Annotated in this window: 104 protein-coding genes, 1 tRNA gene and 1 riboswitch (2 of these 106 only partly in view); of the genes, 44 read left to right on the top strand and 61 right to left on the bottom strand. The window is 67.7% G+C overall.

The features are described 5' to 3' along the window. A protein-coding gene (locus AB0M22_RS12660; RefSeq protein ID WP_364726877.1) for an alpha/beta hydrolase crosses the window boundary here: on the bottom strand, positions 1-789 show its 5' portion. The gene continues 309 nt to the left of window position 1, outside the view; 789 of the gene's 1,098 nt are visible here — the first part of the coding sequence; the start codon lies at positions 787-789; the stop codon falls past the left edge of the window. A gap of 477 nt (positions 790-1,266) precedes the next feature. Further along, a tRNA-Gly gene (locus AB0M22_RS12655) sits at positions 1,267-1,337 on the bottom strand. Between the two features lie 182 nt (positions 1,338-1,519). On the opposite strand from AB0M22_RS12655, the gene AB0M22_RS12650 reads away from it, so the two are divergent. After that, positions 1,520-2,077 carry a hypothetical protein gene (locus AB0M22_RS12650; protein WP_364724668.1) on the top strand — a complete coding sequence of 186 codons (558 nt, stop codon included), beginning with the start codon at positions 1,520-1,522 and terminating at the stop codon, positions 2,075-2,077. 9 nt (positions 2,078-2,086) lie between these two features. Here the strand turns inward: AB0M22_RS12650 and AB0M22_RS12645 are convergent, their stop codons facing one another. Together AB0M22_RS12645 and AB0M22_RS12640 are read right to left on the bottom strand one after the other, a co-directional pair. Beyond that, positions 2,087-3,265 (bottom strand): serine hydrolase domain-containing protein, encoded by a 1,179-nt coding sequence (locus AB0M22_RS12645; protein ID WP_364724666.1) that lies wholly within the window; start codon positions 3,263-3,265, stop codon positions 2,087-2,089. Positions 3,266-3,477: 212 nt separating this feature from the next. After that, the gene (locus AB0M22_RS12640) at positions 3,478-3,678 is read right to left on the bottom strand and encodes a hypothetical protein (protein WP_364724663.1); all 201 of its coding nucleotides are present in this window, start codon (positions 3,676-3,678) and stop codon (positions 3,478-3,480) included. Between the two features lie 151 nt (positions 3,679-3,829). Between AB0M22_RS12640 and AB0M22_RS12635 the strand changes: the two genes are divergently transcribed. After that, positions 3,830-5,059 (top strand): helix-turn-helix transcriptional regulator, encoded by a 1,230-nt coding sequence (locus tag AB0M22_RS12635; protein ID WP_364726874.1) that lies wholly within the window; start codon positions 3,830-3,832, stop codon positions 5,057-5,059. Between the two features lies 1 nt (position 5,060). Here AB0M22_RS12635 and AB0M22_RS12630 read toward each other — a convergent pair whose 3' ends face one another. From AB0M22_RS12630 to AB0M22_RS12620, 3 genes are all read right to left on the bottom strand, one after another. Beyond that, positions 5,061-5,777 (bottom strand): HAD family hydrolase, encoded by a 717-nt coding sequence (locus tag AB0M22_RS12630; RefSeq protein ID WP_364724660.1) that lies wholly within the window; start codon positions 5,775-5,777, stop codon positions 5,061-5,063. A 66-nt stretch (positions 5,778-5,843) separates the two neighbouring features. Next, a complete protein-coding gene (locus tag AB0M22_RS12625) occupies positions 5,844-6,524 on the bottom strand; it encodes a phosphatase PAP2 family protein (protein ID WP_364724657.1) in 681 nt (226 codons plus the stop codon). Between the two features lie 58 nt (positions 6,525-6,582). Beyond that, positions 6,583-7,356, bottom strand: a complete 774-nt coding sequence (locus tag AB0M22_RS12620) for an SDR family NAD(P)-dependent oxidoreductase (RefSeq protein WP_364724654.1) — start codon at positions 7,354-7,356, stop codon at positions 6,583-6,585. 140 nt (positions 7,357-7,496) lie between these two features. On the opposite strand from AB0M22_RS12620, the gene dcd reads away from it, so the two are divergent. Beyond that, positions 7,497-8,096 (top strand): dCTP deaminase, encoded by a 600-nt coding sequence (dcd, locus tag AB0M22_RS12615; RefSeq protein WP_364724652.1) that lies wholly within the window; start codon positions 7,497-7,499, stop codon positions 8,094-8,096. 26 nt (positions 8,097-8,122) lie between these two features. Here dcd and AB0M22_RS12610 read toward each other — a convergent pair whose 3' ends face one another. The 3 genes from AB0M22_RS12610 to AB0M22_RS12600 all read right to left on the bottom strand — a co-directional run bounded on the left by AB0M22_RS12610 (position 8,123) and on the right by AB0M22_RS12600 (position 9,836). Then, the gene (locus AB0M22_RS12610) at positions 8,123-8,524 is read right to left on the bottom strand and encodes a hypothetical protein (RefSeq protein WP_364724650.1); all 402 of its coding nucleotides are present in this window, start codon (positions 8,522-8,524) and stop codon (positions 8,123-8,125) included. Positions 8,525-8,604: 80 nt separating this feature from the next. Beyond that, positions 8,605-8,847 (bottom strand): helix-turn-helix domain-containing protein, encoded by a 243-nt coding sequence (locus AB0M22_RS12605; RefSeq protein WP_364724646.1) that lies wholly within the window; start codon positions 8,845-8,847, stop codon positions 8,605-8,607. Between the two features lie 539 nt (positions 8,848-9,386). Next, positions 9,387-9,836 (bottom strand): hypothetical protein, encoded by a 450-nt coding sequence (locus tag AB0M22_RS12600; protein ID WP_364724643.1) that lies wholly within the window; start codon positions 9,834-9,836, stop codon positions 9,387-9,389. A 590-nt stretch (positions 9,837-10,426) separates the two neighbouring features. Here AB0M22_RS12600 and AB0M22_RS12595 point away from each other — a divergent pair. The 3 genes from AB0M22_RS12595 to AB0M22_RS12585 all read left to right on the top strand — a co-directional run bounded on the left by AB0M22_RS12595 (position 10,427) and on the right by AB0M22_RS12585 (position 14,512). Then, the gene (locus AB0M22_RS12595) at positions 10,427-11,437 is read left to right on the top strand and encodes an XRE family transcriptional regulator (protein WP_364724641.1); all 1,011 of its coding nucleotides are present in this window, start codon (positions 10,427-10,429) and stop codon (positions 11,435-11,437) included. Positions 11,438-11,546: 109 nt separating this feature from the next. Beyond that, on the top strand, positions 11,547-12,803 hold the full coding sequence (locus tag AB0M22_RS12590; RefSeq protein ID WP_150400130.1) for a pyridoxal phosphate-dependent aminotransferase: 1,257 nt from the start codon (positions 11,547-11,549) through the stop codon (positions 12,801-12,803). Between the two features lie 437 nt (positions 12,804-13,240). Beyond that, positions 13,241-14,512 (top strand): YibE/F family protein, encoded by a 1,272-nt coding sequence (locus tag AB0M22_RS12585; protein WP_364724638.1) that lies wholly within the window; start codon positions 13,241-13,243, stop codon positions 14,510-14,512. 161 nt (positions 14,513-14,673) lie between these two features. Here AB0M22_RS12585 and AB0M22_RS12580 read toward each other — a convergent pair whose 3' ends face one another. After that, positions 14,674-15,972, bottom strand: coding sequence for an Hsp70 family protein (locus tag AB0M22_RS12580; RefSeq protein ID WP_364724635.1), 1,299 nt, complete (start codon positions 15,970-15,972; stop codon positions 14,674-14,676). 138 nt (positions 15,973-16,110) lie between these two features. Further along, positions 16,111-17,433, bottom strand: a complete 1,323-nt coding sequence (locus tag AB0M22_RS12575) for a UDP-glucose/GDP-mannose dehydrogenase family protein (protein WP_364724632.1) — start codon at positions 17,431-17,433, stop codon at positions 16,111-16,113. A gap of 134 nt (positions 17,434-17,567) precedes the next feature. Between AB0M22_RS12575 and AB0M22_RS12570 the strand changes: the two genes are divergently transcribed. After that, positions 17,568-18,104 (top strand): YdcF family protein, encoded by a 537-nt coding sequence (locus AB0M22_RS12570; RefSeq protein ID WP_364724628.1) that lies wholly within the window; start codon positions 17,568-17,570, stop codon positions 18,102-18,104. Positions 18,105-18,403: 299 nt separating this feature from the next. Beyond that, positions 18,404-18,832: a hypothetical protein gene (locus AB0M22_RS12565; protein ID WP_364724626.1), complete on the top strand. Its 429-nt coding sequence runs from the start codon at positions 18,404-18,406 to the stop codon at positions 18,830-18,832. Positions 18,833-19,051: 219 nt separating this feature from the next. Here the strand turns inward: AB0M22_RS12565 and AB0M22_RS12560 are convergent, their stop codons facing one another. From AB0M22_RS12560 to AB0M22_RS12540, 5 genes are all read right to left on the bottom strand, one after another. Beyond that, complete coding sequence (locus AB0M22_RS12560; RefSeq protein WP_364724623.1) at positions 19,052-19,390, bottom strand: hypothetical protein; 339 nt, start codon at positions 19,388-19,390, stop codon at positions 19,052-19,054. A gap of 68 nt (positions 19,391-19,458) precedes the next feature. Then, a complete protein-coding gene (locus AB0M22_RS12555; RefSeq protein WP_364724620.1) occupies positions 19,459-20,607 on the bottom strand; it encodes an acyl-CoA dehydrogenase family protein in 1,149 nt (382 codons plus the stop codon). Beyond that, a complete protein-coding gene (locus AB0M22_RS12550) occupies positions 20,607-21,836 on the bottom strand; it encodes an acyl-CoA dehydrogenase family protein (protein WP_364724617.1) in 1,230 nt (409 codons plus the stop codon). The genes AB0M22_RS12555 and AB0M22_RS12550 overlap by 1 nt, the downstream gene beginning before the upstream one ends. A gap of 197 nt (positions 21,837-22,033) precedes the next feature. Then, positions 22,034-22,795 (bottom strand): lytic polysaccharide monooxygenase, encoded by a 762-nt coding sequence (locus AB0M22_RS12545; protein WP_364724615.1) that lies wholly within the window; start codon positions 22,793-22,795, stop codon positions 22,034-22,036. A 425-nt stretch (positions 22,796-23,220) separates the two neighbouring features. Next, positions 23,221-26,424, bottom strand: a complete 3,204-nt coding sequence (locus AB0M22_RS12540; protein WP_364724612.1) for a (Fe-S)-binding protein — start codon at positions 26,422-26,424, stop codon at positions 23,221-23,223. Between the two features lie 452 nt (positions 26,425-26,876). Here AB0M22_RS12540 and AB0M22_RS12535 point away from each other — a divergent pair, with 452 nt between their 5' ends. Then, positions 26,877-27,581 (top strand): hypothetical protein, encoded by a 705-nt coding sequence (locus tag AB0M22_RS12535; RefSeq protein ID WP_364724610.1) that lies wholly within the window; start codon positions 26,877-26,879, stop codon positions 27,579-27,581. Positions 27,582-27,639: 58 nt separating this feature from the next. Here the strand turns inward: AB0M22_RS12535 and AB0M22_RS12530 are convergent, their stop codons facing one another. The 6 genes from AB0M22_RS12530 to AB0M22_RS12505 form a co-directional block, all read right to left on the bottom strand. Continuing rightward, entirely contained in the window at positions 27,640-28,527 is an 888-nt protein-coding gene (locus tag AB0M22_RS12530; protein WP_364724608.1) for an NRDE family protein, read from the bottom strand. Positions 28,528-28,664: 137 nt separating this feature from the next. After that, a complete protein-coding gene (locus AB0M22_RS12525) occupies positions 28,665-29,990 on the bottom strand; it encodes a S1 family peptidase (RefSeq protein ID WP_150400119.1) in 1,326 nt (441 codons plus the stop codon). Positions 29,991-30,066: 76 nt separating this feature from the next. Continuing rightward, positions 30,067-31,425, bottom strand: a complete 1,359-nt coding sequence (locus AB0M22_RS12520) for a S1 family peptidase (protein WP_364724606.1) — start codon at positions 31,423-31,425, stop codon at positions 30,067-30,069. 166 nt (positions 31,426-31,591) lie between these two features. After that, positions 31,592-32,689: a hypothetical protein gene (locus AB0M22_RS12515; RefSeq protein WP_364724602.1), complete on the bottom strand. Its 1,098-nt coding sequence runs from the start codon at positions 32,687-32,689 to the stop codon at positions 31,592-31,594. 46 nt (positions 32,690-32,735) lie between these two features. Beyond that, positions 32,736-35,342 (bottom strand): LuxR C-terminal-related transcriptional regulator, encoded by a 2,607-nt coding sequence (locus AB0M22_RS12510; RefSeq protein ID WP_364724599.1) that lies wholly within the window; start codon positions 35,340-35,342, stop codon positions 32,736-32,738. Next, a complete protein-coding gene (locus AB0M22_RS12505; protein ID WP_364724597.1) occupies positions 35,335-37,050 on the bottom strand; it encodes an Hsp70 family protein in 1,716 nt (571 codons plus the stop codon). Before AB0M22_RS12505 ends, AB0M22_RS12510 begins: the two co-directional genes overlap by 8 nt. A 293-nt stretch (positions 37,051-37,343) precedes the next feature. Here AB0M22_RS12505 and AB0M22_RS12500 point away from each other — a divergent pair, with 293 nt between their 5' ends. Genes AB0M22_RS12500 through AB0M22_RS12490 form a run of 3 tightly spaced genes read left to right on the top strand, consistent with a single transcriptional unit; the run spans position 37,344 to position 42,872 of the window. Next, positions 37,344-39,416, top strand: coding sequence for an IniB N-terminal domain-containing protein (locus tag AB0M22_RS12500; RefSeq protein WP_364724594.1), 2,073 nt, complete (start codon positions 37,344-37,346; stop codon positions 39,414-39,416). A gap of 55 nt (positions 39,417-39,471) precedes the next feature. Further along, positions 39,472-41,337, top strand: a complete 1,866-nt coding sequence (locus AB0M22_RS12495; protein ID WP_364726870.1) for a dynamin family protein — start codon at positions 39,472-39,474, stop codon at positions 41,335-41,337. Between the two features lie 50 nt (positions 41,338-41,387). Next, positions 41,388-42,872, top strand: coding sequence for a dynamin family protein (locus AB0M22_RS12490; RefSeq protein ID WP_364726867.1), 1,485 nt, complete (start codon positions 41,388-41,390; stop codon positions 42,870-42,872). A gap of 5 nt (positions 42,873-42,877) precedes the next feature. Here the strand turns inward: AB0M22_RS12490 and AB0M22_RS12485 are convergent, their stop codons facing one another. Next, positions 42,878-43,444, bottom strand: coding sequence for a TetR/AcrR family transcriptional regulator (locus AB0M22_RS12485; RefSeq protein ID WP_364724591.1), 567 nt, complete (start codon positions 43,442-43,444; stop codon positions 42,878-42,880). Positions 43,445-43,517: 73 nt separating this feature from the next. Between AB0M22_RS12485 and AB0M22_RS12480 the strand changes: the two genes are divergently transcribed. Continuing rightward, on the top strand, positions 43,518-44,747 hold the full coding sequence (locus AB0M22_RS12480) for an FAD-dependent monooxygenase (protein ID WP_364724588.1): 1,230 nt from the start codon (positions 43,518-43,520) through the stop codon (positions 44,745-44,747). A gap of 27 nt (positions 44,748-44,774) precedes the next feature. Here AB0M22_RS12480 and AB0M22_RS12475 read toward each other — a convergent pair whose 3' ends face one another. From AB0M22_RS12475 to AB0M22_RS12460, 4 genes are all read right to left on the bottom strand, one after another. Further along, entirely contained in the window at positions 44,775-45,056 is a 282-nt protein-coding gene (locus tag AB0M22_RS12475) for an XRE family transcriptional regulator (protein WP_364724585.1), read from the bottom strand. Next, positions 45,056-45,394 carry a type II toxin-antitoxin system RelE/ParE family toxin gene (locus tag AB0M22_RS12470; RefSeq protein ID WP_364724582.1) on the bottom strand — a complete coding sequence of 113 codons (339 nt, stop codon included), beginning with the start codon at positions 45,392-45,394 and terminating at the stop codon, positions 45,056-45,058. Before AB0M22_RS12470 ends, AB0M22_RS12475 begins: the two co-directional genes overlap by 1 nt. A gap of 77 nt (positions 45,395-45,471) precedes the next feature. Beyond that, entirely contained in the window at positions 45,472-46,632 is a 1,161-nt protein-coding gene (locus AB0M22_RS12465) for a zinc-binding dehydrogenase (protein WP_364724579.1), read from the bottom strand. A 53-nt stretch (positions 46,633-46,685) separates the two neighbouring features. Next, the gene (locus AB0M22_RS12460; RefSeq protein WP_364724576.1) at positions 46,686-47,135 is read right to left on the bottom strand and encodes a helix-turn-helix domain-containing protein; all 450 of its coding nucleotides are present in this window, start codon (positions 47,133-47,135) and stop codon (positions 46,686-46,688) included. An 87-nt stretch (positions 47,136-47,222) separates the two neighbouring features. Here AB0M22_RS12460 and AB0M22_RS12455 point away from each other — a divergent pair, with 87 nt between their 5' ends. Further along, the gene (locus tag AB0M22_RS12455) at positions 47,223-48,659 is read left to right on the top strand and encodes an MFS transporter (protein ID WP_364724574.1); all 1,437 of its coding nucleotides are present in this window, start codon (positions 47,223-47,225) and stop codon (positions 48,657-48,659) included. 50 nt (positions 48,660-48,709) lie between these two features. On the opposite strand, the gene AB0M22_RS12450 is transcribed toward AB0M22_RS12455, so the two are convergent. Together AB0M22_RS12450 and AB0M22_RS12445 are read right to left on the bottom strand one after the other, a co-directional pair. Then, a complete protein-coding gene (locus tag AB0M22_RS12450) occupies positions 48,710-49,009 on the bottom strand; it encodes a hypothetical protein (RefSeq protein WP_364724571.1) in 300 nt (99 codons plus the stop codon). 106 nt (positions 49,010-49,115) lie between these two features. Continuing rightward, positions 49,116-50,717: an FAD-binding oxidoreductase gene (locus AB0M22_RS12445; RefSeq protein ID WP_364724568.1), complete on the bottom strand. Its 1,602-nt coding sequence runs from the start codon at positions 50,715-50,717 to the stop codon at positions 49,116-49,118. A 354-nt stretch (positions 50,718-51,071) separates the two neighbouring features. Here AB0M22_RS12445 and dnaK point away from each other — a divergent pair, with 354 nt between their 5' ends. From dnaK to AB0M22_RS12420, 5 genes are all read left to right on the top strand, one after another. Continuing rightward, a complete protein-coding gene (gene dnaK / locus AB0M22_RS12440) occupies positions 51,072-52,919 on the top strand; it encodes a molecular chaperone DnaK (RefSeq protein WP_150400106.1) in 1,848 nt (615 codons plus the stop codon). Beyond that, positions 52,916-53,596, top strand: coding sequence for a nucleotide exchange factor GrpE (gene grpE, locus AB0M22_RS12435; RefSeq protein ID WP_364724564.1), 681 nt, complete (start codon positions 52,916-52,918; stop codon positions 53,594-53,596). Before dnaK ends, grpE begins: the two co-directional genes overlap by 4 nt. A 26-nt stretch (positions 53,597-53,622) precedes the next feature. After that, a complete protein-coding gene (dnaJ, locus tag AB0M22_RS12430; protein ID WP_364724561.1) occupies positions 53,623-54,780 on the top strand; it encodes a molecular chaperone DnaJ in 1,158 nt (385 codons plus the stop codon). Further along, positions 54,780-55,184, top strand: coding sequence for a helix-turn-helix transcriptional regulator (locus tag AB0M22_RS12425; protein ID WP_364724558.1), 405 nt, complete (start codon positions 54,780-54,782; stop codon positions 55,182-55,184). Before dnaJ ends, AB0M22_RS12425 begins: the two co-directional genes overlap by 1 nt. A gap of 569 nt (positions 55,185-55,753) precedes the next feature. Next, positions 55,754-56,923, top strand: coding sequence for an FAD-binding oxidoreductase (locus AB0M22_RS12420; protein ID WP_364724555.1), 1,170 nt, complete (start codon positions 55,754-55,756; stop codon positions 56,921-56,923). 104 nt (positions 56,924-57,027) lie between these two features. Here AB0M22_RS12420 and AB0M22_RS12415 read toward each other — a convergent pair whose 3' ends face one another. The 3 genes from AB0M22_RS12415 to AB0M22_RS12405 form a co-directional block, all read right to left on the bottom strand. Next, entirely contained in the window at positions 57,028-57,819 is a 792-nt protein-coding gene (locus AB0M22_RS12415) for an FAD-binding oxidoreductase (protein ID WP_364724552.1), read from the bottom strand. A 44-nt stretch (positions 57,820-57,863) separates the two neighbouring features. Further along, the gene (locus tag AB0M22_RS12410) at positions 57,864-59,024 is read right to left on the bottom strand and encodes an FAD-binding oxidoreductase (protein ID WP_150400100.1); all 1,161 of its coding nucleotides are present in this window, start codon (positions 59,022-59,024) and stop codon (positions 57,864-57,866) included. A gap of 282 nt (positions 59,025-59,306) precedes the next feature. After that, the gene (locus tag AB0M22_RS12405; protein WP_364724545.1) at positions 59,307-60,242 is read right to left on the bottom strand and encodes an NADP-dependent oxidoreductase; all 936 of its coding nucleotides are present in this window, start codon (positions 60,240-60,242) and stop codon (positions 59,307-59,309) included. 366 nt (positions 60,243-60,608) lie between these two features. Between AB0M22_RS12405 and clpB the strand changes: the two genes are divergently transcribed. The 6 genes from clpB (at position 60,609) to AB0M22_RS12375 (ending at position 67,912) form a co-directional block, all read left to right on the top strand. Next, on the top strand, positions 60,609-63,164 hold the full coding sequence (clpB, locus tag AB0M22_RS12400) for an ATP-dependent chaperone ClpB (protein ID WP_364724542.1): 2,556 nt from the start codon (positions 60,609-60,611) through the stop codon (positions 63,162-63,164). 71 nt (positions 63,165-63,235) lie between these two features. After that, positions 63,236-64,024 (top strand): DUF5666 domain-containing protein, encoded by a 789-nt coding sequence (locus tag AB0M22_RS12395; protein WP_364724539.1) that lies wholly within the window; start codon positions 63,236-63,238, stop codon positions 64,022-64,024. A gap of 68 nt (positions 64,025-64,092) precedes the next feature. After that, a complete protein-coding gene (locus tag AB0M22_RS12390; RefSeq protein WP_364724536.1) occupies positions 64,093-65,229 on the top strand; it encodes a hypothetical protein in 1,137 nt (378 codons plus the stop codon). A gap of 287 nt (positions 65,230-65,516) precedes the next feature. After that, complete coding sequence (pyrE, locus tag AB0M22_RS12385; RefSeq protein ID WP_364724533.1) at positions 65,517-66,098, top strand: orotate phosphoribosyltransferase; 582 nt, start codon at positions 65,517-65,519, stop codon at positions 66,096-66,098. 44 nt (positions 66,099-66,142) lie between these two features. After that, positions 66,143-67,201 carry a beta-ketoacyl-ACP synthase 3 gene (locus AB0M22_RS12380; RefSeq protein WP_364724531.1) on the top strand — a complete coding sequence of 353 codons (1,059 nt, stop codon included), beginning with the start codon at positions 66,143-66,145 and terminating at the stop codon, positions 67,199-67,201. 3 nt (positions 67,202-67,204) lie between these two features. Next, entirely contained in the window at positions 67,205-67,912 is a 708-nt protein-coding gene (locus AB0M22_RS12375; RefSeq protein ID WP_364724529.1) for a lysoplasmalogenase, read from the top strand. 59 nt (positions 67,913-67,971) lie between these two features. Here the strand turns inward: AB0M22_RS12375 and AB0M22_RS12370 are convergent, their stop codons facing one another. The 3 genes from AB0M22_RS12370 to AB0M22_RS12360 form a co-directional block, all read right to left on the bottom strand. Then, a complete protein-coding gene (locus AB0M22_RS12370; protein ID WP_364724526.1) occupies positions 67,972-68,418 on the bottom strand; it encodes a hypothetical protein in 447 nt (148 codons plus the stop codon). A gap of 103 nt (positions 68,419-68,521) precedes the next feature. Then, positions 68,522-69,163: a response regulator transcription factor gene (locus AB0M22_RS12365; RefSeq protein WP_364726864.1), complete on the bottom strand. Its 642-nt coding sequence runs from the start codon at positions 69,161-69,163 to the stop codon at positions 68,522-68,524. Positions 69,164-69,171: 8 nt separating this feature from the next. Continuing rightward, the gene (locus AB0M22_RS12360; RefSeq protein ID WP_364724524.1) at positions 69,172-70,545 is read right to left on the bottom strand and encodes a sensor domain-containing protein; all 1,374 of its coding nucleotides are present in this window, start codon (positions 70,543-70,545) and stop codon (positions 69,172-69,174) included. 92 nt (positions 70,546-70,637) lie between these two features. Here AB0M22_RS12360 and AB0M22_RS12355 point away from each other — a divergent pair, with 92 nt between their 5' ends. The 3 genes from AB0M22_RS12355 to AB0M22_RS12345 all read left to right on the top strand — a co-directional run bounded on the left by AB0M22_RS12355 (position 70,638) and on the right by AB0M22_RS12345 (position 73,017). Continuing rightward, a complete protein-coding gene (locus AB0M22_RS12355; RefSeq protein WP_364724522.1) occupies positions 70,638-70,973 on the top strand; it encodes a DUF4190 domain-containing protein in 336 nt (111 codons plus the stop codon). 57 nt (positions 70,974-71,030) lie between these two features. Then, positions 71,031-71,717, top strand: coding sequence for a TrmH family RNA methyltransferase (locus AB0M22_RS12350; protein ID WP_364724519.1), 687 nt, complete (start codon positions 71,031-71,033; stop codon positions 71,715-71,717). Between the two features lie 214 nt (positions 71,718-71,931). Further along, positions 71,932-73,017 carry a glycoside hydrolase family 76 protein gene (locus tag AB0M22_RS12345; protein ID WP_364726861.1) on the top strand — a complete coding sequence of 362 codons (1,086 nt, stop codon included), beginning with the start codon at positions 71,932-71,934 and terminating at the stop codon, positions 73,015-73,017. Positions 73,018-73,042: 25 nt separating this feature from the next. On the opposite strand, the gene AB0M22_RS12340 is transcribed toward AB0M22_RS12345, so the two are convergent. Further along, complete coding sequence (locus tag AB0M22_RS12340) at positions 73,043-73,693, bottom strand: DedA family protein (protein ID WP_364724517.1); 651 nt, start codon at positions 73,691-73,693, stop codon at positions 73,043-73,045. A gap of 52 nt (positions 73,694-73,745) precedes the next feature. Then, the gene (locus AB0M22_RS12335) at positions 73,746-74,402 is read right to left on the bottom strand and encodes a VTT domain-containing protein (RefSeq protein WP_364726858.1); all 657 of its coding nucleotides are present in this window, start codon (positions 74,400-74,402) and stop codon (positions 73,746-73,748) included. Positions 74,403-74,745: 343 nt separating this feature from the next. On the opposite strand from AB0M22_RS12335, the gene fbaA reads away from it, so the two are divergent. Next, positions 74,746-75,780 carry a class II fructose-bisphosphate aldolase gene (gene fbaA / locus AB0M22_RS12330; RefSeq protein ID WP_364724514.1) on the top strand — a complete coding sequence of 345 codons (1,035 nt, stop codon included), beginning with the start codon at positions 74,746-74,748 and terminating at the stop codon, positions 75,778-75,780. A 34-nt stretch (positions 75,781-75,814) separates the two neighbouring features. Next, positions 75,815-76,933: a BTAD domain-containing putative transcriptional regulator gene (locus tag AB0M22_RS12325; protein ID WP_364724511.1), complete on the top strand. Its 1,119-nt coding sequence runs from the start codon at positions 75,815-75,817 to the stop codon at positions 76,931-76,933. Positions 76,934-76,954: 21 nt separating this feature from the next. Here the strand turns inward: AB0M22_RS12325 and AB0M22_RS12320 are convergent, their stop codons facing one another. The 3 genes from AB0M22_RS12320 to AB0M22_RS12310 form a co-directional block, all read right to left on the bottom strand. Beyond that, complete coding sequence (locus AB0M22_RS12320; RefSeq protein WP_364724509.1) at positions 76,955-77,266, bottom strand: excalibur calcium-binding domain-containing protein; 312 nt, start codon at positions 77,264-77,266, stop codon at positions 76,955-76,957. A gap of 63 nt (positions 77,267-77,329) precedes the next feature. Beyond that, complete coding sequence (locus AB0M22_RS12315; protein WP_364724506.1) at positions 77,330-78,385, bottom strand: fused (3R)-hydroxyacyl-ACP dehydratase subunits HadA/HadB; 1,056 nt, start codon at positions 78,383-78,385, stop codon at positions 77,330-77,332. 232 nt (positions 78,386-78,617) lie between these two features. After that, positions 78,618-80,858: a hypothetical protein gene (locus tag AB0M22_RS12310; protein WP_364724503.1), complete on the bottom strand. Its 2,241-nt coding sequence runs from the start codon at positions 80,856-80,858 to the stop codon at positions 78,618-78,620. A 152-nt stretch (positions 80,859-81,010) separates the two neighbouring features. Between AB0M22_RS12310 and AB0M22_RS12305 the strand changes: the two genes are divergently transcribed. From AB0M22_RS12305 to AB0M22_RS12295, 3 genes are all read left to right on the top strand, one after another. After that, positions 81,011-81,463: a DUF3151 domain-containing protein gene (locus AB0M22_RS12305; protein WP_364724501.1), complete on the top strand. Its 453-nt coding sequence runs from the start codon at positions 81,011-81,013 to the stop codon at positions 81,461-81,463. Between the two features lie 58 nt (positions 81,464-81,521). Beyond that, positions 81,522-82,625 (top strand): FUSC family protein, encoded by a 1,104-nt coding sequence (locus tag AB0M22_RS12300; protein WP_364724499.1) that lies wholly within the window; start codon positions 81,522-81,524, stop codon positions 82,623-82,625. A gap of 105 nt (positions 82,626-82,730) precedes the next feature. Next, positions 82,731-83,324 carry a DUF1629 domain-containing protein gene (locus AB0M22_RS12295; RefSeq protein ID WP_364724496.1) on the top strand — a complete coding sequence of 198 codons (594 nt, stop codon included), beginning with the start codon at positions 82,731-82,733 and terminating at the stop codon, positions 83,322-83,324. Between the two features lie 189 nt (positions 83,325-83,513). On the opposite strand, the gene AB0M22_RS12290 is transcribed toward AB0M22_RS12295, so the two are convergent. The 4 genes from AB0M22_RS12290 to AB0M22_RS12275 form a co-directional block, all read right to left on the bottom strand. Beyond that, on the bottom strand, positions 83,514-84,380 hold the full coding sequence (locus AB0M22_RS12290) for a glycosyltransferase family 2 protein (protein ID WP_364724494.1): 867 nt from the start codon (positions 84,378-84,380) through the stop codon (positions 83,514-83,516). A 230-nt stretch (positions 84,381-84,610) separates the two neighbouring features. Beyond that, the gene (locus AB0M22_RS12285; RefSeq protein ID WP_364724492.1) at positions 84,611-85,516 is read right to left on the bottom strand and encodes a glycosyltransferase; all 906 of its coding nucleotides are present in this window, start codon (positions 85,514-85,516) and stop codon (positions 84,611-84,613) included. Between the two features lie 79 nt (positions 85,517-85,595). Further along, complete coding sequence (locus AB0M22_RS12280; RefSeq protein WP_364724489.1) at positions 85,596-86,378, bottom strand: site-2 protease family protein; 783 nt, start codon at positions 86,376-86,378, stop codon at positions 85,596-85,598. Next, positions 86,375-87,034: a hypothetical protein gene (locus AB0M22_RS12275; RefSeq protein WP_364724486.1), complete on the bottom strand. Its 660-nt coding sequence runs from the start codon at positions 87,032-87,034 to the stop codon at positions 86,375-86,377. Before AB0M22_RS12275 ends, AB0M22_RS12280 begins: the two co-directional genes overlap by 4 nt. 374 nt (positions 87,035-87,408) lie before the next feature. On the opposite strand from AB0M22_RS12275, the gene AB0M22_RS12270 reads away from it, so the two are divergent. Together AB0M22_RS12270 and AB0M22_RS12265 are read left to right on the top strand one after the other, a co-directional pair. Beyond that, entirely contained in the window at positions 87,409-88,698 is a 1,290-nt protein-coding gene (locus AB0M22_RS12270) for an adenylosuccinate synthase (RefSeq protein WP_150400075.1), read from the top strand. Positions 88,699-88,788: 90 nt separating this feature from the next. Beyond that, complete coding sequence (locus tag AB0M22_RS12265; protein WP_364724483.1) at positions 88,789-91,389, top strand: LuxR C-terminal-related transcriptional regulator; 2,601 nt, start codon at positions 88,789-88,791, stop codon at positions 91,387-91,389. An 84-nt stretch (positions 91,390-91,473) separates the two neighbouring features. On the opposite strand, the gene AB0M22_RS12260 is transcribed toward AB0M22_RS12265, so the two are convergent. Continuing rightward, positions 91,474-92,985 (bottom strand): glycosyltransferase family 39 protein, encoded by a 1,512-nt coding sequence (locus AB0M22_RS12260; protein ID WP_364724481.1) that lies wholly within the window; start codon positions 92,983-92,985, stop codon positions 91,474-91,476. A 487-nt stretch (positions 92,986-93,472) separates the two neighbouring features. Between AB0M22_RS12260 and AB0M22_RS12255 the strand changes: the two genes are divergently transcribed. Beyond that, positions 93,473-94,426 carry a hypothetical protein gene (locus AB0M22_RS12255; RefSeq protein ID WP_364724479.1) on the top strand — a complete coding sequence of 318 codons (954 nt, stop codon included), beginning with the start codon at positions 93,473-93,475 and terminating at the stop codon, positions 94,424-94,426. A gap of 32 nt (positions 94,427-94,458) precedes the next feature. Here AB0M22_RS12255 and AB0M22_RS12250 read toward each other — a convergent pair whose 3' ends face one another. The 3 genes from AB0M22_RS12250 to AB0M22_RS12240 form a co-directional block, all read right to left on the bottom strand. Continuing rightward, positions 94,459-95,292, bottom strand: coding sequence for an alpha/beta hydrolase (locus tag AB0M22_RS12250; protein ID WP_364724477.1), 834 nt, complete (start codon positions 95,290-95,292; stop codon positions 94,459-94,461). 294 nt (positions 95,293-95,586) lie between these two features. After that, on the bottom strand, positions 95,587-96,156 hold the full coding sequence (locus AB0M22_RS12245; RefSeq protein ID WP_364724474.1) for a methylated-DNA--[protein]-cysteine S-methyltransferase: 570 nt from the start codon (positions 96,154-96,156) through the stop codon (positions 95,587-95,589). Between the two features lie 55 nt (positions 96,157-96,211). After that, entirely contained in the window at positions 96,212-96,643 is a 432-nt protein-coding gene (locus tag AB0M22_RS12240; protein ID WP_364724471.1) for a hypothetical protein, read from the bottom strand. 62 nt (positions 96,644-96,705) lie between these two features. On the opposite strand from AB0M22_RS12240, the gene AB0M22_RS12235 reads away from it, so the two are divergent. Next, positions 96,706-98,211, top strand: a complete 1,506-nt coding sequence (locus AB0M22_RS12235) for a PLP-dependent aminotransferase family protein (RefSeq protein WP_364724468.1) — start codon at positions 96,706-96,708, stop codon at positions 98,209-98,211. Between the two features lie 32 nt (positions 98,212-98,243). On the opposite strand, the gene AB0M22_RS12230 is transcribed toward AB0M22_RS12235, so the two are convergent. Then, positions 98,244-98,828 carry a helix-turn-helix domain-containing protein gene (locus tag AB0M22_RS12230; RefSeq protein ID WP_364724466.1) on the bottom strand — a complete coding sequence of 195 codons (585 nt, stop codon included), beginning with the start codon at positions 98,826-98,828 and terminating at the stop codon, positions 98,244-98,246. 133 nt (positions 98,829-98,961) lie between these two features. On the opposite strand from AB0M22_RS12230, the gene AB0M22_RS12225 reads away from it, so the two are divergent. Then, the gene (locus AB0M22_RS12225) at positions 98,962-99,780 is read left to right on the top strand and encodes an SDR family oxidoreductase (protein ID WP_364724463.1); all 819 of its coding nucleotides are present in this window, start codon (positions 98,962-98,964) and stop codon (positions 99,778-99,780) included. Between the two features lie 63 nt (positions 99,781-99,843). Here AB0M22_RS12225 and AB0M22_RS12220 read toward each other — a convergent pair whose 3' ends face one another. Next, the gene (locus AB0M22_RS12220) at positions 99,844-100,941 is read right to left on the bottom strand and encodes a CaiB/BaiF CoA-transferase family protein (protein WP_364724459.1); all 1,098 of its coding nucleotides are present in this window, start codon (positions 100,939-100,941) and stop codon (positions 99,844-99,846) included. A 336-nt stretch (positions 100,942-101,277) separates the two neighbouring features. Here AB0M22_RS12220 and AB0M22_RS12215 point away from each other — a divergent pair, with 336 nt between their 5' ends. Further along, complete coding sequence (locus tag AB0M22_RS12215) at positions 101,278-101,760, top strand: DUF456 domain-containing protein (protein WP_364724457.1); 483 nt, start codon at positions 101,278-101,280, stop codon at positions 101,758-101,760. A 13-nt stretch (positions 101,761-101,773) separates the two neighbouring features. Here AB0M22_RS12215 and AB0M22_RS12210 read toward each other — a convergent pair whose 3' ends face one another. The 6 genes from AB0M22_RS12210 to AB0M22_RS12185 all read right to left on the bottom strand — a co-directional run bounded on the left by AB0M22_RS12210 (position 101,774) and on the right by AB0M22_RS12185 (position 107,429). Next, positions 101,774-103,069 (bottom strand): prenyltransferase/squalene oxidase repeat-containing protein, encoded by a 1,296-nt coding sequence (locus tag AB0M22_RS12210; protein ID WP_364724454.1) that lies wholly within the window; start codon positions 103,067-103,069, stop codon positions 101,774-101,776. A gap of 15 nt (positions 103,070-103,084) precedes the next feature. After that, the gene (locus AB0M22_RS12205; protein WP_364724451.1) at positions 103,085-103,750 is read right to left on the bottom strand and encodes a class I SAM-dependent methyltransferase; all 666 of its coding nucleotides are present in this window, start codon (positions 103,748-103,750) and stop codon (positions 103,085-103,087) included. Positions 103,751-103,775: 25 nt separating this feature from the next. Further along, entirely contained in the window at positions 103,776-104,330 is a 555-nt protein-coding gene (locus tag AB0M22_RS12200; RefSeq protein ID WP_364724448.1) for a hypothetical protein, read from the bottom strand. A 96-nt stretch (positions 104,331-104,426) separates the two neighbouring features. Next, positions 104,427-104,858: a hypothetical protein gene (locus AB0M22_RS12195; protein WP_364724446.1), complete on the bottom strand. Its 432-nt coding sequence runs from the start codon at positions 104,856-104,858 to the stop codon at positions 104,427-104,429. A gap of 248 nt (positions 104,859-105,106) precedes the next feature. Beyond that, positions 105,107-105,979 carry an amidohydrolase family protein gene (locus tag AB0M22_RS12190; protein ID WP_364724443.1) on the bottom strand — a complete coding sequence of 291 codons (873 nt, stop codon included), beginning with the start codon at positions 105,977-105,979 and terminating at the stop codon, positions 105,107-105,109. Positions 105,980-106,040: 61 nt separating this feature from the next. After that, positions 106,041-107,429: an FAD-dependent oxidoreductase gene (locus AB0M22_RS12185; RefSeq protein WP_364724440.1), complete on the bottom strand. Its 1,389-nt coding sequence runs from the start codon at positions 107,427-107,429 to the stop codon at positions 106,041-106,043. A 349-nt stretch (positions 107,430-107,778) separates the two neighbouring features. Between AB0M22_RS12185 and AB0M22_RS12180 the strand changes: the two genes are divergently transcribed. The 3 genes from AB0M22_RS12180 to AB0M22_RS12170 all read left to right on the top strand — a co-directional run bounded on the left by AB0M22_RS12180 (position 107,779) and on the right by AB0M22_RS12170 (position 110,103). Next, complete coding sequence (locus AB0M22_RS12180) at positions 107,779-108,225, top strand: hypothetical protein (RefSeq protein WP_364724436.1); 447 nt, start codon at positions 107,779-107,781, stop codon at positions 108,223-108,225. 63 nt (positions 108,226-108,288) lie between these two features. Next, positions 108,289-108,405: riboswitch (SAM riboswitch) on the top strand. Positions 108,406-108,419: 14 nt separating this feature from the next. After that, the gene (locus AB0M22_RS12175) at positions 108,420-108,836 is read left to right on the top strand and encodes a rhodanese-like domain-containing protein (RefSeq protein WP_364724433.1); all 417 of its coding nucleotides are present in this window, start codon (positions 108,420-108,422) and stop codon (positions 108,834-108,836) included. 52 nt (positions 108,837-108,888) lie between these two features. After that, entirely contained in the window at positions 108,889-110,103 is a 1,215-nt protein-coding gene (locus AB0M22_RS12170) for an O-succinylhomoserine sulfhydrylase (RefSeq protein WP_364724431.1), read from the top strand. Positions 110,104-110,127: 24 nt separating this feature from the next. Here the strand turns inward: AB0M22_RS12170 and AB0M22_RS12165 are convergent, their stop codons facing one another. Together AB0M22_RS12165 and fgd are read right to left on the bottom strand one after the other, a co-directional pair. After that, positions 110,128-111,099 carry a hypothetical protein gene (locus AB0M22_RS12165; RefSeq protein WP_364724428.1) on the bottom strand — a complete coding sequence of 324 codons (972 nt, stop codon included), beginning with the start codon at positions 111,097-111,099 and terminating at the stop codon, positions 110,128-110,130. Positions 111,100-111,248: 149 nt separating this feature from the next. Further along, positions 111,249-112,259: a glucose-6-phosphate dehydrogenase (coenzyme-F420) gene (fgd, locus tag AB0M22_RS12160; protein ID WP_364724426.1), complete on the bottom strand. Its 1,011-nt coding sequence runs from the start codon at positions 112,257-112,259 to the stop codon at positions 111,249-111,251. 378 nt (positions 112,260-112,637) lie between these two features. Here fgd and AB0M22_RS12155 point away from each other — a divergent pair, with 378 nt between their 5' ends. Next, entirely contained in the window at positions 112,638-113,396 is a 759-nt protein-coding gene (locus AB0M22_RS12155; RefSeq protein WP_364726855.1) for an HAD-IIA family hydrolase, read from the top strand. A gap of 7 nt (positions 113,397-113,403) precedes the next feature. Here AB0M22_RS12155 and AB0M22_RS12150 read toward each other — a convergent pair whose 3' ends face one another. Together AB0M22_RS12150 and AB0M22_RS12145 are read right to left on the bottom strand one after the other, a co-directional pair. Next, positions 113,404-113,853 carry a helix-turn-helix domain-containing protein gene (locus AB0M22_RS12150; protein WP_364724423.1) on the bottom strand — a complete coding sequence of 150 codons (450 nt, stop codon included), beginning with the start codon at positions 113,851-113,853 and terminating at the stop codon, positions 113,404-113,406. 52 nt (positions 113,854-113,905) lie between these two features. After that, positions 113,906-114,550 (bottom strand): type 1 glutamine amidotransferase family protein, encoded by a 645-nt coding sequence (locus AB0M22_RS12145; RefSeq protein WP_364724420.1) that lies wholly within the window; start codon positions 114,548-114,550, stop codon positions 113,906-113,908. Positions 114,551-114,617: 67 nt separating this feature from the next. On the opposite strand from AB0M22_RS12145, the gene AB0M22_RS12140 reads away from it, so the two are divergent. Further along, positions 114,618-114,872, top strand: partial view of an RpiB/LacA/LacB family sugar-phosphate isomerase gene (locus tag AB0M22_RS12140; RefSeq protein ID WP_364724418.1) — the 5' portion only. It continues 198 nt past the right edge of the window; only the first 255 of its 453 coding nucleotides appear in the window; the start codon lies at positions 114,618-114,620; its stop codon lies off the right edge, out of view.

Below are 114,872 nucleotides of genomic sequence, written 5' to 3'. Positions count from 1 at the left end.
CGCGGAGTTGTCGTTCTGTTCGCGCCACAGCTGCGTCCACTGGTCCTGGTTGGCGATGTCGAAATTCCAGTCCGAGCAGACGGTGATCTCCGGCATCGGTGCGGGTTTGCCTTGCAGCTGGGCCGTGGCGGGCGGCAGCGGGCTACCTGCGGGCTGGTCGGCCAATGCGCGCAGATCCGTTGCCAGCCGGGACCATTCGGGACGATAGAGCCGCTGGATGATCTGTGCGTTCAGGTCGAACGCTCCGAGCGGCTTGGTCGCATCGGTGGGGTCACGCAGTTCACCGCGTGCGGCCTTGGCGTACAGATCGCCGAAGACCTGATCGACCGAGGTGCCGTGCAGCGCACATTGCGTATCCCGTGCACACCACGCTGCGAACTCGCCGAAAGTGTCCTTGCCCGCTCGTGCTTCGCCGGCCAGGAAAGCCCGGCCGTCCAGACTGTGATCGTCAACGCTGTCCAACAGCATGGCGCGCAAGTGTTTCGGGAACAGCTCCGCGTACGCCTGCGCGGGCATCGTCCCGTAAGACCGGCTGTACGTACTGATTTGGTCCACCCCGAGCGCCAACCGCACCGCCTCGACATCCCGCGCGATACTCACCGCATCGAGATGATCCATCAACGCCCCGGTGTACTGCCGACAGCTCGCTGCGAGATCCCTTGCGTACGAATGCACTTCATCGATCCGCCCACCCAACTCCGGAATCAGATTCGGCCGATACTTGACCAGCCCCGCATCACACTGCACCGGATGACTCCGCTTCACCCCACGCGGATCGATACTGACAATATCGAACCGCCCCCGCAGCTCCGCGGAAACTTTCCCCCCTCGAGGATTTCATCCACCCCCGACGACCCCGGCCCACCCGGCAACGAAACCAATGTCCCCACCTTCGCCGCCGGCTCATCAGCCCGATCCCGCACGACGGCGACCGCGATCGTCTCCCCATCCGGCCGCGCCCAGTCGACTGGCACAGTGACTGTGCCACAATCGAATTCAGCATTCTCCGAACACGGCTGCCAACTCAGCGAAGCACTCGGCGTGTCCTCCGACGAACAGCCGGCCAGCACCCCCGTACCGAGCCCCGCGGCCAACCCCACAACCAATACAGTGCGACGAAACATGCCCCAGATCGTCGGCCCACCGCGCCCACACCCACATCACCCCACCGAGCCACCCCAGCTCCCCCTCCGGTACTGCGCGAGCGGATCAGGGCAAAGAAAAAGCCCCGCACCAGTGTCCCTGGCCAGGGCTTTCGCTACAAAGAGCCGATGACGGGAATCGAACCCGCGCTGTGTGCTTGGGAAGCACAAGTTCTACCATTGAACTACATCGGCGGACCTGTGAAGGTACTCCCGAGACTTTAGCAGAACCATCCACGAGCCGGGAAAAGTCCTGGCAGATCCCCCTGACCTGCGCCGATGAACGCCCACTGTGGACGGCGTCACTATGGCAGCCTCACCTGGTCGACCCCGATCCCCGGATAGCGTCTAAATCGATACCGCCTACCAGCGCCCCTATGATCGGCCCCGTGGGGAACTTACAAACGTCCTGGGGTGTGGGCATCTTGATGGTCGGTCTGGTGTTGGCGGGCTGCGGTAAAGATATTGCGGCGGAGCAGGGTTGGCGGGATGTCGATCCGTGTTCGCTGGTTGATGCGGCGCAGGTGGAGGCTTTGTCCTATAACTCGAGCGGTGACGTGACCGCTCCGCAGCGCGTCGATCGGACCAAGACGGCGGCGGCGGATGTCGACAGCATCGGTTGCCGCTGGGGCGATTACGTGACGGTGAGTCTGATCGATCGCAATTACGGGTCGGGTTCGCCGGTGTCGCGGATGGAGCCGGGCATGTTGCCGTCCGTGCGCACGATCGATGTTGGTGGAAAGTCGGCGGTGGTAACCGAGGAGAAGGGAGGCATCTGCAATGCCTCCGTGTTCTACGACGACGCCCGGTTGAGCGTGACGATCGCTCCGGCCACGTCGAAGCGGACAGTCGATCTGGACGACACCTCGACGGCCAGTTGCGATGCTCAGCAACCCTTGATCAAGTCGATCCTCGACCGAGTGAAATTGTCCTGATCAGGCGCGTCAGGTGAGTGTCTCCTGGAGTGCCGCGATCCACGGCAGCCAGCGGGGGTCGGGGCCGGCTACGTCGTCCCAGATCATGTTCGTGCAGGTGTAGCCGATGGCGATGCCGGACTCGGGGTGCGCGAAGCTGAGGCGGCCGCCGGTGCCGTTGTGGCCGAAGGACCCGTCGCCGAGCATGGCGTGGGCGGGGCCGTTGATCTCGTAGCCGTTGGCGAAGCGGTGGGTGACCGGCAGGATGTCCAGGGGTGCGGGGCCGCGCAGGCCGTCGGTTTGCGGTTGCCGCGCTTGGTCCGCGGTCTTTTGGGAGAGCAGGCGGATGCCGTCGACCTCGCCGATCGTTGCGGCGTACAGCCGCGCCAGGGAGCGGGCGTTGCCGATCGCATTGCCTGCGGGAACCTCGGCGGCGTGCCCTTCGCGGGTGTTGAGCAGCGCGATCCCGTCTTCCCGGGTCTCGACGGCCGCGAGGAGGGTGCGAATCAAGGGCGCGTCGACATCGATCCCGATGTTGGCCAGAACCGATGCCACTTGCGCGGCCGTCGGCTGCTCCTTGCGACTGAACTGCGGAACGACGCGGTGCTCCTCGCTTTCCGGCAGCCCGATCCACAGGCTCAATCCGAGCGGCCCGGCGACCTCGGCGGCGAGGAAGTCGCCGACGCTCTTGCCGGTGACCCGGCGGATCAGCTCGCCGGCCAGATAACCCCAGGTGATGGAGTGGTAATAGAACGCGGTGCCCGGCTGCCACAGCGGAGTCATCGCCGCGAGAGCGTCGGTGCACATCGTCCAGTCGGTCAGGTCCTGGGCGCCGATCGCCGACTCCGGGTCGAAACCGGGCAGCCCGGCGCGATGCGCGAGCAGTTCGGCGACGGTGATATCGGCCTTGCCACCGGCCGCGAACTCCGGCCAGTACTCGCGGACCGGGGCGGACAGCTCGAGCTGCCCCCGTTCGACCAGCATGTGCACGCAGGTCGCGGTCACCCCCTTCGACACCGACATCAGCACCGACGTCGATTCCCCGTCCCAAGCCTTACCGGAAATCGGGTCCTGCCCCGCCCACAGATCGACGACAACGCGCCCATGCCGATAGACACAGAGCTGCGCCGCCCCCTCGTCACCGCTTTGCGCCTGCGCGAACGCCGCACGAACTCCCTCGAACCCCTGCTCGACCAACCCGTCCACCACGACCACGCCTCCTCGACAGACTCCGGTGGGGCACCTCGAAACCCACGAAACCCCCTCGACGCCAAGACATTATTCGACGGACCTCATTCTCGGCGGATCGAGCGGTCTTCGCGGAGCATCCGGCAGCACCGGCACGGCGCCGGTCTCGGTGTCGCATACGGCCGAGCGCCACGGGGTCGCACAGCCGAGCGCCGTGGGGGGTTGGGCTGCGCTCAGCGGTCTCGCCGAATATTGCTGAAAAGAGCAGTGGTGGAGAGGAATACCGCCGAGGCCGTGTACCAGTCGGTGAGAAATCCCGTGATCGCGAATAGTCCCGCGCTCAGTATCAACGCGGCCAGCGGAACGATCATGGACCCGGGATAGTTCGACGGTGGGCCCGGCGTGCTCTGTGCGGCGGAAGGATTATCGGTCATCGTTTGTCATCCATTGCGTTCGTGTGCACGTTCATTCGGATAGGTGCAGCGAAAATTATTCTGTCCCTTGCTCATATGGTGACAACGTCGAAAGCGGCGCACCGTCAACTATTTGACGGTCTCCCAGCCGAACGGCAATACACTCGGAGGGGTGGCTACAAGCAATAACGCCGCATCAGCTGTCGGCTCGCGGATACGGCACGCTCGACGAAGTAGAAGGATGAGCCAAGCCAGTCTTGCGGGGCTCGTCGAGCGCTCCGAGTCGTGGATGCGGGGCATCGAGGCCGGTCGGATCCATCTGGACCGATACTCGGTGATCGACCGCCTTGCCGATGTGCTCGAAGTAGAGGTGTCTTGGCTGCTCGGGGAGCCATTCGCGCCGAGTCGAGATGTCGGGCACAGCGCGGTCCCCGCGCTTCGCACCGCGCTGCGCCGCACCAGCTTGTGCTTGTCCGAGCACCCCGGCCTGCATCCGGTGACCGCTCCGATGCTGCTGACCGACTTGCGTGTGGAGGTCGACCGGATCACTCGGCGCCGGCAGGCGGCAAATCTGCTCGAGGTCATGCGGCAATTACCCGGCTTGACCGAGTCGCTGAACACTGGCGCTCTACTGTCATCGGGACCCGAACGGGATGTGGTCGACGGGCTGATCATCGAGACATCGCATGTTGCTCGTATGGTCCTCAAACAGCTCGGCTATCCGGACCTGGCTTGGACCGCGGTCGAGAACGCGGCGACCGCTGCGGCCAGGCTCGACGATCCGCTGATGAGCGCGTGCTCGGCGTGGGATCGCTGCGGAGCGCTGTTGGGCCCGGATACCGTCGACGAGGCGCTCACCGTCGCCGAGGCCGCGTTGACCGAGCTGCAAAAACTGATGTCGACCCCGACACCGCAAGTACTTTCGCTCTGGGGAGCGTTGCACCTACGGTGCGCCGTAGCAGCGGCACGCCTGCACGATGCCGCGAACGCCTGGAAATACCTTGCGGAAGCAGAGGCGGTCGCGACTCGGCTCGGCGTCGACCGCAACGACTTTCAGACCGTATTCGGGCCGACCAACTGTGAGATTCACGCTGCCGAGATCGCCGTGGCACTCGGCCAGCCTGACATCGCCCTCAAACATCACGGTGGCCTCAACCTGGCAGGCGTGACTTCGAAGGAGCGTCGCACTCGCTACCGCATCGAAGTCGCTCGCGCCCATGGCCAGCTCAAAAATGATGCGGCTGCGGTCCACCAGCTCCAGCAGGCTGCCTTCCTCGCACCGCAGTATGTCTACAACCATCCGACAGTGCGCGATCTGGTCGCTGAGCTGCGCGGTCGAGCGCAGCCCAGCGCAGTTGACGTGGGACTCTGTGCGATCGAGCGCGCGATGAGGCGCCCTTGAATCAGCCAGAAGCGGCCTCTACAGACCGACCCTGCCTGATCCCGACTGTGTTCGTAACCAGGTGGAGTTGACGTTTTTCATGGTTGGTCAGGGCGGGGACGAGCAGGGTCGGCATTCCGACGGCGGCTGCGGCCCCGTCGCGGGTGAAGCGGTCGCCGACCATGAGGGTTTGCTCCGCAGGAGTATCGAGTTCCTTCAGCATCAGTTCGAATATCGCGGGGTCGGGCTTCTGGATTCCACGCTCGCCCGACAGCACGAAGGCGTCGATCGACGCAAACAATCCCGCTTCGGCGAACTCTGGGCGGATATCGAAATGGATGTTGCTCAGAATGCCGATCTTGCAACCTTCGTCGCGCAGCGCGGCGAGTGTGTCTGCCGCGTCGACGGCGAACATGTTGTATTTCGGATCGGAATCCACCGCGAACAGCGCCTCGGCGAGGCACGTGTCGAGCCCAGCGTCCGCGAACACCGTGTCGAAGGTCTCTTTGTGTCGTTTGTAGCTGGTATTGCCCTGCGGGCACTGAAGGCGGTTCGGTTCGCCAGCGGCCGTCCGAATATCGTGGAGAAGTGTGTTGACCGCCTCATCGCTGTCGTCGTGGTCGACCCGGCGTAGCGCCTCTCGGGCCCAGTCTTGCGGAGTCAGTTCCGAGACGAGTGTGCCCCGCCAGTCGAAGACGACCGCACAGATGTGATCGGGGCATGAGTTGGGTGCTGGCACGAGGGTGAAGGCTAACGGTGCGGGCGTCGAGTTCGGTATGCGGCGCACCGGCTGGATCTTGTAGCGCTAGTGACCGGCGGCGCCACTATCTTGCCGTTGGGCCAAGTATAGGTAGGCGCCGAAGCACAGGATGACCCACAGTGCGCCGAGCGACCAGCCGCCGAGCACATCCGTCGACCAGTGGACCCCCAGGTAGATGCGGGAAAGACCCACTGCGGCAACGAAGATGGCGGCAGCGATGGCGGCGACCCAGCGGGCGGCAGGCTTGCGCAGCCGAGGGATCAGCAAGATGGCGAGGGTACTGATCACGACGATCGAACCGAGGCTGTGTCCGGACGGATAGGCGAAATTCGTTTTGACGATGAGGTGATCGACAATCGGCGGTCGCGGCCGGGCAATGAGGTTCTTGCCGCCGTCCACCAGCACCCAGGCGCCGAGGCCGGTGACGACGATCAGTGCGGCCTCGCGGCGGTACCCGCGGGTCGCGAAGGCGACCAAGGCCACCGCCGCCAGGATGGTCATCGCGACGGTGCCACCGAGGTTGCTGACTATTTTCGCGAGCGGTGTCAGCGTGCCGTTGCGATGCGCGACGGCCCAGTCCGCGATCGGAGTGTCGATCGCGGTGAGCCCGTCCTTCCCGATGACGTTGCTCGTCAATCCGACGGCGAAAGCGGCGAGTACGGCGGCCGACACGGCGAGTGTGTGGACCAGATTCCAGCTCCGGCCCGGTGGGGAATTCGTGGTCACCCATCCCACGATCCCATCCCGACGCTGAGGATTGGCTGAGGAGCGCGACCCGCGCGCGTCAGAACATGCTGTAACCGCCATCGATCAGCAGGGTGTCGCCGGTGTGATACGAACTGGCCGGGCTGGCCAGATACACCGCGACCGACTCGAAGTCGGTCGGCCGTCCCCACCGCTTCGCGGGAATACGCGGCTGCACCCGATCACGGAACCTGTCCCACCCGAAAATGCCGTCGGTCATCGGGGTTTCGACCCATCCGGGCAGCACCGAGTTGGCCCGGATGCCGTGCTTGCCGAGTTCGACGGCGATCGAGTTCATGATGGCGATCAACCCGGCCTTGCTCGCCGCGTACCCCTGCCCGCGCGGAACGCCTTGCCGGGCAGCGAGACTGGCGGTGCCGACGAGGCTGCCGCCGTCGCCCTGGGCCACCATCACCTTCGCGGCCTCGCGCAGCGTGACGAAGGCGGCGTCGAGGTTGATCGAGGTGATCCGGCGGAACTCGGCGAGGTCCATCTCCAGGAACGGCGTGACACCCTGCGGCACACCGGCATTGACGAAACACGAATCGATGCGGCCGAGTTCGTCGGCGGTCCTGGCGATGGTGTCGATCACCTGTTGCTCGTCGCCGACGTCGCAGGACAGCGCGAGCACCCGCCCGCCGTAGGCCCGCAGGATGTCGGCGGCATCGGCGTTGCGTTCGGGGTTGCGGCCGACGATGCAGACGTCGGCGCCGGCCCGGGCGAGTCCGCGGGCGAAGCCGAGACCGATGCCGGAATTGCCGCCGGTGACGACGGACACGTGGCCGGTCAGATCGAACAATGATGCCTCGGTCATGCGCTCATCCCTTCGGTCGCGGGCCTCGGCGCCCGAACGAATGCGAGAGTATCGGCCTCGCTGACTCGCCGCGCGCCGAAAAGGCGCGCACCCGCGTAGCGCCTGACGAGCGCGCACGAGCAGGCGCTACGCTGCTCGGCGTGCTGCTTTCCGATCGTGACATCCGTGCGGAGATCGCCGCTGGGCGTCTCGGCGTCGAGCCGCTCCTGGAGAGCCTGATCCAGCCGTCGAGTATCGACGTGCGGTTGGACGGGATGTTCCGGGTGTTCGACAACTCCCGCTACACCCACATCGATCCCGCGCAACGCCAGGACGAGCTGACCAGCCTGGTCGAGCCCGCCCCCGGCGAGCCGTTCGTGCTGCACCCAGGCGAGTTCGTGCTCGGCTCCACGCTCGAGGTGTGCTCGCTGCCGGACGATCTGGCGGGTCGGCTGGAGGGCAAGTCGAGTCTCGGCCGGCTCGGCCTGCTGACTCACTCGACCGCCGGTTTCATCGATCCCGGGTTCAGCGGCCACATCACGCTCGAGCTGTCGAACGTGGCCAACCTGCCGATCACCCTGTGGCCCGGCATGAAGATCGGCCAGTTGTGCCTGCTCCGGCTGACCAGTCCGGCCGAGCACCCGTACGGCAGCGCCACCACGGGCTCGAAGTACCAGGGACAACGCGGTCCGACGCCGTCGAAGTCGTACCTGAACTTCCCGCTGCCCGCCGAAATCGTGGACGCCGCGAAATCCCGCTAGCGCTGTTCGTTCGACGAAGGTGACTGCTACTCGGTCACTTCCGCGGCCGACGGAGTCTGCACCCGCCCACGTGCCCGCCGAAAGTGCCGCCGACTCGAACCCGCCGCCCACAGCAATGTGAGCACGACGATCGACAGCGCCCACCCGCCGATCAAGGCCAGATGCGCACCGGCACTGGGAAACATCACCCACACGACGAATCGGCCGAGGAACTGACCGCCGAGGAAGAACGTGATGAGGATGCGCGCCCAGTTCTTGCCGAGCAGAACCGGCCACACCAGCGCGGCATAGAGCGGTGCGTGGATCAGGTGGAAGACGGTGCCGACGTTCCAGCTGAACGGCGAGAACACCAGGACGAGAACATGGTTGATCGCGTGGATGGCAATGCCGAGCGCGGCCACCCGCACGGTGATCGGTGCAGCGGACATCGTGGAGGTTCCTTCGCGGTCGAGGTGCGCGGAACGCTACGGCGCACCCAGTGCCGCGGTATTGGACGAATAGGACATGCTCAGCCGAGCAGCCGGCCCGGCGGCGCACCGGCGAAGCGCCGGAAATCCCGGATCAGGTGGGATTGGTCGTAGTAGCCGAAATCGCCCGCGAGACGGCACATGTCGCGCCGGGGATCTCGGGTCAATGCGGTGAGGGCCGCGGAGAAGCGCAGCAGTGAGCCGTAGTCCTTCGGTGGCAGCCCGACTTGCTCGGCGAACCGTCGCCGGAAATGTCGTTCGCTCCAACCGCTTTCGGCTGCCACCGCTGCGACCGGCAGTGTCCCCTTCGACCGCCGCAACTCCCGGACCGCATGGGTGATCGCGCGATCCGCGTTGTCGTCGGCGGATCGCCCACGGAAATAGCATGCCCGGCCGTCCCCGCCCGATCATGCAACCCGACGACCAGCGCGGTGGGATCCAGCTTGCGTCCCTCGAACGTGCCTTCCAACGCGAACACGATCTTCACTGTCCCGCCCGGAATCTTCCTGCGCCGCACCGGATTCGGCTCCAGCACATCGAACCCGAAGCAGCGCAGCACATCCAGGCCGGTGAAAGCGGCGGCCGACGCGGGAACGACCTGGTGCGCACGCACCTGGTACGTCCCACGCAGGTCGCTCAGCCGATCGCTCCCCATCGCCCAACACTAAAGCGACTTCCTCGCCTTGGCTCGCTCCAGCGTGAGTTCAGGATCGGATCGGCGAAGTGACACCGGCCCGAGTCCGCCCCGTCGACTGCCGAAAATAGGGGCGGACTCGGCCCGGCCCGGCACCGGGCGGCAACGGGAACCGATCGCGGCGCGTGATCAGTCCCCGCCACCCGCTCCCACCGCCAGCGCCGTCGTGATGACGACGGATAGCGGTGGCAGCGTGTCGCCGCGTCTCGGCGGGGATACCCAGAAGCACCCTTCCCGGGTCCACCGTCCGAGGCCGGTCGGCAACATCACGGCACTGCCGATGGCGGGAATGCCGATATCGAGACGATTGAGCACCTCCAATACCTGCGTTCCCGGCCGACTGTCCGGTTCGGCGAGAAAGCTCCACCGGATCTGCCTGGCCAGCATGGGCCCCCTGGTCCCTTGCTGATCCAGTGCGTCCCGCACCTTTTCGGCACGAGCGGTTGGCAAGTGGACGACGCAGACGCGGCTGGTGATCGGCAGCATGACGAACCCGCCACGCTCTGCCACCGGTAGCCCGAACTCATGCCGGTAAAACGCCACCCAATCGTCGACAGTCCTGAGTTTCTCCACATTCACGGCGAACTCCTTGCCTCCCGCCCTCCAGGGTCCAGGGTGCGGGGACGATGCGGTATTGCCCGCACGCCCGCCTTCTGCTGCCCTTCCGCTGCCCCTGGGAAGCAGAGTCGTTTCGGATGACTCTGATACCAGCTCTATTTCGTATGTGGCCGTGCTCACAAACCCCTCGTACCCTGGGAAAGAGTTCGTTCGGAAGGGATGACATCGTGGTCCGGCAATGGTCAGGTAAAGAGGCCCGTGCCCTTCGCGATGCCAAGCGCATGAGCATCCGGCAGTTCGCGGCCCACCTCGGGGTACACGAACGCCTGGTGTCGAAGTGGGAGGCCGGCGGCGTCCGGGTCCATCCACGTCCGATCAATCAAGCCGCTCTCGATACCTCCCTGGCCAGGTCGGACGATGTTGTGCGGGCACGGTTTGCGGCAATGGTCGATCAGCCGGTGGCCGATCGACCGACCGCACCGGAGTTCGACGCGCCCGCCGATACCTCGGCGCGCGCCCAATATTCGAGCGACGCGGACCTTTTGGCTCTCATAGACGCCGGTGCGATGAGAGGTGATGCGTTAGCAGAGATTTCGGAGAGGGATCTGATCATGGCGGCTGCCCATGAGGCCAGCGAGCACGCCGGCCAGGCGGAGAGCACGAATGTGGGTGCGACCACCTTGGAACAGCTTGACGCCGATGTGACCCGCATCGCGAACGACTATGTGCATGTCCCCCCGGTGCCGATGATGGTCGAGATGCTGCGGGTACGACGCCGGGTCTATCGGTTGCTGGAGGGACATCAGCGCCCGACGGATACCAGCCACCTGTACCTGGTGGCGGGCACCCTGTCGGGTCTGCTCGCCAATGCCAGTACCGACCTCGGCTATTACGACGCGGCAGGCGAACAGATCAGAGCGGCCTGGGCCTACTCGGAACTGTGCGAGCACAACGGGTTACGGGCGTGGACCCGTGGTATGCACGCGCTCATCGAGTACTGGTCGGAGCGACCGCGGCGCGGGGTGCTGCTGGCGCAGAGCGGCCAGCAGTTCGCGGAGTCGGCGACGGCAAAAGTGCGACTGCTCAATATCGAGGCCCGGATCTGGTCGAAGCTCGGCAGTTCGGCCGAAGCCGACCGCTGCATCCGCGCCGCCGACGATGCCCGCGAGGCGGCGGGAACCGACACACTGCACGACGAAGTGGGCGGCGTGTTCGGCTTCAACGCCGCGAAGGCCCAGTACTACGCCGGTGCGACCTACATTCATCTCGGGCTGGCGGCACCTGCGCTCGCCGCCACGCAGCGGGCCATCGAGCTGTACTCGAGTGGTCCGTCCGAGCAACGGTCGTACGGAGCCGAGTCACTGGCCCGAGTGGATTGTGCGGCCGCGCACCTGATCAACGGCAGCCTGGAGGGCGCGGCCGAAGCGCTGAGCCCCGTCCTCGGCCTCGCCGAGGACAAACGCATCGCCCCACTGGAGGAGCGACTGACCGGAGTCCGCCGCCGGATCGCCGATCCCGCCTTCCGGAACGTGATCGAGGCGCGCTTCCTGGACGAGCGAATCGAGGAATTCTGCGGCGCGACGGCCGCGAAAGGGATACCGCCTGGCAACCCCGCTTCCTGAGGTCCTCATCACATCGGCGGATAAGACGGCCGACACGCTCGCGTCGTGCCAGTGAAATGCGGGCAATTGGTACCGAGCGGGGCTATATCCGGTTGCGACGGGTGGCACCATAGGACGGGTGAGCCCAAGTCATCTACCGCATCGCCCGCCGCGCGTTCTGGAGCAGTCCACGAAGCTGCAGAATGTCGTCTACGAAATTCGTGGACCGGTACACGCGCAGGCAGCACGGCTGGAGGCGGAGGGGCACCGGATCCTCAAGCTCAACATCGGCAACCCGGCCCCGTTCGGGTTCGAGGCCCCCGACGTGATCATGCGCGACATCATCGCGGCGCTCCCGTATGCGCAGGGCTACTCCGAATCCAAGGGCATCCTGTCCGCCCGGCGGGCGATCGTCACCCGCTACGAGCTGGTGCCCGGTTTCCCCGAACTCGACGTGGACAGCGTCTACCTGGGCAACGGCGTCTCCGAGCTGATCACCATCACCATGCAGGCCCTGCTCGACAATGGCGACGAGGTACTGATCCCCGCGCCCGACTATCCGCTGTGGACCGCGATGACGAGTTTGGCCGGCGGCACGCCGGTGCACTATCTGTGCGACGAGTCCAGCAACTGGCAGCCCGACATCGCCGATATCGAATCGAAGATCACCGACAAGACCAAGGCCCTTTTGGTGATCAATCCGAATAATCCGACCGGCGCCGTATATTCTGCGGAAATTCTCCAGCAACTCGCCGATATAGCGCGTAAGCATCAGCTGCTGCTGCTCGCCGACGAGATCTACGACAAGATCCTCTACGACGACGCCAAGCACATTTCGCTGGCCTCGGTGGCGCCAGATCTGTTGTGCCTCACGTTCAACGGGCTGTCCAAGGCGTACCGGGTGGCGGGGTATCGCGCGGGCTGGCTGGCCATCACCGGCCCGAAGGATCACGCGTCCGGTCTGCTGGAGGGCATCGATCTGCTCGCCTCGTCCAGGCTGTGCCCGAATGTGCCTGCGCAGCATGCGATTCAGGTCGCACTCGGCGGACATCAGAGCATCGAGGATCTGATCCTGCCCGGCGGGCGACTGCTCGAGCAGCGCGATGTCGCGTGGGAGCGGCTGAACATGATCCCCGGTGTGTCGTGCGTGAAGCCGAAGGGCGCGCTGTACGCGTTCCCCCGGCTGGATCCGAATGTCCATGAGATCCACGATGATTCGAAGCTGATCTTGGATCTGCTGCTACAGGAGAAGATCCTGATGGTGCAGGGGACCGGGTTCAACTGGCCCGATCATGATCATCTGCGGATCGTCACGCTGCCGTGGGCCAGGGACCTCGCGGTGGCCATCGAACGTTTCGGCAACTTCCTGTCGAGCTATCGGCAATAGTCCGCAGAACGGTCCTACCGTCTGAGTCGCCCCGCTTATAGCTCTTAAACCGACCGAATGTATGGATATATGCGAAGTTTGGAGACTAGCTAGCGCATTAGAAGTACTTTTGTGTACAGTAGGACTCGGCACTTTCGAGTGCCCGGCCGGGTTGCCTACCCCCCTGGGTTAACCCGGTCTCGGGTTCGGCCGCCTACCCCCCTGGGCCGCCGGCCTGTGGGCGGCGGAGACATCCCCCTGCTCTCCGCCGCCCCCTCCGAACCCTTTTCCGGCCTGCGCGCCGACTCCGGCCCGGCTTTCCGGTCGCCACCCCGCTTTTGAAAATGAAATCCTTTAAGCTCTGCTGCGGGCAGCCGACTCGGGCTGAACAGCGCCGTCCCTGCCCGCTGGGAACCACCCAGCGATTTCGACGGACAGGGTAGGAGCCCCGCGCAGCCATGACCGAGCATCACCATCACCACGACCACTCCGGTCCGATCGCGATCGGTGACAACGCCGCCCGTGTCGTCGTCGGGTTGCTCACCGTCATCGGCGTCGTCGTGCTAGTCGCCGCCGTCCTGCTGTGGCCGAGCAAACAGCACATCGACATTCCGCTGCCGATGCAGAACGCCGGCGGCGGTGCGGTGCAGACCGAGGCGGGCACGGTGGTCCTGCAAGACATCGGGCCGTGCGGCAGCCCCTCGATCGGCAAGGTGTTCGCGGACAAGCCGACCGCGCCGCCGGTCAATGCCTACACCTGCCAGCGCAGCGTGATCGACATCGAGTCCGGGCCGCACAAGGGCAACCGGACGCTGCTCGAAATCCCGCCCGGCCCAGGACAACCCGATCTGCACGCCGGCGACAAGCTCCGGCTGGTGCGGCAGGCCGATCCGAGCGGCACCCCGATGTATTCGTTCGAAGATTATTCGCGCGGGCTGCCGTTGATGCTGATCGTGGCGGTGTTCGTCGTGGTGATCGTGGTGGTCGCGCGCTGGCGCGGGCTGCGGGCACTGCTCGGGCTGGTGTTCGCCTTCGCGGTGCTGGTGATGTTCCTGCTGCCCGCGCTGTTGGACGGCAAACCGGCGATTCCGGTCGCGCTGGTGTCGGGTGCGCTGATTCTGTATGCCGTGCTGTATCTGGCGCACGGGGTGAATCTGCGGACGAGTTCGGCATTGCTGGGTACGTTGACCTCGATGATCGTCGCGGCGGGGTTGTCCTGGGTGGCGATCAAGATGACCCATCTGACCGGGTTGTCCGAGGAACAGAACACCAACGTCGCAACCTATATCGAGCACGTCAGCATCACCGGGTTGCTGCTGGCCGGGTTCATCATCGGCTCGCTCGGTGTGCTCAACGACGTCACCATCACGCAGGCGTCGGCCGCGTTCGAGCTGGCGGCGATCGACGAGTCGGCCACTCGGCGTGAGGTTTTCACCGCGGCGATGCGCGTCGGGCGTGACCACATCGCCAGCACCGTGTACACGCTGGTGCTCGCCTACGCCGGTGGCGCGTTGCCGCTGCTGATGTTGTTCAGCGTGGCGGGGCGGTCCATTCGTGATGTGCTGACCGGGGATGCGGTCGCCATCGAGATCGCCCGTTCGTCGGTCGGCGGCATCGCGCTCGCCCTGTCGGTTCCGCTGACCACGGCCATCGCGGTCATCCTCGCGAAACCGTTCGGCAAGCGCGAGCACATCGAGCCCCAGCGCCGAGCCCGGCACGCGCGCAACTGATTCCGCGCCCAACCGTCGCCGCACACCGCTCGATTTCCCGCACAGCAAATAGCATGCGATTTCGTTTGCGGGAAATCAGCAGGTGTGCGGCGCGATTGTGTGGCCGAGTACACAGCCGGGGTCGCGAGGGTTCAACTCGCGTTCAGTTGCCGGACGGCCGATCAGCGCGGCGGGGGGAAGGGGAAGACCTCGGGCGGGATGGTCGGTACCACGATCGGCGGAAGGCCGGGCACGACAATGGTGTTCGGGCCGGGCGCGGGTGGCGGCGGCTCGGTGGTGGTCTGGCGGCGCGGCGGGGGCGCGGCGACCGATTCCGCAGCCGACTCGGTCGGTGTCGCGGGTGCGACCGCGATCTGCGGGGCGAGGCTGGTGGTGCGCGGCGCGGTGGTGGTCGGCGCCGAGGGCGAGCCTTCGCTGTGCGAATCCCGTTGCAGCACCTGCGGGCCGTAGCCGAGGCCGAGCCCGATCGCGGCGACCACCGCGAGGGCGCTGACGGTCAGCACCGCGCCGCTGATCTCGCGCTTGCGGCGCTTCGGCGGGGCGGACAACCAGGCGGGCGACAATTCGGGGTCGAGCGACGTGGGCGCGGCCACGGGCTCCGGCAGGACCGGGCGGGCCAGCAGCGCGGCACCCCGGGCAACGACCGTCTCCGGGCTCTCCGGCACGATCACCGGAACGCCCATCCACCGTTCGAGAACCCTGGCCACCAGCGGAATCCGGGCGCAGCCGCCGATCGCGAGCACGCCGTGCACCGGGCGATCGGAGCGGGTGATCACATCACGCGCCATCCGCGCCGACGATTCGATCGCCAGCATGATCAGCGACTCGAAGTTCTCCTGCGCCAGCAACACCAGGCCCTGCTCGCTGGGCAGCGCCACGGCGGTGTTCGAGGAGAGTTGTTCCTTGGCCTCGCGACACAGTCCGTCCAGCACGGCCAGGCCGGCCGCGTCCGGCGGATGCGCGATCCGGCCGGAGGCGATCTGCTGTTCGCGGATCAGCGAGTCCAGGTAGTCGCCGCTGATATCGCTGGTGCGTTCGCTGTGGCGGACCTCGCGGGACTGGGTGTCGACGACGCTCACGGTGAGCCCGGAGCTGCCGAGGTCGTACACGACCAGTGAGGAGATGCCGCGGATATCGCCGGTGGACTGGGCGAATTCGAGCGCGGCGACGACCTCGGGGACGAGTTCGTAATTGGTCAGCTGCTGGCGCGCCATGGCCGCGCGGACCGCGCGCGCATGCTGCTCGCTGCGGTAGGCGATGGCGGTCGCGGTGATGCCCGGGGTGGTCTCCAGCGTGACGCCGATCGCCTCGGCGGCCAGTTCCTCCACGGTCTGCTCGCCCACCGGAATGGTCTGCAGATCGAACGAATGCGCCTCGACGTGCCCGTGGGGGTTCGCGGTGTGTGGTCGCGCCATACGGACAGCGCCGGCCCCCACCGAAACTCCCAGTACCGAACTCATCAGCTGCCCATCTCGTTCACACTTCACGACATGCGAGCCAGCGCGAAGGCCCGCTCCCCGGACCATACCGTCGACGAGCGCCTGTGCATACGGCAGGACTATTCGTCCAGACGTAGACCCCGCCTTCGCGACGCAACTCTACGGCGTACCAAGTCCCGCGTACACCCATCCGGCGGCTCGCCAGTTGGCCCGATTGAGACAATTCCGTCCGTCGATGATCGACTTTGTCCGAACTACCCGATTCAAATCCTCCGGCCGCAGTGCGGTGAACTCGTCCCATTCGGTGAGGACCAACACAACGTCGGCTCGCTCACACGCCTCGGCGACCGAGGTCGCGTAGTTCAGCGTCGGGAACACCCGGCGTGAATTCTCCAGCGCCTTAGGGTCATACACCGTCACTACTGCGCCGTGCAACTGGATCATGCCGGCCACATTCAGCGCGGGCGAATCGCGAACATCGTCGGATTCCGGTTTGAACGCCGCGCCGAGCACCGCGACATTCGCGCCGAGCAGCGAACCGCCGCAGGCGCGCGCGGCCATGTCCACCACCTTGGTGCGGCGGCGCATGTTGATGTTGTCCACCTCGCGCAGGAATGCCACCGCGTGGTCGGCGCCGAGTTCACCGGAGCGCGCCATGAACGCCCGAATATCCTTCGGCAGGCAACCGCCGCCGAAACCCAGTCCGGCATTGAGGAATCGGCGGCCGATGCGGGCGTCGTAGCCGAGTGCGTCGGCGAGCATCGTCACGTCGGCGCCGGTCGCCTCACAAACTTCCGATACTGCGTTGATAAACGAAATCTTCGTTGCCAGAAAGGCATTCGCCGAGACTTTCACCAATTCGGCTGTGGCCAAATCAGTCAAGAGGAACGGCACCTCGTCGGCGATCAGGTCCGCGTAGATCTCGCGCACCATGTCCTCGACCCAGACCGCGGCGGCGCGCTCCCGATCCACGCCCAGCACAAGACGATCCGGGCGCAGCGTGTCCTTCACCGCGAAGCCCTCGCGCAGGAATTCCGGGTTCCAGGCGACCTCGACGTCGGTCGACGTCAGCTGCCGGGCCCGGACACCGAGCGCCGCGGCCGTGCCGACCGGCACCGTCGACTTGCCGATGATCACCGACGGCCGCTCCAGCATCGGCGCGAGCGTGTCCACCACGGCGTGCACGTATTTCAGGTCGGCGGCGTACTCGCCCTTCTTCTGCGGCGTGCCCACGCCGAGGAAATGCACGTCGGCGTGGGCCGCCGCCTCGGCGTAGGAGGTGGTGAATCGCAGCCTGCCGGTGTCGAGATTGCGCCGCAGCACATCCTCGAGTCCGGGTTCGTAGAACGGCACCACGCCATCGGACAGCTTCGCGACCTTGCCCGGGTCGACATCCACCCCGATGACGTCATGCCCCAGCTCGGCCATGCACGCCGCGTGCGTGGCCCCGAGGTACCCGGTTCCGAAGACTGTGCATCGCATGATCGATTGATAAGCCCCGCCGGTGGCCACCCCGCGTCACCGAGGCAAGGGTCACGGCAACGGTAGGTGTACATGTGGCGACATATATCGGGCTGGATGCCCTGACCTGCGATGATCCCGCTAGCATCGATCGGATGCGACGTCGCCGATGGGGTTGGGCCGGGCTGGTCCTCGTCCTCGTGGTGGCCGTTGCGGTGACCGCGTTGTGGCCCGTTTACGTCCGGCCGCGCACCGATACCCCGGTCGCCGCCGACGCCATTCTCGTGCTCGGCGGGGCGCACGACGGGCGCGAGCGGCTGGCCCTACGAATGGCCCACGACGGTCTGGCCCCGCGCGTCCTCGTCTCCAATCCCTACGAGCACAGCGCGATGATCAATCGAATCTGCCACGGTGGCTACAGCTTCGAGGTGGTGTGTTTCGATCCGTCGCCGCGCACCACCCGCGGTGAGGGGCGTGAACTGGCCCGGATGGCGCGGGCCGGTGGCTGGCGCCGGGTCATCGTCGTCACCTTCACTCCGCACATTTCGCGGGCTCGCTACATTCTCGGAAAGTGTTGGGGCGGAGAGCTTCTCTTCGTCGATCCGGAGCCGCGACTGTCCGTGGCGCGGTGGGCTTACGACTACGTCTATCAGTCCGCCGGCTACGTCAAGGCCGCGTTCGAAGGGTGCTAGCGGCTCACATCAGCGGTGTGGTGATGTCGTGCAGAATAGGTCTCTTACGCGACCATATGTGTATATCGCCGCAGCTAGGCAGCCTGAGATTTCGTGGTCCCCCTGCTGTGTCGGGTAATCGATGGACATCGCCGGTGGGTGGTTCGGCAGTAGGTTTGCCTTCTCATTCGCTACAGGGGAGCAGGAACGGCATGATGGCGTATCGACCGGCGCATTCGAATACCGATGGGGCGCAGCGAGAGTGCGCAGTCGCGCGGAACACGCGGGGGTTTGTGATCGCGGGTGTCTGTGGTTTGGTCGTGATTGCCGCCACCGGCTGCGCGGCGGATAGCGAAAAAGGTAAGGCCGTGGTCGCCGCGAGCACATCGCTTGCGGCACCGACGAGTTCAACCGTTGTCACGCCGGCCATTCAACTCCCCAAAACAACTGTCCAGCAACCAGTTCCACCATCTCCCGCCCCTGCGCCGCCGCCCCCTGCGCAACCCGCGCCTGCGGCACGGGCACCGATGCCGAACGTGGTCTGCATGAACCTTCAAGCAGCACAGAACAAGATCCAAGAAAGTGGAGTCTGGTATTCGAGGTCGACCGATGCCACCGGAAAAGGCCGCATGCAGGTGCTGGACGCGAATTGGATCGTCGTCTCCCAAACCCCCGCCCCCGGCGTATCGATCGGAGAGGGCGACGCAGTTCTGTCCGTAGTCAAGCTCGGCGAGCGCAACCCCTGCTAGTTATCGATCCAGCCCTTCTGGGCCTCGCTGGTGATGAAGGCGAGTTCGTATTCGGATCGTTTGAGTGGCCGGGGCACATCTTGCCGCTTGCCCACTCACCGCCCCTTGGGTCGCGCACCACCACCGGCTTGTCGAGGAAATTGAGGTCGGTGCCGTCGATGCGGATCCGCGGGTCGGCATGTGCCGTAGCGGTATCCCGCCACGCGGCCAGGGTGGCGGTCAGGCCGGCGAGGCGCCCGACGGCGAGCCCGCCCCGTGCGTGGTTGAGGAAATCGGCGACGAACTCGGTCCGTTCGGACTCGGGCAGCAGCTCGATCCAGGGAACGTGATGGTCAGCCGACCCACCAGTCGTTCGAGGATCTCGTCATCGAGCGCGATCGCCAGCAGTTGGGTCAGCGCACCGAGGGTCTCCTCGGTTGCCGCCGACTCGGCCGCATCGGAGAGCCGCACGGGCGGCGCGGCGCGGCGAACGAGGATCACGTCCCCGCTCTCCTCCATCGCCTCGATGACCCGGTTCGGATCGCGTAGGAACTCCGACCAGGTGGCTGTTGCGCTCATACGGTCAGTACATCAGAACTAGTTCTGATGTCGAGGAGTGTGTACCTTTCGGCAGGTCAGCGCCAGGGCTAGGGACGGGTCAGCGCCGCGTAGCGGGTGAGGTGGTGATCGTCGGAGCCGAATTCGTGTTCGATGGCGGTGAGGCGCTTGAAGTAGTGGCCGATGGCCAGTTCTTCGGTCATGCCCATGGCGCCGTGTAGTTGGACGGCGTTCTGGCCGAGGAAGCGGGCGGCTCGGGTGACGGTGACCTTGGCGGCGGAGACGGCGCGAGCCCGGGCCGGGGGGTCGGCTTCGAGGGAGTGGATCGCCAGGTAGACGGCGGCGATGGCTTGTTCCAGTTCCATGTACATGTCGACCATGCGGTGTTGCAGGACTTGGAAACTGCCGATGGGCTGGCCGAATTGCTTGCGCTGCTTGACGTATTCGAGGGTGTCGGCGAGGACCTTGCGCATGCAGCCGACGGCTTCGGCGGCAATGGCCGCGATGGCTTCGTCGATGGTGGGTTCGATGGCGACCCAAGCCGTGCCTTCGACGCCGAGCAATGTATCGGCGGGCAGGTGGAAGTCGGTGAAGACGAGGTCGGCGGCGACGCGGTCATCGATGGTGCGGTACGGGTGCACCTCGACGCCGGCCGGTGGGTTGTCCGCGTCGAAGTCGGTGCAGAACAACGAGATGCCGTGCTGGTCGCGGCGGCTACCGAAGGTGCGGGCGGTGATCAGCAGGTGAGTCGCCAGCGGCGCACTGGTCACGACGGTTTTCGTGCCGTTGATGATCCACGAATCACCGTCGCGCCGTGCGGTTGTCGACACGTCGTGCAGCGTCTGACCCGAGGTCGGTTCCAGCGCGGCGAACGCGGTGCGAACGTCGCCGGACACGATCTGGCGCAGCAGCGCATCGGCGCGATCACCACCGGATCGGTTGAGCAATCCCGCGCCGACGACGACCGTGTCCACGAACGGTTCGACCACGAGCGCCCGCCCGAGTTCCTCGGCGATCACCATCAATTCGACCGGGCCGCCGCCCATCCCGTCCACCCGCTCGGGCAGGGTCGCGCCCAGAATGCCGAGCTCGTCGGCGAATCCGCGCCACACGGCGGGCTGCCAACCGGCGCCGACCTTGACCGCGGTGCGGCTCTTCGCCAATTCGTAGCGGGCGCCGAGGAATCCGGCGATCGCGGTGCGGAGCAATTCCTGCTCGTCGGTAAGGGTGAAGTCCATCAGAGCCCCAATGCTGCTTTGGCGAGGATGTTTCGCTGAATCTCGTTGCTGCCCGCGTAGATCGAGCCCGCTCGGTCGTTGAAGTAGCGCAGCGGCGCGACGGCCTGCCATGGCGCACCGCTGCGGTAGTCGTCTGCCGGTGGGCTGAACTCCGCGATCGGTCCACCCGGTTTCGTGGCGTGCGGCTGATACACGCGTCCGCGCGGACCGGCTGCGGCCAAGGCCAGTTCGGTCAGTTTCTGGCTCAGCTCGGTCGCCAGAATCTTCAACATCGAGGAAGCCGGTCCCGGATTGTGTCCCCGCGCCATCGCCGAAATCGTGCGGTACTCCAGGATTTCCAGCACCTCGGTGCGAATCCGCGCCTCCGCCAGCCGCGCCGCGAACGCCGGATCATCGATCAGCGAATTACCATCCGGCCCAGGCTGTTTCGCTGCCTCGACGCCGATCTCCTCGGCCATCGCCTGGAGGAACGGCGCCATGGCCCCGCCGCGCTCGTGCACGAGCAGGTACTTCGCGACAGTCCACCCCTCGTCGATCTGCCCGAGCACATTGCGCTTCGGCACCCGGACGTTGTCGAAGAAGACCTGGTTCTGCACCTGCTCACCCGACGTCATCACCAACGGCCGAATCTCGATGCCCGGCGTATTCATATCGATCAGCAGGAACGTGATGCCCTGCTGCTTCTTTCCCGCCCGCGAGGTACGCACCAGGCAGAAGATCCAATTCGCTTCCGTCGCATGGGTTGTCCAGATCTTGCTGCCGGTGCAGACCAGATCATCGCCGTCCTCGACGGCGGCCATGGTCAGCGACGCCAGATCCGACCCCGCCTCCGGCTCCGAATACCCCTGGCAGAAAAAGACTTCCCCGGTCAGGATCCGCGGCAGATAGAACGCCTTCTGCTCCGCCGTCCCGTAGGCGATGATCGCGTGCGCCACCATCTTGATCCCCATCGGCGACAGCGCGGGCGCCCCCGCCAACGTGGACTCCCGATTGAAGATGTAGTGCTGCGTCAGGCTCCAATCGCAACCCCCGAACTCCACCGGCCAGGCCGGCGCCGCCCAGCCACGCTCATGCAGAATCCCCTGCCACGCCATGCTCGCCTCGTGGTCCGGATACACGCTCGTTGCCAGCCGCCCCGCCTGGCGCAACTCCGGCGTCAGCTTCGTGTCGAGGAATTCCCGCACCTCATCCCGAAACGCCGAATCCAACGCTGACCAGTCGTAATCCATCTGCCCTCCCAGCGGGTGCGCACCATTGCATCGCGTCCGACGGGCGGTCGAAGCGAGACAGAACCAAGTCGTGTCTCTCGCACTGTAGCAAAACTGATGTCAGGTGCCAGCACTTGTTGGGTAACGGCGAGCGGCAGGTGGCTGGACACGCCGGCGTCCCGGGCCTCGACTGGGTCGGGGTCCGGGACGGGGGTGGGTTAGAGCTTTTGCCACAGGGCTGGGGTGTTCGGGGGTTCCCAGCCGGTGTTGGCGGTGTGTGCTTGACGGCAGAGGTAGCGGAGGCCGTCGTAGGAGACCTCGTTGCCGGCTGTATAGGCGGTGCCCGCGGTCCAGGGGCGCGAGGTGGGTGGGGTGGTGGTCGGGGGATTTGTGGTTGTCGGGGGCACCGTCGTGGTGGGGGGCACCGTGGTGGTGGGGGTTGGGGTGGAGGTGGGGCCGGTGCCGCCGATGTTGAGGTCTACGCAGGCGTAGAAGGCGTTGGAGGTATCGGCGATGTTCCAGATGGCCAGGAGTTTCTGGCGACCGGTGAAGCTGCCGAAATTCACGGTGTGCGTGACGGTTTGGCCGGGCTGCTGGTTATTGCCCGGAACGACGCCGACACGGGTGTTACCGATGTAGTACTCCCAGTTGGAAGTGCTGTGCCGGGCGGTGTTGGTCCACGTGAAGGACGCGGAATTACCGACGGTGTGCACTTTCCACGGCTTGCTGTCGTCGCTGAGTTCGGCGAATTGGGAAAGGTTGCCGTGGCAGTTGCGCAAACCTTTCGGCCCTTCGACGCTCTGCGGCTCGTACTTGATCGGTCCGCAGGACACGGTGCCTTGCGCGCATTGGGCCTGCCTGCTCGCCGGTGACGAGATGTATCCGTGCGCGCTTGCCGTACCTGCCGGGACCAGAACCGCGAGGATGGGTGCGATTCCTATTGCGGCCCCGAGAACTGTCAGCTTTCGTTTGTTGATCATTGCGCTCCTAATAGCCTGAGCAGCAGTGGCCGGCTTACTGATCAGTATCAAACTTTTTGGCAGAGAGAACATTTCGAGCTCTAATGTGCCAAAAACGATAGGGCGCTGACTGGAACCTGGGCAAGGCGCCGCGGCGCAGGCACTGCGGGCGTGTCGCATTTCGCAGCTATTCGTGGCCGGGATCGACAGTGGCGTAAGGGAACTGGCGGCTATTGCGCTATATGCAAGGCATTCCCCAGTGCCTCCCCACACGTGTTTCGTTAAATGCGGAAGGGCGTGCCGCGCAGATTCGCCTGATCAGAACGCAGGCTTGCGGTGTCCCCAGACTCGTGGAATCCGCACGCCCAGTTGATCGACGGAAACAGCTCGACCCGGATCCATCGTGCGGATCCGGGTCGAGCTGGATAACTATGTAGTTGTGCCGATCAGCTCTTGCGGCCGGGAGCCTTCGCGCCGGACTTGAATCCGAGGCCGCCCGGCTTGGCTGCCGGGGGAGCCGATTCGGCGGCACCGTTGCCGTTCGCGGGCTGATCCGAAACCGGCTCTGCCGCAGTGGGCTCCGCCGCCGGGGTGGACTCCGCCTCGGCGGAATCCGCGGCAGGTTCCGCGGCCGGCGCGGGCTCGGCCGGAGCCGCGGGTGCGGAGCCGCCCGGTGCCTTCGCACCGGGACGCTTGAACCCGGACTTCATGGCCAACCCCTTGGCCGGAATCGTCGGCTTGGTTTCGGTGGGTTCCGAAACCGGTTCGGCGGTCGCGGTTTCCGCTTCGACGCTGGTCTCCGCGGGAGCCACCGGGGCGGCCGGTGCCTTCGCACCCGGCGCCTTGGCCGCGCCCTTCATCCCCAACCCCTTGACGGGCTTGGGCGCGGGAGCTTCCGCCGCGGTGTCTGCCGCAGTGGATTCAGCTTCCGGAGCGGGTGTCGCCTTGGCCCCAGGCGCCTTGGCGGCACCCTTCATCCCAAGCCCACCCGGCTTCTTGCCCGGTCCCTTCATAGCGAGACCCTTGACCGGTGCGGCCGGTGCCTCGGGAGCCGATTCCGCTTCGGCCGCAGGCGCTTCGGCCTTGGCTCCGGGTGCCTTGGCCGCACCCTTCATGCCGAGCCCACCGCCCGGCTTCTTGCCCGGTCCCTTCATGGCCAGACCCTTGACCGGTGCGGCCGGTGCCTCGGCTGCCGACTCGGCTTCGGCCGCAGGCGCTTCCGTGGCCTGCGCTCCGGGTGCCTTGGCCGCACCCTTCATGCCCAGCCCGCCGCCGGGCTTCTTGCCCGGCCCCTTCATCGCGAGCCCACCACCGGTCGGCGCCGACTTCGCCGCAGGCGCGGCGGTCTCCGGTTCCGGTTCCGGTTCGGAAACCTCTTCGACCACAGGAGCTTTCGGCTCCTGAATCACGGTGAGATTCTCGGTGAGCTTCGCCGTGTCCACCCGATCGATGGCATCGAGCATCAACTGCGCGACATCGACGACCTCGACTCCTTCGCCCTCACCCTTTTCCTGGCGAGCGGTGACACCGTCGTTGAGCATGACCCGGCAGAACGGGCAACCGGTCGCGATCTTGCCGGGCGTGGACCCGGGGTTCGCGGCAAGGGTGTTCAATCCCTCGTCGACCCGGTCGACGTTGATCCGCTTGCCGAGCTGCTCCTCCATCCACATGCGCGCACCACCGGCGCCACAGCACATGGAACGTTCACCGTGGCGCGGCATTTCGATCAACGTGGACCCGGAGGCTTCCATCAGCTCACGCGGCGCGTTGTAGACCTTGTTGTGCCGGCCGAGGTAGCAGGGATCGTGGTAGGTGACGTTCTGCGACACCGAGGCGACCGGAATCAACTGCTTCTGCCGCACCAGGCGGTTGAGCAGCTGGGTGTGGTGCACGACCTCGTAGTTGCCACCGACCTGCGGGTACTCGTTGTTGAGCGCGTTGAAGCAGTGCGCACAGGTGACGACGATCTTCTTTTTCTTCTCCTCGACCCCCTCGAACACCGAGTTCAGCGTCTCGATGTTCTGCGCGGCGAGCTGCTGGAACAGGAACTCGTTGCCGGCACGCCGGGCCGAGTCACCGGTGCAGGTCTCGTCCTGGCCGAGCACCATGAACTTCACGCCCGCGGTGGCGAGCAGCTCGGCGACGGCCTTGGTGGTCTTCTTCGCCCGGTCCTCGTAGGCGCCGGCGCAACCCACCCAGAACAGGTAGTCGTAGCCGTCGAAGCTGTCGGCGTCTTGCCCGAAGACCGGAACGGTGAACTCGACCTCGTTGATCCAGTTGAGCCGGTCCTTGGCGTTCTGCCCCCACGGGTTGCCCTTGTTCTCCAGGTTCTTGAACAGACCCGCGAGCTCGGACGGGAACTCCGATTCGATGAGCACCTGGTAGCGGCGCATGTCGATGATGTGGTCGACGTGCTCGATGTCGACCGGGCACTGCTCCACGCACGCACCACAGGTGGTGCACGACCACAGCACCTCGGGATCGATGATGCCGCTGACGTCGGCCCCGCCGACCAGCGGACGCTCCGCCTCGGCCTTGGCCGCGTCGGAGATCTTCGCCAGCGCGGCCTCGTCCGGCTTGCCCTCGGCGTCGACCAGGCCGACCTCGTCGCCACCCATGTCCTTGCGGCCGCCGGCCAGCAGGTAGGGCGCCTTCGCGTTGCCGTGGTCGCGCAGCGACATGATCAGCAGCTTGGGCGACAACGGCTTTCCGGTGTTCCAGGCCGGGCACTGGGACTGGCACCGGCCGCACTCGGTGCAGGTGGTGAAGTCGAGCCAGCCCTTCCAGGAGAAGTCCTCGATCCGGCCGGCGCCGAACGTGTCGGTGTCCGGGTCGGCGGTCTCCATGTCGACCGGCCGGCCCTTGGACATCATCGGCTTGGCCGCGCCGAGCGCGACGCCGCCGTCGTCCTCACGCTTGAAGTAGATGTTGAAGAACGCGGAGAACCGGTGCCAGGCCACGCCCCAGGTGACGTTGCGGCCGACCAGGTACAGGAAGGCCATGCCGGACATCAGCTTCACGAACGCGAACAGCGCGACCATGGTGGTGCTCGCGGGCAGCAGCTTGGCCACCTGCATGGTGAAGAAGTCGGTGTACGGGTCGGAATGTCCGTAGGCGGCGATCTTGCCCGCCTTCACGAAGATCATGCCGAGGCCCTCGATCAGCACGATGGCCTCGATCACGTACGCGGGGGCGAACTTCGAGCCGCTGAACCGGGACAGCCGCTCGGGCAGGCGCGGGTGATTGAGCTGGCGGATGACGATCAGCGTGCCGATGCCGACCACGGTGCCGATGCCGAGGATCTCGTCCCACAGGTGGTAGATCGCCCAGTTGCCGATGATCGGCCAGTGGAACGCCGGGTCGAAGGTCTGGCCATAGGCCTCGAACCAGAGGATGGCGCCACCCATGAAGCCGATCATCACCAGCCAGTGCGCCCAGCCGACGGTGCGGAACTTGGCCATCCGGGTATGCGCGAGGAACTCGATGACCATCTGCTTGAAACGCGGGAAGAACGGTCGCCAGCGGTCCGGTGCGGGCTGTCCGACCATGATGGCGCGGACGATGTTGCGGACGCCGCCGAAGAACGACGCCCAACACAGGAGGCTGAGCGTCGCCCCAATCGTGCCCAGCGTCACTGTCAGGGCATTCATGTCGCGACCTTTCTCTAGAGGCAACACGAGCGGGGGCAGTTCGGCCGCCCCGATTGGCTCGTATCCTAACCGGCAGTAAGTTACCCACCGGTAACATATGCTATCCGTCGTACCATTTGCAGCTGAGCTATGCCCCCTCTTGCTGGGGCTTGACGCAAATTCGGCCTGTGATGAACATCACACCTGGTTTGCCCATCCAAGCGCGTGTTCAGGTCAATACACCGTAAACGTCGAGGCTTGCGGCCTATTCGGTAAGGACAGGCTTAGTCCTCAAGGCGCGTAATGCTTCTCGCTTATGGCTCGCCGGTGGATTACGCTCACGACGTTCTGTCTGCTGTGCCTGTCTTCACACTGCTCGGGGAGGATCCGGGGCGACCGCCCGGATTTGATGAAGAGCGCTCTCGCGTGCGGGGATCGGCGGGCAGGCAACCTGATGATGGATTGGAAACTGAATGAACCTCCGCAGAACCACCGCGGGTGCCGCGTTGGTCATCGGCGCGATGACCATCGGCCTCGGGACCGCGCATGCCGAGCCTGTCGCGGCCCCGGCTGACCTCAACTACTCCGTCAAGCTGGTCGACAAGACGGTTGTCGCGTCGCTCAAGGGGGGAACCTTCTCGGTCACCGAGAAGGACGGCGCCACCGCCACTGATCCGAAGCTCTCCATCGCCAACGTGAAGGACGGCCAGGGCAACACCCTCGTCTCCTTCCCGCTCGAAGTCGATGTCGACGGCCGCCTGGTGCCGGTCAAGACCGAGGTGAAGAAGGACGGGACCGTCCTCGAGGTCACCCCGCAGAAGCCTGCGGACCTGGTGGTCACGGACAAGCCGGTCGTCGCCAAGCCGTCCGTCGCGCAGGACATCGCCTCGCCGATGGAGAACCAGCGCGCGCAGAACGAGTTCGCCAGCAACTTCGGCATCGCGACCGCGATCGGTGGCTTCGTCGGCACCGCGATCGGCGCGACCATCGGTTGCATCATCACGATCCCGGCGTTCTGCCTGCCCGGCCTGGTGGCCGGCGCCGGCATCGGCGGCATCCTGGGCACCATCGCGGTCGGTGGCCCGGCCCTGATCGCCGCGGGCCTCGAGCTGATGAACACCTTCCAGGCAGCGGATGGCACCACCAAGTGGGCCGACAAGCCGCTTCCGGCGAAGTAAGCACCAAACACACCGACGACTGGCCCGCTCTCCTCGGAGAGTCGGGCCAGTCGTCGTTTCAGGCCGGCAAATCCATGGTTCCGTCGAACGACACCGTGTTCTTTCGCCGCCCGAACCGCCCGAACGACCGCTCCGCCATCTCGAACGAGCCGTCCGCGCGCACCAACAGCACCGTGCTCACCCGGGTGCCGTGCGCGGCGTCCGCGATGAACCGGGAAGACAGCCTGCGCTCCATCAGTTTCGGCACCCCGGTGCTCGGCAATTCCGCGTCCGGGGCCTTGGTTCGATCCGCCAGCACCGCGAAATAACGCTCCACGTCACCCGGATCGGACTCGACTACCGCCCGCAGCTCGGTCAGACCGGTCCGTACTTTGGGCCAGATGGGCTGTGGGGCGGTTAAATCCGGGTTACCCGGGTTCACCCCTGCCGAACCGACGAACGTGCCGTTGGAGAGGCCGTGAAAGCCGGGAGCCAGCTCGCGCGGCGGTAGCGCACTGCGATTGGAATGCCACCACAGCGATTCCAGGTCGGACACCACCAGGTTGTAGCCGTTGTAGTCGTCCGGCGCGGCCGCGATGTCGAGCACGTACTTCTCCGGACCGGGGAAATCGATGCCGGGATGCCGATCCGAGGCGCCGCGCAGGAAATCCATCAGCAGCGCGCCGCGCGAACGGGCGTCACCGCGCTCGTCCTTCGGCGCACGCACATTGGTCACCGTCGCGAATCGGTTGCGCCCCTTGTCCTCTCGGCGCAGCCCGAGCCAGGTGCCCGGCGGGTCGCCTGCCGCCGTGTTCTTCGCCCCCAGATCGCGCCCGGCCAGCAGGCCGGGCGCCTCCGGCCACCAGCGCATGGATTCGGTCGGCCGGGCGTAGAACTCGTCGCGGTTGGCCGCGAGGATCAACCGATACTCCGGATGCGCCCGCCAGCCGATCAACACCAAACACATCAGATCAGAATGCCCGAACCGGGCCCGGCCCCGCACCGCATCGGCCGGGAGATGGGCCGCGCAAGGCCAGTGGAAACATTCCCGAGACAGCGAAAAGGCCGACCGCGCAACGCGGCCGGCCTGTTCGACTGGTGGAACTAGTTGGTGCGGATCTTCAGCCCCGGGTTGTCCGAGAGCACCACGCTCACCGGCTGCGCGAACAGCTGGGGCGCGTTGCCGGTCAGGGCACCGATCAGGTTGGGGATCTCGCAGATCGGGTAGTCGGCCACCGACGAGGCGCTGGAGATGCCCAGGGCGAGCCGGCCGGTCACGATCGGGCCGCCGCTGTCGCCGGGCAGCGCGCAGATATTGGCCGAGAAGGCCTGGGTGAGCTCACGCTCGCCGACCTGCACGGTCTGATCGACCGCGTTCACCACGCCACAGCTGAAGCCGGTCCGCGAACCGGACTTGCAGACCGGCGCGCCGACGACCGGAGTCGCGACGCCCTCGATGCGCACCGACGCGGCGCCGGGGACCCGTACCTCGTTGTTGCTGAACCGATCCCGCGCCTGGTCGGCGATCCGGACGACCGAGTAGTCCTGCGCGCCGAGCACCGACTTCTCGAACCGGCCGAGCTCGTTGCCGAGCCGGTCGCCGTTGAGCTCGTGGATCCGCGCTGCGTTGTCGTTGCCCGCGGACGGGATGTCCGGGTTGCAGTGGCCCGCAGTGACATTGACGATGTTGCCGTTGCGGTCGGTGCCGTTGAAGCCGAGCGAGCAGCGCAGCGACATGCGGCCGGCGACCGAGGCGTAACCGTCGCCGCCGGCGAGCACGCCGTTGGCGGCGCCGGCGATCTCGGTGGCCTGCAACGTGCCCTGCTCACCGGCGACCGGCGGGGCCATCACGATGACCCGGGCCGGGTCGATGAAGTTCGGCATCGGCAGGCCGGCCTTGTCGACCCGGACCGCGATGCTGTTGTTGACCGTATCGATCACCACGCCACGCACGAGGGCCGACACCGCCTCGGGCTGGCCGTCGAGCCAGCGCTGGAACGCGGTCTTCTCCCCGCGCAGCGCGGACTCGCTCTTGGCCACGTTGCGGACCTCGAAACCCGCTGACTCCGCGGCCTTGCGGGCCTCGTCGGCGCCGGGGCCCTGGGACAGCGCGACGACCGCCTTGCCGTTGTCGTCGAGCCACGAGCCGCCGAACACCGCGGGGAACTGCCGCTGCGCGTTGGTGGCGAAGGCGGCGACCTGCTGGGCCACGTCGGCGCGGTGCAGGTACTCCTCCGGGGAGATCTTCAGATCGCGGGCGAGCGCGGTCACCAGTTCGGCGGGCAGGCTCGGGGCCGGATCGGGTTGCGCTGTCGCTACTGCCGCTGTCGGTCCGAACAGCAGTATCGCCGCCGAAGCGGCGATCACTGATTTTCGGACCAGGGTCTGTCGCGCAGCTGATCGGAGAGGACCTATACGTGGCAGGAGCATGCCCAGACTATATGGGCTAGAGCGCGGGATGCCTACTTATAACGAGCGCTAATTTGCCGTCACTGTTCAGCGCGCCTTACCCGGCGTTAGGCCGGGTGCGTACCGCGATGCCGCTGCCGACTCCGCCGCCGGAGGACGCGTCGATATCGGCCAGGATCGGCCGGATCGGAATGCCCAGGCTCGCCGTGCCGCCGTACTGCGCCAGCGCGATGTTCGCCTCGTTGCAATCCGGCGCCTCGGCCGCGTTGGAACCGCTGGTGATGCCGAGCGCGAGGGTGCCGGACACGATCGCGCCGCCGCTGTCGCCACCGAGCGTGCAGGCCGAGCTGGCGAAGCCGCGCACGGTCTTGCTGACGCCCTCCGCGGTGTAGAGCTGGGTCTCGACCCGATCGGCCACCACGAAGCCACAGGTGAAGGTGGAGGACTGCCCCGACTTGCACACCGGCGCACCGGTGATCGGGTCGGCGGTGCCGGTGATAGCGATCGTGGTGCCGTTGGCGCCGCGCACCGTCGGCTGGTCCATGCCCGCGCGCACCGCGCGGTCGTTCAGCTTGATCACCGAGTAGTCCAGCGCGCTCTGGCCGCCCAGCTTCGCCTGGACGAACGAGCCGAGCTCCGGGCTGTTCGGGATGTCCTTGACGTTGGGGAAGTAGACGGTGGCGTCCTGGTTGCCCTTGTCGATGTTCGGATCGCAGTGGCCCGCACTGATATTCAGCGCGTTGCCGGCCGCGTCGACGCTGTTGAAGCCGAACGAGCAGACGTCGACGCCCTTGAGCGCGGCGTCGTGCAGCGAGATCGGGGCGCTGATGTAGGTGTCGCCGCCCATCGGCCTGCGCTCGATCGCGCCGCCGCTGCCGGGGGAGAGGATGACCTTGATGTTGGCGATCAGGGTCGGCAGGTTCAGCAGGTGGCCCGCGGGGGTGTTGGCGACGCTGAGCACCAGCTGGCTGTTGAGGAAGTCGATGGCGACGGAGTTGATCGCGGTGGAGATCTCCTTGGGCAGGCTGGTGATCCACTGATTCAGTTGCATCAGCGAGCCTTCCAGGCCGTCCGCGGACACCGGGGCGAGCCGGGTCTGGTAGCCGTCGGACGCGGCGATCTTGGCGGCGTCGAGCGAGGTGACCGCGACGACGGGCTTGCCGTCGGTGCCGATCCACGCGCCGGCGAAGGAATCCGGGCGCTCCGAACGGAAGTCGCGGGCGTAGTCGCGCAGTTGCTGGGCGCGGGCCGCACGGTCCAGGTATTCCGTCGGGGTCATCTTCAGATCACGCGCGATCGCCTGCACCAGTTCCTGGGGCAGGGCGTCGGCATTCAACTGGATGGGTGTCGCCGGTGCCGCCGCGGCGGTGGTCGTGCAGAGCAAGGGTGCGAGGAAAACGGTCGAAGCGAGGGCGACAGCTTTGACCGTGGCGCGGCGCGCCACCAACTTGCGCATGAAATCCCTTCGTTGGCACGCACGTGCCAGCTCAATCCGCGGCAACGGGCCTGGAATCCGTTGGCTCACAGTCGTCCTCCAGCAACAGACCGGGCGCCTGCAATTCATCCGACAACACCGGTCAGCGCATCACTTTAGGGCACAAACCGGGGAAGGTCTCTACTAATCACCGACTGCCCGGTATCTGCAGGCCGGGGATCGTCGGAATCTGCGGCAGGGGGTTGTACGGCGTCGTGGTGGTGGGCCGGGGACGCGTGGTGCTCGGCGGCGTCGTCGGCGGTTCGGTGGTCGGTGGTGGCGGCGGGGGCGGCTCGGTGGTCGGCGGGGGCGGCGGCGGTGTCGTGGTTTCCGGCGCCTCGATCGTCGTCGGCGTCAACGGAACCGTCGGGAAGTTGATCGGCGGGGCGGCCGGCGTCGGGCTCACCGTGACCTGATCGGACTTGGCGTCGCGCATCGGCGGCACCGGCGTCTGGCCGTCGTCGCGGAACAGCACGGCCACCGCGAAACCGCCGAGCACGAGTCCGATCAACGCCGCGGCGCCGATCAGCAGCGGGAGCTGTTTGCGGTCCTTGGCCGGTTCGGCCTTCCGCGCGGGCGCTGCCGGAACCTCGGTCGCTTCCGTCGGCACCGGCTCGGCCATCGGGATGGCCGCCGAATACGCCTGCGGTGTCGGTTCGGACGCGGGCACGGCCGGGATGATGACCGTGTCCACCGTCGAGTTCTCGGCGTGGGTCGGGTCCGGCGGGGTGCTGCCCGCTGGCGTGGAGAGCACCGCGGCCAGGGCCGCGCGAGCGGCGTCGTAGGCGAACGTGCTGCCCGGTTCGCCGGTCTCGGCGCTCGGCAGGTCGGCCTCGCTGACCAGCAGCACCGACCGCAGACCCAGGTAGTCCAACGCGTCGCGCAGGGCCTGGATGTATTCGCGCGGCCAGTCACCGGGGTGGGTCGCGTAGAACTCGGCCGGGCCGTTGAGGTGGTCCGCGGTCAGGTTGATCAGGCAGAACAGCGCCGTCGCGACCAGGTCTTCGGCCCGGTAGGCCTCGCCGTCGTCGACCGAGATGCCCGCCGGATCGCCGACCGCCAGCGCGAAGCCGGTGATGGCATGGGCGTTCTCGTCCGGTGGTGGTCCGCCGAGCGTGGCGTCACCGTCGTCGGACATGTAGAGCAGCGACTCGCGGACGATGAACAACGGTTCTTCGTCGCCGTCGGTGACGATCGCCGCCGTGCACTCGTCCTCGGCGATGCGTAGGCCCACCCCTGTGGCCATCCTCAGTACCTCGCTTCGGCTTCCCGGCGTACGAATCCGCACTCTGTCACACCAGCAGAGAGCCGTGTCCCATGGCGCGGAGCATCGACAATAACTCCGATCGGGACCGTGCACCGATCCGCCGCCGAATACGGGCGACATGATGCTCCACCGTCTTGGCGGAAATGTACAGGCGAGCGCCGATCTCCCGGTACGTCAGCCCGAGCAGCACCAGTTCGGCGACTTCGCGCTCGCGTTCGCTGAGGATCGCCGTCGGCTCGCCGACCGCCGGGTCGGGGGCCGGGCGCGCGCCCGGCTGCGGCGACGCCGTGGCCGGCGGCAGGATCGGGTCCTGCGGTTTGGCGTCGGCGCGGACCGTGCGGGCCAGCTTGAGCAGCGCGGTCGCGGTCGCCGAGTCGGCCGCGGCGAGGGCGGCCTCGCTGGCCAGCCGGGCGGCGTCCCAGGTCATGCCGATCTCGCTCAGGCCGGCCACGGCCGCTTCGACCGGCGCGGCCGATACCTCGCCGCGCAGCACGAGCACCCAGGTGCGGCCCGCGTCGGCGAGCACGGCGGCGTGCCGATCGCCCGCCTCGGCCGCGGCCTTGAGCGGACGGGCGTGCGGGAGCAGTTCCTGCGGGCTCTCGTGCAGGATCGCGGCCTGCACGCCGTACCAGTGGAAGGCGTTTGCCCAGGCGGGCGGTTCGTTCAACCGGCGCAGCATGGCCTGTGCCGCCTCGACCAGCGGCGCGATCCGGCCCTCGTCCCGCAATCGAATTCCGGCCAGCCACAATTCGCCGATCGGGAGCAGCGCGAGCAGGTCGGCTTCGACGTCGTCGAACATCAGATAGGCCGCCTGCCAGGCCCGGGACAGTGCGGCGTGATCGCCGGTGCGCCTGGCCAAGCCGACCGCGACACCGTGTGCGAGCAGGCGGTCGCGGACGTCGAGCGAGTCGTGATCGAGTGCGGCAACCGTTGCGGCGGCGGCCCGTTCGTCGCCGCCGAGCATGGCCGACCAGGCCGCGAGCACCTGGAGTTGATGGCAGCGCAGGCCGCTGGCGGTGGCGCGGCGCAGCGCGTCGCCGGCGCGGCGGGGTTCGCCGGTGCCGAGGCAGAGCAGGGTAGCGATGGACACCGCGGTGCAGGGGAGGAAGCGGTCGACGCCGGAGTCGGCGTGTGCGGCCTGCACGAGCGCGGAGACCGACGTTGCCGTGCCGTTCGTGGACAACGTTGGCGTGCTGCGGTTTCCGTGCGTGGCGTCGCGGCCGTTGAGCGAACCGGCCAGGGCGGTGGCGATCAGGCGGGCATGGGCGTTGGCCTCGGTGGGTGGCCATTGCGTTGCCGATTCGGACATCTCCGCGGCGCCGGACATGTCGCCGGCCAGCGAGAGGACCGTCGCGCCGATGGCCCAATCCGCGCCGACGCGCTGCGCGCCGAGCCACGAATACAGTTGGGCCGCACGGGCAACCAGGCCACGCCGGGTCAGAGCCGCCGCGCAGATCCGCACCGCGTCGGCGAGTTCCGCGCTGGAGACACCCGAGCGGGCCAGGACCGGCTCGGCCAGGCGCATGGCGGTCTCGCCGTCGCCGTTGCGCCCGGCCGCCTCGGCCCAGCGCAGTGCGATGAGATCGGGGTCGGCACCGGTCGCCGCGGCGGCCGCGTAGTAGCGCACCGCCTCGCGGCCCGCCTTTTCCGCTGCGGCGGAGAGGAATTCGGCCAGTCGCTGGTCGCGAACGCCGGATTCGGCGAGGAGCAGCGCGGTGTGGTCGCGCAGCAGGCCCGCGTCCAGTCGCGCGCCGAGCAGTTTGCGCTGGACCGCGACGAACCGGCGGTCGCCGAGCAGCGTGCGCAGCGGCCCGACGGCCGGCGTGAGCAGCAGGTCGGCATCGGTGACCAGAGCGCTCGCTCTGGCCCGATCGATGAGGTGCTGTGCGGCAACGGGTTCCACGCCGAGCACCTCGGTGAGTTCGCTGGCGTCCAGGCCCGCGCCGGTAGTAGCGACGACCAGGGTTTCCAGCAGGTCCGGTGCGAGGTTGTCCAGCAGCGAGCGGGCCCAGGCGGCGACGGCCGTGTCGACCGCGCCGATGCCCGCGTCGAGCCGGGCCGAGCATGCGGCGGTCAGCGCGGCGACCACGCCGCCGCGGATGCCGTCGGTCTGCCGGTGGATGTGCTGGGACACCTGGCGCGGCACCATCATGCCGAGCTCCCTGGCGAACGGGGCGATGTCGGCCACGCCGAGGGCGCGCAGCTCGACCACCCGGCCGCGCCGGGCGACCGTGTCGGCCAGGGCGCGCAGCCGGTGGTCGTGCGGGCGCGGCTGGGCCGCGATCACGACCGTGCGCTGCCCGGATTCGACGGTGGCGCAGAGGTATTCGATCTCGGCCTGGTTCAGCGTGTGGGCGTTGTCGACGATCAGCGCGGGGAGTTCGGTGGTCGGCGCGACGCGGGTGCCGAATCCGTTGGCCCCGGTGCCGGTGTGCGCGGTCTCCACGGCCAGCGCGTCCTGGAGCGGGATGCCGCGCGTGCGCAGGCGATTGCGAATCTCGTTGAGCAGGGTGGATTTACCGGTCTGCGAGCGGCCACGGATCAGGTAGACGACCGGTTCCTGGTCGGCGGACTCGAGTTCCCGAAGGATCTCGCGCGCCGACGGCAGGGTGTCGAACGCGATGTCAGCCACCGTTTCCTCCGAGGATCTGGCCGGGCGCGCGCAGCACGGTGCCGACGGTGTTGCCGACGGTGTCGATCGGGTCCTTCAGGACGCCGGTCGGCAGGCTCGGGGCCTGCGGCGGCGTCGGTGGTGCGGGGTAGTTACCCGGCCCCGGTGCAGGCGCGGGAGACGGCCCGGGTGCGGGGGAGGGTTGCGGGGCCGGTTGCGGCGCACCGGGTTCCGCGGGCGGCGCGGCGGGCTGGTCGCCGACGGGCTGGCTGTTCACCACGGCCACCGTCGTCGCGGCCGGGGAACCGGGTTGGCCCGCTTCGGTTTTCGGGCGTCCAGCGGCCGAGGTGGTCGGGTCGGTCGCGGCGGCAGGCAGATTGGGGTCGCCGGCCTGCCCGCCGGTGGTCGCGGCGATCTCCGCCGCGCGCGCCGGGGACGAGTGTTCGGTCGAGGACGGATTCGGGCCGGACTGGGCGCCGGTGCCGATCGCCACGGTGCCGGTGGCCAGCAACCCGATGACGACCGCGGCCCCCGCGACGATGGCGGCGCGCTGCCTGCCGCTGAACCGCGGCTTGCGCGCGGTGTCACCGCTGGGCAGCGCCGAGATCGCCACCGAGGGAAGCTCTTTGGTCGCCGGCTCGATCGGCGTCGGCGGGGCGACCGGTGTCCGGACGGAGGCCAGATCCGCCGCCAGCACGGCGGCGCCGCGGGCGCTGGTATTGGCCGGATCGGGGGCCGCGACGACCGGAAGACCGAATTCGGTCGAGATCAGCTCGGCGACCAACGGGATCGCGCCGCCGCCACCGGTGAGCAGCACCCGGCCGATATCGCCGATGTCGAGCCCGGCCCGGTGCACGGCGTCGCGGATCAGCTCGATCGAGGTCAGCAGCGGCCCGCGCAGCAGGTCTTCCAGTTCGCCGCGGACCAGCCGGACATTGCCGCCGTGCGGGTCGGCCGGATTCAACCGCACCGGGACGACCGTGGCCGTATTTATCGACAGCTCTTCTTTAGCGGTTCGGCACTGCTCGCGCAATGCCGCCAATTTCCGCTCGACAACCGGGTCGAACGGATCGAAATCATTTGCCAGCACGGCGTTTGCCAGCACGTAGCGCATGGTCAGTAGATCGAATTCGGCGCCGGCGATGTCCGTGGTCCGCAGCGGTGTGCCGAGCACGCCCGCGTGATCGCCGGTGCGCACCACCGAGACGGTGAGGCCGGTGGCGCCGAGGTCGTAGACGATCACCGCGCCGTCGCCGAGCGGGCCGTGCGCGGATTCGAGCCAGCGGACCGCGGCGGTCGGTTCGGGCACCAGGGTCACCTCGCGCAGACCTTCGCGATCGAGCGCGGCGCGCTGGATGTCGACGGTGTGCCGGGACCACCATGCCGGGTGGCAGGCGACCGTCGAACCGGAAACCCTGGCCTGCGTACCGCTCTCGTCCATCAGGCAGGCGATGGCGGCGGAAACGAGGTCGGCGGCGGAATGCGCGGTGCCGTCCTCGGCGAGCATGGGTACCGGATCGCCGACCCGGGCCAGGAAACCCTCCAGCTGCACGTCGCTGGAATGCCGTCCGCCGGCCTGGACGGTGGCGCCGAGGGCGGGCGGCGCGTCGGCCGCGAGCCGCAGCACGCTGGGATGCGTGACCACGTCGTCGCCGCCGTTCCCCGCTGCCGCCACGGCGACCGAATTCGACGACCCGACAGTGATGCCGAGCGCCAGACGCTCTGTCATTCGAGAACCCCGTTCGAAAACTCTGTGGTCCGATGTCGCTGCTGTGTAGTCCGAGTGCGGAAGGCGGTAGGAGCACGCCGACGCACTCGTTGTTTCGGTTGCTGGCCGTCCGCCGTTACCGCCGCTGGGGAACTTCCGGGGAAATTCCCCTAATGCGCCGGATGCCCCTAAGGGCGGGATCGGGTGAGTTGTGGGGGTCGGCCCCGTTACGCGTAACGAGTGGCGCCCCTAGCGTGAAATGCATTCCAACGATGCGGATCGCGGAGGTCCGCCGGCTCTCAGGAGATTTTCTGATGACACCCAACGCGATTCTCGAGTTCATCCTCAACCTGCTGCGCGATCACGAGGCGGCGGTCGGCTACTGCGCGAATCCGACGCAGGCGCTGGTGGCGGCGGGTTTGCCCGCGGTCACGCCGGAGGACATCGCGGCCGTCGCCCCGATGGTCGCCGAGTCCGCGCTGGTCGCCGGCGGTTCGCAGCTGTCGGCGATCGTCGCGGCCGGGGCGCAGACCGGTGCCGCCGCCGTACTCGGTGCGGCGGGGACCGTCGGCGCTGCCGCCGCCGCCGACGCCGGGCTGAATATCGGTGCTGACCTGGGGATCGACCTCGGTGGGCAGGTCGGGACGGGGATCGACCTCAATGCGGGGTTGAACACCGCGATCGACACCGGGCTTCAGGTCGGCGCGGATCTCGGTGCGGGGCTTTCCGCCGGGCTCGGGACGGTGGCCGACATCGGCGCGAACCTGTCCGCGGCGGTCGGTGGGGCGCTCGGTCTGGCGGGGCAGGCAGTGACCGGCATCGGTGCCGATGTGCAGGGTGCTGTGGATGCCGGGCTGCAGGTCGGGACCGGGCTCGAGACGAGTATCGGCGGCACGGTGGGGCAGGCCGCGGCCGGTATTTCTACCGGGCTCGATGCCGCGCTCGGCGCGGGCACGCAGGTCGGCGCTGATCTCTACACCGGGCTGGAAGGCGCATTGCACGCGGTGACCGGGGTGACGACCGGCCTCGATGCGGCCGTCGGCGCGGGTGCCGATCTCGGTGCCGGTTTGAATGCCGGTCTGAACGCTACCGGGGCTCAGTTGGCCGGTGGCTTGTCCACGGGGTTGGGCCTCGACGCGGCGGCGAACCTGGGCACGGGCCTGTCCGCCGGTCTCGGCGGTGCGCTGGACGCGACCGGCCAAGCCGCGGCCGGGTTGTCGACCGGTCTCGGCGGAGTCGCGCAGGGCGCGGCCGATCTGAATGCCGGCCTCGCCACGGGTCTCGGCGGTGGATTGTCCACAACCGTTGGTGGCGTGGCGAATTCGGCGGCAGGCCTGGAAGCGGGACTCGGCGCGGCCACCGATATCGGTGGCGGGTTGTCCTCGACGCTGGATGGTGCGGTGAAGACCGGTGTGCAGGTCGGGTCGGGTCTGGAGACCGGGCTGTCGGGTACCGCGGGTGCGGTCCTCGGTGCGGGCGCACAGGTGGGCGCCGATCTCGGCACCGGGTTCGCTTCGAGCGTGGATAGTTCGATCAACGCTGGGGCACAGGCGGGTTCGGGCTTGGAGACCGGGTTGTCCACCGGTCTCGGCGGTGCCCTCGATGCGGGTGCACATGTCGGTGACGCAGTCGATGCGGGTACGCATGCGGTGACCGGCTTGGAGTCGGGCCTGTCCACGGGTATCGGGGCTGCGGCTGACGCTGGTGCCGGGCTCGGTGGTGGGCTTTCCGCCGGACTCGACGGTGCGGCCGGTGTCGGTGCGCAGGTCGGGACGGGTCTGGAGACCGGGCTCGGCGGCGGGCTCGATGTGGGTGGCCACGCGGCCACCGGCCTGGAGACCGGGTTGTCGACAGGGATCGGTTCGGCTGCGGGCCTCGGTGGCGATCTGTCCACAGGCATCGACGGGGCGGTGGATGCCGGTGCGGGCCTGGGTGGTTCGCTCGGCGGCATCACCCATGGCGCTGTCGATACCGGTGCTGGTCTCGGCGGTTCGGTCGGTGGGGCCACCCATGGTGCTGTCGATACCGGTGCGGGACTTGGCGGCTCGCTGGGCGGGACGACTCATGGCGCGGTCGATACCGGCGCGACCCTCGGTGGTTCGATCGATGGCACGACGCATGGGGCAGTGGATACCGCTGCGGGACTTGGTGGTTCGGTGGGCGGCACGACGCACGGTGCGGTGGATACCGGTGCCGGGCTGAGCGGGGATGTCGGGTCGACCGCGAATGCCTGGTCGTCGCTGGACGTTTCGAGCGCGTTCGGATCGGGGCTGGACAGCACCGGCGGCGCGCACGGCGACACGGGCTTGTTCGGCGATACCCACGCGGGCGCGGATCTGACCGGCAGCGCCGGCGCGGATCTCACCGGCGACGCGATGCTGCACTGATCGCGACGCCGCCGCACTGACAATGCCCGTTCCACTGGAAGAGGTCGACACCGCGATGGGGACGCCCGCATCGAACGCCACACCACCGGCGGTACCACTGCTGTCGGTACTCGGCGAAACCATCGCGGCGGCGCGCGCCGCGGGCCGCAACGATCTGGTCGGCCGGCTCGAGGTGGCCGCCGATCGGGTGCGGGACCCGCGGCGGCGCATTGTCATTGCGGGGCAACTGGATCAGGGCAAGAGCCGGTTCATCAACGCGCTGCTGAATCTGGAGATCTGCCCGGTGGGCGACGACGTGACCACCACGGTCACCATGCTGCTCGCGTACGGTCCCGAGCCGAAGGCGGAACTGGTGCTGACCGCGCCCGGCGGTGATCAGGGCGGCCCGGAGGCGCGAGTTCCGGTGCCGATCACCGAGATCGGCTCGATCACCGCGCGTTCCCCGCTGGCGCAGGGGCGGCGGATCCTGCGGCTGGAAATCCAGGTGCCGAACGCCTTGCTGGCCGACGGCATCGTGCTGGTCGACACACCGGGCGTCGGCGGACACGGAAGTTCCCACGCGGCAAGCGTGCTGAACATGGTGCCCGCGGCGGACGCGGTGCTGGTGCTCTCCGACGCGTCGACCGAACTCACCGATCCGGAGCTCGCGTTCCTGCGCCAGGTGCGCGAATTGTGCCCCACCGTCGCGCTGCTCATCACCAAGACCGACCTGTACCCGCATTGGCGTCAGGTGTTCGAGGCCGATCAGCGCCACTTGGACAAGGCGGGCATGGACGTGCCGATGATCGCGGTCTCCGCGTTGCTGCGCAGTCATGCGTTGCGTCTGCAAGACCAGCAACTCGGCCTCGAATCGGGCTTCGGCCTGCTCTACCAATTCCTGCGCGATCAGGTGGTTGCCCGCGATCAGCTCGCCACGCGCGGCGCGGTAGCGCGTGACATCCGTTCCGTCGCAGAACATTTGGCGCTCGCGCTGGGCAGCGAGCTGGTCGCGGTGCGCGACCCGGCCCGTGGCGCGGCCGCGGTGCGCGAACTCCAGACCGCGCGAACCTCGGCCGAGGAACTGCATCGCCGCACCGCCGCCTGGCAGCAGACCCTCGCCGACGGCATCACCGACCTGGCCGGCGACGTCGACCACGATCTGCGAGATCGGTTGCGCGGCATCGCCAGAACCACCGAGGAGTGGATCGACGAGCACGATCCGGGCCGCCACTGGGACAGCATCGCCGAGTACCTCACCGGCACCATCGACACCGCGATCGGCGACAACCTGCTGTGGACCCATTCGCGCGCACTGCAACTCGCGCAGCGGGTCGCCGAACATTTCAGCGAGGTCGGCGCCGCCGACCTGCCGGACGTGCGGTCGGACGCGGCGGTCGAGGGCAGTCATGTCGGCGCGGGCACCCTGGCCGACCTGGAACCCGACATCGGCTTCGGCAGCAAGCTGCTCGTCGGCATGCGCGGCTCCTACGGCGGCGTGCTGATGGTCGGCCTGGCCAGCACCTTCGCCGGTCTCGCGCTGCTCAATCCGATCTCGCTCGGCGCCGGACTCGTGGTGGGCGGCAAGGCTTTCCGGGACGACAAGCAGGCCAGGCTGGCGCGGCGGCGCAACGAGGCGAAGGTTGCTGTCCGGCGGTTCGTCGACGATGTGGCGTTCCAGACCGGCAAGGAATCCAAGGACCGGCTGCATCGCATCCATCGGGCGCTGCGCGATCACTATGCCGGGGTGGCCGAGCGGAGCCTGCGCTCGATCGATGATTCGCTGCGGGCCGCGCAGGAGGCCGCGACCATGGCCAACGCGCGCCGGGCCGAGCGCGGCACGGTGCTGGAGCGGCAGCTGCACGTGGTTGCTGAGCTGGGGCGATATGCCGAAGCCATGCAGGCCGCGCTGCCGAGCGGGCCCGCCGGTACGGTTGCCCCGTGAATCGAGAGGTCGGCGCGGCGCCGGGGATTGTGGCCGAGGCACATCGGCTGGTGGGCGCGGCGCGCGCGGCGCTGGCGAGTGAGCCGCGGCCGCGGGCACTGCTCGCCGATTGCGCGGGGCGTTTGGATCAGCCGTTGCGCATCGCGCTCGCCGGATCGTTGAAGGCCGGTAAGTCGACGCTGCTCAATTCCCTTGTCGGGCAGGACATCGCGCCGACCGATGCGACCGAGTGCACCCGGGTGGTCACCTGGTACCGCTACGGATCCACCCCGAGCGTGACGGCGCACGCGGGTGATGGCGCCCGCGCGAACGTGGTGGTACGCCGCGGCGGCGGCACGCACGGACTGACCTTCGACCTGGACCGACTGAGCTGGAACGCGCCCGCGCCGCGCGAGGTCGATCACCTCGAGGTCGAATGGCCCGCGGCGGCGCTGGCCCACACCACGATCATCGATACCCCGGGCACATCGTCACTTTCGCGCGAGGTGTCGCGGCGCACGGCCCGGCTGCTGACGCCGGGCGCGGAGCAAGCCGAGCAGAACATCGCGGTTCCGGGCGCCGACGCGGTCGTGTACCTGCTGCGCAGGCTCGATGCCGCCGACGTCCGGTTTCTCGAACAGGTCGGTGCCGGAACCGGTGCGGCGCAAGGGATTTCCGGCCCGCTCGGCGTTGTCGGCGTGGTTTCCAGAGCCGACGAGATCGGCGCGGGCCGGATCGACGCCCTGCATTCCGCGCGCGATGTCGCGACCCGGTTCGCCGGAGAGCTGGAGCGAACGGGCCTGTGCCAAGCGGTGATTCCGGTCGCCGGCCTGCTCGCCTTCGCCGCCGCCACGCTGCGGCAACAGGAGTACGCGGCGTTCGAGGCGCTGGCCGGGGTTCCGGTCGACGAACTGAGCACGGCCCTGCTGTCCGCGGATCGTTTCGCGCGCCGGGATGTCGCGCTGCCGGTGGCGCCGGAGCTCCGCGCCCAGCTCGCGGAGCGGTTCGGCCTCTTCGGTATTCGCATGGCCGTCACCCTGATCCGGCTCGGCGTGCGCGACTCCGCCACGCTGGCCGCGGAATTGACCAACCGCAGCGGAGTGGACGAGCTGCGCTCGGTGCTCGACGTCCAATTCGGCCAGCGCGCCGATCAACTCAAGGCGCACTCCGCCCTCACCGCCCTCGCCCGCGTGCTCACCGCGTATCCGGGCAGCGAGGCCGACGCTCTGCTCCCACGCGTGCGCACCCTGCTCGCCGACGTGCACGGCTTCGCCGAACTCCGCCTGCTCGGCCGCCTCCGCACCGACGAATTGGCTTTGCCACCAACCGATCTCGCCGAGCTGCACCGCCTCATCGGCGGCTCCGGCATCGCGCCGCACCTGCGCCTCGGTCTTCCGGTCGACGCCGCGCCCTCGGTCCAGCGAGACCAGGCCGTCGCCGCGGTCCGCAAGTGGCGATCCCGCGCCCGCCACCCACTCGCCGACCAATTCACCACCACCGCCTGCCTCACCGCCGCCCGCAGCGCGGAAGGCGCCCTCGGCCTGCTGCCGGAGTAGGCCGGTTACGCGGTGATCCTGCGCACCGCCTCGGCCAGATCCGCGCCGGACGGCGCGTGCTCGGGGTCGACCAGATACTGAGCGGCCAGGCCGGTCAGCAGGGCTTGATAGAAGGTGCCGATCACGCGGCCCTGCTCGGTGTCGGCCTCGTCCACATTCTCGAAGAGGCGGGCCAGGCCGGCGCGCGCCTCGGCCAGTCCGGCCGCGAGCTGCTCGCGGATCGCGGGATCGTGGCCGCCCTGCGCGATGATGTCGAAGGTGGCCGCCCACAGCCCGCGATGACCGTCGATCGACTCGATCACCGCCGTCCACTTCGTCGCGAAGCGCTCCAGCGGCGTCGAATCCGGTTGCGCCGCAGCGCTCAGCGCGCGCTCGAGCTCCTCGCCCCACTCCCGGTTCGCCTCGGCGAGCGCCTCGCTCAACAGCGCCTCCTTCGACCCGAAGTGGTAGCCGATCGCGGCCATGCTGACCCCGCCCGCGGCGGTGGCGATATCGCGCACGGTGGTGCGGGCATAGCCCTTCTCGAACAGGCACTGCCGTGCGCCCGCGAGCAGATCTTCACGGTTTCCCATGGTCAACATGGTAGCGCGGACGCCTGAATCATTTGTCTTGCGCAGTCGCCTAAGACAAATGTACAGTTTTTTCATGAGCAATCGACCGATGACCGTCCTCATCTCCGGCGCCAGCATCGCCGGACCCACGCTGGCCTTCTGGCTGAACCGCTACGGCTTCGCGGTGACCATCGTCGAGCGCGCCCCCGCGCTGCGCGACGGCGGTCAGGCGATCGACGTGCTCGGCGCCGGAACCGAGGTGATTCGCAAGATGGGGCTGCTCGGGCAGGTGCACGAGTTCAGCACCGGCAAGCGCGGCACGTCCTACGTCGACGCCACCGGCAAGGCGCAGGCGAGCGTGAGCAGCGAGGTGTTCAACGGCGTCGGCGCGGGCGGGGACTGCGAGATCCAACGCGGCGACCTGGCCAGGGTGCTGTACGAGGCGACCCGCGACGACGTCGGGTACCTGTTCGGCGACAGCATCACCGCACTCGCCGAGGACGAAAAGGGCGTGCACGTCACGTTTTTCAACGCCGAGCCGCGCACCTTCGACCTGGTCATCGGCGCCGACGGCGTGCATTCCCACACGCGCAGGCTGGTTTTCGGCCCGGAGACCGACTTCCTCCGGCACATGGGCTACTACATCAGCATCTACACCACCCCCAACCTGCTCGCGCTGGATCACTGGGAGCAGGACTACAACGTCCCCGGCAAGATCGCCGGCAGCTACAGCGCCCGCGAAAACAACCGAGCCAAGGCCGTTTTCGCGTTCGAGTCGGAGCCGATCGACTACGACTACCGAAATGTCGAGCAGCAGAAGCGCATCGTCGCCGACACCTTCGCCGGCGCGGGCTGGCAGGTGCCCCGGCTGCTCGAACACCTCACCGCCGCCGACGATTTCTACTTCGACGCCATGGCGCAGATCCACATGAACGACTGGTCCAAGGGCCGCATCGCCCTGGTCGGCGACGCAGGCTACTGCGCCGCCCCGCTATCCGGCCAGGGCACCAACCTCTCCCTCGTCGGCGCCTACGTCCTGGCCGGCGAACTGGCCGCCGCCCACGGCGACCACACCGTCGCCTTCCCCCGCTACCGCCGAGAACTCCTCCCCCTGGTCAAGGCCTGCCAATCCTTCGCCGAAGGCGTCGGCAAATGGTATGCACCCCCGACCAACTGGATGATCCGCCTGCGCAACCTCAACATCCGCCTCCTCCCCTACCTCCCCTGGCGCGCCCTCATCGGCGGCGCCCCCCAAAAGGTCGCCCGCACAATCCAAATCAAGGACTACCGCCCCTACGAAACCCCCGCCACTCACAAGCCGTGAGCGCGGCCCTTTGCCGGGGGTGTCCTGTCAAGCGGCGGGGCTGACCGACATCTCCACGTGCATTCCTGCCGCGGTGATCATGTTGACGAGGGCATCCAGGCTGAACAGATGGACCTTGCCGCGCACGAGGTCGGAAACGCGGGGCTGAGTTACCCCGAGTCGTTCAGCCGCCGCTACCTGCGTCCATCCCTGCGCGGTAATCCGTTCCGTCAGTTCGATCATCAGCCGCGACCGCAGTCGCATGTTCTCTGCCTCCAGTGGGGTGTCTTCGATCGCATCCCACACGCTGTCGAACGTTTCGTCCGCCATCAGCGCTCTCCTTCCTTGATCTGTTCTACGACCTGCGCCAGCCGATTCGCCGCGAGGTTCAGATCCGCCGCCGAAGTCTTCTGCGACCTCTTCTGAAAGCAATGTAGGACGTAGATGTGGTCGGCGAGCTTCGCGACATAGATGACGCGAAACGCGCCGGCGTGATCACGCACCCGTATCTCGCGGACGCCGAGCCCCACGCTGGGCATGACCTTCCAATCCACGGGTTCGAGACCACGTTGCACCCGATCTAGCTGATAACCGCACTCCCTGCGCACCGCGAGCGGGAACTCGCGTAGGTCGTCCAGTGCTGTCGCAACGAACTTGATCGATTTCACGGGCCGAAACTATATAAAATTCTGTATACAAGGTTACCGCAATCAGCGAAATCCGACTATCTGCCTGCTCCAGAGCGTCAGGGAGTGACTGCGCTGCTCGTCGGGTCGATGAGGATTTTGGCGTGGTGGTCGGGGTTGGCGAGGGTGGTGAAGGCGGATTCGATGCCGGACAGGCCTACGGTGCCGGTGATCAAGGGGGTGGGGTCTACTTTGCCGTCGGCGAGTAGGTGGAGGGTGTCGCGGAATTCGCCGGGGTCGTAGCCGAAGGCGAAGTGGAGTTCGAGTTCCTTGTTGATGGCCATGGCGGGTTGGATGCGGTCGGATTCCATGCAGACGCCGACGACGACCACGCGCGACAGTGGGGGTGCGGCGGTGATGATCTGGTCGAGAATGCCTGGGACGCCGACGCATTCGAAGATGACCGGGCCGGACGGGCCGGCGTTCAGGGTGTGCGCGAGGCGGAAGACGTACCACCAGGGGAGCTTCGGGACGCGGCGCAGGCGGTCCATGGTGTCGAAGCCGAGGCTGAGAATGTCGGTGACGCCGTTGATCCGGCCGCGCTTGGGGGCGGCGGTCCAGGGGGAGTCGGTGGCGGGGTCGACGACGATGTCCGCGCCGCACGCGGTCGCGAGTTCCCTACGGCGCGGGGAGAAGTCGCTGGCCACGACGGTGCGCACGCCCGCGGCCTTCAGCATGCTGATCACCGCGAGACCGATGGGCCCGCAGCCGATCACGAAAGCGTTCTGTCCCTTGCCGACTCGTCCCTTGCGTACCGCGTGCCAGGCCACCGCCATCGGCTCGGTGAGCGCCGCGTGTTCGGCGGACAGCCCGTTGGGCACCGGCAAGGTCATCGATTCCTGCACCACCACCTGCTCGGCGTACGCGCCGGGCGCCTCGACCGAAAGCCCGGTGAGCTGCGGCTTCGAGCCGTGCCGCACGATCGGCAGCGCCACCACCGGCGTGCCCGTCGCCCACCGCTTGCGGCACCCCGGCCCGTAATCGACTACCGCGCCGCTGAATTCGTGGCCGAGCACCACGCTCTGATCCGCCCGCATGAACGAGTCGTAGCCGGTGGTCACGGCCAAATCGGCCATCTCGTCGGCGTGGCTGCGGGCATGCAGGTCGGAACCGCAGATGCCGCAGCGGGTCACGTCGATCAGCAGTTGCCCGCGCCCGGGCACCGGGGTCGGCAGGTCGATGACCTCGAACTTCGAGTTGGTGACGACGGCGGCCCGCATAGTGAACTCCTCGAATCGGCAGTTCCGTCCACGCTACTGCGCGGAGCCCGGCGCTACGGCGATCCGGCCGTGGCGAGTGCTTCCGCGGCGGCACGGCGATCGTAGTCGTCGCGGGCCGTGGCGATTTCGTTCTGGTGCCCTTCGGTCCAGGTGACCAGGGCCTTGATCGTGGTGTGCAGGCTCGCGCCGAGCGGGGTGAGCGCGTAGTCGACCCGCGGCGGGACGGTCGGGAAGACGGTGCGCGAGACCAATCCGTCGCGTTCGAGCTGGCGCAGCGTGCGGGTGAGCATGCGCTGGCTCACGCCGTCGATCTTGCGCTTCAACTCGGTGAAGCGCAGGCTCCGCTGATCGAGCAGCGCGATCGCCAGCAGCGACCATTTGTCCGCGACGCGGTCCAGAATCTGGCGCACCTCACAGTCGACGCGGGTGTCCCATTGGAGAACGTCGTAGTCGGCGGCGGTATCCCCGCAGTTCCCCGGTGACTTCAATGTGCCGTCTTCCATGGTTGTCGATTCTGCCCGAGACTTTCCCTCGGTATCAAGAGGTAACCGACCCCACTGTGGGGAACTGAGTCTGTTTGGGGAGTCGTGATGGTGAAAGTCAGAGCCGTCGAGGTCTTTACGGAGATGTCCGGCCGCGCCTGGGGCGTGCTCGCGGTGTTGTGCGGCGCGATCTTCCTGGAGGGCATCGACGTCGCGATGCTCAATGTGGCGTTGCCCTCGATCCGGGCCGAACTCGGCCTGTCCACCGGGATGCTCAGCGGCGTGGTGTCCGCGTATGTGCTCGGTTACGGCGGGTTCGTGCTGCTCGGCGGCCGCGCGGCGGACCTGCTCGGCCGCAGGCGGATGTTCCTGTTCTGGCTGACCGTGTTCCTGGTCTTCTCCGGCCTCGGCGGCTTCGCCACCACCGGCTGGATGCTGCTGACCGCCCGCTTCGTGACCGGGGTGGCCGCGGCGTTCCTCGCCCCGGCCGGGCTGTCGTTGATCACCACGAACTTCGCCGAGGGCCGGGTGCGCGACAAGGCGCTGCTGGTCTACGCGGGCGTCGCCGCGGGCGGGTTCTCGCTCGGCATGGTGGTCGGCGGCTTGCTGACCGCGTTCGGCTGGCGCTGGGTGTTCTTCGTGCCGGTGCTCGTCTCGGCCGTGTTGCTGCTGGCCGCGATCGCGCTGGTCCGGGATTCCGGTGTGCCGGAACGGGTTCGGGGCGGGTTCGATCTGCTCGGCGCGTTGAGTGTGACCGGTGCGATGCTGCTGCTCGTCTACGGTGTGGTCCGGCTGGAGCATCCGAGCGACGGCCCGGCGCTGACCGCCGCGACCTTCGCCGCCGGTGTGGCGCTGCTCGGGTTGTTCGTCGCGAACGAACGGCGCACGGCCACACCGCTGGTCCGGCTCGGCATCCTGCGCTCGGCCCCGCTGGTCCGCACCAACCTGGTCGCGGTGTTGTTCATCGGCTCGTTCATGGGCTTCCAGTTCCTCGCCACGCTGTACTTCCAGGAACTGCGCGGCTGGAGCACGGTGCAGACCGGCCTCGCGATGGCGGTGATGGGTCTGGACGCACTGCTCGCGCCGCTGCTGACGCCGTGGTTGGTGCGTAAGTTCGGCAATGTCCGGGTGGTCTTCGGCGGCGTGGTGCTCGCGGCGCTGGCCTACGCGCTGTTCTTGCCGACCGATCTCGACCGGACCTACATCGCCATGCTGCCGACGATGTTGCTGCTCGCCGTCGCCTTCTCGCTGGTTTACGGACCGCTGACCATCGCGGGCACCGACGATATCGCCACGGAAGAGCACGGCCTGGCCGGTGGATTGCTCTACACCGCAATCCAATTCGGTGCGGCGCTGGGCATCTCGGTGGTGACCGCGGTGAACGTCGCGGCGGTCGACGCGGGCAAGGCCGGGATGGACGGGCTGCGGACCGCGCTGGTGGTTCCCGTGGTCGCCGCGGTGCTGGCGGGCGTGATCGCGGCGACCGGGCTGCGGCGCGGCGCGATCGCCGAGACCGGCGAACTGCCGGAGCTGGCGCGCGCCTGAACCGAATCGAACGGGCCGGAGTGGTGAATCCGCTCCGGCCCGTTCGGATTTCACGGCCGCTCGCGTAGCGCGGGGAACACCTCCTCCTGGAGGTAGGTGTCGAGATCGCGCCCATTGCGCCGCGCCTCGATCACCGCGACCCCATGCTGCTCCGCCTTCTGGATCAGCAGATCCCGCGAGACCCGTTCCACCCCACCGCCGATGAGCAATATCCCCACCGGTTCGCGGTCGAGCACCGCGAGCGCATCCTCGTCGGCGATCACCCCGTGCGCGGTGAACCCCTGCGCCTGGATCTGCGGAATCGCCGAGTCCACCACATTCCGGCCGCGGCCGATGACCAAGATATCCATATCCAAACTATGCACGTTGTCGCAGCGCACGGCCGCGAGCAACGGGCTTCGTCCGAGTAGTCATCCCGGACTCACGCAGGAGCGAATGCACCCCTGCTGACGTAATTCACAGGAGCACACCGGGATTCAGGATGCCCGCCGGATCGAGCGCGGACTTGGCCGCGCGTAACGCGAGCGCGAAGGGTTCCGGGCGTTGCTTGTCGTACCAGGGGCGGTGATCACGGCCCACCGCGTGGTGATGGGTGATGGTGCCGCCTGCGGCCGAGAGTGCCTCGGAGACGGCGGCTTTGATCTCGTCCCACTGTGCGACGGTGCTGCCCCAGCGCCCGGCGGCGTAGATGCCGAAGTACGGCGCGGGTCCGTCCGGGTAGACGTGGGTGAATCGGCAGGTGACCACGCCGGTCGCGCCGACCGCGCGGATCGCGTCGTTCGCCGCGGTGGTCACGGCGGCCTTCAGTTCGTCGAATCTGTCCCACGTGCAGGCGGTTTCGAAGGTCTCGGTGATCATCGACTGCGCCGCGAGTGCGTCGCGCTGGTAGGGCATGCGCAGGAAGGACGAGCGCCAGGCGTCGGCGGTGCCGCCGCCGTGGGTGTTGGTGTCGGAGTCCGAATAGCGGACGGGTTCGGGCAGTTTGCCGCCGTGTTCCGCGGCGATCTCGACGGCGCGTTCCATCCAGGGCCGCGTCGGGTGGTCCGCGGATTCGAAGCCGAGCACCAGCACCCCGCCCGCGGTCGCCGCACCGGCATTGAGGAAGGCCTCGGCGGGATCGAGCAGCCGGCAGTTGGTCGGGTACAGGCCGGATTGCGCGACGGCGCGGGTGGCGGCGACCGCCTGCCCGTAGTCGTCGAAGTGCACGGAAGCCGTTGCCCGCCAACGCGGCCGGTCCTGTAGGCGCATCCAGGCCTCGGTGATCACGCCGAGCGTGCCCTCGGAGCCGAGGAACATCCGATCGGGCGCGGGCCCCGCGCCGGAACCGGGCAGCCTGCGCGATTCGCTGACGCCCGCGGGCGTCACCACGCGCATCGACTCCACCAGGTCATCGATGTGGGTGTACAGCGTCGCGAAGTGCCCGCCTGCCCGGGTGGCCAGCCACCCGCCGAGCGTGGAGAACTCGAACGACTGCGGAAAATGCCGCAGCGTCAGATTCGCTTCGCGCAGTTGGTCTTCCAGCGCCGGACCGAACACGCCGGCCTGAATCCGCGCGGCCCGGCTGGTGGGATCGAGCTCGAGCACCCGGTCCAGCGCCCCGAGATCCAGGCTCACCGCACCGGCGAAATCCCCGTCGAGCCGCGGCTCCACGCCGCCCACCACGGAAGTCCCACCGCCGAACGGGATTACGGCGATGTTCGCCCGGCTCGCCCAGTCCAGGACGTCGACGATGTCGGCCTCGGAGCGCGGCCGGATCACCAGGTCGGGCGGAGTTCCGACCTCGCCCAGCAGATTTCGCACCACGTCCCGGAACGCCTGCCCGTGTGCATGGGCCGCGCGATCGGCGGGATCGACGGAAACCAGCTCGGCCAGCGCGTCCGGCGCGGCGACCCGCGGCGCGGGCAGCGCGAGCGACTCGATCGCCGGCGGCTCGTGCGCGGTCAGATCGGCGCCCGGCAGGATGGCCGCGACCCGCTCGGTCAGCGCCGCCCGCTCCGCGCCGCCGACCGCGTCCTCGACGTTGCCCCAACCCCACCATGACCGCGTCTTCGTCGGCACCGTGACTCCTTTCCGCCGGGCTCGCGCCCGTCGCGCTGGCTATTGCACCACGGGTAGCCACGCCGGGGCCGCGGGACGAGAATCGGGCACAGCAGAAATAGATGCCGAGGTTCGGGAATGATCCGCGGCGGTTGTCCGTTGAGCTATTCGACAACGTTGAGTGTGTCGGGCTCAAGTTTGAGTTGACTCCCGGTGATAATTGGGGGCAGGATTGAGCCGACCACGCTCAGCGTTGCTGGGACCGTGCTCCGTCAGGTGCTTGGGGCGAGGTCTCGCGGCACAGGGTGACCTGGCCGCAGGGCGACATCCGCCCAGCACCGACACCAGTAAGTACGTCAAATAGGAGGAACAACAATGGCTCGTGCGGTCGGAATCGACCTCGGGACCACGAACTCGGTCGTCGCCGTACTCGAAGGCGGAGAACCGGTCGTCGTGGCCAACTCGGAAGGATCGCGTACCACCCCGTCGATCGTCGCGTTCGCGAAGAACGGCGAGGTGCTGGTCGGCCAGCCGGCCAAGAACCAGGCCGTCACCAACGTCGACCGCACCATCCGCTCGGTCAAGCGCCACATCGGCACCGACTGGACCGTCGAGATCGATGGCAAGAAGTACACCCCGCAGGAAATCAGCGCGCGCACGCTCATGAAGCTGAAGCGCGACGCGGAGGCCTACCTCGGTGAGGAGATCACCGACGCGGTCATCACCGTGCCGGCGTACTTCGAGGACGCACAGCGCCAGGCCACCAAGGAAGCCGGCCAGATCGCCGGCCTGAACGTGCTGCGCATCGTCAACGAGCCCACCGCGGCCGCGCTGGCGTACGGCCTGGACAAGGGCGACAAGGAACAGACCATCCTGGTCTTCGACCTCGGTGGCGGCACCTTCGACGTCTCGCTGCTGGAAATCGGCGAGGGCGTCGTCGAGGTCCGCGCCACCTCCGGCGACAACCACCTCGGTGGTGACGACTGGGACGAGCGCGTGGTCACCTGGCTGGTGGACAAGTTCAAGGCCAGCGCGGGCATCGACCTGACCAAGGACAAGATGGCGCTGCAGCGGCTGCGTGAGGCCGCCGAGAAGGCGAAGATCGAGCTCAGCTCCTCGCAGAGCACCTCGATCAACCTGCCCTACATCACCGTCGACGCGGACAAGAACCCGCTGTTCCTCGACGAGCAGCTGACCCGCGCCGAGTTCCAGAAGATCACCTCGGACCTGCTCGACCGCACCCGTGCGCCGTTCCAGTCCGTGATCAAGGACGCGGGCATCAACGTCGCCGACATCGACCACGTCGTGCTCGTCGGTGGCTCCACCCGCATGCCCGCCGTCTCCGAGCTGGTCAAGGAACTGACCGGCGGCCGTGAGCCGAACAAGGGCGTGAACCCGGACGAGGTCGTCGCCGTCGGCGCCGCGCTGCAGGCCGGTGTGCTCAAGGGCGAGGTCAAGGACGTCCTGCTGCTCGATGTGACCCCGCTGTCGCTGGGCATCGAGACCAAGGGCGGCGTGATGACCAAGCTCATCGAGCGCAACACCACCATTCCGACCAAGCGCTCGGAGACCTTCACCACGGCCGACGACAACCAGCCCTCGGTGCAGATCCAGGTGTTCCAGGGTGAGCGCGAGATCGCCTCGCACAACAAGCTGCTCGGCTCGTTCGAGCTGACCGGCATCCCGCCGGCCCCCCGCGGCGTGCCGCAGATCGAGGTCACCTTCGACATCGACGCCAACGGCATCGTGCACGTGACCGCGAAGGACAAGGGCACCGGCAAGGAGAACACGATCAAGATCCAGGACGGCTCCGGCCTGTCCAAGGAGGAGATCGACCGGATGGTGAAGGACGCCGAGCAGCACGCGTCCGAGGACAAGGCCCGCCGCGAGGAGGCCGAGACCCGCAACCAGGCCGAGTCGCTGGTGCACCAGACCGAGAAGTTCATCAAGGAGAACGAGGACAAGGTCCCCGCGGAGATCAAGTCCAAGGTGGAGGCGGCCATCGCCGAGGCGAACGAGGCGCTCAAGGGCACCGACATCGCCGCGGTCAAGGCGGCCGTGGAGAAGCTGGCGACCGAGTCGCAGGCGCTCGGCCAGGCGATCTACGAGTCCTCGGCCAACGAGTCGGCCGCGTCCAGCAACGGATCCTCGGCCACCGACGCCGATGACGAGGTCGTCGACGCCGAGGTCGTGGACGAGCCGGTGGACACGGAGAAGAAGTGACCCACGGCAACAATTCGGAGCAGCGCGACTCCGAGCAAGAGCCGGTCACCTTCGTCGACAACCGCAAGATCGACCCGGAGACCGGCGACGTGCGGGAGCCGGCGGCGGCTGAGTCCGCCGCCGGGCCCGGCCCGGACGCAGGCAACGGCACCGATCCGATCATCGGCACCGCGCAGGGCGCCGAGCTGCTGGCCGACGCCATCAGCAAGGAACTCGCCGAGCGCACCGCCGATCTGCAGCGGCTGACCGCGGAGTACGCCAACTACCGGCGCCGCGTCGAACGCGATCGCAAGACCGCGATCGACACCGCCAAGGCCGCCGTGGTCACCGAATTGCTCGGCGTGCTCGATGATCTCGATCGGGCGCGGGCGCACGGCGACCTGGACAACGGACCGCTCAAGTCGGTGGCCGACAAGCTGGCCACCGCCCTGCACAAGCAGGGGCTGGAGGAATTCGGTACCGCGGGTGAGCCGTTCGACCCGACCCTGCACGAGGCCGTGCAGCACGAGGGCTCCGGGCACGACCCGGTGATCGGGCTGGTCATGCGCAAGGGCTATCGGTTCGGCGAACGGGTGCTTCGGCACGCGCTGGTCGGGGTAACCGATGGGGTGGCCGACGCGGCCACAACCGATTCGACCGAGGCATCGGACGCTGATGCCGGCGCGAACAAACAGTAATAAGACGCGAGAGGAGGAGATATCCGGTGAGTCAACGGGAGTGGATCGAAAAGGACTTCTATAAGGAACTGGGTGTCTCCTCCGGCGCCTCGCAGGACGAGATCAAGAAGGCGTACCGCAAGCTCGCCCGCGACCTGCATCCGGACGCCAATCCCGGGGACAGCAAGGCCGAGGAGCGGTTCAAGACCGTCAGCGAAGCGCACGCGGTGCTGTCGGATCCGGCCAAGCGCAAGGAGTACGACGAGACCCGCAAGCTGTTCGCGGGTGGCGGCTATCCCCGCGGCGGGTTCACTCCCGGTGCGGGCGGCGGCTTTTCGCAGGACTTCAACATCGGCGACATCTTCGGCACCGCGAACGCGGGCGACGGTGGCCTCGGTGACCTGCTCGGCGGCCTGTTCAACCGGGGCGGCACCCGCACCACGAGCCGGCCGCGCCGCGGTGCGGACGTGGAGACCGAGACCACCCTCGGGTTCCGCGAGGCCGCCCAGGGCGTCACGGTTCCGCTGCGGATGACCAGTCCGTCGCCGTGTACCACCTGTCACGGCAGCGGCGCCAAGCCGGGCACCAGCCCGCGAGTCTGCCCGCACTGCAATGGGACCGGCATCATTAGCCGCAACCAGGGCGCGTTCGGCTTCAGCGAGCCGTGCGACGACTGCCGGGGCACCGGCTCGATCATCGACGACCCGTGCGTCGACTGCCACGGCAGCGGCATCCAGAACCGCACGCGCACCATCACGGTGCGGATTCCCCCGGGAGTCAGTGACGGACAACGGATTCGGCTGGCCGGACAGGGCGAGGCGGGCCTGCGCGGCGCGCCCTCGGGTGATCTGTTCGTCAGCGTGCACGTCAGCCAGGACAAGGTGTTCGGCCGCAACGGCGACGACCTGACCCTGGTCTTGCCGGTCAGTTACAGCGAATTGGTGCTCGGGACCACGGTTTCGGTGCCGACGCTGGAAGGGCGCGTCGGCGTCAAGGTGCCGCCCGGCACCGCGGACGGCCGCATCCTCCGGGTGCGCGGTCGTGGCGTGCCCAAGCGCGGCGGCGGCGCCGGTGACCTGCTGGTCACCGTCAAGGTCGCGGTGCCACAGAAATTGGACGACAACGCAGCCGAGGCGCTCCGGCGCTTTGCGGAGGCGGAGAAGGCAAGCGGATTCGATCCACGGGCTGGATGGGCAGGTGCTTGATGTCCCATGATCCGAAGCAGGCGTCCAGCGGGTCGCGTGCCGAGTTCTTCATGATCTCGGTGGCGGCCCAGCTGGCGGGCATGCACGCGCAGACCCTGCGCACCTATGACCGTCTGGGACTGGTTACGCCACAACGCACTTCGGGCGGCGGGCGACGCTACTCGGCCAGGGACGTCGAGCTGTTGCGCGAGGTGCAGCGGCTGTCTCAGGACGAGGGCGTCAACCTGGCGGGCATCAAACGCATCATCGAACTCACCAACCAGGTCGAGGAATTGCAGCAGCGGGTCGCCGAACTGGCGGCCGAGCTGGATCGGCTGCGGGCCGGCTATCGGCCGGATCTTTCGCCGCCGCAACGCAGTACCGCACTCGTGGTCTGGCAACCGCGAAATCGCCGTGGTATTTGAGCGAACGGTAGTCCCGCAACAATACTGAATACGGCTGGCTAACTATCGGGCCGCTGGCCTCGGAGAATTGATCGTGCTCCGAGGTCAGCGGCCCGAAGTCATGCCGGGTGCGGGTTTCTGAAGGGTAGCCAACGATAAGCCGAGACTCGGTGTGCGACAGCGCATCGGGTCGTTGGCCTTCGGGCGATAGCCGACTGGTCAGTTTCATCGCGCGCCCCGGTGGCGTGGCGTGTGGCGTGGACCGACTCAGTCGGTCGATCGGCCAGAGATGTTGCCGCGCGGTCGCTCTGAGATCGCTATGGGTACGAGGGTTGCAGAACGAGTCATGCAAATTCAGTGTATCCGTGACTGATTTCACTCGGTTTTTGCGGTCTGCCAGTCGGTTTCGCGAGTGTTTTGCGCTGCGCTTCCTCGTTTCCGGGGAATTACACGCTTGTTGTTTAAACGGAGGATTCCGCTGCTGGCAAACCTCGCCTACACTCCTTGGCAACGGCTGCTGACGAGTGTCCCGCAGCACCTCACTCGCCGGCACAGTTTGTGTTCGAGTGCGAAATGGGGTTGTGACACAAATGGATTCGCGGACTGTCGCTTTGATCAGAACGACGTTCAAGGCGGTTGCTGCGGAGGAAGGGGGGCCGGAGAAATTAGCGAGATCGTTCTACGCGATCCTATTCACCGACTACCCCCAAGTCCGCGATTTCTTTCCAGCAGCCATGGACGCACAGCGTGATCGCCTTGTCAAGGCCATCGCCTATGCCTTGGACCGGTTGGAGGAGCCGAACAAGCTCCTGCCGTTCCTCGCCCAGCTCGGGCGCGACCATCGCAAATACGGTGTGCAGCCGGTGCATTACACCGCGGTCGCCGTCTCGCTGAAGACCGCGATGCGGGTGTACGCGGGCACCGAGATGTGGACCGACGAGGTCGACCAGGCCTGGGACGAAGGCCTGAAGATCATCGGCGACACCATGATCGGCGCGGCGGAGAAGGAAACCACGCCGCCGGTCTGGACCGGCACCGTGGTGGAACGCCGCGACGTGCTGCGCAACCTGACCGTGCTGCGGCTGCAACTGGACCAGCCGATGCAATACGCGGCCGGCCAATACCTCAGCGTGCAGGTCCCGTCCCGGCCGCGGATGTGGCGCTACATGTCGCCCGCCGTGCCCGCGAATGCCAACGGGGAGATCGAGTTCCACGTTCGCGGCGTGCTCGGCGGTTGGGTCAGCTCGGCCATCGTCGGCCAGACCGCGATCGGTGACCAGTGGCTGCTCGGCTCGCCGCTCGGCGGCCTCGGCATCCCGCGCAACACCAAGCGCAAGATGCTGATGGTCGGCTGCGGCACCGGCATCGCGCCGCTGCGCGCCCAGCTGATGGCGATGGCGCAGCGGCGGACCAACCCGAAGGTGCATCTGTTCGTCGGCGGGCACCATCCGTGCGACCTCTACGACCTGGACACGCTGAACAGCCTGGCCGTGGCCAACCGTTGGCTGACCGTCACCCCGGTCACCGAACACGACGAAAACCCTTGGTGGTACACCGATTCCGGCGAACTGGCACCCGCGCACGCGGGGCTGGAACCGCGGTTGACCGGGCAGATCGGCAAGGTGGTCGCCAGCTTCGGCGCCTGGGCCGACCGGGACGTGCAGATCGTCGGCTCGCCGTCGATGGTGCAGACCACCAAGTTCCGCATGATGGCCGCGGGGACGCTCACCAAGAACATCCGCCACGACCCCCTGTTCTGACCGACCGCTCGGGATTTCGACCCCTCCCGTAATCCCGGGCCCAGTCGGAATCCGGTCGCGCCCAGTACCGCGGCCGGATTCCGGCGTCAGTGTTCGGCGGTCGTTTACAGACCCTCGAATTGGATGCGCTCCGGCGGAGTCCCGGTGGCGAGCAGTCGATCCACCGTCGCATTGACCATGGCGGGCGAGCCGCACACCAGCACCTGATGGTGGTCGAACGCGCCGTGCGAACCGACCACCTCGGCGAGCGTGCCGAACAGCATTTCGTCCGGCGGGAAGCCGATGTTCACCCGGCTGCGCTCGTACCACTCGTCGACCCAGCTGGGATCGTCCGGACTCTCGACCACGGGAATCACCGTGAGCCAAGGCAATTCGCCGGCCAGCAGGAACAGCATGTCCGAGGCGTACAGGTCGCGCGGGGTGTGGCCGCCGAAGAAGAGATAGGTGTGCGGCGGTTCCGGCTCGCGGGCCAGGTCCAGGATCTGCGCGCGCAGCGGGGCCAGGCCGGTGCCGCCCGCGATCATCACCACCTCTTCGCCCGCCGGGTCGACCGCGAAACTGCCGAACGGGGCGCGGATCTGCCACTCGTCGCCGGGCCTGGTGTCGGCCACGATGGAGCCGCTGCACCAGCCGCCGGGCACGGTGCGCACGTGGAACTCCAGCTTGCCGTCCAGCGACGGCGGCAGCGCCGGGGAGAGTCTGCGCCGCATGCTCGGTTGCTGCGGCACGGTGACCTCGACGGACTGGCCCGCGAGGAACGGCACGAACTCGCCGATCAGCCGAATCACCGCCAGGTCGTGGCGGATTCGATGGTGCCCGACCACCGTGGCTGTCCATTCGGTCGGGTGGTGTGCGCCATTGCCCAGCGCACCGGGGTCCCCAGGTGTCCTACCCACCCCACGGACTCCGTCCGCTGCCATCCCCCATGGGGCCTCCTTCGTCAAACGGGATCGGAGCTGATGATGTGCTCCGGAGTGCCGACCGCGATCAACGCGCGCCGGGTGTCCGCGATCATCTTCGCCGACCCGGCGATCTGGATCTGCCGGTCCGCCCACGCGCCGAAGCTCGCGACCACCGCGCCCAGATTACCGATCAGCCGCCGGTGCATGCCGTACGGCTCTTCCTGCGGCGGATGGGGGTACCACCACGGATTGGTCTTCTGTTCACAGACCGGGACGATGGTGAGCCACGGATTGCTCTGCGAGAGCTGCCACATGTTCTCCACGTCGTAGAGATCGCAGGGGTAGCGGCCGCCGATGAAGAAATGCACCCGCGGGTTGATGCCGCGCTGGCCCATCTCGATCAGCTGGGCGCGCAGCGGCGCGATCCCGGTACCCGCGCCGATCAGCAGCACGTCGCGGCCGCTGTCCCGGTCGACGTGCAAGCCGCCGAGCGGGCCGGCGATCTGCCAGCGGTCGCCGACCCTGGTCTCGTTCACGATGGCCGGGCTGACCCAGCCGCCGCGGATCTTGCGGACATGGAACTCGATCTCGCCGTACGGGTTCGCCGGGATGGCGGGGGAGAAGTAGCGCCACATCTTCGGCCGCTGCGGCACGGTGAGCGGCACGTACTGCCCGGCCTGATAGGGGATCGGGCTCTCGGATTGCAGCCGCACGATGGCCAGGTCCTCGAGCACCCGGCGGTGACCGACCACGGTCGCCTCCCAGTACGGCTGGGACTTGTCCGAGTTCGCGCCGATGGCCATGGACGCGGAGATCAGGATGGTGATGTCGCGCCAGCCCTCCTCCAGCCCACGATGCCAGGTCCCGATGCCGTTGTACGCGCGGAACGCCGAGAGCAGGGCTCGGCCCGCGGCGTCGTAGTGCGCCGCGTCGACCCCGTATTTGCGATGATCGCGGGCCAATTGCTCCAGGAACTTCTGCGCCCGCCCCCAGTCCTCGAGGTGATCGAGCACGTACTGGATGGCGGTGACGATCCGCTTTGCCTGCATTTCCATCGCAGGCGGGAAGAGTTCACGCAGTTGCGGGTTCTCGGCGAACAAATGACCGTAGAACGCACTGACCAACCGCTCGGGTCCGTGCGGTGACTCGATCACCGCACGGAAGTTGGCGCGGACCAGCGCAGCCGAACGCGCATCCACGACGCGAAGCTTCCTTTCCCTCAGTTCTGCCCGGGGACGTATCCGTAACCGGCGGTCCTCCGCTGATCAGTATCCCCGAAACTGCCGAAGTCGTGTTGGTATGCACAACCTGCTCGCGACTACGCCCAGCTGACGTTCGGCTAGGTCGCGAGCCTCTGGTGTGCACCGGGCTCGCTCGCCGGCGCTTCGGCCTCGTTGACAGGTTATCTGCCGGATTGCCCGGACCGCCTCGGCAGGGTGTTCGCCGAGAGCGATGCCGGTTCAGTTACCCCGTAGCTGCGGCTAGATGGTGAGCACCGTTTTGCCGCGGGCGCCGGTCGCGCCGATGGCGGTGGCGCCGTCGGCCAGCGGGAGGGTGGCGTCGATCGGGACGACCACGTCGCCCTCGGCTACCCGGTCCAGTAGTCGGGCCAATTCCGGTGCGCGGCCGCTGGATTCGATGTTGCCGCCGCGGATGCCGCGGGATCGCAGGGCGTCCTCGTCGGCGGACCAGATGGTGGAGTAGACGGTGCCGCCGTCACGCACCAGGGTGGTCAGCTCTGCGAGTACCTCGGGCGGGCTGACCAGGTCGTAGAGGACGTCTATGCCGTCGGGGTGGGCGGCGCCGACCTGCTCGCGCACCGGGCCCGCGGTGTAGTCGACGGTCTCGGCCGCGCCGAGCCGGGTCATCTGGTCGGCGATCGCGTCGCGGGCGGTGGCGATGACGTTCGCGCCCGCCATGTTGGCCAGTTGCACGAGGAACGAGCCGACGCCGCCGGTGGCGCCGACGATCAGCACGGTCTGGCCGGGTTCGATCTTGGTGGCGTCCACCAGGTCCTGCGCGGTGACGCCCGCGGTGGGCAGCGCCGCGGCGGCCGCGGTCGGCACGCCCTCGGGGATGCGCACCAGGGTGCCGCCCTCCGGGATGACCGCGTATTCGGCGAAGCTGCCGTGACCGGCCGGTGGGTTGAGGAACTTGCCGACCACCCGATCGCCGACGGCGAAGTGGGTGACACCGGGTCCGACCGAGGCGACGACGCCCGCGCCGTCCACCCCGAGGATCATCGGAAAGTCGTGGGGCAGTTTGCCGTCCAGGATTCCGTCGGCCATCTTCGCGTCGAACGGGTTGACCCCTGCCGCCTCCAGTTGGACCCGCACCGCACCCGGCCCGGGTTCGGGGACCGGCATGTCGGTCAACTCCGGCGTGGCTCCGAACTTCCGTACGACAATCGCGCGCATCCATTCGCTCCTTGATCGGGCTGAAGAGTGCGGCCTCGCACCTGCGTGCCGGCAAGCGCTCTTTGATGCATCAACTAACGGCAAACGTCATCGTATGCATCCATACCCCATCGACGCTGTGATTCATCGCATTGGCGCGGTGTCGGGGCGTACGGTTCTACCTGCGCGGGAACCTGACGAGATGGCGCGGGCCGGAATCGGCGAAAAAATCAAACTTGAGCGGAACAGACTCAACCTTTCATACGTTGGACGGTGCAGTACGGCAGCGAGACGCGCGCTATCGCGGGTGGAGGAACTGACCAAGGTCGTCACTTCACTGACCGAATGCTCTCGGTGCCGCGGGAATCGACTAGTAGGAAGGTAACTGTGGACTCCTTCAATCCCACCACCAAGACCCAGGCGGCGTTGACCGCCGCACTCCAGGCGGCCTCAGCTGCGGGCAATCCGGAGATTCGTCCGGCCCACTTGCTGGTGGCGTTGCTGGATCAAACCGACGGCATCGCCGCCCCGCTGCTCAAGGCGGTCGGCGTCGACCCGGCGACGGTGCGGCGCGAGGCCCAGGACATCGTGGACCGGCTGCCCAGCGCGACCGGTGCGACGACCACTCCGCAACTCGGCCGTGAGGCACTGGCCGCGATCACCGCGGCGCAGCGCCTGGCCACCGAGCTGGGCGACGAGTATGTCTCCACCGAGCACGTCATGGTCGGCCTGGCCGCCGGCGACTCGGACGTGACCATGCTGCTGAAGAAGTACGGCGCGAGCGCCGACGCGCTGCGCGAGGCGTTCACCGCCGTGCGCGGCAGCGCCAGGGTGACCAGCCCCGATCCCGAGGGCAGCTACCAGGCGCTGGAGAAGTACTCCACCAACCTCACCGAGGCCGCCCGCGCGGGCAAGCTCGATCCGGTGATCGGGCGCGACACCGAGATCCGGCGCGTGGTCCAGGTTTTGAGCAGGCGCACCAAGAACAACCCGGTGCTGATCGGCGAGCCCGGCGTCGGCAAGACCGCCATCGTCGAGGGCCTGGCCCAGCGCATCGTGGCCGGCGACGTGCCGGAGTCGTTGCGCGGCAAGTCCGTGGTCTCGCTCGACCTCGGCGCGATGGTCGCGGGCGCGAAGTACCGCGGCGAGTTCGAGGAACGGCTCAAGGCCGTGCTGGAAGACATCAAAAACAGTGCGGGACAGATCATCACGTTCATCGATGAGCTGCACACCATCGTCGGCGCGGGCGCGACCGGCGAATCCGCGATGGACGCGGGCAACATGATCAAGCCCATGCTGGCCCGCGGCGAGCTGCGCCTGGTCGGCGCGACCACGCTGGAGGAGTACCGCAAGCACATCGAGAAGGACGCCGCCCTGGAGCGCCGCTTCCAGCAGGTGTTCGTCGGCGAGCCGTCGGTGGAGGACACCATCGGCATCCTGCGCGGCATCAAGGAGCGCTACGAGGTGCACCACGGCGTGCGCATCACCGACTCCGCGCTGGTCGCCGCCGCCACGCTCAGCGACCGCTACATCACCTCCCGGTTCCTGCCGGACAAGGCGATCGACCTGGTGGACGAGTCGGCGTCGCGGCTGCGGATGGAAATCGACTCGCGCCCAGTGGAAATCGACGCGGTCGAGCGCGCGGTGCGGCGACTGGAGATCGAAGAGGTCGCGCTGAGCAAGGAGACCGACGAGGCCTCCAAGCAGCGGCTGGAGAAGCTGCGTTCGGAACTCGCGGACGACCGGGAGAAGCTGAACCAGCTGATGACCCGCTGGCAGAACGAGAAGAGCGCCATCGATCAGGTCCGCGTGCTCAAGGAGGAACTGGAATCGCTGCGCGGGGAGTCCGAGCGGGCCGAGCGCGACGGCGATCTGGGCAAGGCCGCCGAGCTGCGCTACGGCAAGATCCCGGCGCTGGAGAAGCAACTCGTCGAGGCCGAGAAGGTCTCCGGCACCGCCGCGGACGGCGAGGTGATGCTCAAGGAGGAAGTCGGGCCCGACGATATCGCCGAGGTGGTCTCGGCGTGGACCGGCATCCAGGTCGGCAGGCTGCTCGAGGGCGAGAGCCAGAAGCTGCTGCGGATGGAGCAGGAACTCGGCCGCCGCGTGGTCGGCCAGACCGAGGCGGTGCAGGCGGTGTCGGACGCGGTGCGCCGGGCGCGCGCCGGGGTCGCCGACCCGAACCGGCCGACCGGCTCGTTCCTGTTCGTCGGCCCGACCGGCGTCGGTAAGACGGAACTGGCAAAGGCGTTGGCGGACTTCCTGTTCGACGACGAACGTGCCATGGTCCGGATCGACATGAGCGAGTACAGCGAGAAGCACTCGGTGGCCCGCCTGGTCGGCGCCCCGCCCGGCTACGTCGGCTACGACCAGGGTGGTCAGCTGACCGAGGCGGTGCGGCGCAGGCCGTACACCGTGGTGCTGTTCGACGAGATCGAGAAGGCGCATCCGGATGTGTTCGACATCCTGCTCGCCGTGCTCGACGAGGGACGGCTCACCGACGGCCAGGGCCGCACGGTGGACTTCCGCAACACCATCCTCATCCTGACCTCCAATCTCGGTGCGGGTGGCGATCGCGAGTTCGTGATGAACGCGGTGCGTTCGGCGTTCAAGCCGGAGTTCCTCAACCGCCTCGACGACGTGGTGATGTTCCACGCGCTGGACGAGGAGCAGCTCGAGCACATCGTCGACATCCAGCTCGACCAGCTGCAGAAGCGGCTTTCCCAGCGCAGGCTGAAGCTGGACGTGAGCGATTCGGCCCGGTTCTGGCTGGCCGTGCGCGGCTACGACCCGGTCTACGGTGCGCGTCCGCTGCGCAGGCTGATCCAGCAGTCGATCGGCGACACGCTCGCCAAAGAGCTACTGGGCGGCGAGGTTACCGACGGCGACACGGTGCAGGTGACGGTCACGCCAGACGGTGACGGGCTGATCGTCGGCAGTTAGGTAGTGGCGAGTCGGCGGTCGATGCCTCGGGTATCGACCGCCGACCGACCGGAACGCTTAACCTGGAAGCCATGACCAACCCGAACGATCCGTGGGGGCAGCGGCCGGAGGATGCTCCGACCGAGCACCTGGCGGGCAAGTCCGGGTTCGAGCAGCCGCTGCACACCACGGAGTATTCCGAGGCGTACGGGTCCGGCGCGCCCTCGGCGTATCCGGCCACCGAGCAGTTCGAGCCGTGGTCACCGCCCCCGCCGAACGCCACGCGCGAGTTCCCGCCGCACGACAACCAGTGGGGTGCTTACGAAAGCACCTACGGCAATCAGTGGCAGGGCGCGCCGCCGGTCGACGGTGTCCCGCCCGGACCGGGCATGCCGCCACCGGAACCACCGCGGCGGCGCAACACGGGTTTGTGGATCGCGCTCGGCCTCGGGGTCGTCGCGCTGGTCGCCGTGGTCGGTGTCGTCGCGGGAGTGCTGCTCGGCAACAAGGATTCGTCGTCCACCAGCGCCGCGAGCACCTCGGCCTTTCCGACCGCCGTCCGGCCGCTGCCCGGTTCGCCGCGCCCCACGCCGAGCGGGATTCCCAGCGTGCCCGGCCTCGGTGGCGGCATCGACAATCTCGGTGCGACCATGGGCACCATCAACACCAACGATGGCGGCACGCTCACCATCAGCACCCTGCTCGGCGCCACGGTCACCGTGCGCACCGACGCGAACACCCAGGTGATCTCGATGTCCGGCACCAAGGTGTCCGATCTGCCCGCTGGCGACATCGTGTTGATCCAGGGTGACAAGGGTGCGGACGGATCGATTCAGGCCAAGGTGATCATCAGTACCGCGCTGCCCGGCGGTGGACGATGAACGACCCGCAGCACCGCCGCCGGGTGGCGACGGGCATTCGCCCCCCGAGCTGGATAGGCTAGACACCGATGACGGCAATGTGGTTCGGCTTGGCGGCGATCGCACTCGTGGGTGCGATCGTGCTGCTGTATTTCGATCGGATCCAGCGACAGCGGACCGGTCACGCGCGGCAGGTCTGGGCGAAATCCCAGGGCTACACGTATGTGTCGGTGGAGCCCGCGCTGCCCTCGACCTGGCGTCGTGGCGCGCTGGCCAAGCTCGGCTACCTCTCCGCGGTCGATGTGGTGTCCGGTATTCGCAAGGGCGAGAAGTTCGTGCTCTTCGATCTGGAGGACTCCGCGACGCTGATCGCGGTGCGCCGGCAGATCGGCTCGGACATCGATGTCGACATGCGGCTCAAGACCGCGTCGCCGCCGAAGGACGCCGACCTGGAACTGCTCGGCGCGATCGGCGACCGGGTGGTCTTCGCGACCAACCCGGAAATCGCCAGGCACGCCGTCGATCAGCGGATGGTGGCGTTCATCGAGACGCTGCCCGACACCGTGCAGATGCTCTGGAGCGAGGGCAACTGGACGCTGGGCATGCTGTCCGTCGGCACCTCCTCGCGCGAGTGGGAGACCTCGATCGACGCGGTGCTGCGCCTGTCCGGGCTGCTGCACGTGCTGCCCCCGGTCAGCGAGCCGCGCTTCGACAACGGCGGGCACGATCCCGGCCGTCCCCGGCCGCGCGGCAGGCAGCGGCCGGACGAGTCCGAGGGCGAAGAGCTGGACGAACCGCTCGGCGGCGCCCGGGTGCAGCCGCCGCGGCTGCGCAAGGACGAGGAGTTCGACGAGGCCCCGTTCGCCGAGCAGAGCTACGACGAGGACCGCGCCCCGCTGTCCGCGCCGGACGAACCGGAACCGCCGCGCCGCCCCTCGCTGGCCGTGGTGCCGGACGCCCGGGCCCGGGTCCGCGAGGAGCGCCGGACCGCCGACGAGTGGACTCCGGAACGCCGCGAGGACTGGTCGCCGGAACCGCGCGAGCAGACTCCCGAACCGCGGGACAAGTGGATGCCCGCCCAGCGCGACGAACTCCCCGCCGACGACGACTGGGCCGAGGAGCCCGACCGTCGCCCGGCGGCTCGCGCGGACGACGCGGCGGCCGAGCCGCCCGGCGGCCCGTTCCATCCCGGCTTCCGTCCGTACCAGGGGCCTGTCCCGCAGTGACCGGTTCGGGGCCGGGCGGCTGATAGTGGGGCGTCGGCCGAGGGCGTCGAATTCACCAGGGCGGCGTTGCCGTCTATGATCGCCGCGGCCGACGGATCGGTCGTCCAACCTCGACAGTGTGGCCGGGGTGAGCCGAGGACGCGGTTCGGCGTCCGGGGCCTACGTCGGTGCTCAGTGTGCCCGGTGTGCAGTACAAAACGCTCGACTACCGTCGCCGGGATGATCCCGCGAACCCTGGCGGCCCGACTGAATCGCGGCTTGGTCAACACACGCGGAAGGACTTAGGAATGATCGACGAGGCAACCACTAACGAGTCGGCGCTGGGCACCTCGGCCGGTTCGGACCGGGACAGATTGGCGGGACTCGTGCGCGAGCTCGCCGTCGTGCACGGCAAAGTCACCCTGTCCTCGGGCAAAGAGGCCGACTACTACGTCGACCTGCGGCGCGCGACGCTGCACCACAGTGCGGGACCGCTGATCGGCAAGCTGCTGCGCGAACTGGTCGCGGACTGGGATTTCGACGCGGTCGGCGGGCTCACCATGGGCGCGGATCCGGTCGCGTTCGCGGTCATGCACGCGCCGGGGCGGCCGATCGACGCCTTCGTGGTGCGCAAGGCGGCGAAGGCGCACGGCATGCAGCGCCAGATCGAGGGCCCGGACATCGTCGGCAAGCGGGTGCTGGTCGTCGAGGACACCACGACCACCGGAAACTCCCCGCTCACCGCCGTGCGCGCGCTGCGCGACGCGGGCGCGACCGTGGTCGGCGTGGCCACCGTTGTGGACCGGGAAACCGGGGCCGACCAGGTGATCGCGGCCGAGGGACTGGAGTATCGATCCATCCTCGGACTGAAGGATTTGGCCCTCAGCTAGCCTGGACAGCGGTCAAGTTCTTCAAAGGTGAAGGGTCATCTCCAGTGGTGAGCATTGCAATCAACAAAAATCGCGACAACGTTGCGATGCTCGGTATCGGTGCCTATCGACCGCAGCGAATCGTCAGCAACGAGGAAGTGTGCGAGGTCCTCGACTCCACCCCGCAGTGGATCTTCGAACGCACCGGTATCCAGACCCGGCGCTGGATCAGCGGCGACGAGACCCTGCAGTCGATCGCGGCCGCGGCCGGTGAGCGGGCGATCGTCAACAGCGGCATCGATCGGTCGAAGATCGGCGCGCTGATCCTGGCCACGTCGAGCTGGCTGATGCTGACCCCGCACGGCGCCCCGTCCGTCGCGCACGACCTAGGCATCAACGGGATCCCGGCGTTCGATCTGACCTCCGGCTGCGGCGGCTTCGGCTACGGCCTCGGCGTGGCCGCGGACCTGATCCGGGCCGGTTCGGCGGAGTACGTGCTGTTGATCGGCGCGGAGACGATGACCGTCGGCCTGGACCCGACCGACCGCGGCACCGCGATGATCTTCGGTGACGGCGCGGGCGCGGTGGTGGTCGGGCCGGCCGAGGAGAACGGCATCTCGCCGACGGTGTGGGGCAGCGACGGCGAGAACGCCTCCGCGATCGCCCAGGACGTCAACTTCCTCGATTACATGGAGAAGGCGCAGGCCATGCAGGGCACCGACCCGGCGGTCGAGCCGATCGGCCGGATGTCGCTGCGGATGGAGGGCCCGCGCGTCTTCCGTTGGGCCGCGGTCACTTTGCCGCGCGCGCTGTCCACCGCGCTGGAGGTGTCGGGGGTGGCGAAGGAGGACATCGAGGTCTTCATCCCGCACCAGGCCAACGCCAGGATCAACGAGCTGATGAAGAAGAACCTCGGTCTGGCCGACGACATCCCGATGGCCAACGACATCGTGCAGACCGGCAACACCTCCGCCGCGTCGATTCCGCTGGCGATGGAGGAGATGCTGGTGACCGGCAAGGCCAAGGGCGGTCAGCTGGCGCTGCTGCTCGGTTTCGGCGCCGGGCTCAGTTACGCCGGCCAGGTCGTCACGTTGCCGCCCAAGCCGGTCGAGCCGAGTTTCTGAGCGATGCGGTTGTTCCGGGCCGGGTTTCTCGCCGCGGCCGCTGCCACCGTCTACGCCGGGGTCACCGGCCGGGAGAAGCTGCAGTGGGTCGCGAAACCCCTGATGATGCCGCTGCTGGCGGCCGATGTGGTGACCGAGGGGACCGAGCTCGAGCGCACGGATCGTGCGGTGCTGCTCGGTTCGCTCGGCGCCGCGACGCTCGGCGACATCCTGCTCATCGACCCGGACAACGATCGCCGGTTGATCGCCGGGGCGTCGTCGTTCGCGCTGATGCAGGCCGGGTATTCGGCGTTGTGGTTGCGCAAGGGCGCGCGGCCGCACGCCGAGGTTGCGGTGCCGCGGCTGGGCGCGTGGCTCGGCGCGGCCGCTCTGCTCCGCGCGAAGGCACCTGGCGTGGCCGTGCCATTGACCGCCTATGGTGCGACGCTGGGCACCGCGGGCGTGCTGGCCTCGGATCCAGCACTCGCGCCCGGCGCGAAATCCATTGCGGGCGTTAACCTCCCCAACGCCGATCCGCGCAGCCGACTGGGCCTCGGCGCACTGCTGTTCACCGTCTCCGACGGCCTGATCGTGCTGCGCCGCCTATTCGCTCGCACCGACCGCAGCCGCCGGGTAACCGAAGGCGTCATCCTCGCCACCTACGCCGCCGCCCAGTTCCTGCTCGCCGACCCCGCCGCCCACGTGAAACCCCAACAGCCGCACCACTCTTGATCTCCCGCACCGAAAATTGCATGCGATTCTCGGTGCGGCAAATCAAAACTGGTGCGGCTTCACAGAACGACGATGATCCGGTCGCGGTTCGCCGGATCGACGCGGATCGAGATGGTCTCACCGACCGCTAGCCGCGGCTTGTCCGCCGGCGTGACGTCGAAAACGATTGTGCCCCGGTAGCTTTCCGCGCCCGGAATGGTCAACTCCAGATCCAGCTCGGTCAACTCGGTGTGATGATCCGTCCGCTGCAACGGATGCACCCCGTGCACCGTCGCCCACCCTTCCAGCCCGTCGCGCCACAACCGCCGGTCCGCCTTGGACGGCCGCCCGGCCAGCATCATCCCGATCCCCACACACGTGCCGAACACCCCGACCAACGCCACGATCTGATACGGCAACGTCCCCGGCGGCGTGTGCTGAACCACCCACCCGAGCCACACCCCGAGCACAACCAGGTACCCGGCGGTCACCGCGAGCACCGTACGCAAGATACGCCCGTGATCCATCCCAGCCTCCACCCCGACTGTCAGACCTCCAGGATAGGCCCGCAGCGACTCTGACATGCGCAAATCGCTGCGCGACAGTCCGGTGTGAACGGCGGCGTTCCGCTCAGCCCTTCAGCCGCAGCACCGCGAGGACGCGGCGGTGATGGGTGTCCGACGGGGGCAGGTCGAGCTTGGTGAAGATGTTGCCGATGTGCTTTTCCACCGCGCGTTCGGTGACCGTGAGCGAGGTGGCAATGGCGTTGTTGGACAGGCCCTGTGCCATCAGTTCCAGCACCTCGCGTTCGCGCGGGGTGAGGCGGGTCAGGGAATCCTGCTGGCGGGATGCGCCCATCAATTGGCTCACCACCTCCGGGTCTAGGGCGGTGCCGCCGGTGGCGACCCGGTGGAGGGCGTCGACGAAATCGCGGACGTCGGCCACCCGGTCCTTGAGCAGATAGCCGACGCCGCTCGCGCCGCCGGCCAGAAGCTCGGTGGCATACCGGGTTTCGACCCACTGGGAGAAGACGAGCACGCCGGTCATCGGGTATTTGCGGCGCAGTTCGATGGCGGCCAGCAGGCCCTCGTCGGTGAAGCTCGGCGGCATCCGCACGTCCACCACGGCGACATCGGGATTGTGCAGGCCGACCACGTCGCTCAGCGTGGTCGCGTCGCCGATCATGGCGACCACCTGGTGACCGCGTTCGGTCAGCAGACCCGCGAGCCCGTCCCGCAGGATCGCGCTGTCCTCGGCGATCACGATGCGCAGCGACTCGGTCACCGCGAGCCGTCCTTCGGCAGCAGGATGGTCACCACGGTGGGTCCGCCGGTCGGGCTCTGCACGGTGAGGCTGCCGTCGACGGTGCGGGCGCGGGCGGCCAGGCCCGAAAGTCCGCTGCCTGCGGCGAGTTCGCCGGGGGCGGGTTCGAGTACGCCGCCGATTCCGTTGTCCCGCACGGTGACCGCGATGGTCCGCGAGTCCGTCGGCACCACCGAGATCCACGCCCGGGTGGCGTTGGCGTGTTTCACCACGTTGGTGAGCAGCTCGGCGACGGAGAAGTAGGCGATCGCCTCGACCGCCGGATTCGGCCGTTCGGGCAGGTGCACGCGCAGTTCGACCGGCACCGAACAGCGTGCGGACAGCGTTTCCAGCGCCGGGCCGAGCCCGAGTTCCAGTGCGGGCGGATGGATTCCGCGGACCAGCTCGCGCAGTTCGGTCAGCGCCTCCTTGGAGCTGGCGTGCGCGTCCGCGATCAGGTCGCGCGGGTCGCCGCCGGAGGACAGCCGATCCTCGGCCCGGCCGAGCGCCATCGCGATGGTGACCAGTCGAGCCTGGGTGCCGTCGTGCAGATCTCGCTCCAGCCGGCGCAGCGTGGCCGTCGAGTCGTCGACCGCGGCCTGCCTGCCCTGCTGCAATTCGATGATCCGCCGATCGCCCGCGGTCGCGGTCAGCAACGCGATGGCCAGCAGCCGGTGGATCCAGCAGACCGCGCGCAGCAGCCAGGGCAGCACGAAGCAGCCGATGACGCCGAGCGCGGCGAAGCCGAGCACCCGCGGCCAGCTGTCGATGTAGAAGTCGCCGAACTGCGCCATCGAATGATGTTCCACGCCTTCGGCATCGACATTGATCGGATCGAACAGCCACCACGCCAGCGGGGACAGCGCGACGAACACCGTCATCGCGATCCCGAGCAGCACGAACCAGCCGACCGCGACACCGAGCACGGCCTGCGCGAGCAGATACAGCGCGGCCCGCCAACTGGCCCGATCGGTGAACGCGCTCTTGACGAAGCCGATCAGGCCCGGCTCCGGCCGGAACGGCGGCGGCGGGGTCAGCTGCGCGCCGAGCAGGTCCTTGGCCAGCGCCCGGTAGATCCGGGCCCAGGTCCGGCCGCCGAGCAGGATCACCGCCAGGATCGGCAACCCGATGATGGTGAGGGAGATCGCCAGGCCGCCGCCCCAGCCGACGTACATGTACGCGAGGGCGATGCAGCCGAGGACGAATACGGTGAACACGTAGACGAGTTCTTTCCAGGCCCGGGCCTGGAACGGGGCGCGGAGGACGGCACGGGCCACCCGCTCGGCGGGGCGCCCGGCCTTGGCGGGCGTCGGGTCGAGCACCAGGGTGGGTTCGACGTGTGTCTCGGTCATGGCTTCCATGGTTGTCGGCGCGGCGGCGGTGTTCGATGGAGCTGTCCGCCGAATGTGTGGTGTAGCCAGCTACACCAACTACCATCCTGCTGATGAGCTACCCGCCGCAGCAGCCGCCGTACGGCTATCCAGCCTACGGGGCCTACGGACCGCCGCAGGAACACCCGCAGGCCACCATGATCCTGATCCTCGGCATCCTCAGCCTGGTGTTCTGTCAGGTCATCGGTCCGGTCGCCTGGGTGATGGGCAAGCGGGCGCTCAACGAGATCGACGCGTCCGGCGGTGCGCTGGGCGGCCGCTCGAACGTCATGGTCGGCTACGTCTGCGGGATCATCGCCTCGGCGCTGACCATCATCAGCATCATCTTCATCGTGCTGTTCGTCGTGCTCGGCTTGGTCGGCGTCTGGAGCAGCTCCAGCAGCTACTGACCGCCGCCGGTCCGGCCGCATGACGGCGTGGCCGCGGGCGGAATTAGCATCGTCGGAGTGAATCACCCAGTGCCGGACGCGGCGGAGCAGGACCCGGCCGGGCCGACCGAGTGGGGAGAGCACCCACACGGCGTCGGCCCGTGGGCCACCGAGCACGCCGAGCCGCCGCCGGCCGATCCCCGGCTCGACCCCGAACTGCTCGACGCCGGTGACCGTCGCAACGTGGTCGACGCCTACCGGTATTGGACGCGCGAATCGATCGTCGCCGACATCGACCGGCGCAGGCACCCGTTCCATGTGGCCATCGAGAACTTCGGCCACGACGCCAACATCGGCACGGTGGTCCGCACCGCCAACGCCTTCGCCGCCGCGGCCGTGCACATCGTCGGCCGCAAGCGCTGGAACCGCCGCGGCGCCATGGTCACCGACCGCTACCAGCACATCGAGCACCACGAGACCATCGCCGAGCTGCTGGAATTCGCCGCCCGCGAAGGACTGACCGTGGTCGCGGTGGACAACGTGCCCGGCTCGGTCCCGCTCGAGACCGCCGACCTCCCGCGAAACTGCCTACTGCTCTTCGGCCAAGAGGGCCCCGGCGTCACCGATCACGCGAAAGACGCTGCGGCGATGACGGTTTCGATCGCCCAATTCGGCTCGACCCGCAGCATCAACGCGGGCGTCGCCGCCGGAATCGCCATGCACGCCTGGGTCCGTCAACACGCGGACCTGGCCGACGCTTGGTAACGGACACGCCACCGCGCACCCTGTCGACCTGCTGCGAGAACAAATACACATCGCTTCTGTAACAAATCGGGCGCGCGAATCCGGGCTCGGCTGGCACCATTGACGCATGACCACGCGGAGGGCACAGGATCCGCGGCGCGCGACGCCGCGGTCGCTGGGTGAGCGCCCGGAGGGCGCCGTCGCGACACCCGCGCTGTGGTCCGAACGTGCGGACATGGCGGAGTCGGCGATCGTGTCCCGGCATCTGCGGGCGTTGTGGGCGCTGCCGGGCACCGAGCTGGGCGTGGTCGGATGGCCGGCCACCAAGCGGGAGCGGGCGTTCGGGTCCTGGCACTACTGGTGGCAGGCGCACCTGATCGACTGCGCGGTCGACGCGGCCAACCGGATGCCGACTCCGGTGCGGCGCAAGCGGATCGCCGCGATCGCCCGCTCGCATCGGATGCGCAACCTGACCGGCTGGACGAACAAGTACTACGACGACATGGCCTGGCTGGCCATCGCGCTGGAACGGGCCGAGCGCACCGCGGGCGTCACCGAGGCGCGCAGCGGGTTGATCGCGTTGGAGAAGCCGCTCTACGAAGGCTTCAATCCGGCGGTCGGCGCCCTGCCGTGGCGCATCGGCTCGGACTACTACAACGCGCCCGCCAACGGCCCAGCCGCCATCGCGCTGCTGCGACTCGGCCGGCACGGGCGCGCCCAGGAGATCGCCGACTGGCTGGACGCGACGCTGCGCGATCCGGAGTCCGGGCTGATCCTCGACGGAATCCACCTGCCCGCCGGGGAGATCGAGCGCCCGGTGTTCAGCTACTGCCAGGGCGTGGTGCTCGGCGTGGAAACCGAATTGGCCATGCACACCGGTGAACCGCGGCACGGCGAGCGGGTGCACCGATTACTCGCGGCCGTCGAAGAACACCTGACCACCAAGGGCGTCATCAGCGGTGGCGGCGGTGGCGACGGCGGACTGTTCAACGGCATCCTGGCCCGCTACCTCGCGCTGGTCGCGCTGATGCTGCCCGGCGAGGACAAGGAACAAGAGAGCGATCGGCGCACCGCGGCCGACATCGTCCGCGCCTCCGCGACGGCCGCCTGGGCCAACCGGCTCGAGGTCGAAGGCGAGCCGCTGTTCGGGCACAACTGGAGCCAACCGGCGACGCTGCCCGGCGGCATCGCCGGGGCGGGCCGGTTCACCGCGGGCGGCTCGGTGACCTCGTCCCGGGTGCCCGAACGCGATCTGTCCGTGCAGCTGTCGGGCTGGATGCTGATGGAAGCCGCGTACCTGGTCAGCGCGGCCGGCCTGTAAGCCCAAGGCCGACTGCGCTTTCCGCTCAGTTCTCCGCGTCGCCGATCCCGCTCGGCGAGGTCTCCAGCTCGAACTCCTCGGCGGGCTTGGCCATCTCCTGCCGGTAGTGCCGGATACCCAGCACCGTCCCGATGATCAGGCCCAGCACCAGCGTGCCGATCACGATGGGCATCAACCACGGCACCCGGTCCAGGAACCCGCCCGCGTAATACCCGATGAGCAACAGCACCGGCGCCCAGATGATCGCGCCGATCGTGCTGGCGATGGTGAACTTGCGATGGTCCATGCCTGCCGCGCCCGCGACCGTCGGGCACAGCGTGCGCACCCAGGGAATCCAGCGGGCGACCAGCACCGCGACGAACCCGTGCCGCTCCAGCAGTTCGGTGACCCGTTGCAGATTCTTGGTGTTGATATAGCGGCCGTTCTTGCGCGCCACCAGGCGATGCCCGGTGCGCGCCCCGATCACATAGCCCACCTGGTTACCCGCGATGGCAGCGAGCATCGTGCCCACCGACAACGCCCACACCTGCGCCTCACCGGAGGCGTTGGACGCCATCACGATGCCCGCGGTGATCAACATGGAGTCGCCGGGCAGGAAGAGCCCGAGAATGACCGCGCACTCGATGAAGACAAAGGCAAGTACCACTGTCCAGACGAGTGCGGGCCCCGCTGACATCAGCGGATCGAAATTGCCCACTGCTAGGGGCGAGGACGCCGCGATCACGAGCTCAGCGGGTCGGCTCGTTCGTCGAGACGGTCAGCTCGGCTTCTTGCCGGGCCGCCGGCTCCGCGCCACGATTGAGCAGCTTCTTCGCCACCGCGAAGATGCCGGGCAAGATCGAGATGAGCACGATGAGCAGGAAGATCGCCTCGACGTGGTCGCGGATGAACGCGACATTGCCGAGGAAGTAGCCGAGCACCGTCACGCCGCCGCCCCAGAGGATGGCGCCGACGATGTCGAACGCGACGAACTTGCGGTAGTCCATCTTGGACACCCCGGCCAGCACCGGCATGAACGTGCGCACGATCGGCACGAACCGGGCCAGGATGATGGTCTTGGGCCCGTGCTTCTCGAAGAACTCGTGCGTCTCGGTCACGTAGTGCTTCTTGAAGAACCGGGTGTCTTCCTTGTGGAACAACGCGGGCCCGATCGCCCTGCCTATCCAATAACCGCTCTGATCACCGGCGAATGCGATCGCGATCACGGCGGGCAGCAGCAGCCAGATCGACACCGGCGGATTCGCCTGCGCGGCGAGCAGGCCACCGGTGAACAGCAGCGAATCGCCAGGCAGGATCGGGAACAGCAGGCCGGTCTCGATGAAGACGATCACCAGAATGGCCGGGAGCACCGCGTTCTTGAGCCACGTCTCCGTGAGCAGGTGCATCGGGTCGAGCAACTCTTTGAGAGCGAGATTGCTCGTCACCGATTCTGTCGCTGCCAGCAGAATCACGCGGTCTCCTGTTCTGGATACGGCCGGCCTGATCGCTTGCCGTCGCATCGGGAAGCTGCCAGCGTAATTACCGGGCCCACAGTACCGGGTTCAACTGAGAAACCCCGCGCTGTGCGCGAAACTACCGAACGGTCACCTGATGGTTCCGTGCGGACAACCGGCTGGTCACTCGTGCTGGCACTACACCGCCCTCCCTGGATACCAGGCGAAACACCGCTGTCCTAGTGTGGTGGCTGACAAAATAGGTCTTTGCCGCAACAATCACGGAGGTCTTACTGTGCCCATCGCGACTCCGGAGGTCTACGCCGAGATGCTCGGTCGGGCCAAAGCGCACTCCTTTGCCTTCCCCGCGATCAACTGCACGTCGTCGGAGACGATCAACGCGGCCATCAAGGGCTTCGCCGACGCGGGCAGCGACGGCATCATCCAGTTCTCCACCGGCGGTGCGGAATTCGGTTCCGGCCTGGGCGTGAAGGACATGGTGACCGGTTCGGTCGCGCTGGCCGAGTTCGCGCACGTGATCGCCGCGAAGTACGACATCACCATCGCGCTGCACACCGACCACTGCCCGAAGGACAAGCTGGACGGATTCGTCCGGCCGCTGATCGCCATTTCGCAGGAGCGGGTGAAGAACGGGCAGGCCCCGTTGTTCCAGTCGCACATGTGGGACGGTTCCGCGATCCCGATCGACGAGAACCTGGAAATCGCCAAGGAACTGCTGAAGGCGTGCGCCCAGGCGAACATCATTCTCGAGGTCGAGATCGGTGTCGTCGGCGGTGAAGAGGACGGCGTCGAGGCCGAGATCAACGACAAGCTCTACACCTCGCCCGAGGACTTCCAGAAGACCATCGATGCGCTCGGCGCGGGCGAGAACGGCAAGTACCTGCTCGCCGCGACATTCGGCAACGTGCACGGCGTCTACAAGCCGGGCAACGTGAAGCTCAAGCCCGAGGTGCTGGCCGAGGGCCAGCGGGTGGCCGCGGCCAAGCTCGGCCTGAGCCAGGACGCGCAGCCGTTCGACTTCGTCTTCCACGGCGGTTCCGGCTCGCTGAAGTCGGAGATCGAGGACTCGCTGCGCTACGGCGTGGTGAAGATGAACGTCGACACCGACACCCAGTACGCGTTCACCCGGCCGATCACCGGGCACATGTTCACCAACTACGACGGTGTGCTGAAGATCGACGGCGAGGTCGGCAACAAGAAGGTCTACGACCCGCGCAGCTACCTGAAGAAGGCCGAAACCTCGATGGCGGCACGTGTCACCGAGGCATGCAATGATCTGAAGTCCGCGGGAAGGTCGATCAGCGCCTGACCCACTCATCAACCCACCGGGGGCTCGACAGCTCATGTGTCTGGATGTGCGCGTGCTCGGGCCCGTCCGGTTGCTCGTCGGCGGTGAGCCGGTGGCGGTCGGCGGGCCCAAGCCGCGGGCTCTGTTAGCCGCGCTCACCGTGAATCGGCGGCGCGCCGTGTCGTCGGCCGCGCTGGCCGACATGGTGTGGAACGAGGATCCGCCCGACTCCTACGCCGCCAGCCTGCAGGTATTCGTCTCGAATATCCGTAAGGCGCTGCGTAATTCGGGGGTGGATCCGGCGACGGTGTTGCGCACCGAATCCTCCGGCTATCGCCTCGAAGTGGCCGAGACCGCCTGCGATCTCGGCCGGTTCGAGGCGACCAGGGAGGCCGGTAGCCGGGCCGCCGCGCTCGGCGACCACGCCGGTGCCGCACAGCTTTTCGGCGCCGCGCTGCGTGAATGGAGCGGCCGCGCGCTGGCCGATCTGAGCGGGCTGCAATTCGCCGACGGTTTCGCCACCGCGATGGACGAGGAACGGCTCGCCGTCGCGTCCGCCCGGATCGATGCCGAAATCGCCCTCGGCCGTGCCGCATCGGTGATCGGCGAGCTGGTCGCGATGACCGGTGAGCATCCGCTGCGCGAGCCGCTGTGGGGCCAATTGATCACCGCGCTCTACCTTTCCGGCCGGCAGGCCGACGCGCTGGACGCGTGCCGCCGGGTGCGGGCCGTGCTCGCCGACGAACTCGGCATCGATCCGGGCCCGGCGCTGATCGAGCTCGAACATCGGGTGCTGCGCCAGGAACCGCTCGGCGCGGCCGAACACCGGCAGGTCGAACGGATGGCCGCGGCGATGACCGAGACGGTCACCGAGGCGCCGAGCACGGTGCGCAGCGGCAAGCTGCGCATGCCGGACGGCCGGATGGTCCCGATCGCCCAGGGCGGCTTGCGGATCGGCCGGATGACCGACAACGACCTGGTGCTCGACGACCCGAAGGCCAGCCGGTACCACGCGCACATCATGCCGAGCCGGGCCGGCCTGCTGATCAAGGACCTGCACTCGGCCAACGGCGTCTACGTCAACGACGACCCGATCGAGAACGGCGCGCTGCTCGCCGACGGCGACCAGATCCGCATCGGGGCAACGATGTTGATCTTCCAGGCCGTGCAGTAGGCCGCTGGGCCCGTTCGGCGATCAGCCGTTGCAGGCGATGCCGTCGCCGTCCTGGTCGAGGAACGAGTTGAAGCGGGGATCGCTGCGGTAGATCGTCCCGGCGCCCTCGGCGCGCACTTGATCGCAGTCGGTGTAGATCTTGTTCGATCGCTTCTTCTGGTCGTCGTCGCCTCTGCCGTCGCGGTCCGGCGTCGGCCACGAATCGTTGGGGCTGCTGATGAAGGTGGCGGTGGCATCGGCGGTGGCGGTCGGCGGCACCAGGGCGAGGGCGCCGACCACGAGACAGGCGGCGCCGATCGCGGGGGTCACGCGGCGCATTACTGAGTGGGTCACGGTATCCATCCTGCGCCGAAATCGCGGCGTCGTGGGGTGTGGATTACCTGTGAAACCGCGAACTCAGGCCAGCCGGACCTCGGCGATGGCCCGGCCGAACAACTTTCGGCCCTCCGAGGTGCCGCCGAGCACGACGGTCGCGGTGCGGGTGCGCGGGTCCAGCGACTTGATCCGGCCGACGAAGTCCACCGTGCTGGCCGCGTTCGACGCCACCGGCACGAAGCCGGAGAACCGCACACTGAACTTCTCGATCGCGGTCGGATCGCCGAGCCAGTCGGTCAGGTAGCCGCCGGCCAGGCCCATGGTCAGCATGCCGTGCGCGACCACCGTCGGCAGGCCGACCAGCTGGGCGGCGTGGTCGCTGAAGTGGATCGGGTTGGCGTCGCCGGACACCCCGGCGTAATTGGCCAGGTCGCCGCGGGCCAGCCGGAACGAACCAGCCGGCAGCTGATCGCCGACCGACAGCTGATCGAAGTCGGGCAGCGTGTGCACCGGCGCGGGCTCGCGGTCCGCGGCCGGGGCGGGCAGTTCGCCGAGGCCGAGCGGGATCAGCGCCGAGCTGTCGTCCAATCCCTGTTCGGCCGTGGGGAATTCGACCACCTGGCCGTGCATCATGATGTTGTCGACCACGTCGGTGAGACCGGGGTCCACCTCGACGCCGCGGCGCGCCACGATGGTGGTGGAGCCGATCAGCGTGAGCTCGCCGTGCTGGTTGACCAGGGCCGAGCGGACCACGACGAAATCGTTGTCGCCGAACTGGCGGATCGACTCGATCAGGATCTCGCTGGTCAGCCGGTCACCGGCGAGGATCGGCCGGTAGGCCTGGAAGACCTGATCGGTCTGCAAGATCTGGGACAGGTCGTATTCGGTGAGCACCGATTCGAGCAGCGAGCGGGTGCCGGACGATCCGATGACCGAGGCGAACGTCGGCGGCGCGAGCACGCCGGCGTGGCCGAGTTTGTGCGCATCCGATTCCTGGTGATGCACGCCGTGGTGATTCTGTACCGCGCGCGCGAATTCCCGGATCTTTTCCCGGCCGACCTCGTAGTGGTCCCGGACGCGGAACCGCTGCCCGGCCAGCGTCGCCGTTTGTTGCACGTCATCAATGTCGAGCGCCATCGTCTGTTCCCTGCCCATGATGCGGTCACGCTACTAATGAACCGGACCATTGACCAGCCGAGTGTGACCACCGCTACCGTCGATCGATGCGGAATTGCTATCGAGTTTGCTTTCTCTTCATGTGCGGGCCCGAAATGCACTTTTGTCGCTGAATGTCGGTGATGTGCATCGGCTATAAAACAGAAATAGGCTGCCCCGTGCGCGGGCAGCCTATTTCACGTTCGACGGCGTATTACTGGCCGCTGGTCGGCGGGTCGCACACCTTCCAGCCGTTGTCGGTCTGCTGCAGATCGAAGGTGCGCGCCGAGCGCTTGTTCGGATCGGCCTCGGTGTAGACGGTGGCCTGCGCGATCGCGGTCTTGTCGGTGATCCGGACCGCGTCGACCTCGTCCACCACCGGGATGGTGCGCCGGTCCATCGACAGCTGGTGCACACCGGCGAACTGGTCCGCCGGAATGCCCTGATAGAAGTCGTGCAGCGGGCCACAGGTGGTGCTGCGCAGGGTGTTCAGGTCGCCGGTCTTCAGCGCCTGGGTGTAATCGGTGATGGCGGCGCGGACCTTGGTCTCCGGCGAGTTGTCCGTCGAGTTGACCATGACCGCCACGGTGACGCCGATCAGGATGACCACGACCACGGCGGCCCCGGCCACGGCGAGCAGCCACCGCTTGGAGCGGCCCGGCGCGGCGGTCGGTTCGACCGCGTCCACCGGGGCCTGCGCGGCGGGGGTGATCCGCTGCGGCGGGGCGATCGGGCGCGGCTGCGGCGGGCGCGGTCCGCCGAGTTGCTGCGCGGGCATGGTCAGCTGAGTGTCCGCGGGGGAGGGCGCGGTTCCCGGCCGGGGCAGGCCCGGAGGCGGCGGTGCGGAACGGGTGTCCTCGACCGGTCCGCTCGGCGGCGACGAAGGTCCTTGCGGGCCTGGCTGTTTCGGCCCGGCGGCGGGGCGCGGCGTGGCCGGCGGCTTGGTGATCGGCACCCGGCCCGCGCCCGGCGTGACCCGGTCGGTGCCGGCCGGCTTCGCCGCGTCGGCGGGACGCTGGATCGGCAGCGCGACGGTCTGCGCGTCATCCGGCTTGATCACCGGCATGGCCATGGTCACGTCTTCGGACCCGGGCGGAGCCGGTTTGTTCTGGGCCGGCGTCTGCATCTTGACGGTGTCGGCCTCGGGGGCCGCGTCCTCGACCGGCGGGGTGGGGCGCTGCTGCACCCGCATCACCGTGGTCGGTGCGTCGCCGTCGTCCTTCGAGGTGGGCTCGGCCGGCTTGTCGGCGGCGGGCTGGTCCGGCGTGCCGTCTTGGGCCGTATCGGGTTTCGGTCCGCCGAACCAGGCGGATTTCGCCGGCTCGGTGCCGGGTGCTCCGGTGGCGCTTTCCTCGGCGGTGCGAACTTTCTGGGGCGCAGTCGGTTCCGCGCCTACCTTCGCGGTCGGCGTCGGCTCCGCCGGTGCGGTCTTCCCGGAGGCCTTGGCGGCCTGATGGTCTCGCAGGCCGCGTTTGATCGCCTCGGTCCTGGCGTCGGCCGCGGCGGTGCTGCTCGGAGTTGTGCCTTGGGCGGCACCGGTGGCCGGAGCGTCGGCGGCCGGTGCGGCGGGCTTGTCGGCGGCCGTGCCGGGGCGGGCGAGGTCGGGCTCGGTCTTCGCGGCATTGCTCGGGGCGGGGGTCTTCGGTTGTGCCGGAGCGGCTTTCGACTGCTCAGCGGGCGCGCTCGGGGTTTTCGGCGGTGTACTCGCCGTACCTGCGCCGGGCTGGTCCTTGCCGTCGCGTTTGATCGCCACGGTTTCCGCGGTCGCCGCGCCGCCCTTGGCGATGTCGGCTACTACGTTGACCGGCTTATCTTGCGGCGCCGGGGTTTTCGATTCCGGTGCCGCGGACTCGGTCGGAGCGGCTTCGGTGCCGGGCTTGTTCTGCGCGCCGCGCTTGATCACTTCGGTTTCGGCGGCACTGCCCGCGGGGCTGTCCTTTTGAGCCGCACCTGATTTCGGGTCAGACGCCGCGCCGGTGGCAGGCGACGCCTGCTTTCCCGCCGCGTCTGCCGATCCGGGCCGCGCGCCGGACGGGCTCGCGGGCTGCGCGGGCGCGCTGATCTTGGGAATGGCATTGGGATCTGCCGCACCGGCATTCGCGCCCTGCGCTGCGGGTTTCGCGGTGTCTCCGGCAGCCTGGCCTGAGTTCGGGGCTTTCGATGCGGCCACATCAGCACTTTCCGACTTCGCCGTGGCGCTTCCGGCCGTGTCGGCTTTGCCGGCAGTCGCTTCGGACTTCTCCGCGCCTGCTACCGAACTCTTGTCGGGAGCGCTACCGGTCTTGTCCGACGACCCACTCCCGGCCGGAATAGGACGCGTGGATGCGGCGGGCGAGGCTGCGCCGGCGACCGGGTTGCGTTCCGTGGTGGCATCGGGGCGTGCGTCGGCGCCGGCCGGGGTTGCCGGGTCGGCGCTCTCCCGCGCCGGGTTCTTGTCGTCGTTCGGGTCGGACACGCACTACCCCTCGCTCAGGCGGAACAGTTGAACTCGACGGCCAGCTTAACGGGCACACCCGGACGAAGCCCGACATCAGAGCGCGCATGGCCGGGACGATTGTCTGTCCGTTGTCCGGAGTGAATGCGGAGGTAATCGGACATCGGTGCACAATGAAGCCCATGACCTCGTTCGGTGATCTGCTCGGCCCCCAACCGGTACTCCTCCCCGAAATCTCCGACGCGGAAGAAGCGTTGCTCGACAAGACCGATCCGGTGCGCGTCGCGGCCGACCACCCGTCGGCGTCGATCGCCTGGGCCTACCTGGCCGAGGCGGCGCTGACCAGGGGTGAAGCCCAGGACGAACCGATCAATCACGACATTGTCGCCGCGTACGCGTTCGCCCGCACCGGTTACCACCGCGGCCTCGACCTGTTGCGGCGCAACGGGTGGAAGGGCTTCGGTCCGGTGCCGTGGAGTCATGAACCCAATCAGGGCTTCCTGCGCAGTGTGGGTGCGCTGGCCCGTGCGGCCAAAGTGATCGGCGAGACCGAGGAGTACGCGCGTTGCCTCGATCTGTTGGAAGATTGCGACCCGCGTGCCGCGGCTGAGCTCGGTCTCGACTGAGTCGTAGTTGATCGACCTCAATATTCGGCCGCGGGTAGGAGTCGCTCGGGCGAGCAGCATGGATCGGCTGCGCGCCTCCTGGGCGCGTCTGCGGCTGTCCGCGCTACCGATCCTGCAATGCGCGGTCGGCGCGGCACTGGCCTGGTTCATCGCGCGTGAACTGGTCGGGCACCCGCAGCCCTTCTTCGCGCCCACCGCCGCCGTGGTGTCGATCGGCATCTCGTTCGGCGCACGGCTGCGGCGTTCGGTGGAGCTGGTGGTCGGCGTCGCGGTCGGCATCGGCATCGGCGACCTGTTCATCACCCGCGCGGGCACCGGCGTGTGGCAGATCGCGCTGGTGGTCGCGGTCGCCATGGCGGCGGCGGTGTTCCTGGACGGCGGATCGATCATCACCATGCAGGCGGCCGGTTCGGCCGTGCTGGTCGCGACGCTGCTGCCGCCCTCGGCCGGCGGCGGCTTCTCCCGGATGATCGACGCGCTGGTCGGCGGTCTGGTGGGAGTCGTTGTGGTGGCGTCGATTCCGCTGCACCCGGTGCGGCGGGCCCGCGAACAGGCGGCGGAAATCCTTGCGGTGATGAGCAAGTCGCTCACCGAGTGCGCCGACGGCCTGCTCGAACAGGATCCGGACAAGCTGCGGGCCGCGCTCGCGGCGGTCCGCGCGACGCAACCGCAACTGGATTCGCTGCGCGCCACGCTGGAGGGCGGCAAGGAGATCAGCCGAATCTCCCCGCTGTACTGGAACTCTCGCGCCCGCCTGGAACGGATCAAGGCCACCGCGGACCCGCTGGACAACGCGGTGCGCAACACCAGGGTGCTGCTGCGCCGCTCGCTTACCCTGGTCCAGGACGACGAGATCCTCGACCCGCGCCTGATCGACGAGGTCGAACGGCTCGGCCAGGCCAGCGAAGTGGTGCGCCGGATGATGCTCGCCGATCCCGGCGAGCAGCCCGACCAGGCCGAGGCGGCCCGGGTGCTGCGCACCGTCGCCAAGGAGGCGCGGCCGGAACTCGTTGAGGGCGCGGGGCTTTCGGCCCACGTCGTGTTCGCCCAGGCCCGCTCGATCGTGGTCGACCTGATGCAGGTCTGCGGGGTGAAGCGGATCTCCGCGATCGCGCTGCTGCCGCCGACCGTGCCGAAGCCGTTCGTCACGCCCGAGGACTGACTACTCACCCGGCGCACAACCGTTCCTGTCGGTCATCGGGTAGAGACTCATCGCAAGACCCGCACCTTGGATGTGTCGGCGACTGGTCTCGACTGAGGAGAGTGCATGAAAATTTACGTAGGAGCCCCCCGCGCCGGCTTCGAATGGGCCATACCGGTCGAGGACGACGACAACGAACGCCTGAGTTTCGCGGGTGTCCCGAAGCTGGATTCCTGGCCGCTCATGGAGATGAAGTCGGCACGGGAAGACGGCAGCAAGGTGCCGTCGGACTTTCCCTGGAGCCTTTCCGCGACCCTCCTGCTGAAGGACCGGGCGATCGACGTCCTTGGTCCTGGACTCGAAGAGTTCGGTGAACTGCTGCCCGCGCGGTTCCCCGACGCGCGGCTCGCCGTGTTGAACGTCTTGAATGTCGTCGACGCACTGGACGAGGAGTCCTCCGAGATCGCCCGGTTCGAGTCCGGCGAGATCATGATGGTCGAGTCTCACGTGTTCCGCCCGGACCGCATTCCGGCTCGGGCCGTGTTCAAGATCCCACAGGCCGTGTACAACGGTGAGATCTTCTACACCGACGAGATCGTGCGTGAGTTCGAGGATTCCGGTTTCACCGGGCTGTGGTTCAAGGCCTTGTGGGACACCGAGGGCGGGTCCTATGGGCGCCGATGGGACGAGACGGTGCTCGAGGTCGATCGGCTCGTCTGAGTTCTGCCGAGGACTGACTACTCGCCCGGTCGCGTGGGCGATCTTGCTGATCTTTGGGTAGTCCGCTACTCGTGTTCCGGCGGCCGCGTGCCCATAACTTGAACAGGTGACCGCGATCGAACGAGGGGTGTCGCGGTCGAAAGAGTGGAGCCGTCTGATCGGGGGGCCGGTCGGGCGGCTCTACGTTCGTCAGTCGCCGCTTGCTTCCTTGCTCAGCGGGAACATCCTGGCCTGGCCAGGGCGCAGCGTGAAGCGTCGCCGGTCGAAATCCCAGAATCGATAGATCGGCCACTGCACGGTGTGTGCCAGCCAGGCGCCGACGATCACCACCCGATGGAACGGCAACACCAGATAGCCCTGGTTGGTGATGGTGCGCAGGCCGCTCAGCTGGAACTGCCACCAGCGCCGCGGACTGGTCCGACGCCGCCGGGCCGAGGTCTGCACCCGCATATCGATGAGCTGATCGATCGGCAGGCCGCGCTTGGTCAGGCACAGCGCGAGGTCGAGATCGTCGATGACGTCCGGCCGGGTGACCGTGTCGTCGCGCACGTCCAGCCACGCGGTGCGGCGGATGGCCATGTTCGGGCCGTGCATGTTGCCGACCCGGTCGCCGAGCTTGCCCCGCCGATCCTGTAGGTAATAGCCGAGTTTCAGCAGAAAGCCGACCGGTGAGTCGTAGTAGGTGGTGATGCCGGTGACCGCGGCGACCTCGGGATGCTCGGTCAGGTGCTGCCGGATGGTCGCCCCCCAGTCGGCGGCGACCAGGCAGTCGGCGTCGGTGCGGCCGATGAAATCGCCACGCGCCTTGTCGAATCCGGTATTGCGGGCCCGGGCGACGCCGCGCTGCGGTTCGTCGACGAGTTCGACCTTCGGGTGGGCGAGCGCGTACTCGCCGACCAGTTCGCGGGTGCCGTCGTCGCTACCGTTGTCGACCACGATGACCTCGTCGATCGAGTCCTGCGCGACGAGCCGGTCGAGCGTCTGCGTGATGCAGGCAGCCTCGTTCAACACGGGGATGACGATCGATAACACCGTCGCCCCATCGGGGGTGTGCATGAGTGGTGCTGCTCCAAATCTGGGTTCGGGCATGACTGTGTACCGCCGGGAGGGTCTGTTACCTGCCCTGAACAGACGCGCGGCTTACCAAGAGGGGTGTGTTGGGACTCAGCCCTGAGTCCAGGAAACGGTGCTCGGCACGAGCGGGCCCGGCCCGCGCCGATCAATGCTTCGAACCCTAGTTGTCTTGGTACACAGACAGAATCCCCAATGCTTGGGGGCACCAACTGTCAGGTGGCGTCGATATCGCCGACCGCGGAGACCCGGGCGGGCGCCGGCCGCAGGGTGAAGCGGCGGCGGTCGAAGTCCCAGAATCGGTAGATCGGCCACTGCACGGTGTGGGTCAGCCAGGCGCCGACGATGACCGCGCGGTGGAACGGCTGCACCTGATAACCCTGATCGGCGATGGTGCGCAAGCCGGTCAGCTGGAAACGCCACCAATCACGCGGTCCGGTCCGGCGGCGCCGGGCGGAGGTCTCGACGCGCATGTTCTTCAGCTGATCGATCCGCAACCCGCGCTTGGTCAGGCACAACGCCAGATCCAGATCCTCGGCGACATCCGAGCGGGTGGTGGTCTCCTCCCGCACCGCGCGCCACGCGGAACGGCGGATGGCCATGTTGGGTCCGTGCATGTTGCCGACCGGTCCGCCCAGCTTGCCGCGCCGATCCTGAAGGTACAGGCCGAATTTCAGGAAGAAGCCGATCGGCGAATCGTGATAGGTGGTGATGCCGGTGACGGCGGCGGTGTCCGGCTGCTCGGTCAGGGTGTGCCGGATGACCGCGCCCCAGTCCGGCCCGACCAGGGTGTCCGCGTCGGTGCGGGCGAGGAAATCGCCACGCGCCCGGTCGAATCTGGCGTTGCGGGCCGCGGGGATGCCGGGCTCGGGTTCCTCGATGAGGGCGACTTCCGGGTGGTCGAGCGCGTAGTCGCGGACGATCTGCCGGGTGCCGTCGTCACTGCCGTTGTCCACGACGATGATCTCGTCGATCGCGTCCTGGACGACGAGGCGGTCCAGGGTGCGCACAATGCATTTCGCTTCGTTCAGTGCGGGAATCACGACGGACAAAACCGTGGTCGGTGCGGTGTTGGTCATAAAAATCTGCTCCAACGTCTGCTGTACGACGATCGTGGTCACTACCGATCTCGTACGGGTGCATACCCCATTCCGCCCACAATGATCATCGAGCACGAAACTCGATCGAAGCCGCGTCGCGCTACGTCCAGAATCGGGTCAGGTAACTGCCGTAACGTGACCAATTGGACGGCACCCCAGATACTTCGAACAACGCGTACACCGCGTCGAAGAAGACCTGGTTGATCGCCGGGGTGAACAGCAGCGCGAACAGGATCAACATGCCGAACGGCTTGAACTGATCGAGCGCGCGGCGCGTCTGATAACTCAGCGACGGCTCGAGAATTCCGTATCCGTCCAGGCCGGGCAGCGGAATCAGGTTCAGTAATGCCGCCGTGATCTGCAAGAACCCCAGGAAGCTGAGCCCGAACCACAACGCGGGATGTGAACTCGCACTGCCGAATACCCGCACGATGACCAGCAGCAGCACCGCGCACAGCGCGTTGACCGCCGGGCCCGCGCCGCTGATGATCCGCTGCGTGCGCGGCGAAAAGTTGTGTGTATGAACGTAAACCGCGCCGCCGGGCAACCCGATGCCGCCCAGCGCGATGAACACCATCGGCAGCACGATGGACAGCAGCGGATGGCTGTACTTCAGCGGATTCAGCGTGAGATACCCACGCAGTTCCACCTCGTGATCACCGGCCCGCCAGGCCATGAACGCGTGCGCGAATTCGTGCAGGCACAGCGTGATGATCCAGCCGAACACCACGAGCACGAACACGCCGACCTTGGCCCGGGTGGAGTCCACCTCGGCATCCCAGGCCAGCCCGCCGCCGAGCACGGTGATGACGACCACCAGCAGAAAGATCGGGCTCGGCCGGATCGCGCGCGAGCGGCGTTCGGCGGAGAAGCGGTCGGTCATCGGACCAGCAACCAGGGCTCGTGATGCCGGTAGAAGCTCGACCTGGGCACCGTCCGCTCGGTGCGGATGCCGTCCCTGGTCACCACCGCGCCCGGGGTGCCGAGCTGGGCGGCCCGCCCCTCGACCCAGCGGCGCTTGCGCATGCCCTTCGGCGCGGCGGCGCGCACGCCGGGTTGGTGCAGCGTCGGCGAGATCAGCATCGCGGTGACCTTGCCGGAGAACAGTTGCACGTCGTCCACGTAGGCCTCGCCCTCCAGCTTCTCGTCGCCGACCCCGGTGATCCTGGCCCGGCCGACCAGCACCTGGCCGGTGTCGTCGCGGATCAGCGGTACCGGGGTGGCCTTGCCATCGATGGCCCGCTTGGCCGCGGCATTGCCGGTGCCCGTCTGATAGGCGCGGGAGCCATAGGTCTTCTCGACCGGCACGTAGCCGATCTCCACGTGCAGCCGTTCGGTGCGCATCAGGTGGGTCAGCACGGTGGCCAGCGCCGCGTCGTCACCGAGCACGATGAGCCGAGGCAAGCTGTCGGCGGCCAGCACGGGAAGCAATTCGTCGATCTCGGTGGTATCGGGGACGGCGGCCGTCGAACTGGTCGGCAGCGCCGCGAGGGCGATAGGTACCGGTGCGCCGTCGCAACGGAGAACGTGGGTACTCAAACTGCCGTACACCCTCCTCGGTTCGAGCCGACACTCCGTCGGGCCCTTCGCCAGTTCCGCCGAACCCTGCCCGGTCTCGACGGCTGCAACCATAGCCCTGCACGGCCTCGGCCACAGGTTGTCGAGCCCCGCGGCGCTTGCGTCAGGCCCGGAGGCGGCAGCGCAGCGTAACCACGTAGGGCCCGCAAGCGCCGCCAATCAGCCTACGCAGAGATGCGGTCCGACGCCGCCGACGACGCGTCTACTAGACTGTGCTCCCGGCCACCGCCTCGACACGGCAGTAGCTGCAACACGGGTGCTCATCGCGCCCCGCCGGTATGTTTCCGGCTGCCATCGCTCAGGGTGTTGCACGTCGAACCGTAGGAGATACAACCATGCCGGCAATCGTCCTGATCGGCGCCCAGTGGGGCGACGAGGGTAAGGGCAAAGCTACCGATCTGCTCGGTGGCCGGGTGCAATGGGTGGTCCGATACCAGGGTGGCAACAACGCGGGCCACACCGTGGTGCTGCCCAACGGCGACAACTTCGCCCTGCATCTCATCCCGTCCGGCATCCTGACCCCCGGCGTGACGAACGTCATCGGCAACGGCGTCGTGATCGATCCCGGCGTGCTGCTCGAAGAGCTGGCCGGGCTGGAGGATCGCGGCGTCGACACCTCGGGTCTGCTGCTGTCCGCGGACGCGCACCTGATCATGCCGTACCACGTGGCCATCGATAAGGTCACCGAGCGCTTCCTCGGCAACAACAAGATCGGCACCACCGGTCGCGGCATCGGCCCCTGCTACCAGGACAAGGTCGCCCGGGTCGGCGTGCGGGTGGCCGACGTGCTGGACGAGAAGATCCTCACCCAGAAGGTCGAGGCCGCCCTGGAGTTCAAGAACCAGGTGCTGGTCAAGATCTACAACCGGCGCGCGCTGGACCCGCAGCAGGTGGTCGACGAGGTGCTGGCGCAGGCGGAGGGCTTCAAGCACCGCATCGCCGACACCAGGCTGAAGCTGAACGTCGCCCTGGAGAACGGCGAGACCGTGCTGCTGGAGGGTTCGCAGGGCACCCTGCTGGACGTCGACCACGGCACCTACCCGTACGTGACCTCGTCCAACCCGACCTCGGGCGGCGCGGCGGTCGGCGCGGGCGTCGGACCGAACAAGATCAACGCGGTGCTCGGCATCCTCAAGTGCTACACCACCCGGGTCGGCTCGGGCCCGTTCCCGACCGAGCTGTTCGACGAGTTCGGCACCTACCTGGCCAAGACCGGCGGCGAGGTCGGCGTCACCACCGGCCGGGCCCGGCGCTGCGGCTGGTTCGACGCGGTCATCGCCCGCTACGCGACCCGGGTCAACGGCATCACCGACTACTTCCTCACCAAGCTGGACGTGCTGTCCAGCCTGGAGACGGTGCCGATCTGCGTCGCCTACGACGTGGACGGCGAGCGGGTCGAGCAGATGCCCACCACGCAGACCGGGTTCCATCACGCGAAGCCGATCTACGAGGAGATGCCGGGCTGGTGGGAGGACATCTCCGGGGCCCGCACCTTCGAGGAACTGCCCGCGAACGCCCAGGCGTACGTGCTGCGGCTGGAGGAGCTGTCCGGTGCGCGGATCTCCTGCATCGGCGTCGGACCGGGTCGCGATCAGACCATCGTGCGGCACGACGTGCTCGGCTGAGACCGGAAAGTTATAGCCCGGCTGAATGATTGTGGCCGTTCATCGTTCGTTGTCTGGGTTACATGATCGGTTACAACTACAGTAAGAGTTATGGCTCGGAACTGGCCGATGGTCGAGCGCGTGACCGAGTTCGAGGCGATCCGCGCTGCCCTCACCGGCACGGAACATGTCGGCGCGGTCCTCACCGGTGATGCCGGTGTCGGCAAGACAACGCTGGCCAGGCAGGCAACGGCCGCGGTCGGCGGCAATATCCGCTGGGTGGCGGGCACCGAATCGGCGCGCAGTATTCCGCTGGGGGTGTTCGCCCACATGGTCGGCGTCTATACGGCGCACGATCCGGTGACGTTCATGTCCGCGGCCAGGGAGGCACTGCTCGCGGACGGGCACACCATCATCGGGGTGGACGACGCGCATCTGCTCGATCAGCTGTCCGCGACGCTGCTCTTGCAGCTGGCCATCGACAAGGCGGCGCACATCGTGGCCACCGTGCGCAGCGGGGTGCAGGTGCCCGACGCGGTGACCTCGCTGTGGAAAGACGGCCACCTGCTGCGCATCGACCTCAATCCGTTCACCCAGCGGCAGAGCGTCGACCTGGTGGAGTCGATGCTCGGCGGGCAGCTCGAGGGGTTCACCGCCAACCTGATGTGGGAGTCGTCCGGCGGAAACGCGCTGTTCCTCAGGCATTTGGTGGAGGGCGCGCTGGAAGCGGGCTCGCTGCGTCAGGTGAACGGGGTCTGGCAGCTGCGCGGGCGCGCGGCGGTGACCTCGGAACTGGCTGCGCTGCTGGAAGATCGGGTCGAGCAGCTACCCGATGACGTGTTGCATGTGCTGGAGCTGCTCACCTTCTGCGAGCCGATCGACCTCGACGTGCTGTCCGAACTGGCCGGCGAGGAGGCGGTGGAGTCCGCCGAAACCCGTGGCGTCATCAGGGTTGTCGAGAATGGGCATCAGCTGTCCGTGCGCTACAACCATCCGCTGTTCGGTGAGGTGATCCGGCGCAGGCTCGGCATCGCGTCGGCTCGCCGGTTGCGCGGCAGGCTGTACTCCTCGCTCAAGGAGCGGCCGATCAATTCCGCCGCCGACCGGATCCGGCTGGCCGAATTGGCCTTGGACAGCGACAAATCCGCCGATCTGGAGTTGTTCGAGGCGGCCGCCGCGGATGCCATCGGCCTGGCGAATCTGCCGCTGGGCGAACGCTTTGCGCGGGCGGCGGTGGAACGTCGCGGCGGGGTGGAATCGGCCGACCTGCTCGCCCGGGCGTTGCTGTGGCAGGGCCATCGCATCGAGGCCGAACGCACCTTGGCCAGCTTCGACCCGGACCAGCTCACCGAGGTGCAACTGGCCCGCTGGGGCAGCACCAGGGTGGCGAATCTGCTGTGGGCCATGGGTGATGCCGATCAAGCCGACCAGGTGCTGAAACTGGTGCGCAGCAAGGTAGAGCACCCGAAGATCGCGGCCATCCTCGACGGGCTCGCCTCCGCCTGCGCGGTCAACGAGAACCAGATCGACATCGCGATCACCGAGGCGGAAAAGGTGATGGCGCTGAAAGGCGCACCGGCGTGGGCGATCTGGTGGGCCTCCTTCGGCGGTGGGCTCGCGCTGACCCTGATGGGCAAGGGCTCGGCCGCACTGGAGTACGCGGCGCGCGGGCACGAGGTGGAGAGCGAGATCGACGGGCTCAACCGGTTCATGTCGACGCACGCCGAGGTGCTCGCGCTGTTCCTGACCGGCGACCTCGAGGCCGCGCGGCGTTGTGCCACCGACTATTTCGGCTACTCGGCGCCGGGGCAATACCTGGCGTGGGGCATGTCGAAGATCTTGCAGGGCACCGTCGATGTGGCGCAGGGGCATTTCCCGGACGCCATCGAGAATCTGGAGCAGGCGTTGGCCGCGCTCGCCGCGGAGGGGGCGGCCGCGTGGATGTTCCCCGCGAGAATCCGGTTGGCCGAGGCGTATTCGGCGCTCGGCCGATCCACCGAGGCGGCCGAGGCCATCGCGGAGGCGACCGCGCGCGGTGGCCGGCACAGTGCGGTCTATGAGCCGCAGCTCGAAATCGCGCGGGCCTGGCATGCCGCCGCGGAGGGCACCGTCACCCCGGCCATCCGGCTCGCGATGAGCGCGGCCGATGCGGCCGCCCGGTCGAACCAGCACGCGATCGAGGCGATGGCGCTGCACGCTGCCGCGCGCTTCGGTGAGCAGTCCGCGGCGGGCCGGCTCGCCGATCTCGCGGCCCGGGTGGACGGCAAGCTGGTGCAGGCGCAGGCCAAGCACGCGGTCGCGCTGGCCGCGCACGATGGGCCCGGACTCGATGCTGCCGCAGCCGAATTCGAGCGGATCGGGGCGTTGCTGTCCGCGGCCGACGCGGCCGCCCAGGCGGCGTCCGCGCACGAGCGCGCGGGTGATCGTCGCCGGCTGCTGGAGTCCGCTGCCTCGGCCAATCGGCTTGCCGCGGTGTGCGGCGGTGCCAGTACTCCTGCGCTGCGGCAGGCTGCCCAGCCGTTGCCGTTGACTGCTCGGGAGCGCGAGATCGCCAATCTCGTTGCGGCAGGGCTGTCCAACCGGCAGATCGCGGACCGGCTCACGGTTTCGGTCCGCACGGTGGAAGGGCACCTGTACCGGGCCTGCATCAAGATGGACGTCACCGATCGCGAGTCCCTCGGCGCGCTGATGCGCGGCGAGTCCGCCAGCTGAATCGTTCCCGCACCGCCTTTGATTTCCCGCACCAGAAATCGCATGCGATTCCAGGTGCGGGAAATCAGAAGGGGTGCGGCGCGGTTATTGCTCGCGCAGCTGGGGCCAGAGGGTGTTCCAGGGGACGGTTCGGTCCACTAAAAGCGTTGCCAGGTCGGGGATTACCGGTTGCGTGCTGGTGAACGCGGCGGTGAGCAGCGGGGTCGGGGTGCCGATATACAGGACCGTCGTGGCGGATTCAGGTGGGGCACCGAAGTAGTAGTAGGCACGGTGCGCGCTATAGGCGCGGGGTAGGCCGGTCGAATCGCGGTGCAGGTCTACGGCCGCCGCGAACGGATAGCTTTCGGCGACGATGGCGGTGCGGGGTCGTATCTCGGCGGGGAGTTCGTTGTAGGCCGCGGCGACGGCGTCGGAGAGATCGCCGATCATGGTGTCGGACTGGGCGAATGCTTTCGCGGTCAGCATCAGGGTGGTGTCCGGGATGTGTTCGGCCCAGGAGCGCGGGTACACCGGAACGGCCGCCGCCCCCATCGCGATGCCGATCACCAGCGCGACCGCGACCAGGACGCGGATGACGACCTGCCTGGCCAGCGAGGCCACGACCACCGCGCCCGCGGCGATCGGCAGCGCGTACAGACCGCACGCATAGTAGGAGCGGCCCGAACTCACCAGGTAAGCAAGGAAAACCAGGACCAGCGCGGCACCGGCGAACCGGTACGTCCGAAACCGCTTGCTGATCAACAACATAGGCAGGCCGATGAGCAACAGCGGCAATCCGATCGCCAGGCCCGCCCCGGAAGCGCTGTCCCACAGGAACCGTCCCACTCCGGGGAACTCCGCCGCCACGACCTCGGACATGTGCGTGTACGGCCACCGATTCTGGTTCTGCCACAACAGATTCGGGACCGTCGCCACCGCGGCGACGGCACCGCCCAGCCACAGCGCGGGCCGGCCGGCCAAGCGCCGCGGTCCGAACACCAACGAGCACAGCATGAGTGCCACCCACAGCGCGGGCACCAGGAACTTCGTCTGCAACGAAAACACCGTCACCAGACCGGCATAGAGCAACAGCCGATCGTCGGGCCGCCCTTCCGCGTGCAGCCGGGCCCACCGGACGACCAGCCAGACGATCGCGGTCCAGAATGCCGGATCCAGCGAATACGTTGCCAGCCAATGACACAGGACCACCGCCGAGGACAGCGCGTACCCGATCGACGCCAGCACCTGCGCGCCGCGACCACCGCCCAGCTCTCGCGCGATCAGCGCGGTCAGGATCGTCCCGGCGACCGCCGCGAGGGTGGCGGGCAGCCGCAGCATGATCAGCGAGTCCGGCGCGAGGTGACTCATCGCCGATGCCAGCGCGGGTACCAGGGCGGGCTGGTCGAAATACCCCCACGCCAAGTGATCTCGGCCCGCGACCACGAAATACGCCTCGTCGAAGAAGTATCCGTAGTTCCGGCTGGCGATGAGCAAGGCCAGCCCGACCACGCCCGCGACCGCGAGCATCGGGCCCCAGGCGATCCGCGGTAGTGCCGATTCGGGCTCGGCGACCACTGGTTCGGCGAAGTCCGGCGAACCAGCCGTTGCAGTGGTCATGTCCACCCTCCGTCATAGCCTGCCGAGGTCGACCGCGAGTGCGGGCAGACCGATTCTGCAACCGGCCCCCGCCTTGCCGAATCCGCCGCAGGTAGCGCTCGGACTCCCGCCAAAGGACTACGGACACCCGCCGCAGGGACGACCTCGGTGCGTGCGGATCCCCCACGGCGGGTACTTCTCGGTGCTTGCCGCGGCCGGGTGCGACTCGACGAAACAGTGGCCGAATCTCGTTCTGGCTGAGGTGGTTAGCGACGATGCATTACTCAAGTCAATCCAGATAGTGATCTTTCAGCTAATTTCAATTCTGCCGACTAGCGCCGACAGTATTTGCTGCAATTCGGACATTTAGCGGGCGTAATTCAGTGGATCGAGGAAATGTGAAGTCGGTTTCTCGACTTGACAGCATCCGTTCAGCTAAAGATAGGGTGCGAGCGCGCAGTACGCGGGGACGTGCTGGCTGACCCAAACCTGATGGTGGTGCTTCGACGTGGCTCGTCGGTATCTCGAACTGAACAATCCGACGACCCGACGCGGCCTGCGCCCGCTCGTCGGCGCGCTCCCGCTGGCCGTCGCGGTCGCCTGCGCGGGCGTGGCGGTCGCCGACCCCGGCACCCCGACCCAGCCCGGCGTGACCACGCCGAGTGCGCCGAGCGCCCCGGTCGCGCCCGAGCGTTCGCCGAGCCAGCCCGGCGTCAGCACCCCGAACCAGCAGGGCGTCACCGGCCCGAAGCCCGCGCCGGCCGATCCCGCGGACACCCAGAGCCTCAACTACGCCCGCCCGGTGCCGACACCGGAACCGGCCCCGCCGATCCAGCCGCAGCAGCTGCACACGCCGCAGCCGGTCGAGCCCGTCGCGCCGATCGCCCCGCCCCCGCGCACCCTCCGGATCGGCGACTTCTCCGCCCCGGCCCCGAACGAGGTGCCCAACGAACTGCTCGACGGGGTCAACGACACCGCAGCGGGCGTCGAGGCGGCCATCGCCACCGGCGGCCGTTCCATCGGCATCAACCCGACCCGCTCCGACAAGATCGCCGCCGCGACCGCGGCCGGTGCGGTCGGCGGCGCGGTGGCCGGTGCCGCGATCGCCGGGATCCCCGCCGCCGTGGTCGGCGGAGTCGGCGGCGCGGCCATCGGGGCCGGCGTCGGCGCGGGCATCGGCTTCGTGGTCGGCGTCGCGGGCACCGCCGCGGGTGGTGCGATCGCGGCCGCTGCCGCCGGAATCCCGACCGCCGGAGCCGGTGCGCTCCCGGCCGTGGGCGCGGCCTTCGTTGCGGCGTGGCCGATCGCCGCGGCGACCACCGGAGCGGGCGCCGCGATCGGCGCGGGTGCCGGCGCGGTGGCCGGTGCGGCCGTGCTCGGCATCCCCGCCGCAGTGGCGGGTGGCGTCGCCGGTGGTCTACTCGGCGGCAGCGCGGGCGCGGGCTTCGGCGCTACTGCCTGACGGCTGTCAGGTCCGCGCTCGGCTACGGCGCGTTAGCCGGCGTTTTCCGCTGCGCCGGTGAGAAATTCACCCGCGGGCGGGGCGAGCAGGCCGACGTTCGGGTTGTGGCTGAGTTTGGCGACTTCCTGGAGTTCGGCGTCGGGGAGGACGGCGGCGATCGCCTTGGCGCCCTTGCGGAGCAGCGCATCGCTCTTGGCGCCCGCGATGACCAGGGTCTGCGCCTTGACGGCGGTCCAGTCCGCGGGACGCAGCGGTTCGCCGCGCATGAACTCGCGCATGACCGCCCAGTCGTGCGGGGTCGAGTTCGCGGTGGCGAGCAGGTTCTTCCAGAACGGGGTGAAGCGCATGACGGAGACGAACGGGCGCGGGACGCCCATCGCCTTGGTCATGTAGAAGCGGACGGTATCGGCGCGGCGGTCGGCGGCGACCAGTTCGTGCAGCGTCTGTTCCAGATCGGCGGCCGGAACGAAACCCTCGTGGTCGACCACGAACGGCGGCTCGAACGCGACCACCTTGGTGATGCCGAGGATGCGCCCGGACCCGGCGGCCCGCAGCGCGAGCGCCGCGCCGGACGACCAGCCGAACAGCATCGCCGACCCGCCCGCGGCCTCGATCAGGGCGGCGAGGTCGTCGATCTCGCGTTCGACGTCGTAGCCGCCGGTGGCCTCGGTGCTGTCGCCGCGGCCGCGCCGGTCGTAGTTGAGCACGGTGAGGCCGTAGTGCTCGTTGAGCGCGGTGGCCAGCTCGACCATCTTGGGGAACTTGCGGTAGCCGAACGCGCCGCCGATCAGGATCACCGTTCCGGCATGGCCCTCGTGGCGGTCGTACGCGATCACCGTTCCGTCGGCGGAGGTCACGGTCTCCACAACAGTCTCACTTTCGCAGCGGGGTGTCGGCCAACGGTCGTTGGTGCCTATGCCTGTTCAGACGGTGCCGGGTGGGTGAATTCATCGGCGGCCGCGGCGGCCGGATCAGCACCCGGAAGTCTGTGATGCTGCTCACTATGCCGTTCTCGTGCGTGGTACGGCCCGGTACGTCGGTGAACGTTATTTACGGACAACCGTCCAGGATTGGCGATCGGTCCCGCCGCCGGCGGGATTGTGCTCGGCCCGCGGCGCGTGCACCGCGTGCACCGCGTGCCGCGCGTGAGAACCGTTCACTCAGAACAGGGTTGGTTCGCCGAACCCAGGGGTGCGTTCGATTTCCAGCAGGTTCTGCTTGGTGGTGACGCCGCCGGGCGCGGAGAAACCGGTCAGCGCGTTGTCCGCGGCGAGCACCCGGTGGCACGGGATGATCAGCGGAATCGGATTGCGGCCCAAGGCTTGTCCGACCGCCTGGGCGGCGCCGGGCTGGCCGATGCGGTCGGCCACCTGGCCGTAGGTGAGCGTGTGGCCGGGATCGATGGCGCGGGTGACCTCGTAGACCGCGCGGTGGAATTCCGGAATTCCGCTGGTGTCCAGAGGGATCCAGCGCAGGTCGTCGAGTTCGCCGGCGAGGTGGGCGCGGATGCCCGTGATGGCCTCGGCGATCGCGCCGGTGGGGGTCTGTTCGCGGACCTCGTCGTCCGGCAGGCCGGTGCGGCGGCGGGTGATGCGCGCGCGGGTCGCGGCCGGGTTTGCCTCGGGGAGCTGGAACCGGATCACGGTCGCACCGCTCCACGCGATCGCGCAGAGGCCGATCGCGGTGTCGAAGAGTGTCGCCTCGGCGGACAGGCAACGGGGGGCGCTCATGCTTTCAGTGTGCACGGCGGCACCGACAAATTTCGCTATTCCAGTCCAGTTTTACTCAACTGGCCTTGCTGTCGAGGGTGCTCGGGTCCGTGACGAGTCGCCGGACGCCCTTGGCCGGCCGCCGCGGCGCGGTGAGGCCGGGCGCGACGGTGCGCCGCGACCGCCATGCGTACTGGTCAGCCGGCATTTCGGCGGTCGGCCGAGTCGGTTCGGCGAGGACCGGTGCGGCCGGAACCGCCTTCGGCTGCACGGGTTCCGGCTCGTGGACGGCGGCCGGTTCCGCTTCCGGCACATCGCGGCGACCGTAGATCGCGGCCAGATCCGAGTAACGCCGCTGCTCGTCGTAGTAGGAAGAGGTCCAGTCGGACATCGGGGTGCGTGGATGGAACCGTTCCAGGCGGAATGCCCGCTCGGCGCCGCGCGGTATGGAGCGATAGACCAGGTAGCCGAAGGCGGCGACGATGATCAGGGTGGCAAGTGTGGTCATGAGGCAAGCCTGCGCCCAGACTGGCCTTGCTTTAAATATCCACTCCCTCGATACTGGACCTTATGGCGACGAGAGTTATCGGAGCGGGCACGCTGGCTCGCGACCTGGGCCGGTGGCGGAACGTGGATGAGGACGGCGAGATCGAGTCGACTCGGCGGTCCGCGCGCCCGGCGTATCTCGCACTCGCCGAGGGCATTCGGCTGCTGATCCACGACGGCCGCGCCCCGCTCGGCGTCGCGCTGCCCAGCGAGCGCGACCTGGCCGGCACCCTCGGGGTCAGTCGTACGACGATCACCTCGACCTACTCCCTGCTGCGCGAGAACGGCTACCTGATCAGCAGGCAGGGCTCGCGCAGCACCGTCGCCCTGCCGCGCGACGTGCAGCACGACGGCAGCAAGCCGGCCCGGAGCATCCTGGCGATGATGGCGGCCTCCGAGCTGCCGACCATCGACATGACCTATGCCGCGATGGCCGCGCCGCTGGAAATGCAGGAGGCGTATTCGGTTGCGCTGGAGGGCCTTCCGGCCTACCTCGGCACGCACGGCATGGACCCGGTCGGCGTGCTCGCGCTGCGCGAGGCGATCGCCCGCCGATTCACCGAGCGCGGCCTGCCCACCGAGCCGGACCAGATTCTGGTCACCCTCGGCGCCCAGCACGGCCTGCGCCTACTGCTGAACGTGCTCACCGCGCCCGCGGCGCGAGTACTCATCGACCACCCGACCTACCCGAACGCCATCGAGGCGATCCGCGACGTCGGTGCCCGGCCGGTGCCGGTGCCGCTGCGCCCGGAGTCCCCGGGCCAGGGCTGGGACCTCGACGGAATCCGCAGTGCCGCACGGCAAACCGCGGCGACCCTGGCCTACCTGGTGCCGGACTTCAACAACCCGACCGGCCTGCTGCTGGACGCGGACGGCCGCGCGGAACTGGCCGCCATCGCCAGGGAAACCAGGATGACCGTGGTGATCGACGAGTCGATGGCCGATCTACACCTGACCGGCGAGCCGCAGCAGCCGCCGGTCGCGGCGTTCGCCAAGGGCAACGAGATCGTCACCATCGGCTCGGCCTCGAAGTCGTTCTGGGGCGGCCTGCGGGTCGGCTGGATCCGGACCAACCAGCCGCTGATCACCAAGCTGCTCGGCATCCGCTCCACGGTCGACCTCGGCACCCCGGTGATGGACCAGCTGGCCACCTGCCACCTGCTGGCCAACGCGGACACCATCCTCGACCGCCGCCGAGACCAGTTGCGTGCTCAGCGTGCCGCGTTGGTCGAGACGGTGGCCGAGGAGCTGCCGGATTGGCGGCTCAGTTACGGCGCGGGCGGTATGTCCGTGTGGGCGCAGCTACCCGCTCCGGTCTCCACCGCGCTGGCCGCCACCGCGCCCAATCACGGCGTATTGCTCGCTGCCGGACCGCGATTCGGCGTCCAGGGTGCGTTCGAGCGGTTCATCCGGTTGCCGTTCACCCATCAGGAACCGGAACTCCGCTTGGCGGTCAAGGCAATTGCCGCCGCCTACGAGGCGCTGACTCCGCGTGCGGCGGATCCGCTGCAACCGCTCACCTGCTACTGATGTCGTTGCCTCGCAAGGGGTGACGCGGGCGGCTACCGGCGGGTGCCGACGCCGCGGAGCAGCGTGTCGATGACTCGCCCCGCGAGGGTGTCCGGGTCGGTGGTGCCGTCCAATTCGGTGCTGCCGTGCACGGTTTCGGTGATCAGCGCGAGATAGACCCGCCGGACCCAGGTGAGGTCGGCGTCGGCCGCGATCAATCCGTCGGCGCGCGCGCGACCCAGCGCCGCATCGCATTTCGCGTAGACGTCCGCCTGGAGTTCGGCGACCTCGGGGTCGGTACTTTCCACCCGTTCGAGCGCGTACGCGGCCCCGTACTTGACCTCGATGACATTGGCGGTGGCCTGATGCAGCGCGACCAGCGGCGGGGCGGTCAGCGGCCGGGCGGCGTCGACCGCGGCCGCGATCCGCCGCCAGGCGGCGACCGCCATGGTGCGCACCAGATCGTCCCGATTGGCGAAGCGGCGGTGCACGGTCGTGCGCGCCACTCCGGCGGCCTCGGCGATCTGCTCGAGCGTCGCGTGCGGGTTCTCGCTCAGCACCCGTTCCGCCGCGTCCAGGATGGCGCGGACGGTGCGCTCGGCGTCGGCGCGCAGGGGCCGTGCGGACGTGGACGACATGGGTGCTCCGTTCCGTGGTTCTCCACAACACACTACATATGAGCTGCGGTTTATCGTGAAGATGCAACACTAATGTTGCAGTTAAGCGAGATAGCGCTACTATGATGTTGCATCAATTCGAAGGAGCTACGACATGACCCGCACTGGAAACACCGCTCTCGTCACCGGCGCCTCGTCCGGGATCGGCGCCGAATTCGCGGCCGCGCTGGCCGCCCGCGGCGACGACCTGGTCCTGGTGGCCCGATCGCTGCCGCGTCTGGAATCACTTGCCGCACAACTGCATCAGCAGCACGGCGTGCGCGTCGAGGTCATCGGCCAAGACCTCACCGCGCCGGACGCCGCCGCCCGGGTGGCGGATGAGCTTGCGGCACGCGACCTTTCGGTCGACGTCCTGATCAACAACGCGGGCTTCGGCAGCGCGGGCCGCTTCGAGGACCTCGACGCCGACCGCGAACAGGACCAGCTGATGGTCAATGTCGTTGCGCTGGCGGGGCTCACCCGCCGCTTGATTCCGGCCATGGTCGAGCGCGGCCGCGGTGAAATCGTGAACGTCGCCTCTATTGCGGCTTTTCAGCCGTCGCCGTACTTCGCGACGTACTCCTCCGGCAAGGCGTTCGTGCTGAACTTCAGCCTGTCGCTGTGGAGCGAATACCGCGGCCGCGGCATCAAGGTGCTCGCCGTCTGCCCCGGCCCGACCGAGACGGCGTTCTTCGACACCGTCGGCACCCGCGATGCCGCGTTGGGCCAAATGGGCAGTGCCGCACAGGTTGTCCGGTCGTCGCTGCGTGCGCTGGAGCGCAACAAGGGTTACGTCGTGCCCGGCGTGCAGAACTTCGCCAGTGCGCATCTGCTGCCCCGCCGCCCGCGCACCATGGTGGCCCGCATCGCCAAGCTCGTCACTCGTGGACTGGCGGACGGCGGCCGTCCGATCGAGGCACCGGTCGCCGCCTGACCCGGCCGGCCATGGACACACGCAAGGCCCCGGGGCGCGCCCGAGGCCTTCGGTGTCGAGAAGTCAGTCGGCCCAAACGGATTCGATCGGCGTCGCCTCGTTGGGCGGCGGGGTCGGAATGCCGTTCGGGGTACGGGAGAACCGCGGCGCCGGCGCGTGCTGGGTGATGTTGTCGACCTCGATCAACGACCCGCGGGCCGCGATGTGCTCGTTCTTCGTGGCCTCCTCGAAGGTGAGCACGGGGGAGACGCAGGCGTCGGTGCCGACGAAGATCTCCGCCCATTCGTCGCGGTTCTTGGTCAGGAAGCGCTCGGTGAACAGCTTTTTCAGCGTTTCCTGGCCGGCCGGATCGAGCTGGAAGGGCAGGCCCTCCGGGTCGATGCCGAGGCCCGCGAGCAGCTGCGCGTAGAACTGCGGCTCGATCGAGCCGACCGCCATGTACTTGCCGTCGGCGGTCTCGTAGGTGTCGTAGAACGCCATTCCGGTGTCGAGCAGGTTCACGCCGCGCTCGTCGGACCACGCGCCGTACCCGCGCATGCCCCAGATCATGTGCGAAAGGGCCAGCGCGCCATCGACCATCGCCGCGTCGACGACCTGGCCCTTGCCCGAGGTCTGCCGCTCGACCAGCGCGGCCAGCAGGCCGAAGACCAGGAACATCGAGCCGCCGCCGAAGTCGCCGACCATGTTCAACGGCGGCACCGGGCGCTCGCCCTTGCGGCCGATGGCGTGCAGCACGCCGGTGATGGAGATGTAGTTGATGTCGTGCCCGGCGCGATCGGCGAGCGGGCCCTCCTGGCCCCAGCCGGTCATCCGCCCGTAGACCAGGCGCGGGTTGCGTGCGAGCGCGTCGTCCGGGCCGAGTCCCATCCGTTCGGTCACGCCCGGCCGGAAGCCCTCGATGAGCACGTCCGCCCGCTCGACCAGCCCGAGCACCTTCTCGATGTCGGCCGGGTCCTTGAGGTTCGCCTCGACGATGGTCCGCCCGCGCTGCTGCGGCCGGTCGAACCCGCCGGGGAGCTGCCCCGCGCGCTGGATCCGCACCACGTCGGCGCCCAGATCGGCGAGCAGCAGCGCGGCGTGCGGGCCCGGGCCGATACCGGCCAGCTCGATGACCTTGATGCCCGCCAGCGGGCCTTTAGCGGCGGTGGATGGAGTGCTCACGCCCTACCTCGGTTCGTCGTTGATCCAGCACACCGGCACTGCGGCGGCGCTTCGGGAAGCGGACCGGCCGGTGTATTGACAGTATGACAATAACGCTGCCTCATCCATCGCCGCGGTCGCCGGGGGCACCCTTGCTCCGGGGTCGTGCGCGGACGCATCCGGTACGACACAATCTCAGCAGCGCACCAATCGCGGGAACGTCCGGCGAGCCCGCGCGGTGAGGTGGAGTCATGCGAGAGACCGACGGGGCGCGGTCGTGAGCGAGCGCCAGCGAGCGAACCGAAGTCACAGCGCGCCTGCGCGAACGGCGGAGCCGAGCGTCAGCGAGGCGGAGTCGTGAGTGCGGCGGGGGAGGTCGTCGTCGGCCTGGTCATTCTGGTCGGACTGCTCGGCATCATCATCCCGATCCTGCCGGGCGTCATCCTGATCTTCGGCGCAATCGCGGTGTGGGCCTTCATGACCGGCGGCGCGACCGCCTGGATCGTCTTCGGCATCAGCACCGCACTGTTGGTACTGTCCGGCGTCATCAAATACACCTGGCCCGGCCGGAAGATGAAGGACGCGGGCGTGGCCAACCGCTCGCTCGTGCTCGGCGCGGTCCTCGGCATCGTCGGGTTCTTCGTCATCCCCGTGGTCGGCCTGTTCGTCGGCTTCGTGCTCGGCGTCTACCTCTCCGAACTCCAGCGCCTGCGCATCGGCCAACAGGCTTGGCAGTCAACGGTGCACGCGCTCAAGGGCGTCGGCCTGTCCATGCTCATCGAACTCCTCGGCGCCCTGCTCGCCACCGGCGCCTGGGTGATCGGCGCGATCGCCGCCTGAGAAGGTCAGTCGGTCACCTCAGTCGGCGTGTTTCTTGAACCAGGAGCAGGACAAGCGGCAGGACGAGGCTTAATGCGATGTCTTTCGGCTCGATCACGCCGAGCCTCCACAGCACCAGACTGCCTGCTACACAGGCGATCAGCAGAAATGTGGCCCAGTGCCGCTTCGCCAAGGTGACCAACTGGTCGCGTCGTGACGACCAGCCAAGCCTGGCCAAAGGCGTATTTTTCGTGGTCCCCTGGCGCACGACGACAGCGTCGTCGCTCAACCAGTCGATGCGGCTGCCCGGCCGGTGGAAGGGCACGGTCCGGGCATCCATCACCGACAATACAAACGGATACACGTCCCAGATCGAACGGCCGGACGCGCTGTCGATATTCGGCCAATGACCGTCGGGCAGTTGGGAATCCATGACAGTTTTCAGGACCGCAGCCGTCACCGGCGGAACGCCACCGGGGTGCCGGAGCAGCGCCGAGAGCGCGAAGGGCATTCCGTGGTGCCACACCTGGCCATGCCACGTGACATCGCGGCCATCCACGTTTCCGGTGATGTTGTAGCTCTCCACCCGCGAGGCCTCATCGAAGATCGATGTGGAGTTCAAATGCCCGGTGAGCCAGCGGAATCCATGCTCGACCGCCTCTACGTGCTGTCGATCCGTACGAGCTGACGTCAGCTGGCGCAGCATCAGCAGACAATACGAGGTATGGACGACTGTCGGCTCCGACAGGCGGGATTCGCCCCATGCGGCGGGCGCGGAACGGGAACGTTGACGCACCAGCCAGTCGACCCCGCGATTGATCGCGGGGTCGAACGGACTGGCTTCGTGCAGCGCCTGTAGCGCCAAGCAAGTCAGCCAGGTTCGGGGCGGTTGACCGAGGAAGGATCCCCAGCCACCGCTACCGTCCTGGTTTGCCAGAATCCAATCCACGGCCTGGCCGAGATCCGGAGATGAATCGAGGCACTGCACTTTTGCGTACCCGAGAAACCTCGTGACCACCGCTGTCGCCTCGAGCAGGGGATGGCCGAAGCTCGTGTTGACGGCCCATCCGCCGTTGCACAATGGATCGGTTGAAACCAGCTGTCGCGATCGCAGAAACTGAAGTCCGGCACCGAGCAGCGATGACTGCGCATCGCATCGGACAAGGGTCTCCAACGCAACGGCCGTGGCCGACGGCCCTGGTGTTGGATCGTCCAGCCGGTGGTACCAGCCGCCGCCGTTCGACGTCGTCTGCGAGTGTGTCGAAACGAGCAGCTCGATCGATCGATCAACGATCTGATCGAGTAACGCTAGATCGAATCCTGGTATCACGGTAAATCGGTCCCGCTAGCTCTTCCTGGCGACAACTCGAATAAATGCACTCGGTGTTGTGCTTTGATAACATTCTGCTGGTTCGTCGAAAGATAGAATCTCCCAATCGGATAAGAGGAGGTTCCGGGTGTAATCCGTGGAAAAGAAATGCCGGACATGGCCTTTGCGTCGAAACATGTTGTCTTCCAACTGTTCGCCGAGGCCGAAAGAGGGATCCTTGGTGGATTTAACCATGAATGCCAGAAATCCACCGCTTCGCGTCGACCGGGCGATTTCCTTGAACAGTAGCGCGGTCACGGATTGCGTGAAATAATGTAATGAGAGGTGGCAAAAGACTCCGTCGAATTGGCTTATGCTGAACTCGGGGAGCTGCCCTTCGCTCATATCGTGTCGATCGAACAGTATGTTCACGCCGGCGGACAGGGCATTTTTCTGAGATTTTGCTATGGCAACTTCGGAAATATCTGATGCGTAAACCTTTGCGCCATTTTCGGCGAACAGTATGGCGTCCCGCCCCTGGCCGCAACCGAGCTCGAGGATGCTCTTCCCTGGTAGCGGGCTCAATGCCTCGATTAGCATATTGGTTAGTTTTTGTTGCGAACGACCTCGCCCGTAGATATCGCGCTCCGCGTGCCACTCGTCCCATATGTCGAGCTGTGTGACAACATGTCCCATCGGCATGGACGACATGCTAAACCTTCCGAGGTCAGCCGACAGGTACATCCTTCAAACTGGAGAGATTCCGAATCGTGTCGGCAATTGTGTCGTGATTTTGAAATACTAGGTAGTCCCACTCCGTCGGTCGTCCGACCTGTGCGGCCACGTGACGTCGGACCAGTTGTGACACGGCCGGATCCGGTATGTAGCTGACGCTGTCGCCCGGCTCTTGGTACATCAGATAACCCCGCTGTTCGACACCGGATCCGATGAAATCGGCGATCGAGCTGAATGAGCACCGCGGTACCGTGTCCGCTACGGTGTGCAGCGCATATTTGCCGGGAAGTATCTGCAGGTGGGCGTGTGTCACGCAGGCTGAACGGCGGATCTGCAGCGCACACGCGCCGTGCTCGAATATCGTCGCCGGGCCGTAATATGATTCAACCCGGCCCAGCACTTCCAGGACGAAAGCCGCGAACGCGGTTGCGCTGACCGAGATGGAACTGGTGGAGAACCAGTGCCGCTCCGGAACTACCAGGAGGTGACCGGGTGCCAGCGCCCCGAGCGCGGGAATCGCATACCCTGTTCCTGGCACTGCGGCCAACGGTCGATCATGCCGAGGCAGCTGCGTCGGAATGCTTCGTGGTATTTCGCAGAGAAAGCAGTCTGCAGTGGACATGTGAAACCTCGATCGTGAATATCAGGTCGATATGGATGTTGCGCCCCACGTGTGGAGAGCATCCAGGCATTGACTTCGTGTTTTGGTAACAACGGTTGCATGATAAATCAGCCAACTGCGCTTCTCGTATCCCGTGTCGCCCACATACGTAAAGACCGGAATATTCATGATATGTGCGTAGGTCAGCTCGCACGAGCAACCGATGTAATTTCGGTCCGGAATTGTCATGTCCATCAGAATTGCGTCTGCCGTGGCCAGGAGGGCTAGATCATCGGGAACGATGCGGTTGGCAAATTCAACCGAGTCCGTGCATTCGTCCCGTGCGGGAAGCTCGGAAGCCGTGAACGGGTCGATCATCTCGGCATCGATAAATCGCAGTTCTTTGCGCACGACTGCCGCCGTCTGCAAGATGCCGTCGCGTGGTTCGCCGTCCATCGCCCGTGCGAAGTACACGCGTAGCGGCAACCTGTCGACTTCGGCTCTGGCCGAGGCTCGCGCGCGGATTATGAGCCTATCTAAGAATTTTTCAGACCGGACGGCCGCTATTGTGCTGCGCACAAAGGAGTTCGCGCGATGGAGTGCCAGACTCGGTCTGTGATTCGCTGACAATGGGACCCCCTCCGGTATATCGAGTGTACCGGCGAGGGAAATCGAATAATGTCGGATATTCGGAGGACAACCGAAAGCCTTTGGCGAACGATCTACTCGATGACCGGAAACGGGATGGTGTCTGCCGCATCGGCTTTGGGAAGGGCATCGCGGCGGATGGGCAGCGTCGGCTGGTCGGTGTGTGTCAAGGGCAGCGTGGGGGTCGGGTCGGCCGGTAGGGGGCGGAGCCGGGCGGGGAGGCGGTAGAACGCGCGGGCGTTGTCTTCCAGGACGGCGAACATGTCGGTGCCGACCACGTCGCAGATGAGGTCGACGTCGGAGTCCTGGAAGGGGCGGCCCGCGCGGGTGCCGGGCAGGTCGGTGCCGAACATCAGGGCTTCCGGGTTGACCGCGTGAATGCGCCGCAGGGTGTCCGGCACGCTCAGCGCGACCCGCCCGAACCCGGTCGCCTTGACCCGCGCGCCGCGATCCACCAGATCCAGCAGGTAGGGCAGGCCCTCGTCGGACATGCCTAGGTGGTCGATGCAGAAGACCGGAAGTTTCGAGATCACCGGCTGCAACGACGCGAGCATCTGGCCGTCGATGTACACCTCGACGTGCCAGCCGACCAGCTCGTGCGCCCGCAGCGCCTGCAACGTCATGCCGGTGATGTCGGCGGCGGCCCGCTTGAGGTTGAACCGCAGCCCGCGCACGCCGATCCGGTCCAGTTCGAGGATCTCGTCGTCGGTGGCGTCCAGGTCGAGCCGGGTGACCCCGACCCAGCCCTCGCCGAGCTCGGCGAGGGCCGCCCTCAGGTACGTCTGATCGGTGCCCTGGAACGACCCGCTGACCACGGCTCCGCCGCCGACGTCGAAGCGGGACATGCGCTTTCGATAGTCGGCGATGGTGAACGGGCCGGGCAGGTAGCCCTCGTTCTCGAACCGCGGGAACCGCGGATCGAAGATGTGGAGATGGGCATCGAACACCTGTACAGAATGCCTCAGTGCGAGTTTTTCTGCTGTCGTGGAGGTAACAAACCCGGGTCGATCAGACCTTGTGCGGCTCGCTCGCGCGCAGCATGTCCTCGCGCTCGACGACCTTGACCCGCTCGCGGCCCTCGGGCTCGCCGAGCGAGCGCTCGTGCGCGTCCAGGCGGTACCAGCCCTGCCAGGTGGTGAACGGAATGCCCTTGCTCTCCAGGAACTCGGTGACCGCGTCCAGCTCCGGCTGGGCGGCCGGGGTGAAGTTCGCGCTGTCGTCGAGCAGGCAGGCCACGGTCTCGTTGGCGTCGCCCTTGGTGTGGCCGATGAGGCCGACCGGGCCGCGCTTGATCCAGCCGGTGACGTAGGTGGCCGGGACGTAACGGTCGGCGCCGTCGGCGTTCTCGTCGCCGATCACCCGGCCCGCCTCGTTGGGCACGGTGCCTGCCTGGTCGTCGAACGGCAGGTTGGTCAGGTTCTGCGACAGGTAGCCGACCGCGCGGTAGACCGCCTGCACGTCCCATTCCTTGAACGTGCCGGTGCCCTTGACGTTGCCGGTGCCGTCGAGCTGGGTGCGCTCGGTACGCAGGCCGGTGACCTTGCCGTCCTCGCCGAGGATCTCCGCGGGCGACTCGAAGAAGTGCAGGAACAGCTTGTGCGGGCGGTTGCCGACGTCGCGAATCGCCCACTGCTCGAGCGTGTTCGCGATCATGTCGACTTGCTTGGAGTGCCGGCGCGCGGCCTCGGAGCCCTCGTCGTAGTCGATGTCCTCGGGATCGACGATGACCTCGATGGTCGGCGAATGATCCAGCTCGCGCAGTTCCAGCGGGGTGAACTTGGCCTGGGCCGGGCCGCGGCGGCCGAACACGTGCACCTCGAGCGCCTTGTTGGCCTTGAGGCCGGCGTAGACGTTCGGCGGGATCTCGGTCGGCAGCAGCTCGTCGCCGGTCTTGGCCAGCACGCGGGCCACGTCGAGCGCGACATTGCCGACGCCGAGCACGGCGACCTTCTCCGCGTCCAGCGGCCAGGTGCGCGGCACGTCCGGGTGGCCGTCGTACCAGGAGACGAAGTCGGCGGCGCCGTAGGAGCCGTCCAGGCCGATGCCGGGGATGCCGAGCGCGCGGTCGGCGTTGGCGCCGGTGGAGAAGATCACCGCGTCGTAGAAGGTGCGCAGGTCATCGAGGGTGATGTCGGTGCCGTAGTCGATGTTGCCGAGCAGGCGGACCTGCGGCTTGTCCAGCACCTTGTGCAGGGCGGTGATGATGCCCTTGATCCGCGGGTGGTCCGGCGCGACGCCGTAGCGGATCAGCCCGAACGGCGCGGGCATGCGCTCGAACAGGTCGATGCTCACCTCGGCATCCGACTTCATCAGGGCGTCGGCGGCATAGATTCCCGCAGGCCCGGCGCCAACGATGGCGATGCGGAGCGGGCGGTCAGCTGCACTCTGTTCGGTCATCTTTTACGCGCACCCTTATGGTCGAGAACAAATTAACGGCGTCTTCCTTAGCCTAGGCTAAGTTACGCGCTGGCTGGTTGCACCTGACGGCGCGGACACTGAGGTTGTCGGCTCGTGGCCACCCCAGTCGCGGCTATGACAGCAGGCCGCAGTCTCGCGATTCTATCCGTGGCGGCCGAGGCGGCCCCCGGCGGTGCGTGAACTGAATGGATGCCGCCCCGGGCGTTCTGTCCGGGTTACCCGATTGCGCGGCGTTGATCCCCGCGCGGCGCGACGACCTTCGCCGCTCGCGTTCGCCCGCGGTGGGGGCGAGCACCGGATATCCCCGCCGACCAGGGATCATCGTCGTATGAGCGATCAGGAGTCACCCGCCGAGGACGAAGTCATCACGGTCGACCAGACCGACAAGCGTTCCGTGGCACCGTTCGTCGCCGCGGCCGTGATCGCGGTCATCGTGCTCGGCGCGATCATCATCGGCGGGGTCATGTCGCCCGCTGAGAAAAATGTCACAGATTCCGACCGGATCGCCGCCGCGGTGCGCAACTTCGTCGAGGGGTCCAACAGCACCGACCTGGTGCCCCCACCTGGTGCGGGCTGCGCGGGCTTCGACCCGAAACGCTCCCCACTCGCCGGGCGTTCCGGCGGCGGAAAGACCGTGGAAATCACGAAACTCGTCGATCCGCAGCGCGACGGCGATCGGGCGAAGGCAACGGTCACCACCAAGGTCGACGGTGACGAGCAGACTTCCACCTGGAATCTGACCCGCTCGGGAGACAAATGGTTGGTCTGTAATTGAGCATTCTCATACCGTGAGCAGCCATTTGACAGGGTGACCCTCGTCCAGGCAATCTCAGCAGAAGGTCATGAGAACCAGTGTCAAGCCCCGGCAATACTGGTCGGCAACCCTCCTCCGCGGTGGGGTGCTCCGGGTGACGACCTGGCCGCGCGTCAAACCTGAGCGTGGCAAGTGCGGATTCTAGGAGGGTCCAGATGAGTTATGCCGGTGACATCACCCCGCAGCAGGCTTGGGATCTGTTGCGCGACAACCCCGAAGCCGTCCTGGTCGACGTGCGCACCGAGGCCGAATGGAAGTTCGTCGGCGTGCCCGACACCAGCTCGATCGAGCGCCCGACGGTACTGATCGAGTGGGTCGATTCGACCGGGACGCGCAACGGCGAGTTCACCGAGCAGCTGGTCACGGCGCTCGACGGGCACAACCCGGAGGCTCCGGTGATCTTCCTCTGTCGTTCGGGCCAGCGCTCGATCGGCGCGGCGATCGCCTCGACCCAGGCCGGGTTCGGCACCTCGTACAACGTGCTCGAGGGCTTCGAGGGCCCGGTCGACGCGGACGGACATCGCGGCGGCGCCGGCTGGCGCGCCCTCGGCCTGCCCTGGCGGCAGTCATGAGCACGTGCTGTTCGGTTGACGCGTTGTCGCGGAGCTCTGTCGGGAGGCAGTCGTGATCACAGGTGGTGCGTTCGACAAGCCGCTGCCCGAGGGCGTCGGCCCGGCGACCCTCGGCGTGCGAGGGGGGTTGCGCCGCTCCGGTTTCGAGGAAACCTCCGAGGCGCTGTATCTGACCTCCGGCTTCGTCTACGAGAGCGCGGAGGCCGCCGAAGCCGCGTTCACGGGCGACGTCGAGCATTTCGTCTACTCCCGTTACGGCAACCCGACGGTCGCCATGTTCGAGGAGCGGATGCGGCTGCTCGACGGCGCCGAGGCCTGCTTCGCGACCGCGAGCGGGATGTCCGCGGTGTTCACCGCGCTGGGCGCGCTGCTCGGCGCCGGTGATCGACTTGTGGCCGCGCGCAGCCTGTTCGGGTCCTGCTTCGTGGTGTGCAACGAGATCCTGCCGCGCTGGGGCGTGGAGACCGTCTTCGTCGACGGCGAGGATCTGGACCAGTGGGAGCAGGCGCTGTCGGTGCCGACCCAGGCGGTGTTCTTCGAGACGCCGGCCAACCCCATGCAGACCCTGGTCGACGTGCGCCGGGTCACCGAGCTCGCGCATGCCGCGGGCGCGAAGGTGGTGCTGGACAACGTCTTTGCCACGCCCTTGCTGCAACGCGGTTTCGAGCTGGGTGCCGACGTGGTCGTCTACTCGGGTACCAAGCACATCGACGGCCAGGGCCGGGTGCTCGGCGGCGCGATCCTCGGCGCCAAAGATTACATCGACGGGCCGGTGAAAACGCTGATGCGCCATACCGGTCCGGCGCTGAGCCCGTTCAACGCGTGGACGCTGCTCAAGGGTCTGGAGACGATGCCGCTGCGGGTGCGGCATTCGACCGAATCCGCGTTGCGCATCGCCCGCTTCCTGGAGACCAACAACTCGGTCAGCTGGGTGAAATACCCGTTCCTGGAATCACATCCGCAGCACGACCTGGCCACCGGCCAGATGAGTGCCGGCGGCACCGTGGTCACCTTCGAGCTGAACGCGCCCGCGAACGAGGCGAAGAAGCGCGCCTTCGAAGTCCTCAACCGCCTGCGCATCATCGACATCTCGAACAACCTCGGCGACGCCAAGTCGTTGATCACCCACCCCGCCACCACAACCCACCGCGCCATGGGCCCGGAAGGCCGAGCCACCATCGGCCTCTCCGACGGCGTAGTCCGCATCTCCGTCGGCCTCGAAGACGTCGAGGACCTCCTCTCCGACCTCGACCACGCGCTGAGCTAGCAACCCACAGACCGTCCGTACGTCTCACAGAGGGTTGATGCCCTGTGAAACGTGTGGACGGTCTGTGGGTTCCGGGTGCCAGTAGCCGGTGCGGCGGGCGGACCGGGCGATTCGGGCCGCTTGGGTGAGGCGGGTGAGCCAGGTGGTGGTGCCGAGTTCGTGCCAGGTCCAGCGGACGACGAGCCAGCCGAGCGCGCGCAGGGCGTCCTCGCGGGCCTTTTCGGCGATGACGACGTCTTCCGGCGGCCGGGAGCCGCGTAAATGGCTGCGGTACTTCGCAAGTCCGTCGAATTCGCCGACAAGGCCGAGTTCGGGGAACAGGAAGTCGACCCTGGCGACGAAGCGGTGATCGGGGGTGACGATGCGGGCCTGGAGTTCTGGTTTCGGGAAGTGCGCCGCGTGCAGTGCGACCCGGCTGCGCGATTCACCGGGGCTCTCGGAGCGGCCGTCCACGAAGTCGACTACTCGTCGCGCCGCCGGAGTGCCTGGCCCGGAATAGCGTGCGAGCTGCTCGATCAAACCGGCGCGGGTTGTCTTTTCGAGTCGCAGGGCGCTGTCCCCGATGACGACTGCTTGTTCGAACGGCAGCGTCCGGGCCAAGTCGATGACAGTGCGCGCCACGGTGGTGACCTGTCGGTTGCCGACCCGCACGACTTCGTCGGGGGTGATGCGCATCGAATGCAACAGCAGTTGCCGGGTGGCACGTCCGCCGGTCGAACGGTTGCGTAGCAGATGAACTCGCGTCAGCGGTGCGGCCCATACGTCGAGGTCGTGCGCTACCGCCGCCGAGATATGGCTGATGATCGCGTCCGGGCTGGAAGCTTGTGCGACAGCGTCAGTGCGCGTCAGATGTTGTTGGGCGACAGTCAGATCCGCGGCACCTTCGGCATCGAGGTAGTAGCCGCGGCGAACCCGTCGCCACCCGGCCCGCAGCTCACGATCGGTGTACCCATCCCGCAGCGCGCTCGCGCGGCTAGTCACCTGGGGAACGTCCATGCGGCGATCCTCGGTGACCGAACCGTCGTCCACCAGACCCCCGTGGTCAAATGTGGACAAGTCCAGGGTTGGGGATAACTGGCCCCACAGAGCCTGCATACGTCTCACAGGGAGTTCAGTCCCTGTGAGACGTATGGGTGGTCTGTGGATCAGCCCAGTGCGCGCAGGCGGGGCGCCAGATCGCGCTGGAAGAGGTCGAGGAAGCGGCGTTGGTCGTGGCCGGGGGCGTGGAAGACCAGGTGGTTGAGGCCGGCTTCGAGGTAGGGCTTGATCAGGTCGACGGTTTGGTCGGGGTCGCTGGCGACGATCCAGCGTTTGGCGATCTGTTCGATCGGGAGGGCGTCGGCGGCGGCTTCCATTTCGATCGGGTCGGTGATGCTGTGCTTCTGTTCGGGGGTCAGGCTCAGTGGGGCCCAGAAGCGGGTGTTCTCCAGGGCCAGTTCGGGATCGGTGTCGTAGGAGATCTTGATCTCGATCATCCGGTCGATGTCGTCGACCGTGCGGCCGGCCTTGGCGGCGCCCTCGGCGACGGCGGGCATCAGCTTGTCGGTGTAGAGCTCCATGCCCTTGCCGGAGGTGCAGATGAAGCCGTCACCGGCGCGGCCGGCGTAGCGCGCGACCAGCGGTCCGCCGGCGGCGATGTAGACCGGGATGCCGCCCTTGGGCACGTCGTAGATGGACGCGCCGACGGTGTTGTAGTACTCGCCGGCGAAGTCGACGCGGTCGCCGGTCCACAGCGCGCGCATCAGCTCGACCGACTCGCGCAGCCGGGCGAAGCGCTCCTTGAACTCCGGCCACTCGCCCTGGTACCCGGTGGCGATCTCGTTGAGCGCCTCGCCGGAGCCGACCCCGAGCATGATCCGGTCCGGGTAGAGGCAACCCATGGTGGCGAAGGCCTGGGCGATCACCGCGGGGTTGTAGCGGAAGGTGGGGGTGAGCACCGAGGTGCCGAGCTGGATCCGCTTCGTGCGTTCGCCGACCGCGGCCATCCAGGCCAGCGAGAACGGCGCGTGCCCGCCCTTGTGCCGCCACGGCTGGAAGTGATCGCTGACCGTCGCGCTGTCGAGGCCGTGTTCCTCGGCCAGCACCGCGATCTCCACCAGTTCGCGCGGGCCGAACTGTTCCGCCGACGCCTTGTATCCGAGCTTGAGCTCACCCATGTGCGCCACTCCTGTCGCTTCGCTGCACACCTGTGCGGGCATTCCCGCACACCGTTGGTCGGCCGCAGACGCGCTGCGGCCATGCTTGGCTTCAACCGGCGCGGGACCGCGAACGTTCCCGCACCGCGGTGATCATTTGAGCACTGTCCGGCGCTTTTCGCACATACGTCATACGGCCGTCTTCGACCATAGTCAGCGGTCGTCGCAGGTGTGCGAAGGGTCGCACCGAGCCGGACTTCCCCCGGAACGATGTCGGATAGGCGTACCTCCGCATTCGCTCCGGCCATGCGCGGTCTGAGGACGGACTCCGTCCGGCAGTGTCCCTAGTGGGACAATTGTCTGGTGACTGATGAACCGATCCTGTCCTATCTGACCGACATGGACGGTGTCCTGGTGCACGAGGACCAACTGGTGCCCGGCGCCGACGAGTTCCTCGCCGAGCTGCGCGCCAACGAGACCCCATTCCTGGTGCTGACCAACAACTCGATCCGCACCCCGCGCGACCTGCAAGCCCGGCTGCGCCACACCGGACTCGACATTCCGGAGGAGGCGATCTGGACCTCGGCCCTGGCCACCGCCACCTTCCTGGACGAGCAGCGCCCGAACGGAACCGCCTATGTGGTCGGCGAATCCGGCCTGACCACGGCGTTGCACGAGATCGGCTATGTGCTCACCGACAGCAACCCCGACTACGTGGTGCTCGGCGAGACGCGCAACTACTCGTTCGAGGCGATCACCACCGCGATCCGCCTGATCGAGAAGGGTGCGAGCTTCATCGCGACCAATCCCGACCCGACCGGCCCCTCGCGCGACGGCTCGCTGCCCGCGACCGGCTCGGTGGCAGCGCTGATCACCCGCGCGACCGGCCGCGACCCGTACTACATCGGCAAGCCGAATCCGCTGATGATGCGCTCGGCGCTGCGCCGGATCGGCGCGCATTCGCAGTCGACGGTGATGATCGGCGACCGGATGGATACCGATGTGATCTCCGGGCTGGAGGCAGGCATGCGCACCATCCTGGTCACCACCGGCATCTCCACCCGCGCCTCGGTCGAGGCGTATCCGTACCGTCCGACGATGGTGCTGGACTCCGTCGCCGATCTGGTCGGGCGCACCAAGGAGCCGTTCGCCGGCTGATCGCGCCCTACTTCTCCGCGGCGATCGCGTCCAACGCGGTCGACAGCATGGTGAGCAGCTCCACCGTCGCGGCGAGCTGTTCGTAGCCGAGTTCGTCGGCCAGGCGCTTGGCCACGATCGCGTGCTGCGGATTGATCCGCCGCACGGCCGCGAGGCCCGCGTCGGTGACCGCGACCAGCTTCGCGCGCCGATGCGCCGGGTTCGGCCGATATTCGGCAAGGCCCTTGTCCACCAGCAGGTCCGCGACGCGTTGCACGCTCTGCCGGGTGATGCCCATGTCCCGCGCGATGCCCGCCACCGGCAGCGGTTCGGTGAGCACCGCGCCGAGCACCTGCCACCAGGCCGCGGTGAGCCCGGCCGGGGCCGCCAGTTCCTCGGCGATCGCGAGGAACTGGCCGTTCAGGCGGAATGATGTGATGGCGGCCGTCGCGAACAGCTCCTGTTCGTTCCTCGTCACGTGCACCTCCCGGCGATCCGGCCGTTCGACCGGATCGCCGCCTGATTCTTCCTCATCCGGCGTGCGCCACGGACCGTTGTTCTTCGTACTCGGCGAGCACCATCCAGCCCGCCGGATCCGAGTGACCGTAGAGCCGGTACCACCCGTCGAGCACGTGCGGCTCGTACACGCCGAGCCGGCCGAGTGCTTCGCGCGCGAATTCGAACGGCGAGGTGCCGCCCGCCGTGATCAGATCGCCGTCGGTCACCGCGGCCTCCTCCACATAGTTCTCCGCGCCCGCATATCCGCTGTAGAGCAAGAACTCCCGCACATTGCTCGTGTGCTCGCGGGTATCGAGCAGGCCTTCCTTGGCCAGCCCGAGCGTCGCGCCGCAGATCGCCGCGACCGGCACGCCCGCCGCGAGGAACTCGCGCGCCTTGGCCGCGAACGGCATCAGCTCGTCACCCTCCCAGGTATCGGCTCCGGCCAAGATCAGCATCGCGCTGTCGGCCGGCGTGAGATCGGCCAGTGCCATATCCGGCACGATCCGCATCCCACCGAGCGTGGTGATCGGATCCGTGGTCAGCCCTACCGTTTTCGTCTGCCACGTGCCGGGCTCGCGCTGCCAGGTCGTCCGGTTGATGTGCGCCGTGGTGGCGCCGATCTCCCAGTCGGCGAAGGTGTCGTAGACGGCAACGTGAACTGTTTTCTTGGTCATGACAGTATCCTGTCATAGTTGACAGCATGCTGTCAATAGTCTGGATGTGCGCGATTAAGCTGGGGGTATGCGGATCTCGGTGGCTGCGGACGAACGCGTCGGCGTGGCACAGGAACTGATCGAGGAGCTGGCCCGGCGCGGACACGAGACGCTGCGGCACGGCGCGCTCGCGGACGGTGAACGCGACGACTGGGCCTGGGCGAGCGCGGCGGCGGCCCGCGATGTCGCGCAGGGCCGCGCCGAACAGGGAATCGTCTGCTGCTGGACCGGAACCGGCGCGTCGATCGCCGCCAACAAGGTGGCCGGCATCCGCGCGGCGCTC

The organism is Nocardia sp. NPDC051756 (assembly GCF_040681495.1).
Taxonomy (GTDB): Bacteria; Actinomycetota; Actinomycetes; order Mycobacteriales; family Mycobacteriaceae; genus Nocardia.
Note: the sequence above shows the minus strand (reverse complement) of the source record. Positions and strands in the feature narration are given on the sequence as shown.

Excerpts from the sequence above, each read along its gene's own strand:
- AB0M22_RS12270 (WP_150400075.1), top strand. The coding sequence starts at position 87,409 with ATGCCGGCAATCGTCCTGATCGGCGCCCAGTGGGGCGACGAGGGTAAG.
- AB0M22_RS12480 (WP_364724588.1), top strand. The coding sequence starts at position 43,518 with ATGAGCAATCGACCGATGACCGTCCTCATCTCCGGCGCCAGCATCGCC.
- AB0M22_RS12555 (WP_364724620.1), bottom strand. The coding sequence starts at position 20,607 with ATGGACTTCACCCTTACCGACGAGCAGGAATTGCTCCGCACCGCGATC.
- AB0M22_RS12505 (WP_364724597.1), bottom strand. The coding sequence starts at position 37,050 with ATGACAGAGCGTCTGGCGCTCGGCATCACTGTCGGGTCGTCGAATTCG.
- AB0M22_RS12495 (WP_364726870.1), top strand. The coding sequence starts at position 39,472 with ATGGGGACGCCCGCATCGAACGCCACACCACCGGCGGTACCACTGCTG.
- AB0M22_RS12295 (WP_364724496.1), top strand. The coding sequence starts at position 82,731 with ATGAAAATTTACGTAGGAGCCCCCCGCGCCGGCTTCGAATGGGCCATA.
- AB0M22_RS12325 (WP_364724511.1), top strand. The coding sequence starts at position 75,815 with ATGTGTCTGGATGTGCGCGTGCTCGGGCCCGTCCGGTTGCTCGTCGGC.
- AB0M22_RS12575 (WP_364724632.1), bottom strand. The coding sequence starts at position 17,433 with ATGCGATGCACAGTCTTCGGAACCGGGTACCTCGGGGCCACGCACGCG.
- AB0M22_RS12235 (WP_364724468.1), top strand. The coding sequence starts at position 96,706 with ATGGCGACGAGAGTTATCGGAGCGGGCACGCTGGCTCGCGACCTGGGC.
- AB0M22_RS12290 (WP_364724494.1), bottom strand. The coding sequence starts at position 84,380 with ATGCACACCCCCGATGGGGCGACGGTGTTATCGATCGTCATCCCCGTG.
- AB0M22_RS12175 (WP_364724433.1), top strand. The coding sequence starts at position 108,420 with ATGAGTTATGCCGGTGACATCACCCCGCAGCAGGCTTGGGATCTGTTG.
- AB0M22_RS12265 (WP_364724483.1), top strand. The coding sequence starts at position 88,789 with ATGGCTCGGAACTGGCCGATGGTCGAGCGCGTGACCGAGTTCGAGGCG.
- AB0M22_RS12245 (WP_364724474.1), bottom strand. The coding sequence starts at position 96,156 with ATGAGCGCCCCCCGTTGCCTGTCCGCCGAGGCGACACTCTTCGACACC.
- AB0M22_RS12515 (WP_364724602.1), bottom strand. The coding sequence starts at position 32,689 with ATGGCCACAGGGGTGGGCCTACGCATCGCCGAGGACGAGTGCACGGCG.
- AB0M22_RS12305 (WP_364724501.1), top strand. The coding sequence starts at position 81,011 with ATGAAGCCCATGACCTCGTTCGGTGATCTGCTCGGCCCCCAACCGGTA.
- AB0M22_RS12455 (WP_364724574.1), top strand. The coding sequence starts at position 47,223 with ATGGTGAAAGTCAGAGCCGTCGAGGTCTTTACGGAGATGTCCGGCCGC.
- fgd (WP_364724426.1), bottom strand. The coding sequence starts at position 112,259 with ATGGGTGAGCTCAAGCTCGGATACAAGGCGTCGGCGGAACAGTTCGGC.
- AB0M22_RS12425 (WP_364724558.1), top strand. The coding sequence starts at position 54,780 with ATGTCCCATGATCCGAAGCAGGCGTCCAGCGGGTCGCGTGCCGAGTTC.
- AB0M22_RS12185 (WP_364724440.1), bottom strand. The coding sequence starts at position 107,429 with ATGACCGAACAGAGTGCAGCTGACCGCCCGCTCCGCATCGCCATCGTT.
- AB0M22_RS12650 (WP_364724668.1), top strand. The coding sequence starts at position 1,520 with ATGATCGGCCCCGTGGGGAACTTACAAACGTCCTGGGGTGTGGGCATC.
- AB0M22_RS12640 (WP_364724663.1), bottom strand. The coding sequence starts at position 3,678 with ATGACCGATAATCCTTCCGCCGCACAGAGCACGCCGGGCCCACCGTCG.
- dnaK (WP_150400106.1), top strand. The coding sequence starts at position 51,072 with ATGGCTCGTGCGGTCGGAATCGACCTCGGGACCACGAACTCGGTCGTC.
- AB0M22_RS12340 (WP_364724517.1), bottom strand. The coding sequence starts at position 73,693 with ATGTCAGCGGGGCCCGCACTCGTCTGGACAGTGGTACTTGCCTTTGTC.
- AB0M22_RS12460 (WP_364724576.1), bottom strand. The coding sequence starts at position 47,135 with ATGGAAGACGGCACATTGAAGTCACCGGGGAACTGCGGGGATACCGCC.
- AB0M22_RS12280 (WP_364724489.1), bottom strand. The coding sequence starts at position 86,378 with ATGACCGACCGCTTCTCCGCCGAACGCCGCTCGCGCGCGATCCGGCCG.
- AB0M22_RS12620 (WP_364724654.1), bottom strand. The coding sequence starts at position 7,356 with ATGACCGAGGCATCATTGTTCGATCTGACCGGCCACGTGTCCGTCGTC.
- AB0M22_RS12205 (WP_364724451.1), bottom strand. The coding sequence starts at position 103,750 with ATGCCGATGGGACATGTTGTCACACAGCTCGACATATGGGACGAGTGG.
- AB0M22_RS12545 (WP_364724615.1), bottom strand. The coding sequence starts at position 22,795 with ATGATCAACAAACGAAAGCTGACAGTTCTCGGGGCCGCAATAGGAATC.
- AB0M22_RS12180 (WP_364724436.1), top strand. The coding sequence starts at position 107,779 with ATGAGCGATCAGGAGTCACCCGCCGAGGACGAAGTCATCACGGTCGAC.
- AB0M22_RS12155 (WP_364726855.1), top strand. The coding sequence starts at position 112,638 with ATGGACGGTGTCCTGGTGCACGAGGACCAACTGGTGCCCGGCGCCGAC.
- AB0M22_RS12485 (WP_364724591.1), bottom strand. The coding sequence starts at position 43,444 with ATGGGAAACCGTGAAGATCTGCTCGCGGGCGCACGGCAGTGCCTGTTC.
- AB0M22_RS12225 (WP_364724463.1), top strand. The coding sequence starts at position 98,962 with ATGACCCGCACTGGAAACACCGCTCTCGTCACCGGCGCCTCGTCCGGG.
- AB0M22_RS12520 (WP_364724606.1), bottom strand. The coding sequence starts at position 31,425 with ATGCGCAAGTTGGTGGCGCGCCGCGCCACGGTCAAAGCTGTCGCCCTC.
- AB0M22_RS12345 (WP_364726861.1), top strand. The coding sequence starts at position 71,932 with ATGGCGGAGTCGGCGATCGTGTCCCGGCATCTGCGGGCGTTGTGGGCG.
- AB0M22_RS12230 (WP_364724466.1), bottom strand. The coding sequence starts at position 98,828 with ATGTCGTCCACGTCCGCACGGCCCCTGCGCGCCGACGCCGAGCGCACC.
- AB0M22_RS12550 (WP_364724617.1), bottom strand. The coding sequence starts at position 21,836 with ATGGATTACGACTGGTCAGCGTTGGATTCGGCGTTTCGGGATGAGGTG.
- AB0M22_RS12500 (WP_364724594.1), top strand. The coding sequence starts at position 37,344 with ATGACACCCAACGCGATTCTCGAGTTCATCCTCAACCTGCTGCGCGAT.
- AB0M22_RS12315 (WP_364724506.1), bottom strand. The coding sequence starts at position 78,385 with ATGGCGCTCGACATTGATGACGTGCAACAAACGGCGACGCTGGCCGGG.
- AB0M22_RS12300 (WP_364724499.1), top strand. The coding sequence starts at position 81,522 with ATGGATCGGCTGCGCGCCTCCTGGGCGCGTCTGCGGCTGTCCGCGCTA.
- AB0M22_RS12375 (WP_364724529.1), top strand. The coding sequence starts at position 67,205 with ATGCGGTTGTTCCGGGCCGGGTTTCTCGCCGCGGCCGCTGCCACCGTC.
- AB0M22_RS12540 (WP_364724612.1), bottom strand. The coding sequence starts at position 26,424 with ATGAATGCCCTGACAGTGACGCTGGGCACGATTGGGGCGACGCTCAGC.
- AB0M22_RS12610 (WP_364724650.1), bottom strand. The coding sequence starts at position 8,524 with ATGTCCGCTGCACCGATCACCGTGCGGGTGGCCGCGCTCGGCATTGCC.
- AB0M22_RS12335 (WP_364726858.1), bottom strand. The coding sequence starts at position 74,402 with ATGCACCTGCTCACGGAGACGTGGCTCAAGAACGCGGTGCTCCCGGCC.
- AB0M22_RS12395 (WP_364724539.1), top strand. The coding sequence starts at position 63,236 with ATGACCAACCCGAACGATCCGTGGGGGCAGCGGCCGGAGGATGCTCCG.
- AB0M22_RS12260 (WP_364724481.1), bottom strand. The coding sequence starts at position 92,985 with ATGACCACTGCAACGGCTGGTTCGCCGGACTTCGCCGAACCAGTGGTC.
- AB0M22_RS12595 (WP_364724641.1), top strand. The coding sequence starts at position 10,427 with ATGGCGGCTGCCCATGAGGCCAGCGAGCACGCCGGCCAGGCGGAGAGC.
- AB0M22_RS12390 (WP_364724536.1), top strand. The coding sequence starts at position 64,093 with ATGACGGCAATGTGGTTCGGCTTGGCGGCGATCGCACTCGTGGGTGCG.
- AB0M22_RS12370 (WP_364724526.1), bottom strand. The coding sequence starts at position 68,418 with ATGGATCACGGGCGTATCTTGCGTACGGTGCTCGCGGTGACCGCCGGG.
- AB0M22_RS12355 (WP_364724522.1), top strand. The coding sequence starts at position 70,638 with ATGAGCTACCCGCCGCAGCAGCCGCCGTACGGCTATCCAGCCTACGGG.
- AB0M22_RS12165 (WP_364724428.1), bottom strand. The coding sequence starts at position 111,099 with ATGGACGTTCCCCAGGTGACTAGCCGCGCGAGCGCGCTGCGGGATGGG.
- AB0M22_RS12465 (WP_364724579.1), bottom strand. The coding sequence starts at position 46,632 with ATGCGGGCCGCCGTCGTCACCAACTCGAAGTTCGAGGTCATCGACCTG.
- AB0M22_RS12450 (WP_364724571.1), bottom strand. The coding sequence starts at position 49,009 with ATGGATATCTTGGTCATCGGCCGCGGCCGGAATGTGGTGGACTCGGCG.
- pyrE (WP_364724533.1), top strand. The coding sequence starts at position 65,517 with ATGATCGACGAGGCAACCACTAACGAGTCGGCGCTGGGCACCTCGGCC.
- AB0M22_RS12560 (WP_364724623.1), bottom strand. The coding sequence starts at position 19,390 with ATGAGCGCAACAGCCACCTGGTCGGAGTTCCTACGCGATCCGAACCGG.
- AB0M22_RS12530 (WP_364724608.1), bottom strand. The coding sequence starts at position 28,527 with ATGTGTTTGGTGTTGATCGGCTGGCGGGCGCATCCGGAGTATCGGTTG.
- AB0M22_RS12585 (WP_364724638.1), top strand. The coding sequence starts at position 13,241 with ATGACCGAGCATCACCATCACCACGACCACTCCGGTCCGATCGCGATC.
- AB0M22_RS12525 (WP_150400119.1), bottom strand. The coding sequence starts at position 29,990 with ATGCTCCTGCCACGTATAGGTCCTCTCCGATCAGCTGCGCGACAGACC.
- AB0M22_RS12475 (WP_364724585.1), bottom strand. The coding sequence starts at position 45,056 with ATGGCGGACGAAACGTTCGACAGCGTGTGGGATGCGATCGAAGACACC.
- AB0M22_RS12420 (WP_364724555.1), top strand. The coding sequence starts at position 55,754 with ATGGATTCGCGGACTGTCGCTTTGATCAGAACGACGTTCAAGGCGGTT.
- AB0M22_RS12580 (WP_364724635.1), bottom strand. The coding sequence starts at position 15,972 with ATGAGTTCGGTACTGGGAGTTTCGGTGGGGGCCGGCGCTGTCCGTATG.
- AB0M22_RS12145 (WP_364724420.1), bottom strand. The coding sequence starts at position 114,550 with ATGACCAAGAAAACAGTTCACGTTGCCGTCTACGACACCTTCGCCGAC.
- AB0M22_RS12240 (WP_364724471.1), bottom strand. The coding sequence starts at position 96,643 with ATGACCACACTTGCCACCCTGATCATCGTCGCCGCCTTCGGCTACCTG.
- AB0M22_RS12360 (WP_364724524.1), bottom strand. The coding sequence starts at position 70,545 with ATGACCGAGACACACGTCGAACCCACCCTGGTGCTCGACCCGACGCCC.
- AB0M22_RS12405 (WP_364724545.1), bottom strand. The coding sequence starts at position 60,242 with ATGCGCGCGATTGTCGTACGGAAGTTCGGAGCCACGCCGGAGTTGACC.
- AB0M22_RS12535 (WP_364724610.1), top strand. The coding sequence starts at position 26,877 with ATGAACCTCCGCAGAACCACCGCGGGTGCCGCGTTGGTCATCGGCGCG.
- AB0M22_RS12570 (WP_364724628.1), top strand. The coding sequence starts at position 17,568 with ATGCGACGTCGCCGATGGGGTTGGGCCGGGCTGGTCCTCGTCCTCGTG.